Origin of the sequence: Enterobacteriaceae endosymbiont of Donacia simplex (genome assembly GCF_012568645.1) — a bacterium.
Lineage (GTDB): Bacteria > Pseudomonadota > Gammaproteobacteria > Enterobacterales > Enterobacteriaceae.
Map to the genome: position 1 here is coordinate 232667 of NZ_CP046192.1, position 115343 is coordinate 348009.

A 115343-nucleotide genomic window follows, 5' to 3' on the forward strand; every position below is an offset into this window, starting at 1 on the left:
TAAATATTTTATTAATACAAATTGGAAGATAAATTTACCTATACCTAATAATATTCAAGATATTCGCTATATAGTTAATAATGATTTAACTCCAGTTAAAAAAAACTTAATAAAAATTAAACGTAGTATAGAAATAGCTCATATTTTTCAAATTGGTAAAAAATATTCAAAAATAATGAATGCTTATATATATAATAAAAATAAAGTTAAAAAATTTATATATATGGGATGTTATGGGATCGGGATATCAAGATTAATTGCAGCTATAATAGAACAAAATTATGATTCAAAAGGTATTATATGGCCAAATCCATTTTTAGCTCCTTTTTTAGTAGCTATTATTCCAATTAATATGTATAAATATTCTATGGTTGAAAAATATTCTTTTTTAATTTATAAAAAATTTAAATTGTTAGGAATAAATATTATTTTTGATAATCGTAATGAAACTCCTGGAGTTATGTTTGCTGATATAGATTTAATTGGAGTACCACATATTATTATTATTAATAATAATAATATTATTAATAATAATGTTGAATATAAAAATAGAAAAACAGGATTAAAAAATATTATTTCTATTGATGTAATTGTTGATTTTATTTTTAAGAAAATTCAAATAAATAAATTTTTTAACATATTTTATTCCAAAAAATAAAAAAATTATCTTTTTTATATAAAGTTGCTTTTCCTTCTTTAGTTATTAATTTATTTTCTAGATCAGCAATTAATATATTATTATAAAATAATAATGGAATTTGTTCTCTTTTCCATTTAGGAATAGATAATTTTTTCCATATATCATTTATATTTATTAATTTTTTAATATTATTAAAATAAAATTTTTCTGAAATATTAAATTTTATATATATAATTTCATTATATTTAGGTTTTCTAATATATATTGATTCTTTTTTATAATTAAAATTTATATATAATATTATTAATTTTCCTAATTTATTAGGTAATAAAAGAGGAATATTAAAATTATTCCAAGTTAAAATAAGATTTTTTAAATAAGGAAAATATTTTATACAAAATAAATAATTTTTATATTTTCGAATAATATATTTTCCTATTTTTACTTGAGGATTATTATTTTTTTTACAACAAATAATTTCATTCCATATGATAAGTAATATTTTTCTAGAAGGCATATAATAATATTTATTATATTCTATCCATTTTCTAATAATAAAATTTCTTTTTGAAATACTATAATTAAGTAAAGGTTTAATAAATAGACTATTATCTTTTTGTATTAATTTTATTAATATTGGATTTATTAAATCTGTTAATAATTCTTCTTGTTCTTTATAATTTTTTATAGCTTTAATAATTGAATTTTTAAAAAAAGGCCATCTATAAGTTAATTTAGGTAAAATAATATGACGTAAAAAATTACGATCATATTTTATATTTTTATTACTTGAATCTTCTACCCATTTTAATTTTTTTTTTATAGCATAATTAATTATTTTTTTTTTACTTATCTTAAGCAATGGACGAAATAATATTATTTTATTAAAAATTTTAATTTTTGATATTCCTGACAAACCTTTTGGACCACTACCCCTTTTTAAAAATAAAAAAAAATTTTCGCATTGATCATCTAAATGATGAGCAGTTACTAAAATTTCATTTTTTTGAATAATATTTTGAAAAATCTGATATCTTTTTTTTCGTGCACATTTTTCTATGTTACTTTTTGTTTTAATATTTATATTTTTATAAATAAATGATATGTTCCATTTTTTACATTGTAAAAAACAGTTTTTCATCCAATTATTTGATTCATAGTTTAAATTATGATTAATATAAATAGCTCTTAATAAAAGAGGATATTTTTTTCTTAATTTAAATAAATTATATAATAATACTGTAGAATCTATTCCACCACTATATGCTATTAGTATTTTTTTAAATTTTTTTAATATTAATTGTATTTTTTTTTCTATTAACATATTTAAATATTTTTATATTAAAATTTAAATAATAAAATTATTAATTAAATTCTAATTTAATATGATTATTATCTAATAAATCAATAAATTTATCAAAATTACTTGTATGTATAGAAATAAAGTAAGATTTAGTAAAATAAATTTTATTTTTAAAATTTGAATTTTTGTAAAAAAAATATATTTGTATATTTTTTTGATCTTTATTTTTTTTAAAAAATAAAAAACTTTTTAAAAATTTAAAAAAAAGTTTATTTTTTAAAATTTTTTTATTTATAAAAATAATATTTATACTATTTAAATATCTTTCTCTATAGGTCATAATATCCATTATATGATTAACATCACATATAAATAATTTTAATAAATTATTAAAATATAATATTCCATTTATTATTACAATATTGTTTATTGTAATAATATCTTTTCTATTATTTAAAATATCTATTGATAAATGTATTTCAATAATATTAGAACTATCATCTAAATTAAAAAATAAAAATTTTTGTTTTTTATAGTTATAAAAAGTACGTATATTACTAATAATACCTCCTATTGCTATTTTTATAGGTAATTTATGATTTTTTTTATATTTTATTAATATATTATGTATATTATCTTTTTTTGTATAAAATAAAATTTCTTTTAAATATATATTTATTGGATGACCTGTTAAATAACAACCTAAAATATTTTTTTCCTTTATAAAAATATCTTTTTTAGTCCACATTAAATTTATATCATTATGAATATATTTTTTATCTTGTAATAATATTTTATTGTCTTTATTAAAAAAATCTATTTGACCTGTTTTTTGTTCGTCTAAATATTTATTAATAATTTTTATAATTTTTTCTAAATTATTTATTAATAATCCTCTATTAAAATTAAAACAATCTAATGAGCCAGATAATATTAATACTTCTATAATTTTTTTATTTATTTTTTTAAAATTTATTTCAGTAAAAAAAGTAAATATGGATTTAAAAAAACCTATTTTTTTTCTAGTGTTAAGTATATTATCAGATTGTTGTTCACCAATACCTCTAATTGCTCCTAATCCATAGATAATATTGTTATATTTATCAACATGGAATTTATATAAACTATAATTAATATTAGGAGGTAAAACATTAATTTTCATGTTTTTACATTCATTAATTAAATGAATAATTTTATTTGTATTATCCATTTCTGATGTTAAAACAGCTGCCATAAATTCTGCAGGATAATATTTTTTTAACCATAAAGTTTGATAAGATATTAAAGCATATCCAGCTGAATGAGATTTATTAAACCCATAAGAAGCAAATTTTTCTAAATAATCAAAAATTTTCATAGATAAAGTACTATTAATTTTTAATTTTTTTGCACCTTTTAAAAAACGTTTTCTTTGTTTTCTCATTTCATTATGTTGTTTTTTACTTATTACTCTCCTTAAAATATCTGCTTCTCCTAAACTATATCCTGCTAATACTTGAGCTATTTTCATAACTTGTTCTTGATATAAAATAATTCCATATGTAGATTGTAATATTGATTTTAATTTTTTATGTTGCCAATTTTTATCAGGATATGAAATAGTTTCTCTACCATGTTTTCGATTAATAAAATTTTCAACCATACCTGATTGTAAAGGTCCTGGTCTAAATAAGGCTAATAATGCTACTAAATCTTCAAAATTATCTGGTTTTAATTGTTTAATTAATTTTTTAATACCTTGTGATTCTAATTGAAATATACCTGTAGTTTTTGCAGTTTTTAAAAAATTAAAAATTAATTTATCATTTAATTTTATATTATTAATATTAACTAATTTTTTATTATTTTTAATAGATTTTTTATTAATCATATTTACAGCATGATTTATAACAGTTAAAGTTCTCAAACCTAAAAAATCAAATTTAACTAAACCAATATCTTCAATATCATTTTTATCAAATTGAGTAACTATATTTTCTCCATTATCATCACAATATATTGTTGTATATTTAATAATATTATTAGGAGCTATAACAATTCCTCCTGCATGTTTACCAATATTTTTTATTGTTCCTTCTAATTTTAAAGAAGTAAGTACTAGTTCTTTAATATTAATATCTGATTTATATAAATCAGATAATTTTTTATTATTCATAAATGCTTTTTTTAAATTAATACCTAAATCAAAAGGAATTAATTTTGAAATACGATTAATAAAATCGTATGGATAACCTAAAACTCTACCTACATCTCTTATTACAGATTTTGCAGTCATAGTTCCAAATGTTATAATTTGGAATACTGATTCTTGTCCATATATTTTTTTTACATGATTAATTACTAAATCACGTTTTTCCATACAAAAATCAATATCAAAATCTGGCAATGATATTCTTTCTGTATTTAAGAATCTCTCAAAAATTAAATCAAATTTAATAGGATCTAGATTAGTAATATTTAAAACATAAGATACTAAAGAACCAGCACCAGAACCTCTGCCTGGACCTACAGGAATATTATTATTTTTTGCCCATTGAACAAATTCCATAACTATAAGAAAATAACTAGGAAAACCCATTTTATTAATAATATGTAATTCTTCATCTAATCTTTTTTTATATATTTTTTTTTGTATTTTAAATAAATTTAATTCTGGATATAAATTTTTTAATTTTTTTTCTAAACCTATATAAGACTTTTTAATAATATATTGTTCTGGTGTAATATTTTTTTTTATATAAAAATTAGGTAAAAAATGTTTATTAAGTAATAAAAAAATATTACACCTTTTAGCGATTTCTACACTATTAGAAAGTGCTTCAGGTATATCTTTAAATAAATAACACATTTCTTTTGTATTTTTTAAAAATTGTTCTTTACTATAATTAGATTTTTTATAACTTTTATTTAAATTATACCCTTTATTAATTGCTACTCTAATTTCATGTGTATAAAAATCATCTTTATTTAAAAAACGTACATTATTTGTAGCTACTACCGGAATAGAAAAATAATTAGACAAATTTAATATTGAACTTATATAAGTTTCTTCATAGATAGAATTAGTTCTAGTAATTTCTAAATAAAAACAATTATAAAAATATTTTTTAAAAAAATAAATTATTTTTTTGACTAAAAAAATATTTTTTTGTAAGATATATCTACCAATTTCACCTTGTAAACCGCCAGATAATATAATTAATCCTTTATTATATTTTTGTAATAAATTATAAGTTATAATAGGTCCTAAATTATTATCATATCCATTTTTATAAGCATAAAAAATTAATAATTTAATATTTTGTAAACCAGTATTATTCATAGCTAATATAGTTAAAATAGAATATTGATTATATTTAATATTATTTAAATTTTTTATTTTAAAATCTACGCCAATTATAGGTTTTAATCCTAATTTATAGGATATTTTATAAAATTTTACTAAACCAAATATATTACTAAGATCAGTAATAGCTATTGCTGGCATGTTCAATAATGAACTTTGTTTTACAAGTTGTGTAATTTTAGCAAGACCATCTTTAATAGAATAATCACTATGTACATGTAGATGAATAAATTTTGGATCAATCATATTTTTTATTTTAAAATTTTCATACACATAATTTTTGATTTACAAATAATTTTGTTATTAATAATTGCTATACTGTTAAAATAAAATAAAGAATTTTTTTGTTTTTTTAAAGTACTTTTTATTATTATTTGATCTCCAGGAAAAGCAGGTTTTTTAAAACGAGTTTGATCAATACCAACAAGATAATAAAGTATTTTTTTTTCTAATTTTTCATTATTTATACTTTTATATATTAAAATACCTGTAGTTTGTATCATAGATTCTAATAATAATACTCCAGGATAAATTGGATTTTTAGGAAAATGACCTTGAAAATAAGGTTCATTCATAGAAAGATTTTTTATAGCATTTAAAAACTTAAATTTTTTAAATGCTATGACTTTATCTACTAAAATAAATGGGTATCTATGTGGTAAAATAGATAAAATTTTATTTATATCTAACATATAATTTTAAAATCATTAATTAATCTAAAATTTATTTATTATATAAATAAAATATTATTCTGTTGTATTGCTAAATCAATAACATCATTTGTTATATCTTTAACATTTTTTATATAAGCTATAGTAGAAATATCTAAAACAAGATTATAATGTCCTTTTTCTGCAATAATATTAATTAATTTACTTATAAAAAATAACATTTTATTACGTGCTTGTTCTTGTCTCTGATTATTTTTTTTTGTAAAATATTCTATTTTTTGAAATAATATTTTTTTTTCAGATATAATTTCTTTTTGTATTTCCTCTCTAGCTTTTTTTGATAATTTTTTATTTTTTAATTTTTTTATTTTAGATAAAAATGATTTTTTCATTTTTTCTATTACTAAAAAATCTGCATGTAATTCTTTTTCTAATTTTTTAGATATTTTTTCTTTTTGAGGTATTGCATTAAAAATTTTTGCTATATTTATTACTACTATTTTTGAACAACAATAAGCGTTATTAAACGGTAAAATAAATATCATCATTAATAATGTTATTTTTAAAAAATATTTCATATTAAATATATTCCTCATGTTTATTTAAATATTAAATTAAATTACCATTCTTTTGAAAAACTAAATTGAAAAAATTGAATCTTATCTGTTTTATATGTTTTAAATGGATATGCAAAAGATATAATAATATTTCCAAATGGAGTATGAAATTGTAAAGATAAACCTACTGAAGATCTTATTTGTGAAAAGATATTAAAATTTGGAATTTTATATAATTTAAATAAATAATTATTTTTCCATGAAGTATCTATTAAATTACCAATATCTAAAAAAATAGAAGATCTTATTTGTTTAATATAATTATTATCTAAAAATGAAATAGGGAAAATTAATTCATTATTTATATTAAATAAAATATTACCTCCAACTGGATTATCCGATAAACAAATAGTTTTTCCATTCTCACAATGATATTTTTTTGAATTATAATAAATTCCTTTAGGACCAATACTATTATTTTTAAAACCTCTAACTGTATTAGAACCTCCTAAATAAAAATTTTTATAAAAAGGATATTTACCTCCTAAAAAACCATTACCATAACCAAAATGACTTTTAAATAAAAATATTGGAGAATCTTGTAAAAAATTCTTAAATATTTGTAAATTTAAAGGAATATATCTTAAATAATTAAAATTAATTTTATAATTACGATTTTTACTATACCAGGGAATAGAAAAATATGTATTTAAAGAACTAAAAATACCATTTGATGGAACATTGAAATCATTTAAATTATTATATAAAAAAGTATAATTAATTATAAATTCATCTAATAAATAACTATTATATGATTTACTATACATTTTATATCCTATATATCTAAGATAATTCCATAAAGATATTTGTGGTTCAATATTACTAATTTGATTTTGCATAAATCCAATACTATTAGTAATTATAAAATTATTATTAATTGGTAATTTTAAAATTCCAAAAACACCTTTATTTTTATTTATATAATTATAAAAAAAGCTATTATCTTCATCATTTATTGTATTTAAAAATATCTTTATACCCGCATTAATTTTTTTAAAAAAAACATGATTTTTCATTATAAAAAATTCTAAATAAGAATGGTAAAAATCTTTACTAAAATTTAGATCTATGTCATAACCAGTACCTATAAAATTATTTTGTTGTAAAACAGTATTAAATCCTAATAAACCACCTTTCATCATTCCTAATCCTGATTTTAAAGATCCTTCATTTTTTTCATCAACTTGATATATAATATCTAATGTATGATTTAAATCATTATTTTTATGTAAAAATATTTCTACTTTATTAAAGTATCCTAAAGAATATAATCTTTCTCTAGTTTTTTTTATTAATTCAATATTAAGTGGAGTACCTTCTATTTGTAGTAGTTCATTTCTTAAAATATAATCTTGAGTTAAATTATTTCCTAAAAAATTTATTTTTCTTACATAATATTGTTTATTAGTTTTTATATTAAAAATTATATTTATTTTATTATTTTTTTCATCTAAAATTGTTTTTATTATAATTTTAGGATATAAAAATCCATTTTTTCCTAAAACTTTTTTTATTTTATATTTCAATTCAATAATTTTATTATTTTGATAAATTGAACCAGGAATAATATTAATTATATTTTTTATATATTTAAAATATTTTTTTTGATCAATATTAATTATAATTTTATTATAAAAAAATTTTTTATTTTCTTCAATTTTAATTACTAAATAAATATTTTTTTTATCAAATGATAAAGTTCGTGTAATATTTTTAATTTTAAAATTTATATATCCTTTATTCAGATAAAAATTTTTTAAATTATTTAAAATTTTATTAATAAAATTAATTTCATATTTATTTTTTTTTGAAAAAATAAATAAAAAATTATTATTTATTTTTAAATAATTTAATAAAAAATTTGTTGTATAAACATTATTACCTATAATATTAATTTGTTTAATTTTTGTAAAATCATCTTCCTTAAAAATTATTAAAATATTTACTTTATTATTTATATCTTTTACAATTTTTATTTTAATAAAAGAAGAAAACATTGCATATTTTAAAAACACAAATTCTATGTTTTTTCTAAAAGAAAATAATGCATAATTATTTAATATTTCTCCCTTTTTAATTTTTAATTTATTTAATAAAAAATTAATATCATTATTATTAATTAATTTATTACCTTTAATTATTATATTATTAATAATTGGTTTTTCTACAACTTCTACAAAAAAATAATTTTTTTTTTGAAAAACATTAATAATACTAACCATATTAGTATTATATAATATATGGATGATATTAGATATTTCTTTTAAAGAAAGACATTTCTTTTTATTTATATATAAAAATCTATTAAGATCTTGTAATTTAATTTTATTAAGACCAAAAAATATTATATTTTTAATACAATAATTTTTTTTTTTTAAAATATTTGCATAACAAATAATATTTGTATGAAAAATTAATAAAAGAATAAATATATACTTGAAATATTTAATATTTTTTATAAAAAATCTTTTTTTAAAATTGTTTAAAGTCATTTATTAATGTAAACCCCATAATTATAATTAAAATAATGATACTAATAGTATATATTAGTTGTTTAATTTTATATGACAATTTTTTACCACTAATTTTTTCAAAAATTAAAAATAATAATTGTCCACCATCTAAAATTGGGATAGGAAATAAATTAATTATACTTAAATTAATATTTATTAAAGCTAAAAACATAAAATAATAAATAAAGTTATTACGAACTAATATACTTGCAATATGACCTATTGAAAGAGGACCATTCAATTTATAAATATTTTTTTTATTATTTAATAAATAAATAAATGATTTTAAAATTAATTTAATTGATTTTAAAGTTTCATTAATTGATTTTTTAAATGATTTTATAAAACTTAATCTATATATACTTTTTGAAGTATCCTTAATATTTATTATTTGTGGTAAAAAACCTAAAAAACCAATATTTTTTGATTTTCTAAAAGAACTTAAGATTCTAAAATTTATATTTTTTTGATTTCTTTTTATATGTATATTAATAGTTTTATTTGGATGATTATAGATAAATTTTTGAAAATTATACCAATTAATAAATTTTCTCCCTTCTACACTGATAATTTTATCGCCAATATGTAATTTTGCTTTTTCCGCAGGAGATCCAGGTATTATATATGTAATAGTAGGATTAATTTTTAATCCTTTAGGTAAAATACCTAACATTAATATTAAATTTTTTTCTTTTGAAAATTTTAAAAAATTGTTATTAATATTTAATTTTTTATTTTTAATAAAATTAGAATTTATTTTATTTATTTCTAAATTTATTTTATGATGTATATTAATATTTCTAATTAATGCTGTATTTAAAAAATTCCAATTATTTATATTAATACCATTAATTTTTTTAATTTCAAAATTAGGTTTTAATCCAATTAAATTAGCAATTGAGATATAATTAATTTCATTAATAATATTTTTTTTTATAGGTAAACCTATAAAGAAAATAACCCAATAAATTAATATTGCAAAAATAATATTTGCAATTGGTCCTCCTAAAATAACTAATATTTTTTTTAAAAAATTTATTTCATTAAAAAATAACAATTTAAATTTTTTTATATATTTAATATTATTATTTTGAATACTATCAGGAATTTTAACATAACCACCAAATGGTATTAATCTTAATATATAATTAGTTCCATATTTATCACGATATTGAAAAATTTTTTTACCAAAACCTAAAGAAAAACATTCTATATAAATATTAAATAATCTTGCTATATAAAAATGTCCATATTCATGAACTATAATTAAACTACTTATAGTTATAATAAATATTATTATATCATATAAAATACTAAACAAAATTTTAACTCCTAAAATTATTATTAATTAATATAAATAATGTTAAATTAAAATTTATCTGTAAAATAAATTATTTATTTTATTTAAAAAAATTTTTCAAAAAAAAATTAAATAAATTTTATTAAAATTTATTTAATCTCCACCAAAACGACGATTTCTTTTTGTAAAAGAATTTAATGCTTTTTGAAAATCTTTTTTATTAAAATCAGGCCATAATTTTTTAGTAAAATATAATTCTGAATATGCAATCTGCCAAATTAAAAAATTACTTATACGGTATTCACCACCTGTCCTTATTACTAAATCTACAGGAAAAACATCATTTAAGCAAATATGATTATTTACAATATTTTCATTAATATCTTTAGGATTTAATAATCCTTTATAAACTTTTAAAGCAATTTTTTTTATACTATTTACAATATCCCAACGACCACCATAATTAGCTGCTATATTTAATAATAATTTATTATTATTTTTTGTTAAATTTTCTGCTTTAATAATTGCTTTTTGTAAAGAAAAATTAAATTTATTTTTATTACCAATAATTTTTAAACGTATTTTTTTTTTTTTTAAATTTATTGTTTCAATATCTAAAGTTTTTTTAAATAAATCCATTAAAAATTTTATTTCATCACTAGACCTTTGCCAATTTTCACTACTAAAAGTATATAAAGTTAATACTTTTATATTATATTTTAATGATAAATCAATTATTTTCTTTACCGTTTTTACACCTTCTTTATGACCTAAATAATTTAATTTTTTATTTTTTTTTGCCCATCTTCGATTACCATCCATAATTATTGCAATATGATTAGGTTTGATAATAATATTATTTTTTTTTTTACTAATTTTATTTACGTTCATTTTTAAAAATTTTAATTTTATCTTTTAACTAAAAAATTAATAATATAAAAAAATTTTATATTTATTTAAAACTAATTATTTAATTAAATAATTCTTTTTCTTTTTTTTTTAAATAATCTTTTATATAATTAATATATAATATTGTTTGTTTTTGAATAAGATTATACAATTTTTTTTCTTGATCTTTACTTATTTGTTTTTTTTTTAAAAAATACTTAATTTTATTATTTGCTTTTCTACGTATATTTCGAATATTAATTTTATTTAATTCTGCTTCTATTTTTATATTTTTTAAAATTTTTATTTTCCTTAATTCTGTAATAGGAGGAATACTTACATAAATACTATAACCTATTATTTTTGTTGTTACATCTAAATTTGAACATACAATACTTTTTTCTATATTTTTTAATATTGTAGAATCAAATGGAGTTACTTTTAAAGTAGAATAATTTTCTACAATTATAGAAGATATATGATTAATTAATACTGATTTATTATTTATTTTTAAAAAAATATTATTTAATAAATAAGGAGATAATCTATTTGTCGATAAAATATTAATTTTATTAATAAATATATCTAAACATTTTTGCATACTTTTTTTATTACTATCTACAATACTATTATACATATAAATATCCTTAAATTATATTATTGTATTTAATTATTTTTAATTATTGTTCCTTCCATTTTACCTGTTAAAATTCTATAAAGTGATCCTGGTTTTTGAATATTAAAAATATGTATAGGTATATTATAATCACGTGCTAAAATAAAAGCTGTATTATCCATAATTTTAATTTTTTTTTTTATTACATAGTCATAATCTATTTTATTAAAAAATTTAGCATCAGAATAATTTACAGGATCTTTAGAATATACTCCATTAACTTTTGTTGCTTTTAATATAGCATTAGCTTCTAATTCAATTCCTCTCAAACATGCTGTAGTATCTGTAGTAAATAAGGGATTACCTATTCCTCCTGTTAAAATAATTATATTATTTTTAATTAAATCAATTGCTTGAAAAGCATTATATCCTTGACATATACCTTGAATTGGGAAAGATGACATTAAATAAACATTGATTAATTTATTTTTAATTGATTGATATAATAATAAACCATTAATTATAGTTGATAACATACCAATTTGGTCACCTAATACTCTTTTTAAATTATTATTATCCTTACAATATTTACCTCTAAATAAATTTCCTCCTCCTATAACTATAGCTAATTCAATACCTAAGGGTAAAATACTTTTTATTTCTTTTATAAGATAATTTAATAATTTATTATCTACACCAGATAAATTTTTACCTTGTAAAAATTCTCCACTGATTTTTAATATAATACGATTATAAATTATTTTTGATTTAATATTCATATAACACTTATTATATTTTTTCTATAAAATATATTTTATTAGAATATATAAATAAAACAATTAATTTTTAATAATATTTGTACCTAATTCTAACCATATAAATTTTAAAATTTGCATATTATTTTCATTTAAAAAATGTAGTACTGTTTTATTATTATCTAATAAAAATTTTTGATTATATAAAGTAATATTATTTATAAATTTTTGTAAACGTCCTTCTATTATTTTTTTTATAATTATTTTAGATTTATTATGTTGTAACGCAATATTTTTTTGTAATTGATATTCATGATTTATAATATTTTTCGGAATATCTTTTTTACTAATATAATCAGGTTTTAACATTGCTATATGCATCGCAATCTGTTTCATTAATAAATTATTATCTAGATTAGATTTAATCATTACACCAATACGATTATTATGATGTATATATTTTCCTATAAATTTTCCTTTAATATAACTTAAACGATTGATATATATATTTTCCTTTAATATTCCAATTAATTTTATCCTATCTTTATTAAAAATTTTTCTTATTATAGATATATTTGTTTGATTATTTGTAAATATATATTTTAAAATTTTATTTCCAAAATTTATAATTTGTATTGATTTTGCTACAAAATCGGTTTGACAATTTATTTCTAGTAATATTCCAAAATCTTTAATAAGATAATTTAAAATTACTCCTTCTTTTGTTTGATTGTTAGATTTTTTAATAGATTCTATTTTTTCATATTTTCTTATATAATCTATAGCTTGATTAATATTTCCTTTTGTTTCTATTAATGCTTTTTTACATTCAATAATACTAATATTTGTTATATTTCTTAATTTTTTAATTTTATTAATATTAATTTTCAATATTATCTCCTAATTAATTTTTTAAATTATTTTTATTATTAATATGTAAATTTTTATTAAAAATAGCTTTAGTCACATAGTGTAAATATAATTTTATGGCACGGATAGCATCATCATTAGCAGGTATAACAAAGTTAATTCCTTCAGGATTAGAATTAGTATCTACTACAGCAAAAATAGGAATATTTAATTTTTTAGCTTCCTTAATAGCAATTTTTTCATGATTTACATCAATAACAAATATTGCATCAGGTAATCCTCCCATATTTTTTATACCACCTAAACTTTTTTCTAAATTTAATAATTCTCTATTCCTTGTTAAAATTTCTTTTTTTATTAATTGTTTAAAAATTCCATTTTTTTTTTGTAATTCTAATTCTTTTAATTTTTTAATAGACTGTTTTACAGTTTTCCAATTAGTTAACATTCCTCCTAACCAACGATGATTTACAAAAAATTGATTACAATTAATTGCTGTTTTTTTTATAAGTTCAGATGCTGCTTTTTTAGTCCCAATAAATAAAATTTTTCCTTTACGAGAACTTATTTTTTTTAATTCTTTTAAAGCATTATTAAACATGATAATAGTTTTATCTAAATTAATAATATGTATGTTATTTTTATATTTAAAAATAAATTTTTTCATTTTTGGATTCCAATAACGAGTTTGATGACCAAAATGTGCACCTACTTTAAACATTTTATTAATAGAAATAGACATAGTTTATTTATCCTTATTTTATATATTATAGAAATAATATTATATAATAAATATATATACAAAAAATTATTTGAGTAATTATCTTAAATATTATTTAAATTTAATTTAATTATTTATAATATAACATTTATTATTATATAATTAATAAATTTATAAAAAGAAAATAATGAAAATCATAATTAAAAGTTCTGAAGAAATAAAAAAAATTTATAAATCTTGTCAATTAGCTGTAGATGTATTAGAAATGATTGAAAAATATGTATTACCTGGAGTTAGTACAGAAGAAATAAATAATATATGTCATAATTATATTACAAAAATTCAAAAAGCTAAACCGGCTACTTTAGGATATAATGGATTTCCAAAATCTGTATGTATTTCTAAAAATGATATTGTTTGTCATGGAATTTCAAATAAAAATGATATACTAAAAAATGGTGATATTGTTAATATTGATGTAACTATTTTATATAATAATTATTATGGTGATACATCAAAAATGTTTTTTGTTGGTAATAAAATTTCTAAAAAATCTAAGTTATTGTGTTTAACTACTCAAAAAAGTTTATATAAAGCAATTAATATTTTAAAACCAGGTATTAGACTATATAAAATCGGAGAAGTAATTCAAAATTATGTAGAATCAAAAAATTTTTCTGTTGTAAGAAATTACTGTGGACATGGTATAGGTAAAAATTTTCATGAAGATCCTCAAATTTTACATTATAAATCATATGATTATGGTATTTTATTAAGACCAGGTATGATATTTACGATTGAACCTATGATAAATATAGGACACCATGATGTATATTTAACAAAAGATAATTGGACTGTAAAAACTAAAGATAAAACTAATTCGGCTCAATACGAGCATACTGTACTTATTACTAATTTTGGAAGTAAAATTTTAACTTTAAGAAAAGAAGAAAAAATATATTTATAAATATATGAATTTGATATAGTTAAGTAATTAAAAATTTTTAATTACTTAACTATATCAAAATTTATTATTAATACTTAACTATCTAAAAAACTTTTTAAGATTTCTGATCGACTAGGATGTCTTAATTTTCTTAGTGCTTTTGCTTCTATCTGCCTAATTCTTTCTCTAGTTACATCGAATTGTTTACCTACTTCTTCTAAAGTATGATCAGAATTCATATCAATACCAAATCTCATTCTTAATACTTTAGCTTCTCTTGGAGTTAAGCTAGATAAAATATTATATGTTGCTGTTTTTAAACTTTCTGAAGTAGCTGAATCTAATGGTAATTCTAAAGTATTATCTTCTATAAAATCACTTAAATGTGACTCTTCATCATCACCTATAGGTGTTTCCATAGAAATTGGTTCTTTTGCTATTTTTAAAACTTTTCTAATTTTATCTTCAGGAATAAGCATATATTCAGATAATTCTTCTGGTGTAGGTTCTCTACCTAACTCTTGTAAAATTTTTCTAGAAACTCTATTAAGTTTATTTATAGTTTCAATCATATGAACAGGAATTCTTATTGTTCTAGCTTGATCAGCAATAGATCTTGTAATTGCTTGTCTAATCCACCATGTGGCATATGTAGAAAATTTATAACCTCTTCTATATTCAAATTTATCTACTGCTTTCATCAAACCTATATTTCCTTCTTGTATTAAATCAAGAAATTGTAATCCTCTATTTGTATATTTTTTTGCAATAGATATAACTAATCTTAAATTAGCTTCAATCATTTCTTTTTTGGCTTTTTGAGTTTTTAATTCACCGATAGAAATATTTTTATTAATATTTCTAATTTTTTTTATTGTTAATCCTGTTTCTTTTTCAATATTAATTAATTTTATAATACTTTTATTTATTTTATTGAAAAAATTTTCATCATTATGTAAATAATATTTATGTTTTAATTTAAGATGTTTTAATTTTTTTAAAAACATATTTTGATTAGTTTCATTATTATAAAATATATATATAAATTTTTTTTTTGATATATTATATTTTTTAGTACATATTTTTAATATATTATATTCTTCTATCCGTATACGAGACATGATAAAACGCATTTTAGATACTAAATAATTAAATTCTTTAGATACTAACCGAAATTGTTTAAAAATATCTGTAAGATTTTTTAAATTAATTAAAGATTGATGATGATTTCTACCTTTTTTTTTAATAAAAATTGATGTTATGTAATACTGTCTTTTTAATTCTAAAAATTTTTCTTTTGCTAAATTATCATCTATAATATTTCCATTATTTTCTGTTTGAATATGATTAGATAATTCTTGATGATTAGGAATAATAATTTTTTCTTTTACATTAGAATTAATAACACCATGTATTAACTCTGATAAACGAAGATTACCAGATTGGACTTTATCATATTTTTTTAATAAATATTTAATAGAATTAGGATATTCTGCTATTGAAGATTGTACTTGATTAATACCTTCTTCTATACGTTTAGCTATATTAATTTCTCCCTCTCTTGTTAGAAGTTCGACAGTACCCATTTCTCTCATATATATACGTACTGGATCTGTAGTTCTTCCCATTTCTGATTCTACATTAGATAATACTTGGACTTCATCTTCTGCTTCTGTTAAATTACTTGTATTATTATTTAATATTAAATCATCTTTATCAGGAGCTTCATCCATTACTTGAATACCCATATCATTTATTATTTGAATAATATTTTTTATTTGATCAGAACTTACAATATTATCAGGTAAATGATCATTAATTTCTGAATAAGTTAAATAACCCTTTTCTTTTCCACGATTTATAAGAAGTTTAAGTTGTGATGTTGAGTTATGATCCATAAACAGTTCCATACTTTTATTTATTAATACTAAATACATTTTAATTAAATAACATTTAAAACAAATTATTTATTAAATAAATAAAATTCTACATATATATTATTAATAATATTTTAAATATATTTTATCAAATTTTTCAAATTATTTTTTTTGAATTAATATTTTATTTAAAGACCATAATTCTTGTTTTTTTTTATAATTTAATCCTTCTTTTCTATCTAAAGATATTAGATATTCTATTCTATTTTCTAAAATATTTATTTTTAATTTTTTTATTAAATTAAGAAAAAATTTTTCTATTTTATTATCAGGAATCATATGGTTCCATGTTACTAAAATTTCAAGAATTTTTTTTAATTTTGTTCCTCTATATTGTTCTAATATTTTAACTGTTGTCATATTTTTATCTTTATAAAAATTAACAAATTTTATAAAAAAACATAAACCATCTATATTCGAACTTTTAAAAAATTTTAATTTTGGAACAAATTTCATTAATTTTGGATATTGTAGTAACAAACTTAATAATATACGAATAGTAGTTTTTTTAAAATTATTATTTATAATTGTTTTTTTTTTATATTTCATTGGATCATATATATTAATAAAATTAATAATACCTATTTTTTCTCCTAATTTTTGAATTAAATTTATTTTAAAAAAATAATCAGGAATTAATTTAATATATGATAGAGCCTTATAAATAAAATGAGTTTTTTCCTCACAAGAAGAAAATAAATTTTTTAAAAATAATTGTTTAAAAAAAAATTTTGAAAATGATAAAGAATTATTAATTCTTTTTTCGAAAAAAATTTTTCCTTCTTTTCTGATTAAACTATCTGGATCTTCTTTATTAGGCAAAATCATAAATTTTATTTCTTTATTATTAACTAAATAAGGTAAACTTATTTTTAAAGATTTCCATTGTGCTTCTATACCTGATTTATCTCCATCATAACAATAAATAATTTTATTTGTTATATTGAATAATTTTTTTATATGATTATGAGTAATAGAAGTTCCTAATACAGCTACTGCATATTTTATATTAAACTGAAATAAAGTAATTACATCAATATATCCTTCTACTATTAATATTTTTTTTATAATATTATTCTCTTTTTTTGTTTCATATAATCCATATAATTCATTACTTTTATGAAAAATATAATTTTCTGATGAATTTAAATATTTAGGATTTTGATTTCTTAATACTCTTCCTCCAAAACCAACTATAAAACCTTTAATATTTTTAATTGGAAATATAACTCTATTATAAAAAATATCATAAAAATTATTATTTTTTTTATTTATTTTTAGAATATCTAATTTTTCATGTAAAATTTTTATAGTTTTAGTATTATTTAAAATTTTATTTGTCCAATATAAAGGAGAAAAACCAATAGAAAAATACTTTATAATATATAAATTAAATCCTCTATTTAATAAATATTTATAAGCTTTCTTTCCTGAAATATTAAACAAAGAATTTTTATAAAAAATACTTAAATTAAAAATTATTTTATAATAAATATTATTTTTTTCAGATATTTTTTTTAACGAATTGGATTTATTATCTATAATAGGTATACCAAATGTATTTGATAATGATGTTATACTTTCAAGAAAAGATAAATTTTCATAATACATAACAAAATCAATAATATTACCATGTACACCACATCCAAAACAATGATATAATTGTTTTTCAGAATTAACTACAAAAGAAGGATTTTTTTCTAAATGAAAAGGACAAATTCCAAAAAAATTTTTTCCTTTTTTTTTTAATTTAATTTTATTTTTAATTAAATATAAAATATCTGTTTTATCTAATAAATTATTAATAAATATACGAGATACATATTTAATCATAAAAATAATTTTTCATAATTTATTATTTTTTATAATAAATAATAGTTTTTTAATATAAACGTATTCTTTTAGAATTTTCTCTAGATATTTTTTTAGCATGTCTCTTTATTGCAGAAGCTTTAGCTCTTTTTCTTTCTGTTGTTGGTTTTTCATAAAATTCCCTACGTCTTACTTCTGCTAAAATTCCTGCTTTTTCACATGAACGTTTAAAACGTCTCAACGCTAAGTCAAACGGTTCATTATCACGTACTTTTATAATAGGCATAATAATATAAATTTTTCCTGTTGTATATTTATTTAATTTTTAATAATAATTTTTATATTATAGTATATAATATAAAATATATAAATAAGTTTTTTTATATTACTTTATTTTAAAAAATAATTAATTTATTTAAGGGTAAATATGCTTTTCATGGGAATAGAAACATCATGTGATGATACTTCAGTAGCAGTTTATGATAATAATTTAGGAGTATTATGTAATAATATTTATACCCAAAAAATACATTCTAAATACGGAGGTGTAGTACCTGAATTAGCAGCTCGAAATCATTTAAAAAAAATTATTCCTTTAATTAAAAAATCTTTATTTAAAATAAAAAAAAATTTAAGTGATATTACTGCAATAGCTTATACTTCAGGTCCAGGACAAATAAATTCTTTAATAATAGGAGCAATGATTTCACATACATTAGCTTTTTCTTTAAATATTCCTATTATTCCAGTAAATCATATGGAAGGACATTTATTTTCAATTATGTTACAAAAAAATAAACCTATATATCCTTTTATAGGTTTATTAATTTCAGGAGGACATACTCAATTAGTTTATACATATAAATTTGGAGAATATAAAATATTAGGGACAAATATAGATGATGCTGTAGGTGAAACTTTAGATAAAATATCTAAATTATTAGGATTAAGTTATCCTGGTGGTAAAAACTTGTTTAAATTATCTAAATATGGTACTCCAAAAAAATTTGTATTTCCTAGACCTATGATATTAAAAAAAAATAATTTAAATTTTAGTTTTTCTGGATTAAAAACATTTGTAATAAATTTTATAAAAAAACAAAATTTAAAAAATTTTAAAGTTAGAGCAGATATTGCATGTGCATTAGAAGATGCAGTTATAGAAACTCTATATATTAAAAGTTTAAGAGCTTTAAAAAAATATAATATTAATCAATTAGTAATTGCAGGAGGAGTTAGTTCAAATATAAAATTAAGAATATTTTTACATAAAAAATTAAAAAAAAATAATATTAAATTATTTTATAGTAAGAAAAAATTATGTACTGATAATGCAGCTATGATTGCCTATATTGGATCGAAAAGTTTTTCTTCAAAAAATAAAAAATATATATTAAAAAATATTTATATAAATTCTAAATTATCTTTAGAAGATAAAATTTAAATTTTATAAAAAAAATATTTTTTAAAATAAATTTAAGTAGTTGAGATATTAAATAATGTTATTAAATCATTTTTCTTATATAGTATTAAGTATAATTCAAGGTTTAACTGAATTTTTACCTATATCTTCAAGTGCTCATATTATTATTTTTTCTAAAATGTTAAATATTATAAAGAATAATAATCTACAATTTTTTAAAGTAATTATTCAATTAGGATCTACATTAGCAGTAATAATATTTTTTTGGAAAAAAATTATAAAAATTATATTTAATACAATTAATTATAATTTTTTTTATCAAAAAAAAATAAATATATTACATATAATAATATCAACATTACCAGTAATATTTATTGGATTAATTTTGTATGATAAAATTAAAATAATAAATAATGTTCAATTTATTATTTATGGACTATTTTTTGGCGGAATATTATTATTTTTTTCAGAAATTCTTAAACCTAAAAAATATGTTATTAATAACATTAATTATATATCATATATGAATATTTTTTTTATTGGATGTTTTCAAAGTTTAGCATTATTACCAGGTATTTCAAGATTAGGATCAACATTATCAATTAGTATATTAATAGGTATTAAACGTATTGTTGCAACTGAATTATGTTTTATAATATCTATACCTGTTATTTTTGGAGCAAATTTATTAGAGATTTATAAAAATTATTCAATAATAAATTTTAATAATATAAAAATATTTTTTATAGGTTTTTTAATTTCATTTATTATCAGTTTAACTATTATTAAAAAATTTATTTATATAATAAATAATATTTCTTTAAAATGGTTTACTTTATACCGTTTATTAATGATAATATTATTACTAATTTTTAATTAATAATTTATTATATAAATAAAATTTTAATTTTTTAATTTTAAAAAGTATTTTATTAATTTTAATCTTTCATATTGAATTTTTTGTGATATATCACTACCTTCTAAATTATTAATTTCTATTATATTTTTAATATTTAATTTAGAAATATATTTATACATTTTAATAAAATATTTTCCTTGTTTATATTCTATATTTTCTAGTGTTAATCTTCCTCTTGCATCAGATTCACTAATTAATGCTATTTGTTTTACTCTTTCTGGTTTTCTCCAAGCATCAATCATATTATATATATTTAATATATCTTTTGGTTTTTGATTATATATATCATGAATAATATCATGTACTTTAGCAGCTAATACAGATAAATTTTTTATATTATTAGGAATTTTTAATTTTTTACATAAATTTTTAATTAAAGGTATACCTGCTTTACCATGACCTGGATGTCTTGGCCATAATTTACGTGGTGTTAATCCTTTTCCAAAATCATGACATAATGCTGCAAATCTTGTTGATACATTTTTTGTAAGTTTAGATATTATTTTTAACGTAAGCATAGTATGTATTCCTGTATCTTTTTCTGGATGCCATTTTAAAGGAGCAGGTATACCATATAATCTATTTATTTCTGGAAAAATAACAGATAAAGCATTACATTTTTTTAAAATTTGAAAAAAAACATGAGGATGTGCTGATTGAAGAGCATTATATGTTTCTTTCCAAATTCTTTCTGGTTTTAAATATAACAATTCTCCCGAATGACTCATAATTTTCATTAATTTTAATGTATTATCATGAATACGAAAATTTAAATATTTTAATTTAGCTGCAAATCTTGCTACTCGTAAAACTCTTAAAGGATCATCTTTAAACGATGATGAAACGTGTTTTAATAAACGATTTTTAATATCATTTAATCCATTATATGGATCATAAAAATTTCCTAATTCATCTTGAGCAATAGCATTAATAGTAAGATCTCTACGTAATAAATCTTCTTTAAGAGAAATTTTCGGAGATGCACAATATTTAAATCCTTTATATCCATGTCCAAATTTATATTCTGTTCTAGCTAAAGCATATTCTTCATGAGTTTTAGGATGTAAAAAAACAGGAAAATCTTTACCAACTAATTTAAAACCTAATTTTAACATTGAATTAATATTTGATCCAACAACAACCCAGTCTTTATCTGTTACTGTTATATTTAAAAGATAATCACGTATAGCTCCACCAACTAAATAAGTTTTCAATTTTATTACTCCATAAAATTAATAATATGTTTATATTATTTAAATAATAAATTTTAATAATATTATATATTAATATTAAAAAAAAAATTTTATAAAATTATTAAAATACTTAATTTATTTATTTTTTTTATAAATAAATAATATTAAAATATTAATATATAATATTATTAAATTATAATATAAATATTATTTTATGAATATACTTGATATAGAATTTGGTAATTATGAAGTACGTATGAAAAATGCTATTTTTTCTTTGCAAAAAGGATATGGAATTTTAATTTTAGATGATAAAAATAGAGAAAACGAAAGTGATATAGTATTTTCTGCAGAAAAAATTTCTATATCTGATATAGCTTTTTTAATTAGATATGGTAGTGGTATTATATGTTTATGTATTACAGAAAATTTACGTAAAAAATTAAAATTACCTATGATGGTAAAAAAAAATACTAGTATTTATAAAACTGGATTTACCATTACAATTGAAGCATCTCAAGGTATATCTACTGGAGTATCAGCAAAAGATAGATTTACAACAATTAAAACAGCTATTGCTAATAATGTTGTTCCTAATGATTTAAATAAACCAGGACATGTTTTTCCTTTAAGAGCTGTTAATGGAGGAATCTTTAAAAGATCAGGACATACTGAAGCTACAATAGATTTATTAAAAATTGCAAAAATGAAACCCACAGGAGTGTTATGTGAATTAACTAATGAAGATGGATCTATGGCAAAAATATTTGACACAATATCTTTTGCAAAAAAGAATAAAATGGTTGTGATTACTATTAATGATTTAAAAAAATATATTATTAAAAATAATATTAATATTTAATTTTATATAAATTTAAAAATTTTATCGGCGAGAGAGGATTTGAACCTCCGACCCACTGGTCCCAAACCAGTTGCGCTACCAAACTGCGCTACTCGCCGAATAAAATTATGGGTGGTTAATGGGAATTGAACCCATGACAACTAGAATCACAATCCAGTGCTCTACCAACTGAGCTATAACCACCATTAAAATTTATTATTTTAAAATTATAATAACTTTTTATCTACACCCGACAGGAATTGAACCTGAGACCTCTGTTTTCGGAAAACAGTACTCTATCCTACTGAGCTACGGGTGTATGTAATTAACATATTACAAATTCATTCCTGTAATGTCTAGTTTTTTTTATAAAAAAATTCTTAATATTTTTTATATTTATAAAAAAATAATACATATTAAATAATTTAATTCAATATAATTTTTGATAAAAAATATAAATATAATAATGTTAAGATCTTTTCATCATATCAAAAAAATCATTATTAGTCTTTGTCATTGATAATTTATTTATTAAAAATTCCATTGCATCTATTTCATTCATAGGCTGTATTATTTTTCTTAAAATCCACATTCTTTGAAGTTCTTCTTGTGAACTTAATAGTTCTTCTTTTCTTGTCCCAGATCTATTATAATCTATAGCAGGAAATACTCTCTTTTCAGCTATTTTACGTGATAAATGTAATTCCATATTACCTGTACCTTTAAATTCTTCATAAATAACATCATCCATTTTTGATCCCGTATCAATTAAAGCTGTTGCTATAATAGTCAAACTTCCTCCCTCCTCAACATTTCTTGCCGCTCCGAAAAAACGTTTAGGACGATGTAATGCATTAGCATCAACTCCTCCTGTTAAAACTTTTCCAGATGCAGGTGCGACAGTATTATATGCTCTAGCTAAACGTGTCATAGAATCTAATAAAATTATAACATCTTTTTTATGTTCTACTAATCTTTTAGTTTTTTCAATAACCATTTCAGATACTTGTACATGTCTAGATGGAGGTTCATCAAAAGTAGATGCTATTACTTCTCCTTTTACTAATCTTTGCATTTCAGTAACTTCTTCTGGACGTTCATCAATAAGTAGTACTATTAATACGCAATCAGGATGATTATATGCTATACTTTGTGCTATATTTTGTAATAACATTGTTTTTCCTGCTTTTGGTGGAGCAACTATTAATCCTCTTTGCCCTCTTCCTATTGGTGAAGCTAAATCCAAAACACGAGCTGTTAGATCCTCTGTAGAACCATTTCCTCTTTCCATACTTAATCTAGAATTTGCATGTAATGGAGTTAAATTTTCAAAAAGAATTTTATTTCTTGCATTTTCTGGCTTATCAAAATTAACTTGATTAACTTTTAATAATGCAAAATATCTTTCTCCTTCTTTTGGAGGACGTATTTTTCCAGAAATAGTATCTCCTGTACGTAAATTAAAACGCCTAATTTGACTTGGCGATACATATATATCGTCTGGTCCTGCTAAATAAGAACTATCAGAAGAACGTAAAAATCCAAATCCATCTTGTAATATCTCTAATACTCCATCACCAAAAATATCTTCTCCACTTTTGGAATGTTGTTTTAATATAGTAAAAATAATATCTTGCTTACGCATTCTAGCTAAATTTTCTAGATAAATATTTTCACCTAAATCTATAAGTTCTGATATTGGTTTATTTTTTAATTCGGTAAGATTCATAATGGTGAGGTCTTAAACTTTGAATAATTCTTGAATATTTGTATAAAATTTTAAAAAATACAATAATATTTACATTTAAAATAATAAAAATATTTAAATATTTTATTATTTAAAAATATAATATTAATAATCATATTTTTCCTTTTGTAAAAAAAATACGTAATATTAAAATATAAAAATAAATTATTTTAAATTTTTATTTAAAAAATTTTCTAATTGTATTTTATTTATAGAACCAATTATTTTATCAATAATATTCCCATTTTTAAATAATAAAATTGTTGGTATACTACGAATATTATATTTTTCTGCAATAATTTTATATTTTTCAATATTCAATTTAGCAAAAATTATATTTTTATATTTATAACATACTTCTTCTAATACTTGAGAAAATATCTTACATGGGTTGCACCATTCAGCCCAAAAATCAACTAAAACTAAATTACTTTTTTTTATTTCAGATTGAAAATTTTTATCATTTAAATTTATTAGAACATTAGTTTTATGTTGCATGAATTTAACATTCCTATATGAATATTATTATCTAATTATTTTTTATAAAAAATTTATAAATATCTTGATTTTAAAATAAACTATTTTGAATACATTAATTTTCAAAAATAATTAAATAAAATCTTGGTTTTATTATATATGAATAATAATTATATTACAAGATAATATCTAATGTTTTATAAATATAAAAAATCCATATAAATATAATATTATTATTATTAATATGTTAATATTAATTGTTTATTAATTAAAAAAAAATTTATTATTTTATAATATAATATTTATTATTAACATAAGATTAGGAGAAATAATGAAAAAAAACAATGATTTTTTATCTTCTTTAAATATTTTATCTATTGCTGGAGTATCTCCGTATAAATTAAAAATTAATGAAAAATATATGAATAAAAAACAATTATTACATTTTAAAAAAATTTTAGAATCATGGAAAAATAAAATAAATAGTAAAATTAATAATACATCATCTTATATAAAAGATGAAACATCTAATTTTCCCGATCCAATAGATAGAGCTTCACAAGAAGAAGAATTTAATTTAGAATTACGTAATAGAGATAGAGAAAGAAAATTAATAAAAAAAATAGAAATAACATTAAATAAAATTAATACAAAAAATTTTGGTTATTGTGACTGTTGTGAAATTAAAATTGGATTAAAAAGATTAGAAGCACATCCAACAGCAAATTTATGTATTGATTGTAAAACTTTAGCAGAAATAAGAGCAAAACAAATAGCTGAATAAAACAAAACATAATTAATAACATATTATTAATTATTTTAATAAATAATATTTATTTATATTTAAAATTTTTTAGTTTTTTTATTTACGTATCCCTACACCTTTTTTAATTAAAATAAAAGTAAATAAATATAAAATTAGAATAAAAAAAAATAAAATATTTATAGTTAAAAATAATGAAACTGTTTTTATACCTAAAAAACTGTAACGAAATCCAGAAATAATATAATAAATAGGATTTATTTTTATTATTTTTTTCCAGAATGTAGGTAAAATTGATGTTGAATAAAAAACCCCACCTAAATATGTTAAAGGAGTTAATATAAATGTAGGTATAAAGTTAATATCATCAAAATTTTTAGCAAAAATCGCATTTAATAATCCAGCTAAAGAAAATAAAATAGATGTTAATATTATAATAATTATAAAAAAAAACCAAGAATATATATGTAAAGAAATAAAAAACATAGAAATTAAAGTTAAAATAATACAAATAATAAAACTTCTTATTATACCACCACTAATATAGCCTAATATAATTAAATTAGTTGGTACTGGTGCTATTAATAATTCTTCTATATAATGTTGAAATTTTGCTCCGAAAAAAGATGAAGCTACATTAGAATATGAATTATTAATAATACTCATCATAATTAATCCAGGTATAATAAATTGTATATAACTAAATCCTAATATTTTATTAATATGTAGATTAAGTAGTTTCCCAAATATAATAAAATATAAAGATATATTCATAATAGGAGGAAGTATAGTTTGTATCCAAATACGCATAAATCGATTTATTTCTTTTTTACAAATTGTAAATAATATAATTATATATGGATGTAATTTCATTTAATAATCCTTTTTATAAAAAATTTAATTTTTAGTAAAATCCATAAATAATTTTTCTAATCTATTATATTTATTTTTTATGCTAATAATTTTAATATTTTGTTTTATTAGTTGCTCGAAAATATTATTTAAATTTTGTTTTTTCATTACTTTAATTTCTAATTGAGAATTATTAATAATTTTATATTTATAGCCACTTATTTTAGGAATAATATTTTTTATTTTTATATAATCTAAAATAAAAACTTCAAATTTTAATTTACTAAATAATTTATTTATGGCATAATTAGCGATTAATATTCCATTATTTATAATTCCAATATGTCTACATAAAAATTCAGCTTCTTCCAGATAATGAGTTGTTAAAATAATTGTAATGTTTTTTTTAATATTTATTTTTTTAAAAAAAGACCATATATAATGACGTAATTTTAGATCAATACCAGCAGTAGGTTCATCTAAAATTAATAATTTAGGACTATGAATTAATGCTCTAATTATCATTAGACAACGTTTCATTCCTCCTGATAAATTTTTTGCTTTTTGATTTCTTTCTTTCCATAATTTTAATATTTTTAAGTATTTTTTAATTTTTGTGATAACTTCTAGTTTTTTTATACCATAATATCCAGCTTGATTAACTAGTATTTGTAATACTGTTTCAAATGGATTAAAATTAAATTCTTGAGGAACTAGTCCTATTTTTTTTTTAGTTTTAAATGTATTTTTTTTAATATTTAATCCAAAAATTTTTATTTTTCCTGAAGATTTATTTATTAAAGAAGTAATTATACCAATAATTGTTGTTTTTCCAGCTCCATTAGGACCTAATAAAGCATAAAAATCTCCTTTTTTAATTTTTAAATTAAAATTTTTTAAAACTTGAAAGTTATTAGGATAAATTTTAGATAAATTTGTAATTTCTAATGCATAAGACATAATAATGTTTTTTATTTTTAAAAATTAAAATTATTAAATATTTTTAATTTTATAATATTGAATATTTCATTATATGATTTTAAAAAAAAAAAACAAAATTTTTTTTTTTAAAATGATGTATTTTATTTTAAAATAAAATACATCATAAACAATTATTTATTTAATAATAATTGTGTTACTTTATCCCAATTTATAATATTCCAAAAAGCTTTAATATATAAATTTTTTTGATTTTGATATTTTAAATAATATGAATGTTCCCATAAATCTAATGCTATTATAGGACATACAATTGTTTTATTATTCATTAATGGATTATCTTGATTTACTGTCGTAATTATTTTTAATAAATTATCTTTTTTAACAACCCAAATCCATCCAGATCCAAAAAAATTTAAAGCAATATTTTCAAAAATTTTTTTAAAATTTTCTAAACTATTAAATTCTTTTTTTAAAATATTTAAAATAATATTGTTAGGTTGAGTATTTTTTTTTAAAATTTTCCAAAAAAAACTATGATTAGCATGTCCTCCTGCATTATTACGTAAAATAATTTTTTGTGATTTAGAAATAGATAATTTATTTAAACTAGATATTAATGTATTAATTTTCATATCTTTTATATTATTTTTTTCAAGTATGGAATTTGTATTATTAATATAATTTTGGTGATGTTTTTGATGATGTATTTCCATTGTTTTTGTATCAAAAAATGGTTCTAAATCAGAATATTTATATAATAAATCTGGTAATTTATAAGTCATACAAATCCTTTAAAAAAATGATATTAAATATTAATTATATTTTTTATATTTTTGAATTATTTTTTTAGTATTAGGCATAATACCATGCCATAAATAAAAAGAATATGCTGCTTGTTCAATTAACATTCCAATACCATCTGATATTTTTTTAGCTCCATGAATAGTACACCATTCTAAAAAAGGAGTAATAGTAAAATTATAATAAAGATCATAACAAAAAACATCAGGTTTAATAATTGATAAAGGAATATTAAATATATTTTCTCCCATAAGACTACTAGACGTTGCATTAATAATCAAATTATACTTGATCTGATCATATTTTTTAAATAAATCTTCTAATTTAAGACAATTAAGATTTTTTATATTATTAAAATATTTAATAAGATTTTTACCACGTTCATAAGTACGATTAATAATTGTAATATTACACCCAAATTTAATTAATGGCATTATAATTCCTTGTGCAGCTCCTCCAGCACCTATTAATAGGATATTACTTGTAGAATTTATAAATTTTAAATTTTTTAAATCTTTTAATAAACCAATACCATCAGTGTTATCACCTAAAATCTTTTTAGAATTTATAATTTTTATTGTATTAACTACACCAGCTTGTTGTGCTCTTTTTGTTAAAATATTACATAATTTATATGCTTCATGTTTAAAAGGAATTGTAATATTTGCACCTACACCTCCATTTTTAATAAAATCAAGAATTTTTTTATTAAAATTATTTTTTTTAACATAAATTTTTGTGTAATTTTGTAATATTCCTGTTTGTTTTGCAAATAATTTATGTATGATTGGAGATTTACTATGTTTTATAGGATTTCCAAATACTGCAAATATTTTCATATTTATCCTTTTCGAATAACTAAATTAGTAAAACTGTCCCTAATTTCTGATGGTTTTAAATATCCTCCTGTTTTTCCATTTAAAATTAAAATATTTTCTTTAATATCATAAAAGTGATACAATACTTCTTGATAAGTTAAACATGGTTTCATTCCCGAAATATTTGCACTAGTAGAAACAATAGGTTTACCAAAATAATCACATAATTTACTTGATAAATAATGATTAGTTACACGAACAGCTATAGAATTAAAATTTCCAGTTAACCAATAAGGAGTATTTATTGAAATAGGCATAAGCCATGTTATCATGCCAGGCCAAGTAGATAAAATTTTTTTTTTTTGATTTTTAAGAATTTTTTTTTCATTTATATATTTTAATAATTGATTATATTTAGAAGCAATTAAAATTAACCCTTTTTTTACACTACGTTTTTTTATTTTTAGTAATTTATTTATTGCTTTTTTATTATCTGGATCACATCCTAGTCCAAATACAGATTCAGTAGGATAAGCAATAATTTTACCCATTTTTAGTGCATCAATAAAAATTTTTATATCCATAAATTTTTTATAAATAATTTGATATAATAATAAATGAATTATATATTAATAATATGAATGTTTGAAAGATTAAAAAAATTTTATTTTATTACAAAATTGTTTTAAAAAAAAAGATATCTATTATGTCTATAATAAAATTATTATATTTTCCTAATAAAAAATTAAGAAATATAGCTAAATCTATTAAAAATATTAATAATAATATTAAATTATTAGGAAATAATATGCTTGAAATAATGTATTCTTATAATGGTATTGGTTTAGCAGCAACGCAAATAGGAATAAATAAAAGAATTATTGTTATTGATATAACTGAAAAAAAAAATAATCCTCTTATTCTTATTAATCCTAAAATAATAAAATTTGATAAATTAAAAATTAATAGTAATGAAGGTTGTCTTTCTATACCTATTAAACAAAAATATTTTGTTTTAAGATCTAAAAAAATAATAATTAAAGCTCAAAATTTAATGAATGAATTTATAGAATTAGAAGCAAATAATTTATTATCTTTTTGTATACAACATGAAATTGATCATTTAAATGGAATTTTATTTATTGATTATTTATCGAATTTAAAATATCAAAGAATTTGTGATAAAATAAATAAACTTAATCATAAAATAATATTTTTAAAAAAACAGAATTATATAAAATGAAAAAAAAAATAAAAATTATTTTTATGGGTACTTCAAAATTTGCAGCTTATCATTTAAAAGGTTTAATAAATAATCTTTACAATAAAGTTTCTTGTGTTATAACAAAACCAGATACTTATGCTAATAGAGGTTATAAATTAACTTTTAACTCTGTAAAAAAAATAGCGATAAAATATAAAATAAATATATTACAACCAGAATCTCTAAATTCTTTAAAATTAATTAAAGATATTATTAAATACCAATGTGATATTATTGTAGTTGTAGATTATGGTTTATTAATACCTAATAAAATATTAAATATACCTAAATTATTTTGTATAAATATACATGCTTCATTATTACCTAGATGGAGAGGATCAGCTCCTATACAAAGAGCTTTATTAGCAAATGATTTAAAAACAGGTATTAGTATTATTAAAATGAATAATTTTTTAGATGAAGGTGATATTATTTATCAAATAGAATATAATATTCTATTATATGATACATACGGATCATTATATAAAAAATTAGCTATATTAGGATTAGAAGGTTTACTATTCATAATAAAAAAAATTTCAAAAGGGGAACAAATAAAATTTAAATCTCAAAATATTAAAATGATAAAACCTACATATGCAAAAAAAATATCTAAAATAGAATGTAAATTAAATTGGAATTTACCAGCTAAAAAATTAGAATGTATGGTTCGTGCTTTTAATCCTCGTCCAGGAACTTTCTTTATAATAAAGAATAAAAGATTTAAAGTTTGGCAAGCAGAAGTCATTAATAATTTTAATAATGACTATATAACTAAAACACCGGGTACTATTTTATTAATTAATAAATATGGTATACAAATAAATACTATAAGTGGAATTTTAAATATTCAAATTATTCAACCTAGTGGTAAAAAACAAATGAATATTCAAAATTTTTTAAATTTTAATCAATATAAAATCTTCTTTAAAAAAAATAATATAATTATTTAATTTTTTTATTTTTTAAAACTATTTTTCTTCCTATTAATTCTATATATGCCATAGGTGCTTTGTCCCCATTACGAAAGCCACATTTTATTATACGTGTATATCCACCTAATCTATTTTGAAATTTAGGAGCAATAATATTAAAAAGTTTTATAATATTATTTTTATTATTTAATTTAGATCTTATTAATCTTTTATTAGAAATAGTATTTTTTTTAGCAATAGTAATTATTGGTTCAATTATTTTTCTAAGTTCTTTAGCTCTCATTAAAGTAGTTTTAATAATTTCGTTATTAATTAATGAATTAATCATATTATATAACATTGCACTACGATGAGTACTATTTTTATTAAAATAACGACCTGTTTTACGATGACGCATGTTTTTTACCTAATTTAAAATGAATTATTTATTATTTTTTTTATTATTATTTATAATTGGAGGCCAATTATCTAATCTCATTCCTAATGATAATCCTCTTGATGCTAATATATCTTTTATTTCTGTTAATGATTTTTTCCCTAAATTTGGAGTTTTTAATAATTCTACTTCAGTACGTTGTACTAAATCACCTATTAAATGAATTAATTCAGTTTTTAAACAATTTGCAGAACGAACAGTTAATTCTAAATCGTCTACTGAATGTAATAAAATAGGGTCAAATTCTGGTTTTTCTTCTTTAATCTCTTCTTCCTGTTTAATATCTTTTAAATTTACAAATGATGCTAATTGTTCTGATAAAATAGTAGCTGCTTTTCTAATAGCCTGTTCTGGATCAATTGTTCCATTTGTTTCCATTTCTATTATTAATTTATCTAAATCCGTTCTTTGTGCTACCCTTGCTGCTTCTACATTATATATAATTCTTTTTATAGGACTATAAGATGCATCTAATAATAATCTACCTATTTTATGATCATCTTTTAATTTATTATTACTTATTTTTGTATGAGCAGCTACATATCCTCTTCCTAATTCTATTTTAATTTTCATATTAATTGATGTATTTATATTTGTAATATGGCAAATAATATGTTCTTTATTTATAATTTCTACATCATTACCATGGTCAATATCAGAAGCTTTTACAATTCCAATACCAGTTTTTTTTAAAGATAAAATTACCTCTTTTTTATTATTTTCTATTTTTATAGCTAATTTTTTTAAATTTAATAATATTTCAATAATATCTTCTTTAATACCTTCTTTAATACTATATTCATGCAATATTCCTTCTATTTCTACTTCTGTTACTGCATAACCAGGTATTGATGATAATAAAATACGTCTTAAAGCATTTCCTAAAGTATGACCAAAACCACGTTCTAATGGTTCTAAAGTTATCTTTATAGTATGAGCAGTAGTATGCTCTATATTTACTAATCGAGGTTTTAAAAATTCTGTAACAGAATTTTGATCCATTTATATACTCTCTTCTAAAAAATTATTTTGAATATAACTCAATAATTAAATGTTCATTAATATCTGCAGGTAAATCAGAACGTTCAGGAAGTTTTTTAAAAATACCTTCCATTTTTTTACTATCTACTTCTAACCAATTTGATTTTTCTCTTTGTGAATATAAATCAATTGAAGCATTAATTCTTAATTGTTTTTTAGACTTTTCACATACAGAAATTTTGTCATTTAAAGAAACTTGATAAGAAGCTATATTGACAATTAAATTATTAATTTTAATTGATTTGTGAGAAATTAATTGTCTAGCTTCTGCTCTTGTAACTCCAAAACCCATTCTATAAACGACATTATCTAATCTTTTTTCTAATAAACATAATAAATTAAAACCAGTATTACCTTTTATACGTGAAGCTTTTTTATAATAATTATGAAATTGACGCTCTAATATACCATATAACCTACGTATTTTTTGTTTTTCTCTTAACTGAATCCCATAATCTGATAATCTAGATTTTTTTATACCATGTTGTCCTGGTGCTTGTTCTAATTTACATTTTGTATCAATAGCACGTACATTAGATTTTAAAAATAAATCAGTTCCCTCTCTTCGGGATAACTTTAATTTTGGTCCTAAATATTTTGCCATTTATTTAATCCTGAAATATTTAAATTAATAAAAAAAATTATTTATACTCTTCTTTTTTTAGGAGGTCTACAACCATTATGAGGAATAGGAGTAATATCTGTAATATTAGTTATTTTAAAACCAGCATTATTTAATGCTCTAATAGTAGATTCTCTACCAGGACCTGGTCCTTTTACCATAACTTCTAAATTTTTAATACCATAATTTTTAACAATTTCAGCACATTTTTCTGCAGCTATTTGTGCTGCAAATGGAGTAGATTTTCTTGATCCTCTAAAACCAGAACCTCCTGCTGTTGCACATCCTAAAGAATTACCTTGTCTATCAGTAATAGTAACAATTGTATTGTTAAAAGAAGCATGTATATGAGCAATACCATCTATAATTTGCTTTTTAGGATTTTTTTTAGAATGTAAAGATTTTTTTTTCATTATTTATACCATCTATTTATAATTAAAATATTATTTTTTAAAATGTTTATATAATTTTTTTCTAGTATGTGCATTAGTTTTTGTCCGTTGTCCTCTAACAGGTAATCCTTTTTTATGGCGTAACCCTCGGTAACAACCAAGGTCAATTAATCTTTTTATATTTAAATTAATATCTCTTCTTAAATCTCCTTCTACTTTAAATTTTGATATAATATTTCTTAATAAATCTATTTTTTTTTCTGTAAGTTTATTTATTTTCATATCTTGAGAAATATTAGTTATCTTACATATACGAATTGCATGAGATTTACCTATTCCATAAATATATTTTAATGCTATTATTATACGTTTATTATCAGGAATGTTAACTCCAGCTATACGAACCATTTTACATCCTTTCTTTAATTTTATAATATGTTTTTGTGATAAATAAAATAATTATCCTTGACGTTGTTTATGTTTTGGATCTGTTTTACAAAATACATATATTATTCTATTTCTACGAATAATTTTACAATTACGACATAATTTTTTTATTGAAGTACGAACTTTCATTATATTATATCTCCAAAAAATATTTGATAAATATCATCCTTTAAAGTTAATCTTTTTAAGTATAGACTCATATTGAGTAGACATAATTAATGTTTGAATTTGTGTAATAAAATCCATAATTACTACTATTACTATAAGTAATGATGTACCACTTAAATAAAATGGAACATTAATTATATTACGCAAAAATTCTGGTATAAGACAAATAAAAGTAATATATAAACTACCAGTAAATGTTAATCTCATAATTATTTTTTTTATGTATTTAGCAGTTTGTTCTCCAGGTCTAATACCTGAAATATATGCACCAGATTTTTTTAAATTATCTGCAGTTTCTTGCGGATTAAAAACTAAAATAGTATAAAAAAAACAAAAAAATATAATTGCTAAAATATATAATCCAATATATATTGGTTGTCTAGGTTGTAAAGACATAGCAATATTTTTAACCCAATTCCAATTAGTAATATTACTAAACCATGAAAATATAGTAGAAATAAATAAAATAATACTGGAAGAAAATATTGCAGGAATAACTCCAGACATGTTTACCTTTAAAGGTAAATGAGTATTTTGTTGTGTATTATATATTTGTTTTCCATAATATCTTCTAGCATATTGAACATTAATTTTTCTTTGACCTTTTTCAATAAATATAATAAATAAAGTTATTAAAAATATAAAAAATAATAAAATAAAAAAAATAAAAAAATTTAAATCTCCTTGCTTTATTTTTTCAATAATTTGACCTATATTAGAAGGTAAAGTAGTAATTATACCGATTACTATAATAATAGAAACTCCATTACCAATACCTCTTTTTGTTATTTGTCTTCCTAACCACATTAAAAATGTAGTACCTGTAATTAAACTTAAATTAGAAATTATAAAAAAACTAATACCAGGATTTATTACTAAATTATTCATACCTGGTAAATTAGGTAATCCAGTAGTTATTCCTATAGATTGAATACAAGCTAAAATTAATGTACTATACTTAGTATATTTATTAATTTTTTTTTTACCTTCTTCTCCTTCTTTTTTTAAAGAAATAAAAAAAGGATGAACTACTGTTAAAAGTTGCATAATAATAGATGAAGATATATAAGGCATAACACCTAATGCAAAAATTGAAGCTCTACTTAGTGCACCTCCAGAAAACATATTAAACATATCAATAATAGTACCATGCTGTTTGATAATTAAAGAATGTAAAATACTAATATTAATACCTGGAATAGGTATAAATGAACCTATACGAAAAATAACTATAGAAGTTATTAAAAATATAAATCTTTCTTTTAATTCAGTAAAACCTTTTTTAGTACTTTGAAAATTTAATTGTTTAAGTGATTTAATCATGTATTATTTATTCCTCAATTATACCACCTAATTTTTTTATAATTACTTTAACACTTTCTGTACAGTTTAATTTAATAATTTTTTTTGAAGAAGTAAGACTTCCCTTATTAATAATTTTAACATATTTAATTTTTTTACTAATTATTTTAGAAGATTTTAGAACATCTAAATTAATATAATTACTATTTGTTTTTTCTAAATCTATTAATCTAATTTCTTTAAAAAATTTTTTTTTTTTTGATTTAAATCCAAATTTGGGTAATCTTCTATGTAAAGGACTTTGTCCTCCTTCAAATGATTTATTAATATTATAACCAGATCGAGATTTTTGTCCTTTATGACCTCTACCACTTGTTTTTCCTTTTCCAGATCCAATTCCTCTACCTAATCTTTTTTTATTTTTTTTAATTTTAGAAAACAAATTATTTAAATTCATATTAATATATCACCTTTATCATATAAGATATTTTTTTAATCATTCCTAAAATACTAGGTGTATTTTTTTTAATAACAGTATGTCCAATATGCTTTAATCCTAAACTAATTAAAATAGCTTTATGTTTAGGTAATCTACCTATAGAACTTTTAATTTGTATAATTTTAATATTTTTTAACACTATTCATGTTCCTTTTTATTTCTTCTATAGTTTTATTTCTTTTAGCTGCAATCATTTTTAATGAATTGATACTTGATAATCCTTTTATAGTCGCTTTAACTATATTAATAGGATTGGTAGAACCATAAGCTTTAGCTAAAACATTATATATACCTACAACTTCTAATACAGCTCGCATAGCTCCACCTGCAATAATACCTGTTCCTTCATAAGCTGGTTGTATAAATACAAAAGATCCAGTATGGTATCCTTTAATAGGATACTGAATTGTATTATTATTAATAATGATATTTATCATATTTTTTTTAGCTTTTTCCATAGCTTTTTGTATTGCATTAGGAACTTCTTTAGCTTTACCATATCCAAAACCAATTCTTCCTTTACCATTACCAACTACAGTTAAAGCTGTAAAAGAAAAAATACGTCCTCCTTTAACAGTTTTAGATACCCTATTAACAGAAATTAATTTTTCTTTTAATTCATGATTTTGATATTTATTATTATAAAGATTCATAATTTTCTTTTGAAATAATGTTAAAAGTTTAAACCTGTTTGACGTGCAGCATTTGCTAATGCTTGAATACGTCCATGATATTTGAAACCTGAACGATCAAATGATATATTTAAAATACCTTTTTTAATAGACCTATTTGCTATTTTATTTCCGATAAAAATTGCAGCTTGTATATTTCCAGTATATTTTAATTTTTTTTTTATCTTTTTTTCTAAAGTAGAAGCTGTTATTAAAACTTTATTATTTACGGAGATTATTTGTGCATATATATGACGAGAAGTACGATGTATTGATAAACGTATTAATTTAAATTTTTGTAAATTTTTTCGAAATTTAGTTGCTCTACGTATACGAGCAATTTTTTTAATATTCATAATTCCTTTTTAAAAACCTTTTATTTTATTTTTTTTTGGTTTCTTTAATTTTAATTATTTCGTTACTATAACGAATACCTTTACCTTTATATGGTTCAGGAGGACGATAAGATCTTATATTGGCAGCTACTTGACCTAAGAGCTGTTTATTAGGACTTGTTAAAAGTATTTCATTTTGATTTAAACATTTTCCCATAATATTTTTAGGTAAAACAAAATTTATTGGATGAGAAAATCCTAATATTAAATTAAGTATATTGTTTTTTATTGAAAATTTATATCCGACACCAAATAATATTAATTTTTTTGTAAAACCTATTGTTACTCCAATAATCATAGATCTCATAAGAGAACTAGCAGTACCAACTTGGATCCAATCTTCTCTACATTTTTTTTTTGGTTCAAATAATAATTTATCTTTTTTAAAAATTATTTTAACTTTTTTATTAAAAGTATTTTCTAATATTCCATTATTACCTTTAATATTTATTTTTTGTTTATTAATAGTGATTTTAATATTATTTGGAATAACAATAAATTTTTTAGCTATTCTAGACATGATTTATATACCTTTATTTTAGGATACATAACATATAATTTCACCACCTATACCATAATAACGTGCTGTATAATCTGTTATTATTCCTTTAGATGTAGAAATAATAGCAATACCTAAACCAGCCATAACTTTAGGTAAAAACTTTTTTTTTTTATAAATTCTTAATCCAGGACGACTAACACAATAAATTTTTTCGATAACTCCCTTACCTTTAAAATATTTTAGAGTAATTTCTAATAAAATTTTTTTTTCTTTAATAAGATTAAAATTATTAATATATCCTTCATTTTTTAAAATATTAGCAATAGATTTTTTTACTTTTGAATATTGCATTAAAATTTTAGATTTATGTGATGATTGTCCATTACGGATACGTGTTAACATATCTGCAATTGGATTTTGTATACTCATATTAAAATTTTCCTATATAGATTTATAATAAATTACCAACTAGATTTTTTTAATCCTGGAATATCTCCTTTCATTGCAGCTTCTCTTAACTTAATTCTACTTAATCCAAATTTTCTTAAAAATGCATGTGGTCTACCAGTTAATTTACATCTATTTCTTTGTCTTGATAAACTAGAATCTCTTGGTAAAGATTGTAATTTAAAAATAGCATCCCACCTTAATTTATCAGAAGTATTTATATCGGAAATAATTTTTTTTAATTTTTTTCTTTTTAAAAAAAATTTCTTTCCTAATTTTATTCTTTTTAATTCACGTGCTTTAATAGATTCTTTTGCCATTTTAAAACCTTTTTTATGATTTAAATGGAAATTTAAATTCTTTAAATAAAGTATAACTTTCTTTATTTGATATTTTATTAGTAGTTATTGTAATATCTAATCCACGAATATGATCTATTTTATCAAAATCAATTTCAGGAAAAATTATTTGTTCTTTTATTCCTATACTATAATTACCATTTTTATCAAAAGATTTTTTAGATAAACCTCTAAAATCTCTAATTCTTGGTATTACTATCCATAACAAACGTTCAAAAAAATTCCACATTTTTTGTTTTCTTAAAGTAACTTTACATCCAATTGGATATCCTTTCCTTATTTTAAAAGCAGCTATTGATTTATGTGATTTAGTTATTATTGGTTTTTGGCCACTAATAATAGTTAAGTCATTTATAGCATTATCTAAATATTTTTTATCAGAAATTACCTTACCTACTCCCATATTTAAAGTAATTTTTTTTATACAAGGAACTTGCATTACAGAAGTATATTTAAATTTTAACATTAATTTTTTTATTATTTTATTTTTATAAAAATTATATAATTTTGACATTTATTACTATCTCTATTAACTTATTTTATATTTTTACCGTTAGATTTAAAAAACCTTTTTTTACTTCCTTTATCATTATATCGTATTCCAATGCGATCAGATTTACCTGTTTTTTTATTAAAAATAGCAATATTAGAAATATGAATATTTGCTTCTTGTTCTATAATTCCACCTGTATGTGATAAAGCAGGATTAGGTTTACTATGTTTTTTAACAATATTTATTCCTTTAATTATTACGAATTTTTTTTTTATAAAAGATTTAATTTTTCCTGTTTTACCTTTATCTTTTCCTGTTAAAATTATTACTTCATCATTACGATGTAATTTATTTATCATATATTTATATCTCTTTATCAAATAACTTCTGGAGCTAATGAAATAATTTTCATAAATTTTTCATTCCTTAGTTCTCTAGTAATAGGACCAAAAATTCTTGTACCAATTAATTGTTCATTAGTATCATTTAATAAAACACATGCATTATGGTCAAATCTTATTATAGAACCATCAGAACGTCTTATACCTTTTTTTGTTCTAACTATTACAGCTTTTAATACATCACCTTTTTTTACTTTTCCTCGCGGAATAGCATCTTTTACAGTTATTTTAATAATATCTCCAATGTTAGCATAGCGACGTCGTGATCCACCTAAAACTTTAATACACATAACACTTTTTGCACCAGAATTATCAGCTATATTTAATTTTGTATGTTCTTGTATCATATATAATATCTCTATTTAAAATAAATATTAAAATTAAAAATTTAAATTTTAAAAAATAATAATTAAAATTTATTAAATATATAATTTTATAATTAAATTACTATTTTTTTTATAATATTAACTAGAGTCCAAGATTTAGTTTTTGATAATGGACGACATTCTTTAATTTCAACAATATCTCCTATTTTACATATATTGTCTTTATCATGCACATGTAATTTAGTAGTACGATTGATATATTTACCATAAATAGGATGTTTTATTAACCTATTAATACTAACAATAATTGATTTTTGCATTTTATTACTTATTACTTTACCTTTCAATAGCTTTGTTTTTTTTTGCATGATTTTATGATCTTTTTTTTCTTTGTGATATAATTGTTTTTATTCGTGCAATATTTTTTCTTGATTTTTTAAGTAAATGAGTTTGTTTTAAATTTCCTGATTTTAATTGTATTTTTAAATTTAATTGTTCTCTCATTAAACTTAATAATTCATTTTTTAAATCTGTATTATTTTTCTTTATAATTTCATTTATTTTCATATAATATGTATTTTATTTTTTCAAAAAAATAGTTTTGATAGGTAATTTAGCAGTACCTAACTTAAATGCTTTACGAGCTGTTAATTCGGAAACTCCATCAATTTCATATAAAATTCTTCCAGGTTGTACTAAAGCCACCCAGTATTCTACATTACCTTTACCTTTTCCCATTCTAACTTCTAAAGGTTTTTCTGTTATAGGTTTATCTGGGAAAATTCTAATCCATATTTTTCCTTGTCTTTTAATAAAATGACTAATAGCTCTTCTTGCTGATTCTATTTGTTTAGAAGTAATTCTACCTCTATTTATTGCTTTAATCCCATAAGTACCAAAATTAATATTCATTCCAATAATAACACCACGATTCCTTCCTTTATGCATTTTTTTAAATTTTGTACGTTTTGGTTGTAACATTATATAAAAACCTCTTTTTTTTTTATTTACGTCCCTTATTACGTTGTAATCTATAAGGATGATGTGTAATAGGTTTAGTAAAAATTAATTTTTTTTTAAAATTATGTTTTAATATTTCTCCTTTAAAAATCCATACTTTTACTCCTATTATTCCATATGTAGTATTTGCTTCTGATAAACTAAAATCAATATCTGCTCTTAAAGTATGTAATGGTACTCTACCTTCTCTATACCATTCTGTACGAGCAATTTCAGTGCCACCTAAACGACCACTTACTTCTACTTTTACTCCTTTAGCACCTAATCTCATAGCATTTTGTACTGCTCTTTTCATTGCTCTTCTAAACATTATTCGTTTTTCTAATTGTACTGATATTATATCAGCTACTAATTTTGCTTCCAATTCTGGTTTTCTAACTTCAGTTATATTTACTTGAGCTGGTACTCCAGTAATTTTAGATATTATTTTTCTGAGTTTTTCAACATCTTCTCCTTTTTTACCTATAACTATACCAGGACGTGATGTATGAATATTAACTCGAATACTTTTTGATGGTCTTTCGATTGTTATTTTAGAAACAGAAGCTTTTTTTAATTTTTTATTTAAAAAATTTCTTACCTGAAAATCACTGTGTAAATAATTTGCATAATTTTTTGTATTTGCAAACCAAATAGAATTCCATATTTTTGTAATTCCTAATCTTAAACCATTTGGATGTGTTTTTTGACCCATTAATTTTTCTCCAATTTCATATTATCTGATAATATTATAGTAATATGACTTGTATATTTTAAAATTCGATCTGATCGACCTTTAGCTCTAGGTAGAATACGTTTCATATTTGTTCCTAAATCTATAAAAATTTTAAATATAAATAAATTATCTATATCTAACCCATAATTATGTTCAGCATTAGCTATTGCAGAATTTAATACTTTTTTAATTAAAAAAGATGATTTTTTATTAGAAAAATTTAAAATATCTAATGCTTTAGATATTTTATTTCCTCTAATAATATTAGCTATTAATCTTAGTTTTTGTGCAGAAGAAGGAGCATATTTATGTTTTGCTATAATTTCCATGTTTGCCCTTAAGTAAATATATTATATGAATAAATATATATTTATTTTTTTAAAGTTTTTTTAATTTTTTTATCAGCTGTATGTCCTCTATATGTACGTGTTGGAGAAAATTCACCTAATTTATGACCGACCATTTCATCTAAAATATATATTGGAATATGTTGTCGACCATTATGTACAGAAATAGTTAATCCAATCATATTAGGAAAAATAGTTGAACGTCTAGACCAAGTACGTAATGGTTTTTTATCTTTATTTTTTATTGATTTTTCAATTTTTTTTAATAAATGTTGATCAATAAAAGGTCCTTTTTTTAAAGAACGTGGCATATTTTATTACCTTTTATTAATAAAATTACTTATTACGATGTTTAATAATGTATTTATCTGTTCTTTTATTTTTTCTTGTTTTTTTACCTTTAGTTTGAACTCCCCATGGAGTTACAGGATGTTTTCCAAAATTTTTTCCTTCTCCTCCACCATGAGGATGGTCTATAGGATTCATTGCTGTACCTCTAACTGTTGGTCTAATTCCTTTCCATCTTTTTGCACCTGCTTTACCAAAAGATTTTAACATATGTTCATTATTTCCTATTTCTCCTAATGTAGCTCTACAATTAGATTGAATTTTACGAATTTCTCCTGATTTTAATCTTAAAGTTATGTATGATTTTTCTTTTGAAATTAATTGAACATATGTACCAGCAGCTCTAGCTATTTGTCCTCCTTTACCCGGTTTCATTTCTATATTATGTAAGATTGTTCCTACAGGAATATTACTTAATGGTAATGTATTACCAATTTTTATACTTACATCAGTTCCTGATTCTACAATATCACCAATTTTTAGATTTTTAGGAGATAGAATATATTTTTTTACTCCATCTTTATATTTTATTAATGCAATATTAGCAGAACGATTTGGATCATATTCTATTCTCTCTACTATAGCAGGAATATTATCTTTATTTCTTTTAAAATCTATAATACGATATAATCTTTTATGACCTCCACCAATATGACGAGTTGTAATACGACCATTATTATTTCTTCCTCCTGATCTATTTTTTTTTTCTACTCTAGAAGAAAGGGGTCTCCCCTTATATAAAGAATGATTAATTATTTTAATCATATGACGTCTTCCAGGAGAAGTTGGATTATATTTTTTAATTGTCATATTTTATAAATTTAATCCTTATAAATGTTTGTTTATATTAAAATCAATTTTTTGATTTTTTTCTAAAATTATATATGCTTTTTTCCAATTACTACGTTGAAAACTATATTTCTTGTTTTTTTTTTTTTTACCTTTCATAATTAAAGTATTAACACTTTTTACTTTTATATTAAAAATTTTTTTTATTGCTTTTTTTATATCTATTTTAGTTGCTTTTTTTAAAACTTTAATAATTAAAGTATTTGTTTTTTCTGCAATAAAAGAAGATTTTTCAGAAATATGTGGTCCTTTTATAATTTTAAAATTATATTCTTTTTGAATCATATTAAAATCTCTTCTATATGTTTGATAGCATTAACAGTTATAATAATCTTATTAGCATTAATTAAATAAATAGGATTTATATTAATTGAATTTTTAATTTTTATATTATATAAATTTCTAGATGCTAAAAATAAGTTTTTATCAATAAATGTTGTAATAATCATTATTTTTTTTGATAAATATTTTTTTAATTTTTCAATTAAAATTTTAGTTTTTGGTTTGCTAATATTAAATTTTTTAACTAAAATTAATCTTTTTTCTTTAATTAATTTTGAAAAAATACTTTTTAATGCATTACGGAACATTTTTTTATTAATTTTTTTATCATATATTTTGTTTTTTGCAGCAAAAGTAACTCCTCCAGAACGCCAAATTGGGCTTTTAAAAGATCCAGCTCTAGCTTTTCCTGTTCCTTTTTGTTTCCATGGTTTTTTACCTGATCCTTTTACTTCTCCTCTATTTTTTTGTGCTTTAGTCCCTTGTCTACCTATTGTTCTATAAGATTCTATTAATTGATGTATTAATGGTTTGTTATAATTCCTATTAAAAATAATATCTGAAACTATAACTATTTCTTTAGTATCTTCTGTTATAATTTCCATTATAATGCCTAATTAATATATTTATTTGTATTAAATTAAATTTTTATTGCCGGTTTAACAATTACATTACTTCCAGTATATCCTGGAACAGCTCCTTTTATTAATAATAAATTTTTTATAAAATCTAACTTTATTATATGTAAATTTTGAATAGTAATTTTTTGGTTACCTAACTGTCCAGCCATTTTTTTACCTTTAAATACTTTCCCCGGAGTTTGATTTTGTCCAATAGATCCAGGTACTCTATGTGAAAGTGAGTTTCCATGACTAGCATCTTGAGTTTTAAAATTCCATTTTTTTACAGTTCCTGAAAATCCTTTTCCTTTGGATATACCTGTTACATCTACCTTAACTATTTGTTTAAAAATATCAATATTTATTTTTTGACCTACATGAAAATTTTCAGGATTATAATTTTTAAGACGATATTCCCATAAAATATATCCTCCTTCTGTTTTTGCTTTTTTAAAATGTCCTATTTCAGCTTTATTCATACGACTTATTTTTTTAAATCCAGTAGTCATTTGAATAGCATTATATCCATCATTTAAAATAGTTTTAATTTGAGTAATTCGAATAGTATTAAAATGTATAACAGTTATTGGTATAGATATACCATCTTTAGTAAAGATTCTTGTCATACCCATTTTTTTTCCTATTAATCCAATCATATATTTATATATACTCTATTTAATTATGTTAAAATTATAGTGAATTTTATTAACCTAAACTAATTTGCACGTCAACTCCTGCTGCTAAATCTAATCTCATTAATGCATCTACAGTTTTTTCTGTTGGTTCTATAATATCAACTAAACGTTTATGAGTACGAATTTCATATTGATCTCTAGCGTCTTTATCAACATGAGGTGAAATTAATATTGTAAACTTTTCTTTGCGAGTAGGCAAAGGTATTGGACCACGAACTTGAGCACCAGTACGTTTAGCTGTTTCAACAATTTCTGCTGTTGATTGATCAATTAATCGATGATCAAAAGCTTTTAGACGAATACGGATTCTTTGGTTCTGCATTAGACCAGAGCCTCTTATTTAAAAAATTGAAATAACTCTCTATAAAATATATATTGAGAGAACCTTTTTAATTTTATGAAAAATAAAAATCATATTATTATGACTTATAAAGTATAAATAAAGCAATATATTTAACATATAAAACTTTAAAAACTATATAATATTAATTATAAAATTAAGTTCAAAATTTTTATTTTTTTAAAAAAATTTTACTTTTAAATAATTTTTATATATATAAATTAAATGATAAAAAAATTTAATAATATAACTTTATTAGCTTTTGATTATGGTACTAAAAATATAGGAGTTGCTATTGGTCAAAGCTTAATAGGTATAGCACATACATTAAAAGTAATTAAGAATAAAAAATCAGGTAGTATTAATTGGTTAAAATTTTATAAATTAATCAATAAATGGGGACCTAAAAAAATTATAATTGGATTACCACTAAAAATGAATGGTAGTCAACAATATACAACTATTTTAGCTAAAAATTTTGCTTTTCATATAAAAAAGAAATTTAATATAGAAACTATTTTTCATGATGAAAGATTGAGTACAGTTGAAGCTAAATATATTTTATTTGCAAAAGGAGGATGGCGAAAATTACAAAAAAGTGATATTAATTCTTTATCAGCATGTATTATTTTACAAAGTTGGTTTGAAAGTAATAAAGAAAATAATTGTAATTAATTAGATATTTTTTTAATTTAATTAAAAAATACTTTTATATAATTTGAGGTAATCTTTTATGATAACAATCATATGTTTTTTAAAACATTTAATAGATATTGTTATTTTACTTTTTTTATTAAGATTATGGATGTATTTTTCTATTAATAATTATTATAATTTTTTTGTAAAATATGTTATTTTATTAACAAATATTTTTTTAAAAAATATTAAAAAATTTATTTTTAAAAACAATAAAAATGAAATTTTATCATTTATTTTAATATTATTATTAATATTTTTTAAATATCCAATATTAATTTTAGTACAAAGTAAAAATTTATTTTTTCATAGTTTATTTTTTTTTATATTTATTAGTATATTAACTTTATTAAAATTTTTTGGATGTTTATTTTTTTGGTTAATTATAATATATTTAATATTTAATATTTTTCATATGAAAAATAATGATTTAAATGATATTTTAAATATATTTATTTATCAGATTTTACAAGTTATAAGATTTTTTTTTAAGAATTTTTATAATATAAATATTATTTTACTTATTACTAATATAATTTTATATTTTTTAAATAATTTATTTATGGATTTATTCCCTCAATTTTGGTTTTTAATATAAAAAATACATTACATGATTAATTTTAATAAATATTATAGTTTATATATTCATATTCCTTGGTGTTTAAAAAAATGTCCTTACTGTGATTTTTATTCAACTATTTTTATAAAAAAAAATATACAAATACAAGAACGATATATACAAAGTTTATTATTAGATTTAGAAAAAACTCTATTTATTATTAAAAAAAAAATTTATATTAAAAGCATTTTTTTAGGAGGAGGTACTCCAAGTTTATTAGATGAAAAATTAATATTTTTTCTTTTACATGAAATAAAAAAAAAAATTTATGTTTTGGAATCAGCTGAAATTACTATTGAAATTAATCCATCTTCTATTACTGAAGAAAAAATTAAAAGTTATATAAATAGTGGTATTAATCGTTTTTCAATTGGAATCCAAAGTTTTAATGATAAAAATTTAAAAATTTTAGGAAGATTACATAATTCTGAAGAAGCTATTAATGCTATTAATATTTTAATTAAACAAAAAATATCAAATTTTAATTTAGATATAATCTATGGTATACCTGGTCAAACTTTAAAAAATTCTTGTAATGACTTATATAAAGCAATTTCATTTAAACCTAATCATATTTCATGGTACCAATTAACTATTGAAAAAAATACAATTTTTGAAAAATTTAAACCAAAAAATTGGTTAAATGATGATTTACTATGGAAAATATTTTTACAAGGTAAAAAAATATTTTTTAAAAATAAATATTTACAATATGAAATTTCTTCTTTTGTCAAAAATAAAAAATTTATTTGTAATCATAATTTAAATTATTGGTATTTTGGTAATTATTTAGGTATTGGTTGTAATTCTCATAGTAAAATTACCTTATTAAATAATAAAATTATGAGAATTATTAAAAATAATAATATTCAACAATATATAAATGGTAATTTTTTTAATTCTATGAAAATAATTTTATCTAAGGATATAATATTTGAATTTTTTTTAAATCGTTTTAGATTATATAAAAAAATACATAAAACAGAATTTCAACAAGCAACAAGTATAAAAGTAAAAAAAATTATACCTTTAATTGAAAAAGCACTAAAAATGGGTTATTTAAAAGAAAATAATGATTATTGGATTATAACTAATCAAGGACATTTATATCTAAATAATTTATTAGAAATTTTTATTTAGAAAGTATAATTTTTTTATATTCTATATAATATATTTTTTTTTTTTTAATTTTTGCTTTTTTAAAAAATTTACTTTTTAATAAATATAAATTTAAATTTTTATATATATTATTATATTGATTAGATTTTAAAATTATAAATTTATTATTATTATAATTAATGTTTTTTATATTTAAAATAATACTATCTTTATAATCTTGACAATCAGTTATTATATATAATAATCCATTATTAATTAATTTTAAAAAAATAATTTTTAAAAAATCTATTTTCAATAATCTTCTTTTTTTATGTTTTGTTTTTGGCCAAGGATCAGGAAAATAAAACTGAACTAATTTAATTGAACAATCAGGTATCATATTTCTAAAAATAGAAAAAGCATCATAATAAATTAATTTTAAATTTTTAATTTTTTTTTCTATAATTTTTTGAAGACAATTTATAATTCCTGGAAAATATACTTCTATACCAATAAAATTATATTTTATATTTTGTATCGCAAAATTAATAATATTATTATCTATTCCAAAACCAATATCAATGATAATTGATAAATTATTATTAAAAATCTTTACAAAATTTAAATGTTTATTTTCATAATTAATATTAAAAAAATTAAAATATTTATTAAAAATTATTTGTTTAGATTTTTTTAATTTTCTATAACGACAAACAAAACTTTTTATATTATTCATACTTTATTCTATATAGTAAATAATTTTTAAGATAATATTCATATATTATATAATTAAAATAAAAATATAGAAGAAATTTATGTCAAAAAAAATTTTTTGTATTTACTTTCAATGTAAAATGATTCAGTTAAATTATAAAGTATATCCAGGTAATATAGGAGATATTATTTATAATAATATTTCACACAATGCATGGATTAAATGGTTAGTTTATCAAACTAAATTAATTAATGAAAAAAAATTAAATATGACGAAAGAAAAACATATTCTTTTTTTAGAAAAAGAAATGATTAATTTTTTATTTAAAAATAATAAAACCTTTTTTAATAAAATAAATTATGGAGCTAAGCGGAATTGAACCGCTGACCCTCTGCGTGCAAAGCAGATGCTCTACCAACTGAGCTATAGCCCCTTAAGATTTATAGGCTTGAGTGGAGTTGAACCACCGACCTCACCCTTATCAGGGGTGTGCTCTAACCATCTGAGCTACAAGCCTTTTATATAATAAAAGAATATATTTTAATTAATTCATATTTTAGAATAAATGTCAACTATAATATATTATATATTTAAAATATAATTTTTTTAAACCATAATTTTAATTTTTTTAAAGGTTATAAATATAATGTTTTTTTACAAAAATTTTATTTATTTTTTTACACAATTTTTATTAACTATTATTATTTTTTTTTATTATAAAAAAAAAAAAAAAATTAAAAAATATTTAATAAAAAAAATAAAAAAAAATAAAAGATTAGAAATTGAATTAATAAAAAAAATAGAACAAATAGAATTTTTACAAAATTTAAAAATAGAAAACAAAAATTTAAATAAAATAATATTTAATCAGATGGAAATTATTTTAAATTTAAAAATAAAAATTAAAGAAATTCAAACAAAATTAGATGATAATATTATTTTTTTTAGTAAAAAAAAAAAATTAATTATAAATAATAATCATTATTTAAATACAGAATTTCAAAATTTAGCTAATAAAATTTTAGAAAAAAGTGAAAAAAGAATAAACCAATATAATAACCAAAATATAAAAAATATTATTTTACCTTTAAATATTAAATTAGAAACCTTAAAAGAACAATTACAAAAAAACTTAAATCAAGAATCATTAGAACGAAATATATTAACTAATGAAATTAAAAATTTAAAAAAATTAAATATACATATTTCTCAAGAAGCTATAAATCTTACTAATGCTCTAAAAGGAAATAATAAAATTCAAGGTATTTGGGGAGAGTTAGTATTAAATAAAATATTAGAATCTTCTGGATTAAGAAATGGATATGAATATGAAACACAAAAAAAAATTGAATTAAAAAATGAAAAAAAAATACAACCAGATGTAATTATAAATTTACCTTATAATAAAAAAATAATTATAGATTCAAAAATGACTTTAATAGCATATGAACGTTATTTTAATACCAATAACAAAAATACACAACAAAAAGCATTAAATGATCATATATTAGCTATTCGTAATCATTTACGTATATTAAGTAGTAAAAAATATCAGTATGCATTAAAATTAAAATTATTAGATTATATTATAATGTTTATTCCGATTGAATCTGCTTTTTCATTAGCAATAAATTTTAAACCTTCATTATTATATGAAGCTTTAAAACTAAATATCATGTTAGTTAGTCCTACAACATTAATGATTTCTTTAAGAACTATAGAAAATTTATGGCGTTTTGATAAACAAAATAAAAATTCTTTAGTTATTGCTAATAAAGCTACAACATTATATAATAAAATCAGATTATTTGTAGAAGATATATATATTTTAGAAAAAAATCTTAATAAACTACAAATTAGTTATGATTCAGCTATTAAAAAATTATTTAAAGGGAAAGGTAATATAATTTCTCAAGCTGAAGATTTTCGTAATTTAGGTATCGAAGTAATGAATAAAATTAATAAAAATATTATAAAAAAAAATTAAAATTAATTTTTAATACAAAATATATAAAGAGTACATTATTTATGTTTGATATAAGTGTTAATTTAACAAATAAACAATTTAAAAAAGATATACATAATGTTATTAATAGAGCTATTAAAAATAATATAAATGGAATGTTACTTATAGGATGTAATATTACAGATAGTTTTAATGCTTATAAAATAACTAAAAAATATAAAAATTACTGCTGGGCTACAGTAGGTATACATCCTCATTATGCTAATTTATGGAATAATTATACTTTTCATAAACTAGAAACATTATTAAAAAAAAAACTGTTGTAGCAATTGGAGAATGTGGACTAGATTTTTATAGAAATTATTCATCTAAAAAAGAACAACTATTTACTTTTAACACACAACTTGAATTAGCGTCATATTATAATGTTCCTATATATTTACATTGTCGTAATGCTTTTAAAGATTTTATAAAAATATTAAAAATTTGGAATCATAAAATTTCTAAAATTATAATACATTGTTTTTCTGGTAATCAATATGAATTAGAAAAATGTTTAGACATGAATATGTCAATAGGTTTAACAGAACTATTTTTTAATAAAAAATATAGAACAGGTTCTATAAAAGATATAAAATTAATTCCTAAAAAAAAATTATTAATAGGAACTGATTCTCCATTTTTACTTTTTAAAGAAATGTATAATAAAATATATAAAAAATTTAAAGGTAGAAATGAACCTTCATTATTACCTAATCTTTTGAAAAAGATTACATTATTAAGAAAAGAAAAATATTCATATTTAAATATTCAAACAGAAAAAAATTCATTTGATATTTTAAATTTAAATAAAAATAATTGAAATTATCATTTTTATAAATTAAAATAAACTTTATTTATTATTAAATAAATATTAATTTCAAAATTTGAAATAACATTTTTGTAATTTTAATTAAGAGAAAATAATAATGTATTTAGTTTCTAGTATATCTCAATTAATGACCGGAAAAATAAAAATTAATAGTAAAATATCTATTGGAGGATGGGTTCGTAATAGAAGACATTCAAAATTAGGTCTTTCTTTTATTAATTTATATGACGGTTCATGTATTAATGATATACAAATTATTGCACATAATAAATTAAATAATTATAAAAAAGAAATTTTATCGATTACAAGTGGATGTTCCTTAAAAGTAAAAGGAATATTTAAATATTCACCTAAAAATATGCAAATTTATGAAATTTATGCATTAAAAATAAAAATTTTAGGTTGGGTAGATAATCCAGGAAAATATCCTATTTCTCCTAAAAAACATAGTTTAAAATATTTAAGAGAAGTTTCTCATCTAAGATCCAGAACAAAAATAATTAGTTGTATTACAAGAATTAAACATAATATAGCATTATATATACATAATTTTTTACATAAAAAAAATTTTTTTTGGATAAATACTCCTTTAATTACAACATTAGATACTGAAGGATCAGGAAAAATGTTTAGGGTATCTACTTTAGATTTATCAAAATTTAAATATCAAAAATATACAAATATTTTTAAAAAAGATTTTTTTGGTAAAGAAGCATTTTTAACTGTTTCTGGACAATTAAATTTAGAAACATATGCTTGTGCTATGTCTAGAGTTTATACATTTGGACCTACTTTTAGAGCTGAAAATTCAAATACTAATCGTCATTTAGCAGAATTTTGGATGTTAGAAGTAGAGATAGCTTTTTCTAATTTAGAATATATTATTAATTTTATAGAAAAAATGTTAAAAAATATTTTTCAATATGTTTTAAATTTTCATGAAAATGAAATTACTTTTTTATCTGAAAAAATAGAGAAAAATTTATTTAATAAAATAAATAAAGTTATATTAAATAAATTTAATATAATTGAATATACTGAAGCTATAAATATTTTAAAAAATTGTAAAGAAAAATTTTCTCATTTAATTATATGGGGTGAAGATCTCTCAATAGAACATGAAAAATATTTAACAAATAAATATTTTAATAATATAGTAATAATATATAATTATCCTAAAAATATTAAAGCATTCTATATGTATTTAAATAATGATAAAAATACTGTAGCATCCATGGATGTTTTATTACCTGATATTGGTGAAATTATAGGAGGTTCTCAAAGAGAAAATAGAATAAATATACTAGATGAAAGATTAAAAGAATTTAAACTTAATAAAAATGATTATTGGTGGTATCGTGATTTAAGAAAGTATGGTACTATTCCTCACTCTGGATTTGGTTTAGGTTTTGAGAGATTAATATCATATATTACTGGGATATATAATATTAAAGATGTAATTCCATTTCCAAGAACACCTTATAATGCAAAATTTTAAAAATTTTCTATAAATATAGAAAAATAATTTTTTTATAAACTTTATTATATATTTTGTATAAATACATAATAATTATTACGATCAGGATAAAAAATTATGAAATATAATATATTAAAATTTTTAATACCTTTTTTACTAATAATTAGTAGTAATAATATTACCAATGCTAGTGAAATTTATAATAAAAATCAACAAAAGATAGATTTATATGGATTTTTAGACATTAAAAAAGCATATTCTAAAGATAGAGAAGAAATTCCTAAAAAATACGAAAATATTATATCAAATATGATTATTGGACTTAAAGGAAAAACTAAAATTTTTAATGACGTTTATGGTTATTCTCAATTTGAATTTAGTTTACCAATAAATCAAAATACTGAAATAGATAAAAATGTTTTTCCATCTATACGTTTAGGTTTAATAGGTTTAAATTTTAATCATGGTAATAGTTCTTTAGATTTTGGAAGAAATTATGGAATATTGTATGATACAACTTCTTATATTAAAAAAGATTCTTTTTTTACAGATGATTTAATGTATAATTACAATGATAAGTTTATGTTTGGAAGAACAAATAATCTTTTAACATATAGAAATAAAAATTTTTTTGGTTTAATTAAAGGATTAGAAATTGCATTACAATATAAAAGTCCTCATTTTTATACCGAAGAGAATGTATTTTACGATGAAAATAATAATAATGAAGACCGTGATATTTTTGTAGAAAAAGAGAAAAATAAAAAAGGATGGGGTGCTTCAATTGGATATAAAATAGGAAATTCAGGAGTAAGTATTACAGGATCTTATTTTAATTCTTCTAAAATAATTGATAAAAACGATGAATTAAAAAAAGTTTTTTCTATAAAAAAACAAAATTTAAAAAATGATGATAATATAAATGCTTTTTCAATTGGAGCTAAATATGAAAAAAATAATATTTATTTAGCAACAGTATTTAGTAGAGCAAAAAATTCGTTAACATATTTAGATAGACATAGTTCTGTTTTTGCGTATAAAATTAAAAAATTAGAAATTATTGGACAATATAAATTTGATAATAATTTAAAAGCTACTATTTCTTATGTTCAAACAGAAGGAAATAATATTCCAGCAGGATACCATTATCCAGGTGGAAATATAAATTTTTTAAAATATATATCAATTAATACAATTTATAAATTTAGTAAAAATTTATCTGCTTACTTTGATTATCGCATTAATTTATTAAATAAAAAAGATAGATATATAAAAACAAATGATTTATTTACAGATAACCTTTTTGGTATAGGTATAATTTATAAATTTTAAATAGTAAGTTACTATTTACTAGCTATTTCTTAAGTTTAATAATTTTATAAAAAAATAAATCTTAGAAATAGTTAGTTTTTTTTTGTAACCAAGGATTATTTATTATTTCATAATTAATACTAGTTTTTTCTCCATGACCTGGTAAAATTATAGTATTTTTATTTAAAGAAAAAATTTTTTTTTTTATAGAACGAATTAAAAGGTTAAAATTACTATTTGGTAAATCTGTTCTACCTATACTATTTTTAAAAATAGTATCTCCTGATATTAAATAATTATTTAATTTATTAAAAAAAATTACATGACCTAAAGTATGTCCAGGACAATGATATGTTTGTAATATAATTTCTCCTATATACACGTTTTGATTATTTTTTAACCATATATTATTTTTAAAGATACAATACGGTAATTGAAATATTTTGTTTTGTAGTTTTATATTTTTTACCCAAAAAATATCTTTTTTATGTGGACCTAATATAGGAACTTTTAATACTTTAGATAAAGTATAAGCTGCACCAATATGATCTAAATGACAATGAGTTATCAAAATTTTTGTTATATTTAATTTGTATTTATTTAAAATTTTTAAAATTTTTAAATATTCTCCTCCAGGATCAATAAGAGCAGCATTTAGTGTTTTTTGACACCATATAATATAACAATTTTGATTAAAATTTGTAACAGGAACAATTATATAATTCATATCAATAATATTAATTTATATATTTATTAATTATTTTAAAATTTTATTTATTAATAATATTTATTATTAGAATAATAATATGTTTTATTCACATTTTGCTGCTTTAAAAGCTTCTGTCATGATATTAGAAAAATTATTTTTTTTATTTTTTTTTATCATTTTATCTTCTATAATATTTAAATTAATAGTCATATAAACTATTCTAGTTTTACGATCAATACTATTAATTTTACCTTCTATATTTTGTCCTTTTTTAAAATATTTTAAAATATTATCTATTTTATGATTTTTATATTCAGATAATTTAACATTTCCTAAAATACCATCTTTAAACTTTAATTTAATATTTTTATTATCTATATCAGTAATAATACCTATTACTACATTATTTTTTTTCTGTTCTATAAAATATTTATTTAAAGGATCTTCTGTTAATTGTTTAATTCCTAAAGAAATTCTTTCCCTTTCAGAATCTACTTGTAAAACAATAGTTGTAATATCATTACCTTTTTTATATTTATTAACTTCATCTTCTCCATTATTTATCCATGATAAATCAGATAAATGAACTAATCCGTCTATACCCCCAGTTAAACCAATAAAAATACCAAAATCTGTTATAGATTTTATTTTACCTTGAACATGATCACCTTTATTATAATTTTTAGAAAATTCTAACCAAGGATTACTTGTACATTGTTTAATTCCTAAAGAAATTCTTCTTCTTTCTTCATCAATATCTAAAACCATAACTTTAACTTTATCATTAACATTTACTATTTTTGTAGGATGTATATTTTTATTAGTCCAATCCATTTCTGATACATGAACTAATCCTTCTACTCCTTCTTCAATTTCAACAAAACATCCATAATCCGTTAAATTTGTTACTCGTCCTAATAATTGACTATTTTCAGGATAACGTGTTGATATAGATTTCCAAGGATCTTCTCCTAATTGTTTTAATCCTAATGAGACACGAGTTTTATCTTTATCAAATTTTAATATTTTAATTTTAATTTCTTCCCCAATATTAACAATTTCACTTGGATGTTTGACTCTTTTCCAAGCCATATCTGTTATATGTAATAAGCCATCAACACCACCTAAATCAACAAATGCCCCATAATCAGTAAGATTTTTCACTAATCCTTTAATTTCCATACCTTCATATATAGTATTAAGTAAATGATTTCTTTCAGCACTATTTTCTAATTCTATAACAGCTTTTCTCGATACAACAACATTATTTCTTTTTTTATCTAACTTTATAACTTTAAAATCTAATTCTTTTCCTTCTAAATGAGCAGTATCCCTAATTGGTCGAATATCTACTAAAGATCCTGGTAAAAAAGCTCTAATACTATTAAGTTCTACAGTAAATCCTCCTTTCACTTTACCAGTAATAATTCCTTTAATATTATTATTATTTAAATTAGCTTTTTCTAAAATTAACCAAGATTCATGTCTTTTAGCTTTTTCTCTAGATAAAATAGTTTCACCAAATCCATCTTCTATTGAATCTAATGATACATCTACAATATCTCCTACCTTTATTTCAAGATTTCCTTGAGAATTTTTAAATTGTGAAATAGGAATACAAGATTCTGATTTTAAACCAGCATCTACTAATACAATATCTTTTTCAATAGAAATAATAGTTCCGGATATTATTGATCCTAAATTAATAATTTTGTGTTTTAATGATTCTTCAAATAACTCTGCAAAACATTCATTCATATTAGTAACTTTAAAATATTTTATAATAAATATCCACTTAAATCATATTAAGTATTATTTTTTAAAAAACTCATATATTCCTTTTATGAGAGAGATTTAAATATAATTTATAATTATATATTATATATAATCTATATATCATATAGATATGCATATAAAGTTAACATTAATAAATTTTTTCTGCAACTATATATATTATAAGTATTAATTTATTTAATTTTATTTTTTTTAAAATTATTTTTTCTAATTATACAATTCAATGATTATAATTAATTTAATTATAAATACTAATTTTTTTAAAATCTTTAAAAAAATTTGGATATGTTTTACTAGTACAATTAGGATTAATTATACTTACTGAATTATTAGATAATGATAATAATGAAAAACACATAGCTATACGATGATCGTTATATGTTTCAATTATAACCTCTTTTATCTGTTTAGGAGGATAAATAATGATATAATCATAACCGGTAATAATCTTTGCCCCAGTTTTTTTTAATTCATTAGACATTGCTTTTAATCGATCAGTTTCTTTTACTCTCCAATTATATATATTCTTTATTGTTGTAATTCCTTTTGCAAATAAACTAGTAACAGCTATAGTCATAGCAACATCTGGAATATTATTTAAGTCCATATTTATTGATTTTAAAGTATTTTTTGTACAACTAATATAATTTTTACCATAATTTATTATTGCACCCATTTTTTGTAAAACATTAACATATTTTATATCTCCCTGAATACTATTTTTATTTATATTATTTAGTTTTACTGTACCTCCTTTAATTGCTGCAGCAGATAAAAAATATGAAGCTGAAGAAGCATCTCCTTCTATAATATATTTACCAGGAGAAATATAATTTTGTTGTCCAGAAATTTTAAATTGCTGATAATTATGATTTTCTACATGGATACCAAAAATTTTCATTAATTTAATAGTTATATCAATATATGGTTTTGATACTAAATTATTCGTAATATTAATTAAAGTATTTTGTTTTATTAAAGGACATATAATTAATAATGATGTTAAAAACTGGCTAGAAATAGAACCTTCTATTTCTAGAATTTTAGTACCTTGAAAACCTCCTTTTATATGTATAGGAGGAAAATTTTTTTTTTCTAAATAATTTATAATAGCTCCACCATTTTTTAATGAATCTACAAGATGTTTTATAGGCCTTTCCTTCATTCTTGGTTCACCTGTTAAAATAATATCACATTCACTATTTAATGATAATACAGCTGTTAATGGTCGAATTACTGTTCCTGCGTTTCCAAGAAATAATTTTAATTTTTTTTTAGGTTTAAAAATTCCATTATTTCCTATTATTAAACATTCAGTTTTACTTTTTGATAAAATAAATTTAATATTTAATTTTTTTAATGCATTTAACATATGATTTATATCATCACTATTAAGTAAATTAATTAATTTAGTATTACCTTTGGCTAATGCTGATAATAAAAGTACTCTATTCGAAATACTTTTAGATCCAGGTAAAAATATAGAACCTTTAATTTTATGAATAGGTTTTAGATTTAAAATATTTTTCATATATATATATTATTTATTATTTAAATTAAATTTTAAAATAATCATATCATTTATGAATAGATTTTTTCAAAATCATTCATAAAATTTATTAATTTTTTAATACCTTCTAAAGGCATAGCATTATATATAGATGCTCTTATACCTCCTATTATTTTATGTCCTTTAAGATAAAATAATCCACTTTCTTGGGATTTTTGTAAAAATAAATTTTCTTTTTCGGGGGTTTTTAAATGAAAAACAACATTTGTTATAGATCTATTACAATGTTTAATTTTATTTATATAAAATTCACTTTTGTCTATAGTAGAATAGAGTAATTTTGCTTTTTTTTTATTTATTTTACTAATATATTTTACCCCCCCTTTTTTTTTTAACCATTTTAAAACTAACCCTGATAAATATAAAGAAAAAGTAGGAGGGGTGTTAAACATTGAATTATGTTTATATATAATTTTATAATCTAATACTGAGGGTAATTCTTTTCTTTTTTTATTTTTATTTATAATTAAGTCTTTTTTTATAATTAAAATAGTTAATCCTGCTGGACCAATATTTTTTTGTGCACTTGCATATATCATTCCATAATTTTGGATATTAATTTCTTTTGCAAGAATAGAAGATGATAAATCTGCAATAATAGTTTTATTTTTAATTGTAGGTTCTTCATTTATTGCAAGACCTTCTATTGTTTCATTAGGACAATAATGTATATATTTTGAATTATTTTTTAATTTCCAATATTTCATTTTTTGAATATAATATATACCATTTTTTTTTTTTACTGGATTAATAATATTAGGTTTACAATATTTTGTAGCTTCTTGTATCGCTTTATAAGACCAATGACCAATATTTGCATAATCAGCTGTTTCATTATAGTATAATAAATTCATCGGTATAGCTGAAAATTGTGTTCTAGCACCTCCTTGACAAAATAATATTTCATATTGTAATGGAATATTCATTAATTCACGTAAATCTTTTTTTATATTTTTTATTAAATTTATAAAATCATTACTACGATGACTTATTTCCATAACAGAAAAATTTAAATTATTCCAGTTTATTAATTCATCTTGGGCTTTTTTTAATACTTCACGAGGGAGGGATGCTGGACCAGGACTAAAATTAAATATATTTTGCATGATTATATAATCCTAAAAACTTTAAGTTAAGATATAATAATTTTATTTTAATTGTGTATTGTTAGTATAAAGAGACATTATAATACCAAAATTAGCCATAATAACGACAAGAGATGTCCCTCCATAACTTATTAATGGTAAAGGAATTCCAACAATAGGTAATAAACCACTTACCATACTCATATTAATAAATGTACATAAAAAAAATACTGATATTATACCTCCAATTATTATTTTATTAAAAAGATCATGACATTTTAATGATAAAAAAAAACTTCTTCCTATTAATAATATATATAAGATAATTAATAATAATACTCCAACAAAACCAAATTCTTCTGCAAATATAGAAAATATAAAATCAGTATGTTTTTCTGGTAAAAAATTTAGTTGTGATTGTGTTCCATGTTGCCATCCTTTTCCAAATAAACCTCCAGAACCTATTGCTGTTTTAGATTGAAAAATATGATATCCTTTACCTAATAAATCATAATGTGTTTTTAACAACATTAACATTCTTTCTCTTTGATAATCATGTAATAAAAAAACCCAAGCAAAGGGGAGAAATATTATAAATAAAATAATACTATTTAATATTTTTTTCCAAGATAATCCTGCTAAAAATAATATAATAGAACCAGATAAACCAATTAATATAGCAGTACCTAAATCTGGTTGTTTAGCTACTAATATAGTAGGTATTAATATTAAAATCATTGTTTTTAAAAAAACTTTTGTGTTAATATGATACTCTGCTTCATCTATAATACTAGCAACAACTAAAGGAACTGATATTTTAGCTATTTCAGATGGTTGAAATTTAAAAAAATTAATATTTAACCATCTTTTAGCTCCTTTTGTAGTATATCCAGCAAATTCAACAGCAATTAATAAAGAAACAGAAAATAAATAAAATAAAAAAGAATATTTTTTATAAATTTCTGGAGGAATTTGTACTGCTATTAACATAATTATAAAACCTATACAAATTTGTATTAATTTATGTTTTAAAAAAATATGATTCTGTAATCCTGTTACACTCCATGTTATAAATAAACTAACTATTAAAATTAATATAATTAATAATAATAAAATTAAATCTATATGTAATACAGAATGAATAAAATAACTTAAATTTTTTTTTTTCATAATAAAATCACATAATTAAAAATTTTATATTAAAAATTTTTTTTGGTTTGTAAAAATATAATCTAAAATTTTTCTCAAAATATTTCCAATTAATATATTTTTATTACTATTTTCTATAATAATAGTAATAGCTATTTTAGGATTATTAAAGGGAGCAAAAGCTATTATAAGTTTATGATCTCTTAGTTTTTCTTCTATTGTATTTATATTATATTGTTTTGTATTTTTTAAATTAAAAACTTGTGCAGTTCCAGTTTTTGCTGCTACATTATAATTTTTTACATTAGAAAAATATCTATATAAAGTACCATTTTTCTTATTTACTACATTATACATTCCCTTTTTTACTATATTCCAATACTGTAAAGGTAAATTTACTATTTTTTTATATTTTGGAGAAGAATAATATTTAAAAATATTATCTAATTTTTCCATTTTATAAAGATGAAGATTTTTTATAGTACCATTATTTATTAATATAGTTAAGGCTTTATGTATTTGTATAGGAGTAGCATTCCAATAACTTTGTCCTATACCAACTGAAATGGTATCTCCTATATACCAAGGATTTTCTATATTTTGTAATTTCCATTTTTTTGTAGGTAAATTACCTGATTGTTCATTAAAAAGATCAATATTTGTTAATTTCCCATAACCAAATTTATTCATCCAATTATGGATTTTATTAATACCTATATTATAGGCTAAGTGATAAAAAAAAGAATCTGATGATTCTTGTAATGCTTTATTAATATTAAGATAACCATGACCATTTTTTTTCCAATCTTTATAAATTTGATTAAATTTAGGTATTTTCCACCATCCAGGATCAAATAATATTGTATTTTCATTTATTAAATTTAAATTTAAAGATAATAAAGCGATATATGGTTTAATAGTAGAAGCGGGGGGATATATTCCTTGAATAGCTCGATTTATTAAAGGATTATTATTATTTTTTAGTAAAAAATTTAAATTTTTTTTTTCATTATTATTAATAAATAAATTAGGATTAAAACTTGGCGTAGAAACCATAGCTAAAATTTCACCATTTTTAGGATTACTAATAATAACAGTTCCTTTTTTATCTTTCATTAATAAATAAATATATTTTTGTAAATTATAATCAATTGTTAAATAAATATCACTTCCTGTATATGGTTCTTTTTTACAAATATTATATTTATAAAAACCTTTATTATCTATAGCTATTTTTTGATAACCAGGAATTCCATATATTTTTTTTTGATAATATTTTTCAATACCATTCATCCCTATTGATGATTTATCAGTATAGTTTTTTACAGAATTTTTATTTTTAAAAATAATTCTTTTTTTTATATTATGAGAATTAATATATCCAATAACATGTGCAAATAAATTTTTTTGTGGATAAAAACGTTTTTGATAAATTTTAAGAGATATTTCAGGAAATTTATACTTATTTACTAAAAATTTAGATACTTGAATTTTATCTAAATCTATTTTTAAAATAATAGTTTTTAATGGATTATCTTTTATTTTTTTGTTTATTAAATTTATAAGATCATATTTATTAATTTTTAATTTTAATAATTTTTGTAAATTTATAATTTTTTTTGAAATATTACTATTATTATTAAGTTTAAATTTAACTTGATAAAAATTTTTATTTTTAGCTAAAATTATACCATTCCTATCATAAATTAATCCTCTATTTGGTTTTAAAAAAAAAAAACTAGAATAATTTTTTTCAGATTGTAATTTATATTTTTTATAAGATTTTATTTGCAAATAATATAAATTATATATTAGAATAAATAATAATATTAAAAAAACTTTAATTAAAAATTTTATTCTCTGTAAAAAAATTTTTGATTTTATTGTATAATTTTGTAAAAAATTATATTTTATACTCATTATTATTTAATACCTATATTATTAAAAATCTTTTATGAAATTAAAAAAATTAATTTTTTTAAATCAATCCAAAAATATTTTTCTGCATAATTATTTATTATAAAACTTTTAATATTTATTTCAATTTCTAATAATAATTTAAATATTAAATATAATTTTTGATTATTTATTCTCTTTAATATTTTTTTATAAAAATATTCTTTTGATAAAGATATTAGAAATTTTTTAAAAATTATATTTAAAGGATATTTTTTTAAATTTCTATATATTTTAAAAATTAAAAAAAAAGTTTTTTGTAATTTATTAAAAATTAAAAAAATATTTTGTTTATTATTTTTCATTTGTTTAATAATTTCAAAACTATTTTTTATATTACCTAATAAAATAGAAGTAATTAAATTATTATTTTTTATATAAAAAATATTATCTAGATAATTTTGATTATTATTATTTATATAAATATTTTCTATAATTTGATTTAATAACATTAAATTTTTTGAATATAAATTTTTTAATAAATTACAATTTTTTTCATTTATAAATAAATTTAATTTTTTAAAACGATAATAAATCCAATTAATTAATTTTTTATCATTTAATTTATTATATTTATGAAATATTAAATATTTATTATTTATAAAATTTTTTATAATTTTTTCTATATATAAATTTATATAATCATGAATTTCTAAAATTAGAATATTATTAATATCTATATATTTAATTACATTAATAATATTATTTTTAAATTTAAAGAAAATTTTTTTATTTAAGAACATTAAATGTATTATTTGTTTTTTACAAAAAAAATCAATTATAATAAATTTAGAAAAAATATCATTCCAAACAGTATTATCGTCAATAATTATTATTTGATTTTTAAGATAACCTAATTTTAATAATTTTTTAAATAATAAATTTATATTTTTTTTAATAAAAAAAATTTCATCACCGCCTATAATATAACAAAAATATTTTTTGTTATAAATATTTTTATCAAAATTATCTAACAATATTTTATTCATTTTTATTAAAAATTACTTATTTTATAGATATTTAAATTTATAAACATAATTAATATTATTTTTTTTTTGTTACTATATTAAATATTTTTTGTGGTATATATATTATTTTTATTATTTTAACATTTATTAAAAGTTTAGATATTTTATTATGTGATAATATATATTCTTTAATATAATTCTGTTTATCTTTATATTTATTTAGTATAGATAGAATATATTTTTTTTTTCCGTCTATTTGAATTACAATTTTAAATTTATTATTTATTTTATTAGTATCAATGTTTGTAATTAAAGGCCATAACTCATAATCTATATTATTTTTATTTCCCATATATTTCCATAATACAAAACAAATATGTGGGGTAAAAGGATAAAGCATTTTTAATATAGATAATATTCCATTAAAAATAATGGTATAATCAATATCATTAAATATTTTATATTTTTTAACTTTATTAAATAAAATCATTATTGATGATATTGCTGTATTAAAAGATTGATTTTGTTCAAAATTATTTGTTATTTTAGTAATAGTTTTATTTATATAATTTTGTATTATTAATTGTTTTTTATTATAAGAAAAAAATAATTTATTTTTTTTAAGTTTTTGATAATTATCAGATAATTTTTTATATTTATAAATAAATTTCCATATTTTTTTTAAAAATCTATACATTCCTTTAATTCCTTTTTCTTGCCATTCTAAATCTATTGTTGGTGGAGCCGCAAACATAATAAAAAGACGTAAAGAATCTGCTCCATATTTTTCAATAATATTTTGAGGATCAATACCATTATTTTTAGACTTAGACATTTTAATCATACCATTATTAATTAATTTTCTTCCTTTATTATCAATAAAAATATTATTTTTTTTATCAAAAAAAACATTTTTTTCTTTAATCCAATGATACTTTTTTTTTTTATCTATATAATAATAAGAGTTTGCTAATACCATTCCTTGACATAATAAATTTTTAACTGGTTCATTAGTATTTAATAATCCTACATCTCTCATTAATTTATGAAAAAAACGAAAATATATTAAATGCATGGTAGCATGTTCTATTCCACCAATATATTGGTCTACAGGTAACCAGTATTGAGCATTTTTTTTATTTATCATACTATTTTTTTCATTATTACAAGTATATCTAGCATAATACCACGAAGATTCGATAAAAGTATCCAATGTATCTGTTTCTAATTGTCCTATTATTCCATTATAATTATATTGAAACCAATCTAAATTATTTTTAATTTTTTCACTATAACTATCTTTTATATTTTTATTAAAAAATTTTTCTGGAAAAATAAGAGGTAAATCTTTTTGTTGTAATGGTATACACTGTTTATTTTTTGTGTTAATTATAGGAATTGGGGTTCCCCATATACGTTGTCTTGAAATACTCCAATCTTTTAAATTAAAATATTTTTTATTAGATGCCTGTTTTTTAAAAATTAAATCTTGAATGATGAATTCATTATTATTTTTAATATTATTAGATAAATTTAATATTTTATTTTTTGATATAACTGACATATTATATTCTTGTATAAAATTATAATCTTGTTTATTATGTTGTGGATTACTAATAGTTGCTTTAATTTTACTATAAGAAGATAAATAATTTACAATTATTATTGGTATTTTTTTGTTTAGAACAATATTATATGCAAATAATTCACTATTAATATATTTTATTTTATTAAATTGAAAATTATTTTTGTCTAAATAAGATAAAGATGAATATTTATTAATAAATTTTTTAATTTTTTTATTATTTATAAATTTTTTACATATTGAATGATTATATAAAATTTTAATAAATGAAATATTATTAATAATATAATAATATTTTTTTTTTATAAATACACTGAATGTATAATTAATATTATAAATTTTAAAAAAAATTTTTATTCCTTCTATTTTACCAATCCAATTTTTTTGCATATTTTTTATTTTTTTAGGCCAACCATCTAAAAATTTTAAATTATTAAGTAATTCTTCAGCATAATTAGTAATTTTTAAAAACCATTGTTGAACTTTTTTTTTTGTAACAATACTATTACATCTCCAACAACATTTATTAATTACTTGTTCGTTAGCTAAGACAGTTTTATCAATAGGACACCAATTAACTATATCATTTTTTTTATATGCTAATCCTAATTTATATAATTTTAAAAAAAACCATTGTTCCCAACGATAATAATTAGGATCACATGTTCTAATTTCTCTATCCCAATTAAAACTAAATCCCAATAATTGTAATTGTTTTTTCATATATAAAATATTATTCTTAGTCCATATATTAGGAGATATATTATGATTATGAGCGGCTATTTCAGCTGGCAATCCAAAAGCATCCCATCCAATTGGATGTAAAACATTTTTTCCTAACATTCTCTGATATCTTGCAATAACATCTCCTATAGTATAATTACGTACATGACCCATATGTAATTTTCCTGAAGGATATGGTAACATTGAAAGACAGTAAAATTTTTGTTTATTATAATTTTCAATGACTTTAAAAGTTTTTTCAACTTCCCATTTTTTTTGTACATAAAATTCTATTTCTTTAGGAGAATATTCTTTTTTCATACAAAAATAATTCCTGAATATATTATTTAATATTTTATTAAATTAAAATAATTAATTATTTTACAAAAATTTTTTATTAATTATTATCTAATATAAATTTTACTTAAAAATATGGATTATTATATCCAATTAATTTAAGTATTTTTATTTCTTTTAATTGCATTATACAAGTTTCTTTAATACTTTCATGATTATATGTTAATAAATGTAAACATGCATGTACAATAATATGTGCCCAATGAAATTTTAATGATTTTTTTTGTAAAAAAGATTCATATTCAATAATTTCTTTACATAAAATAATATCACCTAATAATGTTTTTTTTAAAAAATTTTTTTCTAATAAAAAAGATAAAACATTAGTTGGTTTAGAAATATTTAAATATTTTTTATTTAGTTTTAAAATAAATTCTTTTTCTACAATAGAAATATTTAATTCAATTTTTTGAATATTTTTTTTTGAAAAAATTTTATATAACCAATAAAAAATATCATTTTTTAAAGGTAAATTACTACTATTTTTACAAAAATTGTAATAATTTAGAACTATATTTAATTTCATAAAAACCTAAAATAAAAATTAATCTTTATATAAAGATATAAATTTTCCATATAAAGAATATATATAAGAATCAATAATTTTTACATTAATAAATTTACCAATATAATTTTTATCACTTATAAAAAAAACTATTCTATTATTTTCTGTTTTTCCAAAATATTTATTATTTTGAGTTGATATACCTTCTACTAAAATAGTTTGTATTGTGTTTAACATTTTTGTACTAAATTTTTTAGTTTGTTGTTTTATATAATGTTGTAATAAATATAATCTTCGTTTCTTTTCTAAAATATTTATATTATCTTTTATTTTACTAGCAGGAGTTTTTGGTCTAGGAGAATAAATAAAACTAAAACCCATATCTAAATCTAGATCTAAAATTAAAGAAAGAGTATTTTCAAAATCTTTTTTCGTTTCTCCTGGAAATCCAACTATAAAATCAGAACTAATTTGAATATTAGGTCTAACAATTCTAAGTTTATTTATTATTTGAATATATTCAGAAATATTATATCTTCTTTTCATTAAAGATAAAATCTTATCAGAACCACTTTGTACTGGTAAATGTAAAAAATTTACTAATTTAGGAATTTTCTTATATACATTAATTAAATCATCAGAAAAGTCTTTTGGATGACTTGTAGTAAATCTAATTCTTTTTATATTATCTATTTGAGAAATTAATAGTAATAGTTTTGTAAAAGTATAAGATTTTTTATTTTTATTATCAAAATAATTATAAGAATTAACATTTTGTCCTAATAAATGTATTTCTTTAACTCCTTGAATAGATAAATTTTTAATTTCTAAAAGTATATCTTGATAAGGTCTACTAATTTCTTTTCCTCTAGTATGAGGTACTATACAATAAGTACAATATTTATTACAACCTTCTATAATTGAAATAAAAGAACTTACATTTTTTGTTTTTGTTACAGGAAAAAATTGGAATTTTTCAATTTTCGGAAAGCTAATATCAATTAAATATTTTTTAAACTTACGTATTTTATACACCATTTGAGGTAATCTATGAATAGTTTGTGGACCAAAAATAATATCTACGTAATTTGCTCTATTTAATATTTTTTTACCTTCTTGTGTGGCAACACATCCTCCTACTCCAATAATAATAGATGGATTATTTTTTTTTAAATTTTTCCATCTTCCTAATTGATGAAATAATTTTTCTTGGGCTTTTTCTCTAATAGAACAAGTATTTAATATTAAAATATTTGCATTTTTTATAGATTTAGTAATTTTACAATTTAATCTATTTTCCATAAGATCAGCTATCTTAGAAGAATCATATTCATTCATTTGACAGCCCCAAGTTTTAATATATAATTTATCATTTGACATAATTAAATAATTAATAATTTATTTTTTATAAAATTTTATAAAAAAATAACACTGGGGTACCTGGATTTGAACCAGGGATGCCGGTATCAAAAACCGGTGCCTTAACCACTTGGCTATACCCCATTTATATTATTAAACTTTGCGGAAGACGAGATTTGAACTCGTATTATAAATAAAATAACCAGAACCTAAATCTGGTGCGTCTACCAAATTCCGCCACTCCCGCAAATTATTTTTTTATTTTAGCTACGATGGGATTTGAACCCATGACCTCAGCGTTATGAGTGCTGTGCTCTAACCAAGACTGAGCTACGTAGCTAATAATTATTTTATATTATGTAAATAATAAAGTATAACGTCAACTAATTTATTTATTTAATTTTATATTTAAATTAAATTTGTGAAAAGAGTAAAAAAATATGTATAAATATAATAATTTTTACAAAAAAAATTTTATTTTTAAAATAATTGAACATGATATAAAAAATAAAAAATATAATTTAATATGTACTAGATTTCCTCCAGAACCTAATGGTTATTTACATATAGGACATATAAAATCTATTTGTTTAAATTTTTCAATTGCCAAATTTTATAGAGGAAAATGTTTTTTAAGAATTGATGATACTAATCCTTCTACAGAAAATATAAAATATATTAAATCTATAAAAAAAGATTTAATATGGTTAGGATTTAAGTGGGATCAAAACATAAAATATACATCTAGTTATTTTAATATAATGTATAAATATGCTATTGATTTAATTAATAAAAATTTAGCTTATATTGATGAATTAAGTATAGAAAATATTCGAAATTATAGAGGTACATTATTAATACCTGGTATAAATAGTCCATATAGAGATCGACCAATAAAAGAAAATTTAAAATTATTTGAAAAAATGCGTTTAGGAAAATTTCCTGAGGGTAGTTTATCTTTGCGTGCAAAAATAGATATGAAATCAAAAATAATTATAATGAGAGATCCTGTATTATATAGAATTAAATTTCAAAAACATCATCAAACTAATAAAAAATGGTGTATATATCCAACTTACGATTTTAGTCATTGTATATCTGATGCAATTGAAGGAATCACACATTCTTTATGTACATTAGAATTTCAAGATAATAGAATATTATATAATTGGATTCTTGATCATATTAGTATAAAAAATCATCCTAAACAATATGAATTTTCAAAATTAAATATAGAATATGGAATAACTTCAAAAAGAAATATTAATATTTTAATAAAAAACAAAATAGTTAATGGATGGGATGATCCTCGTTTATTAACTATTTCTGGATTACGAAGAAAAGGATATACAGCTTTATCTTTAAAAAATTTTTGTTATCGAATAGGAGTAACTAAGCAAAATAATACTATAGAAATGTCTTTTTTAGAATCTTGTATAAAATTAGAATTAAATAAATTAGCTCCTAGAGCAATGGCAATACTAAGACCTTTAAAAATTATTATTGATAATTTTCCTTTAGAAAAAAAAATAAAATTAATAGTTCCTAATCACCCTAAAAATAAGGAAATGGGATATAAAAATATTTATTTTACTAAAGAAATATATATAGATATTTTAGATTTTTCTGAATTTAAAAAAAAAGATTTTAAAAGACTTATTTTAGGAGGAAAAGTAAGATTAAGATATGCTTTTGTAATTAAAGCAAAAAAAATTATAAAAGATAAAAATAATAATATTCTTTGTATACATTGTATATATTATAATAATACATTAGGAATTAAAATAAATACAAAAGAAAATAAAATAAAAGGTATTATTCATTGGATATCTTGTTTATATACCCAACCTGCTAAATTTTATTTATATAATAATTTATTTTTAAAAAAAAATATTAATAATAATGATAATATTTTAGAATTTTTAAATCCAAAATCATTATTAATATATAATGGATTTATACAAAAAAATTTATTAAAAAATAATAAAAATAAACATTTTCAATTTGAAAGAGAAGGATATTTTTATTTTGATAAAAAATATTCAAATAAAAATAAAATAATTTTTAATAGGATTTTATCATTAAAAAAAAAAAGTAAATAAATACATAAAATCAATTATATTAAATATAATTGATTTTATAAATATTAAATTTTTAATTCTTTAGATATTTGTTGAGTCCAAGTTTTAATACGTAAATTAGTTAATTTTGGCTGTCTATCTTCATCAATAGTTAATCCTAAAAAATATTTTTTATTTTTTAAACTTTTAGTATCATGAAAATAATATCCTTTAGTTGGCCAATATCCTATTATTTGAGCCTTATTAGTTTTAACAATATCATAAATTACTTTTATAGCATTACAAAAATATTCTCCATAATCTTCTTGATCACCACAACCAAATAAACCTAAATATTTATTTTTAAAATTTATTTTTTGTAAAATAGGTAAAAAATTTTCCCAATCACATTGTACCTCTCCATAGTACCATGTTGGAACTCCAAATAAGAGGATATTATATTTTTCAATATCTTTTTTTTCAACTTCAGAAATATTAAAAACTGAAGAAATTTTTTTACTTAAAATTTTTTGTATTTTAAAAGCAACATTTTCAGTATTACCTGTATCACTACCAAAAAAGATACCAATTTTTGACATTATTATTTTTTCTCTAAAAATATTGTTTATAACATATTTTTAATATTACATTAAATACTAATTTTGTATTTTCAATATGTAATAAATGACCAACATTTTTAACATTATATATTTTAGCATTAGGAAATTGAGAAAAAATATTTTTATAATAATTTTTATTTATATAATTTGATTTTTCTCCTTTTAGGAAAAAAATATTTCCAGACCATTTAGAAATTAAATTCCAATCTAAAATTTTTTGATATTCATTTTTTAATATTGGTAAATTAAATTCCCATTTACCATTTATAAATGTTTTTAATAATGTATTTATTATATATTTATTCTTAATATATAATTTCATTATATAAAATGCATTTTTTCTTGTTAAAATTTTTTCTTGAGAAATTTTTTCTAATACAAAAAATATATTTTTATTAAAAAATTGATATTTTACAGGAGCAATATCTAAAATAATAATAGTTTTAATATTATCTAATAAGTTAAATTGAGTAATATTCATAGCTATTTTACCACCCATAGAATGGCCAATAAAAATAATATTTTTTTTTATATTTAAAAAACATAATGTATCTAATACATCTTTAGATAAAGAAATATAATTCATTTTTTTATTTTGTGGTGATAAACCATGATTTCTAATATCTAATAATATAATTTTATATTTTAAATATTTATTTAAAAATATCCCCATTGAATATAAACTTTTTTTATTTCCAAATAATCCATGTAATATAATAATTGTATATTTTTCTTTAATAAAAGAACTATTATTTGGAATAATTAAATAACTAAGAATCATACAAAATAAATTTGTTAAAAAAAAATATTTTATCATATAAAATAAAAAAGTGAATTTTTTAATATAATTTAAAATCATGATATAATCAAATTTAAATAATATATTTTATTTAAAATATTTTAAAATTTTAATTATTAAATATTAATTAACAACATTATATGAAAAATATTAATCCTACAAAAACTATTTCCTGGAAATATTTAGAAAATCATTTACAAGAAATGAAAAAAACGACTATTAATGATTTATTTAAAATAGATAAAAATAGATTTGAAAATTTTTCAATTAATTTTGAAAACAAAATTCTGTTTGATTATTCAAAAAATTTTATTAATAAAACAACTATACATTATTTAATAAATTTAGCTAAAGAAACTAAATGTATTGATGCTATTAATTCAATGTTTTATGGTAAAAAAATTAATATTACAGAACAAAAATCTGTATTACATACAGCATTAAGATATAATCATAATTATTTTTTAAAAAATAAAAAAATTTATAATAATATAGATAAAATTTTAAAAAAAATTGAAAATATTTCTAATAATATTATTTCAGGAACATGGAAAGGTTATACAAATAAAAAAATTAAAAATATAATAAATATAGGAATAGGAGGTTCTCATTTAGGACCTTTAATGGTTACAGAATCATTACAAGAATATAAAAATAAATTAAATTTATTTTTTTTATCAAATATTGATTCAAATAAATTAATAAAGATTATTAATAAAATAAAACCAGAAGAAAGTTTATTTATTATTGCATCAAAAACTTTTAGTACACAAGAAACAATGACTAATGCTTTAAGTATAAAGAAATGGTTTATAAAAAATATAAATATAAATTTAAATAAAGATATTTTTTCAAAACATTTTATTGCAGTTACAAATAATATTAATTCTGCAATAGATTTTGGTATAAATAAAAACAATATTTTACCATTATTATCTGAAATAGGAGGACGATTTTCTTTATGGTCTTCCATTGGATTAAGCATATCTTTATCTATTGGATTTAATAATTTTAAAAAATTATTACAAGGAGCAAATAAAATGGATTATCATTTTTTTTCTACTCCTATAAATAGGAATATTCCTATTATTATGGCTTTAATTAGTATCTGGTACAATAATTTTTGGAATACAGAAACAGAAGCAATAATCCCCTATTGCGATAATATGCGTTTTTTACCATCATATTTACAACAATTAAATATGGAATCTAATGGTAAATCTATAGATAGAAATGGTAATAAAATAAAATACCAGACTAGCCCGATTATATGGGGAGATGTAGGTACTAACGGACAACATTCTTTTTTTCAAATGTTACATCAAGGAACTAAATTGATACCATGTGATTTTATAGCTTCCGCTATATCTAATAGTAAAAAATATACAAATCATCATATAAAACTTATTGCAAATTATATTGCACAAACGAAAGCATTAGCATTTGGTAATATAAATAGTTTTTCTTGTAAGAAAAATTTATATCAATGTTGTTTTGGAAATAAGCCAAGTAATTCTATTTTTTTAAAAAAAATAACTCCTTATAATTTAGGATTATTAATTTCATATTATGAACATAAAATTTTTATACAAGGAGTAATTTTAAATATATTTTCTTTTGACCAATGGGGAGTAGAATTAGGAAAAGAAATAGCTAATTATTTATATAAAGATCTAAATAAAAATAGTCAAAATATAAATCAATATGATTACTCATCTCAAGGATTAATTAATTTTTATAAACATTTTCATTAAAATTAATTTTTTATAATATATAAAATATTTTTATATTAAAAGATTTAATTAATTATAACTATTTTTTTTGTAATTTTAAATATGAATTTTTGTAAGATCTTTGATATTTAAACATTAATTCAAAGTTAATATTTTTATTTAAAATTCTCATATTTTTAGAATATTTTGTAATAATTTTTTTTATGGTAGGAGATAATTCAATAGTAGAGTAATTAGTAAATAATTTTATATTTCCTATAGTATTACTATTTATTTTTAATTCATTAATAATAGCTCCCACAATATGACGTACTTCTACTTTATCATTCTTACCTATATTAATACGATATATATCCATATATTTTTTTATTTTTTTAATATATTTATTTTTATGGAAATTTGATTTTTTATTAAATATTTTTTTTTTAACAGGATCAGGAGATAAAATTAAAGGTCTTTTATTTTGAGATAATTTTAATAAAATTATTATTAATTTTTCTTTATTAATATTATTTTTAATAATTATTGTTGATATAATATTTTTATATTTAATTAAATCTGTATCCTTTATTAAGGATAATTCTTTTTGTATTTTTTTAATTAAATTTTCTAATCTTTTTTCACATAAAATCTTATAATTAGGTAATGATATTTCCTGAATATTACATTTGAGTCTACGTTCAATATTTTTCAGTAATCTTTTTTCTCGATATTCAATAAATGTTAAAGATTTACCTTGTCTTCCTGCTCTTCCTGTTCTTCCAATACGATGGATATATGATTCTATATCCATAGGTAAATCATAATTTATAACTAAATTTATTCTATTAACATCTAATCCTCTTGCTGCAATATCAGTAGCAATTAAAATATCTAATTTTCCATTTCTAAATTTTTCTAATGTTTTTTCTCTATTATTTTGATTCATATCTCCATTTAATGCTGCACTATTATAATTATATTTTTTTAATATATCAGATATTTCTATAGTTGAAGTTTTAGTTTTCACAAAAATTAAAACAGCATCAAAATTTTCAGTTTCTAAAAATCTCATTAAAGCATTTATTTTTTTACTATGTATTAACCAATAATTTTGATTAATATCTGGAATTGTTTTAACATCTGTTTTAATAAATACTTCATATGGATTAACCATAAATTTTCTAGTTATATTTTTAATTCTTTTTGGCATAGTTGCAGAAAATAATAAAGTTTGATATTTTTTAGGTATTGTAGATAAAATCTTTTCTACATCTTCAATAAATCCCATTCTTAACATTTCATCTGCTTCATCTATTACTAAACTAGCTAATTTAGATAAATTAACAGTTTTTCTCTGAATATGATCTAGTAAACGTCCTGGGGTAGCTATAATAATTTGAACTCCTAAGTGTAAACGTTTAAATTGTATATTATAAGATTGTCCTCCGTATAATGCTAAAATACTAATTTCCTTTATATATTTTGCAAATATTGAAGTAGCTTTAGTTACCTGAATTGCTAATTCTCTAGTCGGTGTTAAAACTAAAATTTGAGTTTTTTTTATAGATAAATTTAGATTATTTAATAATGGTAACATAAATGCAGCAGTTTTACCACTACCTGTTTGTGCAATACCTAATACATCTTTCCCAGATAATAAATATGGAATACATTTTTTTTGTATAGGGGATGGGTTTATATATCCTATATCATTCAATGCTTTTAAAAGTAATTTATTTAAACCAAATTTAGTGAAAGTAATATTTATCATATAATATATATGCCTATTTAAAATTTAAAATATAATTATTAAAAAAATTTAATATAATTAATAATCTAATAATTATTAGATGGGATTATAAAATTAAATTGTAATTATGTTTTAATATAAACATAATTACAAATAATAAAAATTATTTAATATAAATAATAATTTTACAATTAATTTTTATAAATTACTATATTAGTAAATATACATATTTTTAAAAATATTATTTATTAAAATAATTTATATAATTATTTGTAAATAATTTTTTATAAAAAAATTTTTAAAAAATTAATTTTTTTTAATAACAGCTTTTATACTTAATCTTATTCTTCCTTGTTTATCAATTTCCATCACTTTAACAAGTACCTTTTGTAATAATTGTAAATAATCACTTACTTTATTTACATGTTTATGCGTAATTTGAGAAATATGTACTAATCCTTCTTTACCATTTCCTATCGAAATAAAAGCACCAAAATCAACAATACGTACAACTTTACCATTATATATTTGTCCCACAATAATATCTGCAGTAATTTCTTCTATACGTCTAATTGCAAATCTAATTTTTTCATTATTTTTAGCTGCAATTTTTACAATTCCATTATCTTCTATTTCGATAATTGTATCAGTTTCTTCTGTTAAAGCTCTAATAACAGATCCTCCTTTACCTATCATATCTTTAATTTTTTCTGGATTAATTTTTATTGTATGAATTCTTGGAGCAAATTCTGAAATATTTCTTCTAGGAAAAGAAATAGCTTGTTTCATTACTTTCAAAATATGTAATCTAGCTAATTTTGCTTGAAATAAAGCTAATTTTATTATTTTATATGTAATTCCTTCTATTTTCATATCCATTTGTAAAGCAGTAATACCAGTTTTAGTTCCTGCTACCTTAAAATCCATATCACCTAAATGATCTTCATCACCTAAAATATCAGATAATACTATAAAATTATTTTTTTCTTTAATTAAACCCATTGCTATACCTGCTACAGCATTTTTAATTGGAATTCCTGCATCCATCATTGCTAAGGACGCTCCACATACTGAGGCCATAGATGATGAACCATTAGATTCTGTAATTTCAGATACAATACGGATTGTATAAGGAAAAATATCTAGATTAGGCATTACTGGTATTAAAGATTTTTTAGCTAAATTACCATGACCAATTTCACGTCTTTTAGGAGAACTCATTATACCTGTTTCACCAACAGAATAAGGAGGAAAATTATAATGAAATAAAAAATTATCTGTTCTATTATTTATTAAATCATCTAATAATTGAGCATCTCTTGTTGTTCCTAATGTAGCAGTAACTAAAGACTGTGTTTCCCCTCTTGTAAACAAAGCAGAACCATGAGTTCTTGGTAAAATACCTATACGTACATCTAAATTACGTATCATATCATGTTCACGACCATCAATTCTAAGATTTTTTTCTGTAATATTTTTACGTACTATTTTTTTTTCTAAGTCATAAAAAATTTCATTTAAATCATAAATTGAAATATTTTCATATTCTTTTTCTTTTTTAAAAACTTCAAGAGTTTTTAATTTTATAGAATCAATTATATGAACTCTATCTTGTTTTTTTTTTATATTATATGCTTTTATTAATTTTTTATATGATAAAAAAATTACTTTTTCTTTAAGCTTCTCATTTAAAGGATATAAAATCCATTCACGAGATTTTTTTTTTACTTTATCTGATAATTGAACGATATTATTAATTAAAATTTGTTGTTGATTATGTCCATATATTATTGCATCTAAAATTTGGTCTTCAGTTAATAAATTAGATTTAGCTTCTACCATTAGTATAGCTTTTTTAGTACTAGTAACAATTAAATCTAATTCACTATTTTCCATTTCTTGTATACTAGGATTTAGTATATATTGATTATTAATATACCCAACACGTGCAGTTCCAAATGGTCCATTAAAAGGAATACCTGATAAATTTAAAACAGTAGAAGCCCCAATAATAGCTACAATATCTGGATTTATTTCAGGATTTAGGGACATTACGGTTGCAATAATTTGAGTTTCATTTAAAAAACCTTTTTTAAATAAAGGTCTTATAGGACGATCAATTAAACGAGAAATTAATATTTCATTTTCACTAGGACGTCCTTCTCTACGAAAAAAATTTCCAGGAACACGACCAGCAGCATATAATTTTTCTTGATAATGTACTGATAAAGGGAAAAAATTTTGTTCTAATTTTACTTCATTATTTACTACTAAAGTTACGAAAACAGCTGTATCATCAATACTAACCATTACAGAAGATGTTGCTTGTCTAGCTATCATCCCTGTTTCAATAGTTACAGTATTATTACCATAACAAAATCTATGAATAATCGGGTTTAACAAAATAAATATCCTTTAAATAAAAACTTTTTTATATTAAAAAAATAAATTTATTTTAAAATCTATAATTAATATAGATAATATTAAAATATTTTTATTTTCTTAACCCTAAATTTTCAATTAATATATTATAATCATGTAATTTTTTTTTTTTTAAATAATTTAATAATTTTCTACGTTGTGATATCATATGGAGAAGTCCTCGACGACTATGATGATCTTTTTTATGGATAGTAAAATGTTTATGTAAATAATTAATTTTAAATGTTAGTAAAGCTATTTGTACTCTTGTTGATCCTTTATCTTTAGGACTAATTTCATACTGTTTAATAATTTGTGCTTTTTTTTTTGTATTAAAATACATAACTTAACTCCATTAAATTATTTATAAATTAATAAAATTTATTAATTTACATTTAATTATATAACCTTTGTTATTAATATGACAAACACCTATAAAATTATGAAATATTTTTTCAAATATACGGAATATTTTTTTATCTATTATAGATGTTATTTTTATTTTTTCACCATTTATTATTTTTTTTATTAAAAAATTAGATAAATATAATTTAGGAATATTATTTATAATATAATTAATAGGTAATAATAACTTTTTTATTAAAAAAATATTTAGTTTATTATTTCGATAATTTATAATTAATGTTTGTAATTGTTCAATGGTTATTACATTCTTATGTAAAATAGAAATATGTGATATTTGTATTCTGCGTAATTTGATTACATGAGCTCCACAATTTAATTTATCTCCTAATTCATCAATAATACTACGAATATATGTTCCTTTAGAACAATTAATTTTTAATTTAATTTTATTTTCATAAAATTTTAATAATTTAATTTGATAAACTGTAATCTTTCTTTTTTTTAGATGAGAAAAAATTACTCCTGATCTAGCATATTTATAAAGAGGTATTCCTTTATATTTAATTGCAGAATACATAGGAGGATATTGTTTAATCTTTCCTTTAAATAAATTTATTACTTTAATAAGATCTTTTATAGATATATTAACATTTTTTTTTTTAATAAGAAAACCATATTTATCAGCAGTATTTGTTTTTTCCCCTAAAATAGCAGTAACTAAATAAACTTTATTTGAATTTAGTAAATATTGACTAAATTTAGTACATTTTCCTAAACATATTGGTAATAAACCACTAGCTAAAGGATCTAAAGTACCTGTATGTCCTGCTTTTTTTACATTAAAAATATTTTTAATATTTTGAAGGATTTGATTAGATGTAAATCCTATAGATTTATCAAGTAATAATAAACCATTTATTTCTTTTTTTTTTTTTATTTTTAACATTTTTAAAAAATTATAATTTAAATTATAATTATTTTTTTTTAATTTTTAAATTATTTAAAATATTACTAATATATTTACCTTCTTTAAAAGAAGAATCCAAAAAAAATTTTATTTTTGGTATTTTACGTAAATTTATTTTTTTTTTAAGAATATATCTAATATATTCTGTAGTTTTATTTAAATAAAAAAGTGAATTTTTTTTATTTTTTAATTTTTCTTCTTTATATGATAAAATTACAAAAATTTTTGCATATGAAAAATCTTTCGATATTACTATATCAGTAATATTACAAAATTTATTTATTCTTATATCATTAATATTATGTTGTAAGATTTTTGCTATTTGTTTTTTTAATTCATATGAAATACGTAAATTTCGATACAATAAAACACTCCTTTTTGATATATTTTATAATGTTATTTTTAATAACAAAAATTATTTTTTAAATAACTATTTTTTTATAAGTTCATTCGTTTCAAAAATTTCAATTTTATCTCCTATATGAATATCATTAAAATTTTTAATACTAATCCCACATTCCATTCCATTACGTACTTCATTAACACTTTCTTTAAATCTTCTTAAAGAATCTATAACACCTTTATAAAAAATTTTATTATTTCTAAATAATTTAATTAAATTATTACGTTTAATTATTCCATATGTTACTAGACATCCAGCTATCACCCCAATTTTAGGTATAGTAAAAATACTTCTAACATCTGCAAGACCTAAAGTTAATTCTTTATATTCAGGAACTAAGATTTTTTGTATATGTTTTTTCATATAATTAATTAAATCATAAATAATTATAAAAAATTTAATTTTTATATTTTCTATTTTCATTATATTTTTCACATTCTTACTTGCTTTTACATTAAAACCAATAATAATTACATGTTTTGCTAAATTAGCCATTGCCATTGAAATATCTGTTTCAGTAATTTCTCCAACACCAGAATAAATAATTTTAATATTTATTTTATCATTAGATAAATTAATTAACGTAGTTGTGATTGCTTCTAGAGAACCCTGTACATCAGCTTTTAATAAAATATTTATTTCATGAATATTTTTATTATTTAAATCTAAGAAAACTTTTTTAAATTGTTTTTGTTTATTAGATAATTGTATTTCTCTATATTTATTTTTTCTATATGATGCTATTTCTTTAGCTTGTTTTTCATTATTTACTACGATTAAATTATCTCCAGCATGTGGAATTTCTGATAAACCTATTATTTTAATAGGAGTTGATGGGCCGGCTTGTAAAATATTTAAACCTTTATAATTTATTAATCCTTTAATTTTTCCATAAGTATATCCACAAAGTACTATATTACCTTTTTTTAACATTCCTTCTTTAATTAAAACACTAGCTATAGGTCCTTTACCTTTATCTAAAAAAGATTCAATGACAATTCCCTTTGCAATACCTTTATTAATAGCTTTTAATTCTAATATTTCAGCTTGTAATAAGATAGTATTTAATAAATTATTTATTCCTTCTCCTGTTTTAGCTGAAACTTTAACAAAAATATTATCTCCGCCCCATTCTTCAGAAATAATATCATACCTACTTAATTCATTTTTTATTTGTTCAAGATTTGAAATTTTTTTATCAATTTTATTAATTACAACTATTATTGGTAATTTAGTTTTTTTAGCATATTTAATTGCTTCTATAGTTTGTGGCATAACTCCATCATCAATTGCAATAACTAGAATTATTATATCAGTAACTTGAACTCCTCTTAACCTCATTGAAGTGAAAGATTCATGTCCTGGAGTATCAAGAAATGTAATTTTTTTATTATTAAATTTTATTTGATATGCATTAATATACTGGGTAATACCTCCAGATTCTTTTGAAGTTATATTACTTGAAAAAATATAGTCTAATAACGAAGTCTTACCATGATCTACATGACCCATAATTGTTACTATTGGAGGTCTTATAATAGATATTTTATTAATTTGATCTTCATTATTAATTAATGATTTTTCTATATCATTTTCACAACGTAATATAACTTTATGTCCCATTTCTTCTGCAATTAATTGAGCTGTTTCTTGATTTAAAAGCTGATTAATATTAGTAAATTTTTCTCCCATATTAATTATAATTTTTATAAGTTTTGAACTTTTAACTGCCATTTTATTAGATAATTCAGTGATACTAATAGTATCATTAATAATGATATTACGATTAATGTTTTTAACTGGTTTATTAAAATTTTGATATAATTTAGAAAATTTTTTTTTGTATTTATTATTAATAATTTTTTTTTTATTTTCTTTATTATTTTTATATTTTTTTTTATTATATATTTTTTTATTAAAAATATTATTATTTAAATTTTTATTATTTATTTTTTTCTTATAATATTTTTTATTTTTATTTATTTTTTTTTTATTTAATTCTAAATTTTTTTTATAATCTGTATTATATATTTTTTTATCATTATTTTTAATAAATTGTTTAAATTTTTTCAATTTTTTTTTTTTAGATAAAGGATAATTATTAATTTTTAATGATGTTTGTTTTAATAAATTTTTTTTATCTTTAGATAAAAAAATTTTCTCATTATCTAATAATTTATTAGATTTATGATTTATATTTAATAATTTAAAATTTTTTATTTTTTTATTTTTTAAATATATTAAAAATTTTTTATTTTCTTCTTTACTAACTATATCATTTTCTAATTTAGAAATACCTATATCAGCAAAATATTTAATTATATTTTTTACTGAAATTTTAATTTTACTAGCTAATAATTTTATAGTTATAACAGCATCTGTCATGCTGTCTACTCCTCTATTGTCAAAATTAATTAATTATCATTTTTTTTATTAAACCAACAAATATTACGTGCAGACATAATTATTTTTCCTGCTCTTATTTTATTTAGATTATCTATGTCAGATAAATCTTCAATACTTTGTTCTGCTAACTTTTCAATAGTTAAAATTCCTTTATTTATTAAAGATTCAGATAATTCATTATTCATTCCTTTTAATTTTAACAGTTTTTTTTTAAATTTATTATTAATATTATTTTTCTTTTTTAGAGATAAATTTTTATAAGTATTTGCTGCTAATTTTTTTATTTTTTTTAAATCATTAATTTTTATATTAAAAATATTAGTTATTTCATTTAATTTTTCAATTGGTATTGATACTAATTCTTTAAAAGAAGATATTTTCCCATCTTCAACTATTTTTTTTGATAACTCATATTTAATATTTAAATATTTTATAAACATATTTATAATATTACTTTTTTCTTTTTTATGTTTATGATACAAATCATGTTTAGTCATAACATTTAATTCCCAACCACTTAATTGTGATGCTAAACGAATATTTTGACCATTTCTACCAATAGCTTGCGCTAAATTATTTTCTTCAACTGCAATATCTATAATATGTTTTTTTTCATTTAAAATAATTACTGATATATCAGCAGGTGACATAGCATTAATAACAAATTTTTCAGGATTTGCATTCCATAGTACAATATCGATACGTTCTCCATTTAATTCATTAGAAATTGCTTGTACTCTAGCTCCTCTCATTCCTACACAAGCACCTACTGGATCAATTCTTTTATCATTTGTTTTAACCGCAATTTTTGATCTAGATCCGGGATCTCGTGCTACTCCTTTAATTTCAATTAATCCTTCTTCTATTTCAGGTACTTCAATATGAAATAATTCAATTAACATTTGTATTTTTGATCTACTTATAAATAATTGTGTTTCTTTAATATCTTCTTTTATATAAAATAATAAACCTCTTATTCTATCTCCTAATCTAAAATTTTCTCTTGGTAACATATCAGAACGTAAAATAATGGCATTAGCACCATGTCCTAAATCTAAATTTAAATGTCCTCTATTTACTTTTTTAACAATACCACTTAAAATTTTTCCTTCCTGTTTTTTAAATTGAGCAATAGTAATAGCTTTTTCTGCTTCTCTTACTTTATGTACAATAACTTGTTTAGCAGTCTGTGTTGTTATTCGGTTAAAGTCAATAGATTTAATTTTATCATAAATATAATCACCTAAATTTAGAGTATTATCTTCAATACGTGCTGCATCTAATGTAATTTCTTTTGTAGGATAATGAACTTTTTTTACAATTAGCCACCTTCTAAAGGTATTAAAATCTCCATTTTTACGATCAATATTTACTAATACTTCTATATCTTGTTCATATTTTTTTTTTGTGGCACTAGCTAAAGCACTTTCCATAGCTTCAAATATTTTTTCACGAGGTAAAGATTTTTCATTAGAAACAGCTTCAATAACAGCTAACATTTCTTTATTCATCCTAGTTATCCTTAAATATTTAATTCTTAAAATTAGAAAACTAGATTATATTAAAACATTAATATTAGTGTGTTTATTTTTTAAATAAATATCTTATTATTTAAATATAAATATAATTATTTTAATAAAATTAATTTATTAATACTTTTTTATATAATTCGTAAATATATATAAAAAATTATTTTGGATATTATAGATTTACTTATCTATATATAAAATATAATTTAGGATTAAATATAATGTGGTATTTGGTTGCGGGAGTTGGATTTGAACCAACGACCTTCGGGTTATGAGCCCGACGAGCTACCAAACTGCTCCACCCCGCGTCTACTTAAATAATATGATATGCTAAAAATATAAATAATGCAATAACAATTTTGGTACCGAAGACGGGATTTGAACCCGTAAACCCAAATAATAGGGCACTACCACCTCAAGGTAGCGTGTTTACCAATTTCACCACCTCGGTAAAATCATACTTATATTTTATTTTTTTATATTATGTAATTTAATATTTTTTATATATTTTTTTACATTAATATTACTTAGTAATAAGCTAATAATAAAAAATAAAGATGCAAGTAAAATAATACTTCTAGTTAATATTTTATTAGATGTATTTGTATTAAAAGGTGATTTTGTATTACTTGATGATGCACTAATATCTATATCATCATTATTTTGAAACATGATAATACCAACTAAAATAGTTGCAATAAAAACAAATAAAACTAGCAATAATTTATACATAAAAAAGTTAACAAAATAGCTTTTTAATTAAATATTAATTATTTTAATTATATATCAATTATTAATAATTGCAATATAATTTTTTATTTTTAAAAAATTATTCTTATTTTAATAAAATAATTAATAATTTTAGAAAGAATAAATATAATATATTTAGATATTTTAGATCTAAATTACTATTTTTTTAATATATTATCTCTAATATTATTAGCTATATAATAATATACTAATATTTTTTAGGATAATTCTAAATTTAAATAAATAATTTTAGTTACTATAACTTTTATTTTTTAAATATTCTTATTAATTTAAAATAAAATTTATAAATAATATAAACAATATTAATAATATATAAAATATATATAATGTTATTAGTTTATTTTATTAAAAAAAAAACTAAATTTTACTAAAATTTAATAATTTTTTCTAAAGTTATTAAATTAGTAAAATTAGTCATATTTATTATTTATCTGATATAATTAGAATTAATTTTTTAAATTATTATTTATTTTATTTATTATAATTTTTTTATTCACAATTTTAATTGTGATTATAAATAGTTTAAAAAAAATTTTAATAAATTAATGATGTTATTATTATATATAAGTTAATTTTTAATATTTTTTATAAAAATATCTAATTCAGTAATAAAATTATAAGTTATTAAAAATTTATTTAAAATATCTTAACCTTAAATCTTATTACAATATATTTATGATATTTCATATTATAAATTTTCTTGTTTTTTATAAAATATCATAAATTATTTATTTTTTAAATTTTATTTTTTTTATCATATTCTGGCGGTCTAACTTCTTTTCTATTCATTAAATCATCAATTTGCATTGAACCTATTGTTTCATATTTTATAAGTGTATTTTTCATGTTATGTAAAATATCAATATTATTTTTTAAAATTTTAAATGATCTATTATAATTTTCTTCTATTAAATATTTTACTTCCTGATCAATAATTTTTGCTGTATCATCAGACATATGTTTAGCTTTAGCAACTGATCTTCCTAAAAAAATTTCTTCTTCTTCTTCTGTATATAATAAAGGTCCTAATTTTTTAGAAAAACCCCATTGTGTTACCATCTTTCTTGCAATATTAGTTGCAACTTTAATATCATTTGAGGACCCTGTTGATACATATTTTTCTCCGTAAATTATTTCTTCAGCAATTCTACCTCCATATAATGTAGATATTTTACTTTCTAATCTTTGACGACTGATACTAATAATATCAATTTCAGGTAAAAAAAATGTAACTCCTAATGCTCGCCCCCTAGGAATAATTGTAACTTTATGTACTGGATCGTGATCTGGAACTAATCTTCCTATAATTACATGACCTGCTTCATGATAAGCAGTTGCCTCTTTTTGTTTTTCTGTCATTACTAAAGAACGTCTTTCTGTACCCATCATAATTTTATCTTTTGCTTTTTCTAATTCTAACATAGAAACAACATTATAATTTTGACGAGCTGCTAATAAAGCTGCTTCATTTATTAAATTTGCTAAATCAGCACCTGAAAAACCTGGAGTACCTCTAGCTAAAATTTTTAAATCTACTTCTTTTGAAATAGGTACATTTTTAATATGTATTTTTAAAATTTGTTCTCTTCCTCTTATATCTGGTAAACCTACTGTTACTTGACGATCAAAACGTCCAGGTCTTAAAAGAGCAGGATCTAATACATCGGGACGATTAGTTGCAGCAATTACTATAATACTTTCATTATTATTAAAACCATCCATTTCTACTAACATTTGATTTAATGTTTGTTCTCTTTCATCATGACCTCCTCCTAAACCTGCACCTCTTTGTCTTCCTACTGCATCTATTTCATCAATAAAAATAATACATGGAGCTAATTTTTTAGCTTGATTAAACATATCTCTTACTCTTGAAGCTCCTACACCTACAAACATTTCTACAAAATCAGAACCTGAAATAATAAAAAATGGTACTTTTGATTCTCCTGCTATAGCTTTAGCTAATAAAGTTTTACCTGTTCCTGGAGGTCCAACCATTAAAATACCTTTAGGAATTTTACCTCCTAATTTTTGAAATTTTTTAGGTTCTTTTAAATAATCTACTAATTCTCTAACTTCTTCTTTTGCTTCATCACATCCAGCAACATCATTAAATGTAATTTTGATTTGATTTGATGTTAAAATTTGTGCTTTACTTTTCCCAAAAGATAAAGCTCCTTTACTACTATTTTGTAATTGACGAATAAAAAAAATCCAAATACCAATTAATAAGAACATTGGAAACCATGCAATAAAAATAGATAATAATATGCTAGGTTTTGGAAGAGGTTCTCCTAATATCTTAATTTTTTTTAAAAATAGTACTTTTAGTAAATTAGGATCACTCATTGGTAAATAAGTAATATAACGACTATTATCCTTTCTAAAAACATGAATTTTTCTACCATTAATACTCGTTTTAATTATTTTATTTTGTTTAATTTCAGATAAAAAAGTTGAATATGAAATTTGATTTTTTTTATTAAATTTATTTGGATTTAAACTCTGGAAAACAGATATAAATATGACTGTAATTGCTAACCAGAAAATTAGATTTTTTGCCATATCTTTCAAAAAATAACCCCTTGTAACTTTATAGTATATTATATATTAATTTTTATATTTTTTTGCAACAATATAAATTTCACTTGATTGAGATCTTGAAGCATTAGGTTTTCTAATTTTAACTATTTTAAATATAGAATTAATCTTATTATAATATCGGATTAGTTCATGACTTTGAAAAGTTTTTACTAAAAAAATTCCATTATGTTTTAAATGAGAATAACATAATTTTAAAGTTAATTCATTTAAATAAATAATCCGAGGTATATCTATTTCTTTTATCCCAGAAATATTAGGAGACATATCAGACATTATCATATGTACTTTTATTTTATTAAGTTTTTCTATTATTTTATTAAAAAAAATAGAATTACATATATTACCTTGATAAAAATTAACATTTTTAATATTCTTCATTGGTAATATATCACATGAAATAATTTTTCCTTTATTACCAATTTTTAATGAAGCAAAACTAGACCATCCACCAGGGGAAGATCCTAAATCAATTATAGTCATACCTTTTTTAAAAATTTTATCTATTTTTTCTATTTCTGCTAATTTAAACCATGATCTTGATCTATATTTATTAATATTTTTTTGAACTTTTTTTATATAAAAATCTTTAAAATTATTTTTTAACCATATTTTAGATTTTCTATTTTTTTTATAATTCATAAAATTATTTATTTTAGAATATTAAATATTTATTTCATAAAATAATTTTTAATAATAGTATCAAAAAATTTTAAATATTACAATTTGTAAAGAATAAACTTATGATATTATTCATATTAAAAAATTATGTTTTATTTTAAATATATAATTTTTAATTAGCATTTAATAATTCAGTTAAATTAGCAGCAGCAGAATCTGCTGAAGAAATATTATTTGTTTTTTTATCAATATTCTTTTTATTAATACGATTTGTATGATAGGAGTATCCAGTTCCTGCAGGAATTAATCTACCTACAATTACATTTTCTTTTAGTCCTTTTAATTTGTCACTTTTTCCTGCTACAGATGATTCTGTTAAAACTCTTGTTGTTTCTTGGAAAGAAGCAGCTGAAATAAAAGAAGAAGTAGCTAAAGATGCTTTAGTAATACCTAATAAATCACGATTATATAATGCTATATTTTTCCCCTGATCTTTTAATTTTTTATTTTCTGTAATAATTTTAAAAACTTCTACTTGTTCTCCCTCTAAAAAACAAGAATCCCCCATTTTTATTATAGTAGCTTTACGTAACATTTGACGTATAATTACTTCTATATGTTTATCATTAATCTTTACGCCTTGTAATCGATAAACATCTTGTACTTCATTAATTATATAATTAGTAACAGCATTTACACCTCTTAATCTTAAGATATCATGTGGAGATTCAGGACCATCTGAAATAATATCTCCTTTATTAATTATTTCACCTTCAAAAATATTTAATTGTCTCCATTTAGGGATCATTTCTTCATATGGTTCTATATCTGAATTCATAGGTGTAATTATTATTCTTCTTTTTCCTTTTGTTTCTTTACCAAATGAAATAATACCACTAATTTCTGCTAAAATAGCAGCATCTTTAGGTTTTCTTGCTTCAAATAAATCTGCTACTCTTGGAAGTCCTCCAGTGATATCTTTAGTTCCCCCGGATTCTTGAGGAACTTTTGCCAAAACATCACCTATATTAATTATATTTCCATCTTTTAAATGAATTATAGATTTATTAGGTAAAAAATAATGTGCTGGCATATCTGTACCAGGTACAATTATATCTTCATTATTCTTATCTAAAATTTTAATCATAGGTCTAAGATCTCTACCTAAAGAAGGTCGTTCTGAAGTATCCAATACAACTATAGATACTAATCCTGTTAAATCGTCAGTTTGTTTTATAACAGTTTGTCCTTCTAATATATCAATAAATTTTATTTTTCCAGTAACCTCAGTAATAATTGGCATACTATGAGGATCCCAATATGAAACTATTTCACCAGCAATAATATGAGAACCATTTTTTTTTGTTATGATCGCACCATATGGTATTTTATAACTTTCTATAATTTTATTTAAGTGATCAATAACTTTTAATTCAGCATTTCTAGAAATTACTACTAATTTATTAGTAGTATTTATAACAGATTTTGTATTTATTAATTTAATAATTCCATTATCTTTAACTTGTATACTAGATTCTGCGGCAGATCTTGAAGCAGCTCCTCCAATATGAAATGTTCTCATTGTTAATTGTGTACCCGGTTCACCTATAGATTGAGCTGCAATAACACCTATTGCTTCTCCTTTATTTATAATATGTCCTCTAGCTAAATCACGACCATAACAATGTGCACATACTCCAAAAGAAGTTTCACAACTAACAACAGATCTTACTTTAATATTATCAATTGAATTTTTTTCTAAAATATCACAATATTTTTCATTTAATAATGTATTATTACGAATTAAAATTGTTTTACCATCTGTTTGTACTACATCTTCTGCTGTTACTCTACCTAACACTCTTTCTCTTAACGATTCTTTTATATCTCCTCCTGTAATAATAGAAGAAATTCTTATTCCTCCTAAAGTATGACAATCATTTTCTGTTATAACTAAATCTTGTGCTACATCTACTAACCTTCTCGTTAAATATCCAGAATTAGCTGTTTTTAAAGCAGTATCTGCTAATCCCTTTCTAGCACCATGGGTAGATATAAAATATTGTAAAACATTTAAACCTTCTCTAAAATTAGCAATAATTGGAGTTTCAATAATAGAACCATCAGGTTTGGCCATTAAACCTCTCATTCCAGCTAACTGTCTAATTTGTGCTGCAGAACCTCTAGCACCAGAATCTGCCATCATAAAAATATTATTGAAAGAACTTTGTTTAATTAAATTACCTTTCTTATCAATTATTTTTTCTACTGATAAATTTTTCATCATAGATTTAGCTATTTTTTCATTTGCAGCAGCCCAGATATCAATTACTTTATTATATCTCTCCCCAGAAGTAACAAGACCTGATTGAAATTGTTCTTGAATTTCATTAACTTCTAATTTTGCTTCATTAATAATTTCAGTTTTATTATTTGGGATAATTATATCATCTATACCAACAGAAGAACCTGATTTAGTAGCATACTTAAATCCAGTATACATAATTTGGTCAGCAAAAATAACTGTAGCTTTTAATCCTAAAATTCTATAACATATATTAAGAATATTAGAAATATCCTTTTTCCCTAAAGTTTTATTTACCATATGATAAGGTATTCCTTTAGGTACTTGATTCCAAAAAATAGCCCTTCCAATTGTAGTATCGACAAGAATATAATTCTTAATCCATTTATTTGTTAATGAATTTTTTGTATATTCTTTAATTTTAACTTTAACACGAGAATGTAAATCTACTTGTCCTGAATTATATGCACGTTCTACTTCTTTAGGACCTGTTAATATCATTCCTTCCCCATATGCATTAATTTTATCTTTAGTCATGTAATATATACCTAATACTACATCTTGTGATGGAACAATAATTGGTTCTCCATTTGCTGGTGATAAAATATTATTAGTAGACATCATTAAAATTCTTGCTTCTAATTGAGCTTCTAATGTTAAAGGAATATGAACAGCCATTTGATCACCATCAAAATCAGCATTATAAGCTGCACATACTAAAGGATGTAATTGTATTGCTTTACCTTCAATTAGAATAGGTTCAAAAGCTTGTATACCTAATCTATGTAAAGTAGGTGCTCTATTTAATAAGATAGGATGTTCTTTAATTACTTCTTCTAATATATCCCATACTATTGAGTCTTCTTTTTCTACCATTTTTTTTGCAGCTTTAATAGTATTTGCAAAACCTTTAATTTCTAATTTACCATATATAAATGGTTTAAATAATTCTAATGCCATTTTTTTAGGTAAACCACATTGGTGTAAACGTAAATAAGGACCTACTGTTATAACAGATCTTCCTGAATAATCAACTCTTTTACCTAATAAATTTTGTCTAAATCTTCCTTGTTTACCTTTAATCATATCTGCTAATGATTTTAAAGGACGTTTATTAGAACCTGTGATAGCTTTACCTCTTCTTCCATTATCTAGTAATGCATCAACAGCTTCTTGTAACATTCTTTTTTCATTTTTTACTATAATATCAGGAGCTGATAATTCTAGTAAACGTTTTAATCTGTTATTACGATTAATAACTCTACGATATAAATCATTTAAATCTGATGTTGCAAATCTACCTCCATCTAAAGGTACTAAAGGTCTTAAGTCAGGAGGTAATACAGGTAATATATTCATTATCATCCATTCTGGTTTATTACCTGAACTTATAAAAGATTCTAATAATTTAATTCTTTTAGCTATTTTTTTTCTTTTAGTTTCTGAATTTGTATTATATAATTCATGACGTAATAGTTTACATTCTTGTTTTAAATTAATATTTTTTAATAAATATTGTATAGCTTCAGCTCCTATTTTAGCTTCAAATTCATTTCCAAATTCTTCTAATAAATCTAAATACTGTTCTTCAGATAAAATTTGCTTTTTTTTTAATGAGGACATACCTTCTTTAATAACAACATAAGATTCAAAATATAAGACTTTTTCTATATCTCTTAAGGGCATATTAAGTAATAAACCTATTCTAGAAGGTAAAGATTTTAAAAACCATATATGAGCAATTGGAGATGCTAATTCAATATGACCCATTCTATCTCGTCTAACTTTAGTTTGCGTAACTTCAACACCACATTTTTCACAAACAACACCTCTATGTTTTAAACGTTTATATTTACCGCATAAACATTCATAGTCTTTAATAGGTCCAAAAATACGAGCACAAAATAAACCATCCCTTTCAGGTTTAAAAGTACGGTAATTAATTGTTTCAGGTTTTTTGACTTCTCCAAAAGACCAAGATTTTATCATATCAGAAGAAGCTAGAGAAAGTTTTATTGAATCAAATTCTTCTATTTTTTTTTGTGATTTTAAAAAATTAAATAAATCTTTCACAAATTTATTACCTCAATTATATTAACTAACAAAATTTTAATATAAAATTATTATTCTGTATTTTCTAAACTTATATTTATACCTAATGAACGTATTTCTTTAAGTAAAACATTAAAAGATTCTGGAATACCAGCTTCCATCTGATGATTACCATCCACAATATTTTTATACATTTTAGTTCTACCATTTACATCATCAGATTTAATTGTTAACATTTCTTGTAAAGTATATGCAGCTCCATATGCTTCTAAAGCCCAAACTTCCATTTCTCCAAATCTTTGCCCACCAAATTGAGCTTTTCCCCCTAATGGTTGTTGCGTTACAAGACTATATGAACCTGTAGATCTAGCATGCATTTTATCATCTACTAAATGATTTAATTTTAACATATACATGTATCCTACAGTAACCGGTCTTTCAAAAGCTTCTCCTGTACGTCCATCATATAATTTAATTTGTCCAGAAATTGGTAAACCGGATAATTTTAATAATTCTTTTATTTCTTGTTCTTGAGCACCATCAAAAACTGGAGTAGCAATAGGCATTCCTTTTTTTAAATTATTTGCTAATGTATTTATTTCACTATCAGTAAAATTATCTAAATCTATTTTTTGACGTATATTATTACCAATACTATATGCTTTATGAAGAAAGGTACGTATTTTATCTATCTTTGTTTTTTCTTTTAATAAAATATTAATTTTATTTCCAATACCTTTTGCAGCCATGCCTAAATGAGTTTCTAATATTTGTCCTATATTCATTCTAGATGGAACTCCTAATGGATTTAAAATAATATCAATTGGAACCCCATTTTCATCATAAGGCATGTCTTCTACAGGACAAATTTTAGAAATAACTCCTTTATTTCCATGTCTTCCTGCCATTTTATCACCTGATTGTATTTGTCTTTTTACAGCTAAATTTACTTTAATAATTTTTAAAATACCAGGTGCTAAATCATTCCCTTGCATAATTTTATTTTTTTGTAATTTAATTTTTTTTTCAAAAATATCCTTTATTTCTTTATATTGTTTAATAAAATTATCTAATTGATAATTTTTTAATTTTGCTTGTAATAAAATAATGAAGTTTATATCAAAAATTTTTATATTTTCTTTTTTAAGAAAATTATTTTTTAATAAAAAATTTTTTATAGTTAATAATATATTTTGTTCAAAAATTTTTTGTTCAGCAAATAAATCTTCTTTTACTTGCTTTAATTGCATTTCTTCTATTTCTATAGTTCTTTTATCTTTTTTTACACCTTCTCTTGTAAAAATTTGCACATCAATAACAGTCCCATATACACCGTTAGGAACACGTAAAGAAGTATCTTTTACATCAGAAGCTTTTTCACCAAAAATAGCACGTAATAATTTTTCTTCTGGTGATAATTGTGTTTCTCCCTTAGGAGTTACTTTACCTACAAGAATATCTCCATTTTTTACTTCAGCTCCAACATATACAATACCAGATTCATCTAATTTAGATAAAGAAGATTCACTAACATTTGGTATATCAGAGGTAATTTCTTCTTGACCTAACTTAGTATCACGAGATATACAAGATAATTCTTGTATATGTATAGTAGTAAATTTATCTTCTTGAACAACTTTTTCTGATAATAAAATAGAATCTTCAAAATTATAACCATTCCATGGCATGAAAGCTACTCTCATATTTTGACCTAATGCTAATTCTCCTAAATCTGTAGCAGGGCCATCTGCTAATACATCTCCTTTTTTAACTAATTCTCCTAAATTTACGGATGGGATCTGATTAATACATGTATTTTGATTTGATCTTATATATTTTTCTAAATGATATATATCTATATCATTTTTAATATTAATAGTATCGTTATTATCTTTTTTTATTATAATACGAGAAGCATCTACATATTGTATAATTCCAGAATTTTTTGCAATTACGGTAACACCTGAATCAACTGCTACAATTCTTTCCATTCCAGTTCCTACTAAAGGTTTTTCTGTTTTTAACGTAGGAACAGCTTGTCTCTGCATATTTGCTCCCATTAAAGCACGATTAGCATCATCATGCTCTAAAAAAGGAATTAAAGAAGCACCTATAGAAACAATTTGTTGTGTAGAAACATCCATATAATGAACTTGTTCTTTTTTAAATAAACCTGATTCACCTTTATAACGGCATGTAATAAATTTATCAATTATATATTTTTCTTCATTAATATTAGTATTAGCTTGTGCAATAATGAAATTACCTTCTTCTATTGAAGATAAATATTTAATACTATCAGTAACAAATCCATTTTTTATTAATCTATATGGTGATTCCAAAAATCCGTATTGATTTGTTCTTGCATATACTGATAAAGAATTTATTAAACCTATATTAGGTCCTTCTGGAGTTTCAATAGGACATATTCTACCATAATGTGTAGGATGTACATCTCTAACTTCAAAGCCAGCTCTTTCTCTAGTTAATCCTCCAGGTCCTAAAGCAGAAATACGTCGTTTATGTGTAATTTCTGATAATGGATTATTTTGATCCATAAATTGTGATAATTGACTAGAACAAAAAAATTCCTTTAAAGCAGCAGAAATCGGTTTAGCATTAATCATATCTTGAGGTAAGATAGTTTCAATATCTCCTAAAGATAATCTTTCTCTAACTGCTCTTTCAACACGTATTAAACCTATGCGAAATTGATTTTCTGCCATTTCTCCAATTGAACGAATTCTTCTATTTCCTAAATGATCAATATCATCAATATTTCCAGTACCATTACGGATATTAATTAATTTTTTAATAACATCAATAATATCTTCTTTACTTAAAATTCCAGAACCAAAAATAGATTTTCTTGATAAAGAACGATTAAATTTCATTCTTCCTACAGGAGATAAATCATAACGATCTTCCATGAAAAATAATTTTTTAAATAAAATTTCTGCCGCTTCTTTTGTAGGAGGTTCTCCAGGACGCATCATTCTATAAATTTCTACTAAAGCATCTAACCGTGTAATTGTACTATCTATTTTTAATGTTTCAGAAATATAATTTCCATGATCTAAATCATTAGTAAAAATAGTTTCAATAATATTATTATTTTTAAAAATTTGATTAATGATCTCTAGAGATAAAGGAGAATTTGCAGAAATAATTACTTCTCCTGTTGTTGGATTAATATAATCCTTGATAACTCTCTTTCCTATCATATATTCTATAGGAATATTTATACATTTTAAATTTTTTTTTTTTAGTTGATTAATATGACGTATTGTAATTCTTTTGCCTTTTTCGACATAAGTAATATTGTTAGATTTAATATCGAAAAATGCTGTTTCTCCCCTTAGTCTATCGGGTATTAATAACATTTCTATTTGATTATTTTTTATTTCATAAATATCTTTTTCAAAAAAGATATCTAATATTTCTTCTATATCGTAGTTTAAAGCACGTAAAATAACTGTAACCGGTAATTTTCTTCTTCTATCTATACGTACAAAAATATTATCTTTAGGATCAAATTCAAAATCTAACCAAGAACCTCTATAAGGAATAATACGAGCATTATATAATATTTTTCCTGAAGAATGTGTTTTACCTTTATCACTATCAAAAAAAACACCTGGGCTTCTATGTAATTGTGAAACAACAACACGTTCAATACCATTAACGATAAAAGTACCATTTTTAGTCATTAATGGTATTTCACCCATATATACTTCTTGTTCACGTATGTTTTTAATTGATAATTCAGGTTTTTCTTTATCATAAATAATTAATCGTAATATTACTTTTATAGGAGCAGAATAAGTCATACCTCTTGTATGACATTCTTTAACACTAAATAGTGATTTTTCTAAACGATAATCTACATATGCTAATTTTGCATGACCACTATAACTAGTTATAGGAAATATACTTTTAAATGCAGCTTCTAAACCATATTGTCCTGTAAGATCTTTTTTTATAAATTTTTTAAATGAATCAATTTGGATAGATAGTAAATATGGAATATTTAAAACTTGAAGTCTTTTTCCAAAATCTTTACGAATACGTTTTTTTTCAGTTTGAGAATAAACCATATGGTTCCTCAGTTATCTGATCAATTAAACAATTTAATTAAATTAATATTTATGCTATTAAATATTATTTTATATAAATAAATTTTTATTTAAATTATTAAAAAATTATTTAATTTCTATTTCTGCTCCAGAAATTTTTAATTTAGATTCTAAATCTAATGCTTCTGTTTTATTAATAGATTCTTTTAATATTACAGGAGCAGATTCAACTAAATCTTTAGCTTCTTTTAATCCTAAACCCATTATACTTCTAACGGCTTTGATAACAGAAATTTTATTTTTTCCTATACTTTTTAAGTATATATTAAATTCTGTTTGTTCTTCTTTTTCGACTTTATCTTGATTACTATTTTTTTCATTTGTTATACTAGAAACACCAAATTTTTTTTCTATAGAACTTATTAATTCCATTAAATCCATAATTGACATAGATTCTATAGCCTTTATAATTTGCTCTTTAGTTATTGACATAATAATACTTTCCTAAAAATAATAATATTTTTTAAAATAAAATAAATTTATTTGATATTCTTAATTGCAAGTAAAATTCTAAGAAATTTTCCTATAGAAATATCTTTTATAATTACTATAAAACGTGTTATAGCTTCTTTATATGTAGGTAAATCAGCTAAAAGGTTAATATTTTCACTATTTATTATTTTATTATCAAATGCTGCTACTTTAATTTTAAAATTTTCATTTAATTTACTAAAATTATTAAATAAACGAGCAGCGGCTCCAGGATGTTTTAGTGAATACGCAATTAATATAGGACCTTTTATGAAAGGTTCTAAACATTTAAAATTACTATTTTTAATAATTAATTTTAATAATTTATTTCTTACAATACTTATAATAATATCATTTTTTCTACTTTTTTTCCTTAATTCATTTAAATTATTACTATTAACACCACAAAAATCAGCAATAACAGCTGACAAAGCATGTTTATTTATTTTACTTATTTTTGCAATAATCATTTTTTTTTTTGTAATATTTAATGACATTCTAAAATGATTGCACTCCTATTTTTTATTAAAAATTATGATTGTAATATAAAAAAAATTTTTGTAAAGTGAAATATTAATTTACCAAATTTATACAATCTTTTGTAATTTCTATAGAGAGTCCCATAGTTGATGATATGTATATTTTTTTTATATAATTACCTTTTAATTGTGTTGGTTTATATTTTTTTAAACTTTTTAATAAAGTTTGTAAATTTTCTTTAATTTTATTATTTTCAAAATTAATTTTTCCTATACTAGCATGAATAATACCGTTTTTATCATTACGAAAATTAATTTGTCCATTACGTATTTTTTTTATTGTTTTAGATATATCATTTGTTATTGTACCTAATTTAGGATTAGGCATTAATCCTTTAGGTCCTAAAATAGGTCCTAATTTACTAACAATGTCCATTGCTTCTGGTGTAGATATTACTACATCAAATTTTTTTTCACCATTAATAATTTTTGTTGATAAATCATTCATTCCAATTAATTTTATTCCTAATTCTTTTGCTTTAATTGCTTCTTTTCCACTAGCAAAAACTGCAAACCTTACTTGTTTCCCAGTACCATTAGGTAAACAAACACTTCCTCTAATATTTTGTTCTGTTTTTTTTGTATTTATACCTAAATTAATAGCAATATCAATACTTTCAATAAATTTTACTTTACTTAAATTTTTTAAATTATTAATAGCATTATCTATAGAAAATTGATTTTTCAAATTTATGTTTTTAAACATTAAATCCATACGTTTTGTTAATTTTCCCATTATTTAATCCTCAATAATTAATCCCATAGAAAGAGCGGTACCCTTTATAGAAGACATCATAGATTTAATATTTACTCCAGTCATATCAATATATTTTATTTCAGCAATTTTACGAATTTGATCTTGTGTAATTGTACCAATTTTTTCTATTTTTGGTTTATTTGATCCTTTTTTAATTCCAAGCATTTTTTTTATCATTGCAGATACTGGAGGAGTTTTAGTAATAAATGTAAAAGTTTTATCAACATAAATTGTAATTACTACTGGTATAGGAATACCTTTTTCCAAATTACTAGTTTTTGAATTAAAAATATTACAGAAATTCATAATATTAACACCATGTTGTCCTAATGCTGGTCCAATAGGAGGACTAGGATTAGCACTACCAGCAGGTACTTGTAATTTTACATAAGTTTTAATTTTTTTTGCCATACATATATCTCAGTTAATTAACATTTATCCTTTTTCTACTTGACGAAAATCTAAATCTACAGGAGTAGATCTTCCAAAAATTGATACAGATACCTTTAATCTACTTTTTTCATAATCTACTTCCTCTACTGTTCCATTAAAATCAGAAAAAGGTCCATCTTTTACTCTAATTATTTCTCCTGGATCAAATATTGTTTTTGGTCTAGGTTTATCTCCAATTTTCTGTAAACGATTAATAATTATATTTACTTCTTTATCACTAATAGGTAAAGGATTATCAGATTTTCCTCCAATAAAACCTAAAACTTTAGGTACACTACGTACTAAATGCCAACTTAATTCTTTCATAATCATATGAATTAATATATATCCTGGAAAAAATTTACGATCACTTTTATATTTTTGTCCTCCACGTATTTCAACTACAGCTTCAGTAGGAACTAAAATTTTACCAAAATAATTATCCATATTATGAATTTTTATATATTCTTTTAATGATTGAGCAACACGATGTTCAAAACCAGAACGAGCTTGAATAACATACCATTTTTTTTTTAAAGATTTATTCATTATTATAACCTCGTTCCAGTTAAAAATGATATTAAATAAATTAAAAAATTATCTAATATACAAAAAATAATAGAAATTATTGTAATAATTAGTATTATTATTAATGATGTATTCCAAGTATCTTTATAAGAAGGCCATATAACTTTACGAGCTTCCATACGTGCATTATATATAAAAGAAAATAATTTTTTACCTTTTTTTGTAAAGGAAATAATAAATATTATTAATGTTAATATAAAAAACAATAAAATTAAACGAATAGATAAATTTATATTTGGATAATTATAATTTAATACTAAAATAATAACTAATAAAATTGTACTAATAAACCATTTTACAATATCTGTAATATATTTATTTATATTTTTTTTAAATTCTATAATATTCATTGTATATTAACCAAAAGAAACTAATATAGAATAATATATAAATTATAAAGAAACTTTACTAATAATTTATTAAATATTTTAATATTTAAAAAAAAAGAATCAAAGGGAGTATTTTCCCTTATCTTCTTTTATACATATTATTTATTGTAAAACTTTAGTAACTACTCCTGCCCCAACTGTACGACCGCCTTCACGAATAGCAAAACGTAAACCATTAGTCATTGCTATAGGATAAATTAATGTAACAATCATATTAATATTATCGCCAGGCATAACCATTTCAATATTTGAAGATAATTCTATAGTCCCCGTTACATCTGTAGTTCTAAAATAAAATTGAGGACGATATCCTTTAAAAAAGGCTGTATGTCTACCACCTTCATCTTTAGATAAGATATAAACTTCTGCTTCAAATTTAATATGTGGTGTGATTGAACCAGGTTTAGCTAAAACTTGTCCTCTTTCTATATCTTCTCTTTTAATTCCTCTAAGAAGAACTCCTACATTTTCACCCGCACGTCCTTCATCTAATAATTTACGAAACATTTCTACTCCAGTACAAATAGATTTTATAGTATTTCTAATACCTATAATTTCTACTTCTTCTCCTACTTTTATAATACCTCTTTCTACTCTTCCTGTTACTACTGTTCCTCTTCCTGAGATTGAAAAAACATCTTCTATAGGTAATAAAAAGGGTTTATCAATTGCTCTTATAGGATTAGGTATATACGTATCTAAAGTATTTGCTAATTCAATAATTTTTTCTTCCCATTTTTTATCACCTTCAAGTGCTTTTAAAGCTGATCCTTGAATAATAGGAGTAGTATCTCCTGGGAAATTATATTGTGTTAATAAATCACGTACTTCCATTTCTACTAATTCTAATAATTCTTCATCATCAACCATATCACATTTGTTTAGAAAAACTATAATATAAGGAACTCCTACTTGTCTTGCTAATAAAATATGTTCTCTAGTTTGTGGCATAGGACCATCTGTTGCTGCAACTACTAATATAGCACCATCCATTTGTGCTGCTCCAGTAATCATATTTTTTACATAATCAGCATGTCCTGGACAATCTACATGAGCATAATGTCTGTTTTTAGTATCATATTCAACATGAGATGTATTTATTGTTATACCTCTTGCTTTTTCTTCAGGAGCATTATCAATTTGATCAAATGCTTTTGCTGAACCACCATATTTTTTAGATAAAACAGTAGTTATTGCTGCTGTTAAAGTTGTTTTTCCATGATCGACATGTCCTATAGTACCCACATTAATATGTGGTTTAGAACGTTCAAATTTTTTTTTAGACACAGATTAATATCCTTCTAAATAAATTAATATATATTTAATCTTATTAAAATTTTATGATTTAGATCTAGATTCAATAATTATTTTTGCAATACTATTAGGTGCTTTAATATATTTTAAAAATTCCATAGTATATGAAGCTCTTCCTTGACTATAAGAACGTAAATCAGTAGCATAACCAAACATTTCTGATAAAGGAACACAAGCACGTATAGTTTTTCCAGTAGGAATATTATTCATACCTTCTATAATTCCTCTTCTACGATTTAAATCTCCAATAACATCTCCCATATATTCTTCGGGAGTTTCAACTTCTACTTTCATTATAGGTTCAAGTAAAATAGGATTAGCTTTTTTAAATGCATTTTTAAATGCAATAGCCGCAGCTAATTTAAAAGCTAATTCAGAAGAATCTACATCATGATAAGAACCATAATGAAGTCTTACTGAAATATTGACCACGGGATAACTTGCCATAGGTCCAGATTTTAATTGTTCTTGAATACTTTTATCTATTGCTGAAATATATTCACTAGGTATTACACCACCTTTTATATCATTAGTAAATAAATAACCTATATTATTTTTTTGTGATTTTAATGGAGCAATATCTATTACTACATGCCCATATTGTCCTCTGCCGCCAGTTTGTTTAATATATTTTCCTTCTATATTAGTAATAGTGTTTTGTATAGTTTCTCTATAAGAAACTTGTGGTTTTCCAATATTTGCAGATACATTAAATTCTCTTTTCATTCTATCAACAATTATTTCTAAATGTAATTCTCCCATACCAGCAATAATAGTTTGATTTGTTTCTTCATTTGTCCAACTTTTTAATGAAGGATCTTCTTTTATAAGACGATTTAAAGCTAAACCCATTTTTTCTTGATCTATTTTAGTTTTAGGTTCTATTGCAATAGAAATAACAGGTTCTGGAAATTCCATAGTTTCCAAAATAATACATTTATTAATATCACATAATGTATCTCCTGTTGTTACATTTTTTAATCCAATAGCAGCTGCAATATCTCCAGCATATACTTTTTTTATTTCTTCTCTTTTATTAGCATGCATTTGAACAATTCTACCAATACGTTCTTTTTGGTTTTTTATAGAATTATATATAGTTTCTCCACTACTAATAGTTCCAGAATATACTCTAAAAAAAGTTAAATTCCCAACAAAAGAATCATTAGCAATTTTAAAAGCTAAAGCAGAAAACGGTTCTTTATCATTAGTATTACGAGTTACTATAATTTTTTTTTTATTATTAGATATTCCTTGAATTGGAGGTATATCTTTAGGTGATGGTAAATAATCAATTATTGCATCTAATAATGCTTGTACTCCTTTATTTTTAAAAGCGGAACCACATGTTATTAAAGTAATTTCATTATTTAAAACTCTTTTTCTTAAAGAAGATTTAATTTCCTGTATCGAAATTTTATTTCCATTTAAATATTTTTCTAATAATATTTCATTAGATTCTACTGCAGTTTCTATTAATTTTTGATTCCAAACTTCAGCTTCTTTTTTCATATTTAAAGGTATACTGGTATAGTTACAATTTATTCCTTGATCTTGTTCATTCCAATTCAAAGCTTTCATTTGTATTAAATCAATTATACCCGTAAATTGTTGTTCAGAACCAATAGGTAATTGTAATGGAACTGCTTCTGTTAATAAATTATTTTCTATTTGTTGAATTACTTTTTTAAAATTTGCACCCATTCTATCCATTTTATTTATAAAAGCAATTCTGGGCACTTTATATTTATTAGCCTGTCTCCATACTGTTTCTGACTGAGGTTGTACTCCTCCTACGGCACAATAGATCATAACAACACCATCTAAAACTCTCATAGAACGTTCTACTTCAATTGTAAAATCTACATGTCCTGGTGTATCAATAATATTAATTCTATGTGATTTATATTGATTAAACATTCCTGTCCAAAAAGTTGTGGTGGCAGCAGAAGTAATTGTAATTCCTCTTTCTTGTTCTTGTTCCATCCAATCCATTGTAGCTGCACCATCATGAACTTCTCCTATTTTATGATTTACTCCTGTATAAAATAAAATTCTTTCTGTTGTAGTTGTTTTTCCTGCATCAATATGTGCGCTAATACCAATATTACGATATCTTGTTATAGGAGTTTTACGGCCCATATATTTATTCCTCTATTTTATTATATAAAAAAATTTAAAATTATATTAATATTATTTTAATAAAATATTAAATATTAAATATTGATTTAGCTACGCATATTTTATTGATTAATTGATTCATTATATTTTAAATTATTTAAATTTTTTTTAATCTAATATCTTACCAACGGTAATGAGCAAAAGCTTTATTAGCTTCTGCCATTTTATGTATTTCTTCACGTTTTTTAACAGCATTTCCTTTATTTTCCAAAGCATCTAATAATTCATTAGTTAATTTTATAATCATAGATTTTTCATGTCTTTTTCTTGCAGAATTAACTAACCAACGCATAGCTAAAGTATTTCTTCTTATTGGTCTAATTTCAACAGGAACTTGATATGTTGAACCACCTACTCTTCTTGATTTTACTTCAACTATAGGTTTTACATTTTCTAATACGTTTAAAAAAATATCTATTTCTTTTTTACCTATTTTTTTTTTTATTGTATTTAATGCAGAATAAACAATAGACTCTGCAATAGATTTTTTACCATTTATCATAAGTATATTAATAAATTTAGCTAATAAATCTGATTCAAATTGAGGATCTGGTAATATTTTTCTTTGACTAATTATTCTTCTACGAGGCATAGAAATTGACTCCATTTTTTAATAAAACTCAAATAAATATAAATAAAATAATACTTAATAATATTATTTAGGTTTTTTTGCTCCATATTTTGATCTACCTTGTTTACGATCTTTTACTCCAGTACAATCTAAAGCACCTCTAATAGTATGATATCTAACTCCAGGTAAATCTTTTACTCTACCCCCTCTTATTAAAATTACAGAATGTTCTTGTAAATTATGTCCTTCTCCTGAAATATAAGAAGTTACTTCAAAACCATTTGTTAACCTTACTCTACATACTTTTCTTAAAGCAGAATTTGGTTTTTTAGGAGTTGTTGTATATACTTTTGTACATACACCTCTTTTTTGTGGAGAAGAATTTAAAGCAGGTACATTTGTTTTAATTATTTTTCGTTTTCTATATTTTCTAACCAATTGATTAATTGTTGCCATATTTTTTCCTAAATTTTAAAAATTATATTTATTTTTAAATATTTTTATTTAAAATACTTACCATATTATTTGTTTTTTATTTTTTATTATTAAATTAACAAATTTTTTATAATTTATACGTATAATTTTTTCTGAAATATTTAAATTTAAACCTCTGGCCAATATATCATCATTTATTGCAAAGATTAATATTTTAATTTTTCGTTTTTTTTTAATAATTTTTTTCATAAAAACACTATTTTTTAATCCAGCTAATATCCCATCTTGAATTAATAATAAATTATCATTTTTATTTAAAATATTTAATAATAAAGAAAAATTACAAGATGTTGGAGAACTAAATAAGGTATATAACATATAAAATATTTTATTTAATTAAAAGTTAAGAATTATATTATAATTATTAATTTTTTTTTTCCATACTAATGGATTTATAATTTCAACTGGTATAATCCAACTATTATTTTTTATTCCTAATAGTTTTAAAGATTTTGAACAAACAAAATAATTTTTAATATTACATAATTGTAAAATACTAAAACTAATATTATAATTTTTTAATAAAAATTCTTTTGGTTTTTGTTGTTTTTGTATTTGTAAAATACCATCTCCTATAAAAAATAAAGCTATATCCTCAGTTAATGAGGATATAGATATTGCAGCATCAAGTCCTTCTTTACCAAGACTATTTCCATAAGGAGATGTTGAAAATATAAATGCTATTTTATTCATTAAAATTGAACTAAACGATCACAAGTTAATATGGATTTTGTAAATGTACTTAAAGTAGTTATTTTAAAGTTACTATCAATAATATTATTAATTCTTTTTTTTAAATTAATAAAATTATTTTTTTCCTTTAAAATTAAACCTCTTTTCTTAGCAGAAGAAATACATAAATATAAATCAATACGATGTTTTATACTTAATTCTTTCCAAGAATTAAGTAAATTAAATCCATCATTATCAAATTTAATATTTTTATTAGCATTACATACTCCATTTCGATAAAAAAAAATATTTTTTACTATATTTTTTGTTTGTATTACTGCTTTAGTAAATAAGTATGCAGAATAAGAATTCTGACTATTATATGGAGCTTCTGTAACTAATATTACAAAAATCATATTATTAATCCAAAAACATGTCTTATGTTAATTTAATATAATTTCTTTTCTTAAATATATATTATTTTAATATATTTATTATTTAGATATTGAATCTCTAATATCTACAAGTTCAATTTCAAATATTAAGGTAGAATTAGTTGGTATTCCAGAAATAATTTCTGAGCCATAAGCTAATTTTGGAGGTACTACTAATGTTATTTTACCACCTTTTTTAATATATTTTAAACCTTCTTTCCATCCATCTATCACTTGTTGTAAGATAATAAATAAAGGTTTATTTGGTTCTGTGCTATCAAATTCAGTTCCATCAATTAATTTTCCTGTATATTTAACAACAATAATTTGATTATTATTCGTAATTTTTTTACCAGAACCTATTTTATTAATTTTATATACTAATCCACTTTTACTTTTTTTAGCATTTTTTCTTTTTAAAAATTTTTTAATATACTGTTGGCCTATTTTTTTATTTATTTTTGATTCATTTTGTATTTCATCTGGCGTATTAATATTTTGTAAAGTTGAATCGAATAATTGTAATACTCTATCAATTTCATCATCAGAAAGTTTATATTGTCCATCTAAAGAATCAGATACACCTTGAAGAATTAATTTTCTACTTAATATTATTTTTAATATTTTTTGTATTTGATATGAATGAGTTAAATTTTTTCCTATTAGGGCACCTAAAGCATAGGAAATTTTATCATTATCATCTTTAAAAAAGATTTCTTTTTTTTTCTTTTCTATATTTTGTTTTTTTTTTTGATTTTTTATTTTTTTTTTAATAATATTTTTAGATTTATTACTATTCCACCAAGATACATTATTTAATGTAAATGCGTTTGTAGTAGATATATTTAATCCAATACTTAAAATCAATATAAGAAATATTGATACTTTTTTAGTAAAAAATTTCATTTTTTCTCCAAAATTTTTTAGTAAGATTAAAAATTATAATATATTATAATATATATATATAAAATAAGATAATAAATTATCTTATTTTATATAAATATTACTTTTAATAAAATAAAAAAACAAGCTGAAATATTAATTTTATAAAAAATTAAATTAATAATTTTAACATTCTTCTTAGTGGTTCTGATGCTCCCCAAAGTAATTGATCACCTACTGAAAAAATTGAGAAACAATTTTTTTCTATATTTAATTTTTTTATTCTACCTACAAATATATCTAATTTACCATTAATAAAAGAAGGAGTAAGATAATTAATAGTATCATTAAAGTTATTTGGTATAATCTTAACCCATTTATTATTAGAATTAATAATATAATGAATATTATCTATAGATAAGTTCTTATTTAACTTTATTGTAAAAGATTGACTATGTGAACGTAAAGTAGCAACTCTAACACATAATCCATCAATTGGGATTATTTTTGTTGTATTTAAAATTTTATTAGTTTCAAACTGTCCTTTCCATTCTTCTTTTGTTTGTCCACTATTATTTATTTTTTTATCTATCCATGGAATTACATTATTAATTAAAGGAACATGAAAATAATTTTTAGGAAAATCGGAAGAATACATTTGTTTTGAAATTTCTTTTTCTATATTTAGAATATTATTATTAAAAGAATTATTTTTAATTAAATTATTTATATTTTTAGAAATATATTGCATTTGTAAAATAAGTTCTTTCATAAACTTTGCACCAGCTCCTGATGCTGCTTGATATGTAGAAACAGAAATCCAATCAATTAAATTATTTTTAAATAAACCACCTAAAGCCATTAACATTAAACTAACAGTACAATTTCCTCCTACAAAAGTTTTTACTCCCATATTTAATTTTTGTTGTATATATTCCAAATTAATAGGATCTAAAACAATAACAGCATCTTCTAATGTTCTTAAATTAGATGCAGCATCTATCCAATAACCATTCCAACCTATTTGACGTAATTTAAAATATATTTTGTTTGTGTATTCACTTCCTTGACAAGTTACAATTATATCTAATTCAAATAATTTTTTAAAATCATAAGCATTTTCTAACTTAATATTTTTATGTTTTATTTTAAAATTAGTAATGTATTCTCCATGCTGAGAAGTAGTAAAAAAAATAGCATTAATATAATTAAAATCTTTTTTTTTTAACATTCTATTTATAAGAACCGAACCTACCATTCCTCTCCAACCAATAAAACCAACATTTTTCATTATTACCTCTTATAAAATTATATTTTTTGTTTAATTTATCATGTGAATGTTATATACAAATATGTTTTATATTAAAATATTAAATATAATAAAATATTTAAATAGATATTTTTTATAATTTATTAAATTTATTAAAAAAAATATTTAAAATATCTATAATAAATTTTTTTTTAATATGATTTTTTAGTCAAATGGAATTATTTTATTTATATTCCAATTAATTGGTTTTTTTTTTTGTAAAATAAGATATTTGTTTGTTTTAGAAAAATGTTTACAAAAATAAAATCCTTTATAAAAGGATAAAGGAGATGGATGTGATGTAGTTAAAACTAAATTTTTTGATGTTATAAAATTTATTTTTTTTTTAGCATATGACCCCCATAATAGAAAAACAATGTTGTTGTAATTATAATTAATTATTTTGATTACATTATTTGTAAAAATTTCCCAACCAATATTCGAATGAGATTGAGGTTTTCCTTGTTCTACAGTTAAAATAGAATTTAATAACATTACTCCTTCATTAACCCAATTTATTAAATATCCATGATTAGGAATTATAAATTCAGGTATATCTAATTTTAAAGCTTTGTAAATATTTTTTAATGTAGGAGGAATAGTTATATTAGGCATAACTGAAAAAGCTAAACCATTAGCTTGATTAATACCATAATAAGGATCTTGACCAATAATTACTGCTTTTAAATTATTAAAATTTATTTTTTTAAAAATATTAAAAATATATTTTTTTTTAGGATAAATAATTTTTTTATTATCAATATCTGTATTAATTTTTTTAATTAATTTTATAAAATAACTTTTTTTTTTTTCTTGTTGAAAAAATTTTTTCCATATAAAATTTTTATTTTGCATAATAATATTTAATTTGTAAAATATAAATTTATGTAATTTTAAAAAAATATTATATAATATTTTCATAAAAATAAATTTTTTATATTTTCATTCTTTTTTTTAACATTTTATTAAAAAAATAACTTTAAGGAGTATAAAAATGAACTATTATGAAATAATTTTAATGATTAATCCAAATCAAAGTGATCAAATAAATAATATTATTAAATATTATAAAAAGTTTATTTTAAAAAATGATGGTTTTATTTCAAGGTTTGAAGATTGGGGAAGAAGACAATTATCTTATCCTATACTTAGATTACATAAAGCACATTATATATTAATGAATATTACCTTAAATAATATTAGTATAATAAAAAAACTTGAAAAAAGTTTAAGAATTAATGAATATATTATCAGATATCTTATAATTAAAACAAAAACAGAAAGAAAAAATATGTCTTGTATTTTAAAATCAAGAGATGAATTTCAAGAAAAACGTAATGATGTTATAAAAACAATATAATATAAATTTCTATAAATACACTTGTTTAATAAATATTAGAGGTTATTTAATGGTACGTTATTTTCGTCGTCGTAAATTTTGTCGTTTTACAGCAGAAGGGATTAAAGAAATTGATTATAAAAATATTTATATTTTAAAAAATTTTATTACCGAAAGTGGAAAAATTGTTCCAAGTAGAATAACTGGTACTAAAGCAAAATATCAACGTCAATTAGCTAAAGCTATAAAATTAGCAAGATATTTATCTTTAATATCTTATACTGATCATCATAAATAAATTTATAAAATTATTATTTTATTTTAATTAAATTGTAAATTATAAAGAGTACTAAATAATGAAAATAATTTTATTAGATTCTATTTTAGGTTTAGGTAAAAAATCTCAAATTATAAATGTTAAACCTGGATATGCACGTAATTTTTTAATACCTAAAAATAAAGGTATTATTGCGACAAAAAGTAATATTAATTTTTTAAAAGAAAAACTTTTAGAAAAAAAATCTAAATTATTAAATATTTTAAATAAAGCAAAATTAAAATTAAAAAAATTTAATTATATAGATAAAATAATAATTAAAGCTAAATCAGGAAAAAATGGAAAATTATTTGGATCAATTAATAAAAATGATATTATAAAAAAATTAAAAGAAATCGGATTTGATATCCTAAAAAAAGAAATAAAATTACCTAAAGGAAGTTTAAAAAAAATAGGAGAATATAATATTCTTTTTCAATTTCATGAAAAAGTTTCAGTGAAAAAAATAATTTATATAATAAATGATAAATAATAAATTTTATTTAATTTAAAATTAAATTATTGACTAATTAATAATTTTTTATGTATAATTACTGCATATGGAACATGATTATTTTAAACAATATTATTTTATAAAATCAGTCAGGTCCGGAAGGAAGCAGCTGTAGTAAATATAATATGTGTAAAAAAATAGTCATGTTCTGTTAAATTAATTTTTTTTAAATATATGTCATAAAAATGAATTCTCATGTTTTAGCTATAAAATGGCGCCCTCAGTCTTTAAGTGACGTTATTGGTCAAGATCACGTAATCCAAGCTATTAAATATAGTTTATCTACAAAAAAAATTCACCCTGCTTGGATTTTATCCGGTAGTAGAGGAGTCGGAAAAACAACAATAGCACGTATTTTTGCAATGGGTTTAAGTTGCTTACAAGGTATAACACAAAATCCATGTGGATTATGTGATAATTGTGTTTCTATAAAAAATAATTCTTTTTTAGACTTAATTGAATTAGATTCTGCTTCTAAAACTAAAGTAGAAGATATTAGAGAAATCCTAGAAATTATTTATTATCCTCCTGTTAAAGGAAGATATAAAATATATATTTTTGATGAATTCCACATGTTATCAAAGCATAGTTTTAATGCCTTATTAAAAATAATAGAAGAACCTCCAGAATATGTAAAATTTATATTTGCAACAACAGAGTTACAAAAAATACCACTAACTATTATATCTAGATGTATGCAATTTAATTTAAAATTAATAGAAAAAAATATTATTTTTAATCAATTAAAAAAAATTTTAAATCAAGAAAAAATTATATATAATGAAAAAGCATTAGATATTTTATCAAATATATCATATGGTAGTATGCGTGATGCATTAAGTTTAACAGATCAATTAATTTCTATGGGTTCGTTAACTATAGATAACGTATATTTAATGTTAGGATTAGTAAAAAAAAAATATTTATTTTTACTAATATATAATTTTAAGACAAAAAAAAATAATCTTATTTTTAATTTAATTGATAAAATTTCTATATTTAATGTAAATTGGGATAATATTATTACAGAAATAATGATATTATTACATAATATTTTAAAAATTAAAATTTTAAATTATAATTCTAATGACTTTTTTAAAAATTCAAATTTTGAAAAAAATATAGTAATATTTTATCAAAAAATATTCAATAATTTTTCAGAAAATGAATTAAAACTCCTATATAAATTTTTTAATACAGGTAAAAAAAATTTATATTTAGCACCAAATCCTAAAATAGGTTTTGAAATGATTATATTAGAAATATTAATATATTTTAATAAATATTAATTAAATTTAAAATATAAAAATAAATATCTATTTAAATTTATTTCAATATTTTATATAAAAAAGAGAAAATTATTTATGCAAAAAAAAGAAATTAAAAGTTTTCAATCTGAAGTCAAACAATTATTACATTTAATGATTCATTCACTTTATTCTAACAAAGAAATTTTTTTAAGAGAATTAATTTCTAATGCTTCTGATGCTGTTGATAAATTAAAATTTAAAACTTTATCTAATCCTGATTTATATGAAAATAATTCAATTTTAAAAGTACAAATTTCTGTTAATAAAGAAAAAAGATTAATCATTATTAATGATAATGGTATTGGTATGTCTCGTAATGAAGTAATTGCAAATTTAGGGACAATTGCAAAATCTGGTACTAAAGATTTCATAAAATCTTTTAATTTATCTTCAGATAAAAAATCAGAAATAAATTCACAATTAATTGGTAAATTTGGAGTAGGATTTTATTCTGCATTTATAGTTGCTGATAAAGTGTCGGTTAAAACTAGATTAGCAGGTTCTCCTATAAATGAAGGTGTATTTTGGGAATCTACAGGTGAAGGAAATTATTCTATAGTTAATATTAATAAAAAATTAAGAGGTACTACAATTATATTACATATACGTCCTAAATGTGATGAGTTTTTAGATACTTGGCGTATAAAAACAATAATTAATAAATACTCAGAACATATAAATTTACCCATAGAAATAGAAATATATAATGATAAAGAAAAAAAATATTATTGGGAACAAGTTAATAAAGCACAAGCACTTTGGTTACGTAATAAGTCAGAAATTAGCGAAAAAGAATATAAAGAATTTTATAAGCAGTTAACATATGATAATATTGATCCAATGACTTGGAGTCATAATCATGTAGAAGGTAAACAAGAATACATTAGTTTATTATATATTCCTTCAAATATTCCATGGGACATACGTAATAGAGATTATAAAAATGGATTAAAATTATATGTACAAAGAGTTTTTATTATGGAAGATGCAGAACAATTATTACCTAAATATTTAAGATTTATAAGAGGTCTAGTTGATTCTAATGATTTACCTTTAAATATTTCAAGAGAAATTTTACAAAAAAATAATATTATTCGTAATATGAAAACAACATTAACAAAAAAAGTTCTTAATATGTTAATGAATCTTAGTAAAAATCAAAATAATTATAATAATTTTTGGAAAAAATTTGGTTTAGTTTTTAAAGAAGGACCAGCAGAAGACATAAGTAATAAGAATATTATTATAAAATTATTACGTTTTTCTTCAACATATAATAATGATGCAGAACAAAATATATCTTTAGATGAATATTCAAAAAGAATGATAAAAGGACAAAATAAAATATATTTTTTAACATCAGATAACTATATTTCTGCAAAAAACAGTCCTCATTTAGAATTCTTTTCTAAAAAAGGTATTGAAGTTTTATTATTAATAGATCATATTGATGAATGGATGATGAGTTATATTACTGATTTTGAAGGTAAAAATTTTCAATCTATTAGTAAACAAGATGATTCATTAGACGAATTTATTAAAAATAAAGATAATATTATAAAAAATGAAACAAAAGAAAAATTTAAACCTTTTTTAAAAAAAATCCAAAAAATATTAGGAACTAAAATAAAAAAAGTAAAATTAACAAATAGATTAATTAATACACCTGCTATTGTTACTACAGATGTAAATGAAATGAGTACTCAAATGGCAAAATTATTTGCTGCCGCAGGACAAGAAACTCCAGAAATAAAATATAATTTTGAGTTAAATCCAAACCATATTTTAATACAAAAAATATTAAAAATAGAAGATGAAAAATATTTTTCTGAATTTATTTTTTTATTATTAGAAGAAGCAATTTTAGCAGAAAAAGGTACTTTAGATAATCCACATAAATTTATTAATCGTATAAATACTTTTTTATCTAAAATATAAATATTTAGATAAGATAATTATCTTAATAATTATCTTATCTTTTATATAAGAAACATTTATTTTTTATTTAATTAAAATAATATTTTATTAAAATTTTACTTCATTTTTATAAAAATTATATTTTATTTATAATAAACTATTTACTATTTTAAAAAATCATTTTATGATTTAATAAAAATATATGAAATGTTTTTAAATAAATTTCATATAAAATATATATATCTTATCTTTTTATTTAAAAAGAATAAGAATTCTATTTACAATTTTAATAAATTAATAATATAAAAAAATGGCAGAAAAAAGAAATATATTTTTAATAGGCCCTATGGGAGCAGGAAAAAGTACAATTGGACGTCATCTTGCAAATTTATTAAAAATGGATTTTTTTGATTCAGATCAAGAAATTGAACGTCGTACAGGCGCTGATATAAATTGGGTATTTGATGTAGAAGGAGAAGAAGGTTTCAGAAAACGTGAAAAGAAAATTATTGATGAAATAACTAAAAAACAAGGAATTATATTAGCAACTGGAGGAGGTTCTATTCAATCAAAGGAAACAAGAAAATTTCTCTCTTCTAGAGGTATTGTAGTATATTTAAAAACTACTATAGAAAAACAATTAAATCGTACTAAAAGAGATAAAAAACGTCCTTTATTAAAAAATAAAAATAAATTAGCTAAAGAAATATTAGAAGAATTAGCTAAAAAAAGAAATCATTTATATAATGAAATTGCTGATATTATAATTAAAACAGATGAACAAAGTGCTAAAATTGTTGCTAATCAATTAATTAACTTATTAGAAAAAAATTAAAAGGATATAATATTATATATGGGAAAAAATATTTTAGTTTCAACAGAAAAACATAAATATTCTATTATTATAGATTTTAATTTATTTGATAAACCATTATCTTTATCTTTTTTAAAAAAGGGAGATAGTGTTATGATTGTAACTAATAAAATAATTTTTTCTTTATATTTTAAAAAAATATTTAATCAATTCAATAATATTGGTGTAAGGATAGACCATGTTATTATTCCTGATGGTGAAAAATATAAAACATTAATTACTGCAAATATTATTTTTACAGCATTACTTCAAAATTTACATAATAGAGATACTACTCTTATTGCTTTAGGAGGAGGCGTAATAGGTGATATAACTGGATTTGTTGCATCTAGTTATCAAAGAGGTGTTAAATTTATACAAATACCTACAACATTATTAGCACAAGTAGATTCTTCTATAGGTGGGAAAACAGCTGTTAATCATATTTTAGGAAAAAATATGATAGGTAGTTTTTATCAACCTAATATTGTATTAATTAATTTAAGTTGTTTATACTCTTTATCAAAAAGAGAGTTTATTTCAGGTTTAGCTGAAGTAATAAAATATAGTATTATTTTTGATAAAAAATTTTTTTCTTGGTTAGAAAATAATATTATTAAATTATTTAATTTAGATAAAAAATCTATACTTTATTGTATAAATAAATGTTGTAAATTAAAATCTAAAATTATTTATGAAGATGAATATGAAAAAAACAAAAGAGCATTATTAAATTTAGGACATACTTATGGACATGCTATTGAATCTGAATTAGGCTATGGTAAATGGTTACATGGAGAAGCTATATCAGTTGGGATTGTTATTGCTTCTTTAACATCTAAAAAACTTAATTTAATAAATAATAATGATGTAATAAGAATTATTAATTTATTAAAAAAATGTAATTTACCAATTCAAAGTCCAAATAATATGAATATAAAACAATATTTTAAACATATTTATAGGGATAAAAAAATAAATAAAAATCAAATTAATATTATTATCCCAGTTAAAATTGGTAAAGTAATTATATATAGAAATATTTCGGAAAAAATTATTTCTGATGCTATTAACGAAAATAAAAATTTAATTTTTTAATATAGTTTTAAAATAATTATTTATAATAATGAATTTAATAAAATGAAAAATAATTTAATTGCTGCATCTATTTTATCTGCTAATTTTACATATTTAGGTAAAGAAATTAAGGATGTTCTGAAAGCTGGAGTTGATATTATACATTTTGATGTTATGGATAATCATTATGTACCTAATTTAACTATTGGCCCATTAGTTTTAAAATCCTTAAGAGAAAATGGAATTAAATGTATAATTGATGTACATTTAATGACACAAAATATAGATAATTTAATAATTGAATTTATCAAATCAGGAGCAAATAGTATTATTATACATCCAGAAAGTTCATATCATTTAGATAAAAGTATTTCATTAATAAAAAATTATGGGTGTAAAGCAGGATTAGCATTAAATCCCTCTACTTCTTTAAACTGTTTAGAATATTTAATACATAAATTAGATTTAATATTAGTTATGTCTGTTAATCCCGGATTTGAAGGACAAAAATTTTTAAGTCACATTTATAAAAAAATTATTCAAGTTGAAAAAATTATTCATAAAAAAAACATTTTATTAGAAGTAGATGGAGGAATAAACATCAATAATATAAAAAAAATAGCTATTTCTGGAGCAAATGTATTTGTAATAGGTTCAGCTATATTTAAAAGTAAAATACCATATTATAAAACTATAAAAAATATAAGATTAAAATTAAATACTATATTTTAAAATAAATATTTAATTTTTAAAATTATTACATAGTTATAAAAAACATTATGAAAAAAAAAATAATATTCAGTGGTATACAACCAACAGGATTATTAACTTTAGGTAATTATATTGGAGCTTTAAAACAATGGCAAGAATTACAAAAAAAATATTTTTGTATTTATTGTATAGCTGATTTGCATTCTTTAACTATACATCAAAAAAAATCTATTTTAAGTAAAAACATATTAGATATTTTAGCTATGTGTTTAGCATGTGGGATTAATCCTGAAAAAAGTATTATTTTTATACAATCTCATGTTCCTCAACATTCTCAGTTAAATTGGATTTTAAATTGTTTTACTAATTTTGGAGAAATTCAAAGAATGATCCAATTTAAAGAAAAAATATTTTTAAATAAAAATATTAATGTTGGTGTATTTAATTATCCCATATTAATGGCAGCAGATATATTATTATATCAAACCAATAAGGTCCCAGTAGGTAAAGATCAAATTCAACATATTGAATTAACTAGAAATATTGCTTCTCGATTTAATAAAATTTATGGAAACATATTTACTATTCCAGAAAAAATACTTAACTATAA

The 115343-nt window shown here is 20.5% G+C and carries 116 protein-coding genes, 10 tRNA genes, 1 other RNA gene and 2 pseudogenes (2 of these 129 running past the window's edge); 28 read left to right on the top strand and 101 right to left on the bottom strand.

Annotated elements, in window-relative coordinates; all coding sequences use genetic code 11:
• Positions 1-658, top strand: partial view of a proline--tRNA ligase gene (locus GJU00_RS01070; protein WP_168893474.1) — the 3' end only. Its footprint begins 1097 nt before the window's first position; 658 of the gene's 1755 nt are visible here — the last part of the coding sequence; the start codon falls outside the window, past its left edge; the stop codon is at positions 656-658.
• On the opposite strand, the gene tilS is transcribed toward GJU00_RS01070, so the two are convergent.
• The 11 genes from tilS to rpsB form a co-directional block, all read right to left on the bottom strand.
• Entirely contained in the window at positions 633-1964 is a 1332-nt protein-coding gene (tilS, locus tag GJU00_RS01075; protein WP_168893475.1) for a tRNA lysidine(34) synthetase TilS, read from the bottom strand. The genes GJU00_RS01070 and tilS overlap by 26 nt on opposite strands.
• 40 nt (positions 1965-2004) lie before the next feature.
• Positions 2005-5535, bottom strand: a complete 3531-nt coding sequence (gene dnaE / locus GJU00_RS01080; RefSeq protein WP_168893476.1) for a DNA polymerase III subunit alpha — start codon at positions 5533-5535, stop codon at positions 2005-2007.
• 5 nt (positions 5536-5540) lie between these two features.
• On the bottom strand, positions 5541-5981 hold the full coding sequence (gene fabZ, locus GJU00_RS01085) for a 3-hydroxyacyl-ACP dehydratase FabZ (RefSeq protein WP_168893477.1): 441 nt from the start codon (positions 5979-5981) through the stop codon (positions 5541-5543).
• Between the two features lie 38 nt (positions 5982-6019).
• Entirely contained in the window at positions 6020-6538 is a 519-nt protein-coding gene (locus GJU00_RS01090; protein WP_168893478.1) for an OmpH family outer membrane protein, read from the bottom strand.
• A gap of 41 nt (positions 6539-6579) precedes the next feature.
• Complete coding sequence (gene bamA, locus GJU00_RS01095; RefSeq protein ID WP_168893479.1) at positions 6580-9069, bottom strand: outer membrane protein assembly factor BamA; 2490 nt, start codon at positions 9067-9069, stop codon at positions 6580-6582.
• On the bottom strand, positions 9050-10411 hold the full coding sequence (gene rseP / locus GJU00_RS01100) for an RIP metalloprotease RseP (protein ID WP_168893480.1): 1362 nt from the start codon (positions 10409-10411) through the stop codon (positions 9050-9052). The genes bamA and rseP overlap by 20 nt, the downstream gene beginning before the upstream one ends.
• Before the next feature lie 132 nt (positions 10412-10543).
• Positions 10544-11281, bottom strand: a complete 738-nt coding sequence (gene uppS / locus GJU00_RS01105) for a polyprenyl diphosphate synthase (RefSeq protein ID WP_168893481.1) — start codon at positions 11279-11281, stop codon at positions 10544-10546.
• 79 nt (positions 11282-11360) lie between these two features.
• The gene (locus GJU00_RS01110) at positions 11361-11915 is read right to left on the bottom strand and encodes a ribosome-recycling factor (RefSeq protein WP_168893482.1); all 555 of its coding nucleotides are present in this window, start codon (positions 11913-11915) and stop codon (positions 11361-11363) included.
• Between the two features lie 29 nt (positions 11916-11944).
• Positions 11945-12673 carry a UMP kinase gene (pyrH, locus tag GJU00_RS01115; RefSeq protein ID WP_168893483.1) on the bottom strand — a complete coding sequence of 243 codons (729 nt, stop codon included), beginning with the start codon at positions 12671-12673 and terminating at the stop codon, positions 11945-11947.
• Positions 12674-12733: 60 nt separating this feature from the next.
• Positions 12734-13540: a translation elongation factor Ts gene (gene tsf, locus GJU00_RS01120; protein ID WP_168893484.1), complete on the bottom strand. Its 807-nt coding sequence runs from the start codon at positions 13538-13540 to the stop codon at positions 12734-12736.
• A gap of 13 nt (positions 13541-13553) precedes the next feature.
• Positions 13554-14261, bottom strand: a complete 708-nt coding sequence (gene rpsB, locus GJU00_RS01125; protein ID WP_168893485.1) for a 30S ribosomal protein S2 — start codon at positions 14259-14261, stop codon at positions 13554-13556.
• Positions 14262-14427: 166 nt separating this feature from the next.
• Between rpsB and map the strand changes: the two genes are divergently transcribed.
• Positions 14428-15207, top strand: a complete 780-nt coding sequence (gene map / locus GJU00_RS01130) for a type I methionyl aminopeptidase (protein WP_168893486.1) — start codon at positions 14428-14430, stop codon at positions 15205-15207.
• Between the two features lie 74 nt (positions 15208-15281).
• Here the strand turns inward: map and rpoD are convergent, their stop codons facing one another.
• The 3 genes from rpoD to rpsU all read right to left on the bottom strand — a co-directional run bounded on the left by rpoD (position 15282) and on the right by rpsU (position 19221).
• The gene (rpoD, locus tag GJU00_RS01135) at positions 15282-17084 is read right to left on the bottom strand and encodes an RNA polymerase sigma factor RpoD (protein ID WP_168893487.1); all 1803 of its coding nucleotides are present in this window, start codon (positions 17082-17084) and stop codon (positions 15282-15284) included.
• Between the two features lie 141 nt (positions 17085-17225).
• Complete coding sequence (gene dnaG / locus GJU00_RS01140) at positions 17226-18956, bottom strand: DNA primase (RefSeq protein WP_168893488.1); 1731 nt, start codon at positions 18954-18956, stop codon at positions 17226-17228.
• A 49-nt stretch (positions 18957-19005) separates the two neighbouring features.
• Positions 19006-19221: a 30S ribosomal protein S21 gene (gene rpsU / locus GJU00_RS01145; protein WP_168893489.1), complete on the bottom strand. Its 216-nt coding sequence runs from the start codon at positions 19219-19221 to the stop codon at positions 19006-19008.
• Between the two features lie 141 nt (positions 19222-19362).
• Between rpsU and tsaD the strand changes: the two genes are divergently transcribed.
• On the top strand, positions 19363-20379 hold the full coding sequence (tsaD, locus tag GJU00_RS01150) for a tRNA (adenosine(37)-N6)-threonylcarbamoyltransferase complex transferase subunit TsaD (RefSeq protein WP_168893490.1): 1017 nt from the start codon (positions 19363-19365) through the stop codon (positions 20377-20379).
• Positions 20380-20434: 55 nt separating this feature from the next.
• The gene (locus GJU00_RS01155) at positions 20435-21238 is read left to right on the top strand and encodes an undecaprenyl-diphosphate phosphatase (protein WP_168893491.1); all 804 of its coding nucleotides are present in this window, start codon (positions 20435-20437) and stop codon (positions 21236-21238) included.
• A 23-nt stretch (positions 21239-21261) separates the two neighbouring features.
• Here GJU00_RS01155 and GJU00_RS01160 read toward each other — a convergent pair whose 3' ends face one another.
• Complete coding sequence (locus GJU00_RS01160; protein ID WP_168893492.1) at positions 21262-22491, bottom strand: multifunctional CCA addition/repair protein; 1230 nt, start codon at positions 22489-22491, stop codon at positions 21262-21264.
• 193 nt (positions 22492-22684) lie between these two features.
• Between GJU00_RS01160 and ribB the strand changes: the two genes are divergently transcribed.
• Positions 22685-23332, top strand: a complete 648-nt coding sequence (ribB, locus tag GJU00_RS01165) for a 3,4-dihydroxy-2-butanone-4-phosphate synthase (protein ID WP_168893493.1) — start codon at positions 22685-22687, stop codon at positions 23330-23332.
• 24 nt (positions 23333-23356) lie between these two features.
• Here ribB and GJU00_RS01170 read toward each other — a convergent pair.
• From GJU00_RS01170 to trxA, 5 genes are all read right to left on the bottom strand, one after another.
• Positions 23357-23430: transfer RNA gene (locus GJU00_RS01170), tRNA-Pro, on the bottom strand.
• 12 nt (positions 23431-23442) lie between these two features.
• A tRNA-His gene (locus GJU00_RS01175) sits at positions 23443-23515 on the bottom strand.
• A gap of 41 nt (positions 23516-23556) precedes the next feature.
• Positions 23557-23630: transfer RNA gene (locus tag GJU00_RS01180), tRNA-Arg, on the bottom strand.
• A gap of 150 nt (positions 23631-23780) precedes the next feature.
• On the bottom strand, positions 23781-25040 hold the full coding sequence (gene rho / locus GJU00_RS01185; protein WP_168893494.1) for a transcription termination factor Rho: 1260 nt from the start codon (positions 25038-25040) through the stop codon (positions 23781-23783).
• A 183-nt stretch (positions 25041-25223) separates the two neighbouring features.
• The gene (gene trxA, locus GJU00_RS01190) at positions 25224-25556 is read right to left on the bottom strand and encodes a thioredoxin (protein ID WP_168893495.1); all 333 of its coding nucleotides are present in this window, start codon (positions 25554-25556) and stop codon (positions 25224-25226) included.
• Positions 25557-25863: 307 nt separating this feature from the next.
• On the opposite strand from trxA, the gene dksA reads away from it, so the two are divergent.
• The gene (gene dksA, locus GJU00_RS01195) at positions 25864-26319 is read left to right on the top strand and encodes an RNA polymerase-binding protein DksA (RefSeq protein ID WP_425482634.1); all 456 of its coding nucleotides are present in this window, start codon (positions 25864-25866) and stop codon (positions 26317-26319) included.
• Between the two features lie 78 nt (positions 26320-26397).
• Here dksA and GJU00_RS01200 read toward each other — a convergent pair whose 3' ends face one another.
• From GJU00_RS01200 to tsaC, 5 genes are all read right to left on the bottom strand, one after another.
• A complete protein-coding gene (locus GJU00_RS01200; RefSeq protein ID WP_168893497.1) occupies positions 26398-27171 on the bottom strand; it encodes an ABC transporter permease in 774 nt (257 codons plus the stop codon).
• A gap of 24 nt (positions 27172-27195) precedes the next feature.
• Complete coding sequence (locus tag GJU00_RS01205) at positions 27196-28110, bottom strand: ABC transporter ATP-binding protein (RefSeq protein WP_168893498.1); 915 nt, start codon at positions 28108-28110, stop codon at positions 27196-27198.
• Positions 28111-28262: 152 nt separating this feature from the next.
• The gene (locus GJU00_RS01210; RefSeq protein ID WP_168893499.1) at positions 28263-28874 is read right to left on the bottom strand and encodes a superoxide dismutase; all 612 of its coding nucleotides are present in this window, start codon (positions 28872-28874) and stop codon (positions 28263-28265) included.
• A gap of 30 nt (positions 28875-28904) precedes the next feature.
• On the bottom strand, positions 28905-29732 hold the full coding sequence (aroE, locus tag GJU00_RS01215; protein ID WP_168893500.1) for a shikimate dehydrogenase: 828 nt from the start codon (positions 29730-29732) through the stop codon (positions 28905-28907).
• A 2-nt stretch (positions 29733-29734) separates the two neighbouring features.
• Positions 29735-30295, bottom strand: a complete 561-nt coding sequence (tsaC, locus tag GJU00_RS01220; protein ID WP_168893501.1) for an L-threonylcarbamoyladenylate synthase type 1 TsaC — start codon at positions 30293-30295, stop codon at positions 29735-29737.
• 122 nt (positions 30296-30417) lie between these two features.
• On the opposite strand from tsaC, the gene def reads away from it, so the two are divergent.
• Together def and fmt are read left to right on the top strand one after the other, a co-directional pair.
• Positions 30418-30954 (top strand): peptide deformylase, encoded by a 537-nt coding sequence (def, locus tag GJU00_RS01225; protein ID WP_168893502.1) that lies wholly within the window; start codon positions 30418-30420, stop codon positions 30952-30954.
• A complete protein-coding gene (fmt, locus tag GJU00_RS01230) occupies positions 30951-31928 on the top strand; it encodes a methionyl-tRNA formyltransferase (protein ID WP_168893503.1) in 978 nt (325 codons plus the stop codon). The genes def and fmt overlap by 4 nt, the downstream gene beginning before the upstream one ends.
• Here the strand turns inward: fmt and rplQ are convergent.
• The 28 genes from rplQ to rpsJ all read right to left on the bottom strand — a co-directional run bounded on the left by rplQ (position 31921) and on the right by rpsJ (position 45609).
• Positions 31921-32307 (bottom strand): 50S ribosomal protein L17, encoded by a 387-nt coding sequence (gene rplQ, locus GJU00_RS01235; RefSeq protein WP_168893504.1) that lies wholly within the window; start codon positions 32305-32307, stop codon positions 31921-31923. The genes fmt and rplQ overlap by 8 nt on opposite strands.
• Before the next feature lie 24 nt (positions 32308-32331).
• Positions 32332-33348, bottom strand: coding sequence for a DNA-directed RNA polymerase subunit alpha (locus tag GJU00_RS01240; protein WP_168893505.1), 1017 nt, complete (start codon positions 33346-33348; stop codon positions 32332-32334).
• Between the two features lie 22 nt (positions 33349-33370).
• The gene (gene rpsD / locus GJU00_RS01245; RefSeq protein ID WP_168893506.1) at positions 33371-33991 is read right to left on the bottom strand and encodes a 30S ribosomal protein S4; all 621 of its coding nucleotides are present in this window, start codon (positions 33989-33991) and stop codon (positions 33371-33373) included.
• A gap of 41 nt (positions 33992-34032) precedes the next feature.
• Positions 34033-34422 (bottom strand): 30S ribosomal protein S11, encoded by a 390-nt coding sequence (gene rpsK / locus GJU00_RS01250; RefSeq protein ID WP_168868042.1) that lies wholly within the window; start codon positions 34420-34422, stop codon positions 34033-34035.
• 30 nt (positions 34423-34452) lie between these two features.
• Positions 34453-34809 (bottom strand): 30S ribosomal protein S13, encoded by a 357-nt coding sequence (rpsM, locus tag GJU00_RS01255; RefSeq protein WP_168893507.1) that lies wholly within the window; start codon positions 34807-34809, stop codon positions 34453-34455.
• A 51-nt stretch (positions 34810-34860) separates the two neighbouring features.
• Positions 34861-34977: a 50S ribosomal protein L36 gene (gene rpmJ / locus GJU00_RS01260; protein ID WP_168893508.1), complete on the bottom strand. Its 117-nt coding sequence runs from the start codon at positions 34975-34977 to the stop codon at positions 34861-34863.
• 33 nt (positions 34978-35010) lie between these two features.
• Positions 35011-36339: a preprotein translocase subunit SecY gene (gene secY, locus GJU00_RS01265; RefSeq protein ID WP_168893509.1), complete on the bottom strand. Its 1329-nt coding sequence runs from the start codon at positions 36337-36339 to the stop codon at positions 35011-35013.
• A gap of 7 nt (positions 36340-36346) precedes the next feature.
• A complete protein-coding gene (gene rplO / locus GJU00_RS01270; RefSeq protein ID WP_168893510.1) occupies positions 36347-36775 on the bottom strand; it encodes a 50S ribosomal protein L15 in 429 nt (142 codons plus the stop codon).
• A gap of 1 nt (position 36776) precedes the next feature.
• Positions 36777-36956, bottom strand: coding sequence for a 50S ribosomal protein L30 (rpmD, locus tag GJU00_RS01275; RefSeq protein WP_168893511.1), 180 nt, complete (start codon positions 36954-36956; stop codon positions 36777-36779).
• Positions 36940-37470, bottom strand: a complete 531-nt coding sequence (gene rpsE / locus GJU00_RS01280) for a 30S ribosomal protein S5 (RefSeq protein ID WP_168893512.1) — start codon at positions 37468-37470, stop codon at positions 36940-36942. The genes rpmD and rpsE overlap by 17 nt, the downstream gene beginning before the upstream one ends.
• Before the next feature lie 20 nt (positions 37471-37490).
• Positions 37491-37844, bottom strand: a complete 354-nt coding sequence (rplR, locus tag GJU00_RS01285; RefSeq protein ID WP_168893513.1) for a 50S ribosomal protein L18 — start codon at positions 37842-37844, stop codon at positions 37491-37493.
• Positions 37845-37869: 25 nt separating this feature from the next.
• Positions 37870-38403 carry a 50S ribosomal protein L6 gene (gene rplF, locus GJU00_RS01290; protein ID WP_168893514.1) on the bottom strand — a complete coding sequence of 178 codons (534 nt, stop codon included), beginning with the start codon at positions 38401-38403 and terminating at the stop codon, positions 37870-37872.
• An 18-nt stretch (positions 38404-38421) separates the two neighbouring features.
• On the bottom strand, positions 38422-38808 hold the full coding sequence (gene rpsH / locus GJU00_RS01295) for a 30S ribosomal protein S8 (protein WP_246208894.1): 387 nt from the start codon (positions 38806-38808) through the stop codon (positions 38422-38424).
• A 38-nt stretch (positions 38809-38846) separates the two neighbouring features.
• Positions 38847-39152 (bottom strand): 30S ribosomal protein S14, encoded by a 306-nt coding sequence (rpsN, locus tag GJU00_RS01300; protein WP_168893516.1) that lies wholly within the window; start codon positions 39150-39152, stop codon positions 38847-38849.
• A gap of 13 nt (positions 39153-39165) precedes the next feature.
• Positions 39166-39705, bottom strand: a complete 540-nt coding sequence (gene rplE / locus GJU00_RS01305) for a 50S ribosomal protein L5 (protein WP_168893517.1) — start codon at positions 39703-39705, stop codon at positions 39166-39168.
• 20 nt (positions 39706-39725) lie between these two features.
• Positions 39726-40043, bottom strand: a complete 318-nt coding sequence (gene rplX, locus GJU00_RS01310; RefSeq protein WP_168893518.1) for a 50S ribosomal protein L24 — start codon at positions 40041-40043, stop codon at positions 39726-39728.
• 17 nt (positions 40044-40060) lie between these two features.
• Positions 40061-40432 carry a 50S ribosomal protein L14 gene (rplN, locus tag GJU00_RS01315; protein ID WP_168893519.1) on the bottom strand — a complete coding sequence of 124 codons (372 nt, stop codon included), beginning with the start codon at positions 40430-40432 and terminating at the stop codon, positions 40061-40063.
• 92 nt (positions 40433-40524) lie between these two features.
• Entirely contained in the window at positions 40525-40779 is a 255-nt protein-coding gene (rpsQ, locus tag GJU00_RS01320) for a 30S ribosomal protein S17 (RefSeq protein ID WP_168893520.1), read from the bottom strand.
• 4 nt (positions 40780-40783) lie between these two features.
• Entirely contained in the window at positions 40784-40978 is a 195-nt protein-coding gene (gene rpmC, locus GJU00_RS01325; RefSeq protein WP_168893521.1) for a 50S ribosomal protein L29, read from the bottom strand.
• 12 nt (positions 40979-40990) lie between these two features.
• Positions 40991-41392: a 50S ribosomal protein L16 gene (rplP, locus tag GJU00_RS01330; protein ID WP_168893522.1), complete on the bottom strand. Its 402-nt coding sequence runs from the start codon at positions 41390-41392 to the stop codon at positions 40991-40993.
• Positions 41393-41414: 22 nt separating this feature from the next.
• A complete protein-coding gene (rpsC, locus tag GJU00_RS01335) occupies positions 41415-42125 on the bottom strand; it encodes a 30S ribosomal protein S3 (protein ID WP_168893523.1) in 711 nt (236 codons plus the stop codon).
• Positions 42125-42475, bottom strand: coding sequence for a 50S ribosomal protein L22 (gene rplV / locus GJU00_RS01340; protein ID WP_168893524.1), 351 nt, complete (start codon positions 42473-42475; stop codon positions 42125-42127). Before rplV ends, rpsC begins: the two co-directional genes overlap by 1 nt.
• A 41-nt stretch (positions 42476-42516) precedes the next feature.
• The gene (gene rpsS / locus GJU00_RS01345) at positions 42517-42804 is read right to left on the bottom strand and encodes a 30S ribosomal protein S19 (protein WP_168893525.1); all 288 of its coding nucleotides are present in this window, start codon (positions 42802-42804) and stop codon (positions 42517-42519) included.
• 25 nt (positions 42805-42829) lie between these two features.
• Entirely contained in the window at positions 42830-43651 is an 822-nt protein-coding gene (rplB, locus tag GJU00_RS01350) for a 50S ribosomal protein L2 (protein ID WP_168893526.1), read from the bottom strand.
• 18 nt (positions 43652-43669) lie between these two features.
• The gene (gene rplW, locus GJU00_RS01355; RefSeq protein WP_168893527.1) at positions 43670-43975 is read right to left on the bottom strand and encodes a 50S ribosomal protein L23; all 306 of its coding nucleotides are present in this window, start codon (positions 43973-43975) and stop codon (positions 43670-43672) included.
• Positions 43972-44577 carry a 50S ribosomal protein L4 gene (gene rplD / locus GJU00_RS01360; RefSeq protein ID WP_168893528.1) on the bottom strand — a complete coding sequence of 202 codons (606 nt, stop codon included), beginning with the start codon at positions 44575-44577 and terminating at the stop codon, positions 43972-43974. Before rplD ends, rplW begins: the two co-directional genes overlap by 4 nt.
• Before the next feature lie 35 nt (positions 44578-44612).
• Entirely contained in the window at positions 44613-45248 is a 636-nt protein-coding gene (gene rplC / locus GJU00_RS01365; protein WP_168893529.1) for a 50S ribosomal protein L3, read from the bottom strand.
• Positions 45249-45297: 49 nt separating this feature from the next.
• Positions 45298-45609 carry a 30S ribosomal protein S10 gene (gene rpsJ, locus GJU00_RS01370; protein WP_168821827.1) on the bottom strand — a complete coding sequence of 104 codons (312 nt, stop codon included), beginning with the start codon at positions 45607-45609 and terminating at the stop codon, positions 45298-45300.
• Positions 45610-45852: 243 nt separating this feature from the next.
• Between rpsJ and ruvX the strand changes: the two genes are divergently transcribed.
• The 3 genes from ruvX to hemW are packed head-to-tail and all read left to right on the top strand — an operon-like array spanning position 45853 to position 48082.
• Entirely contained in the window at positions 45853-46302 is a 450-nt protein-coding gene (gene ruvX / locus GJU00_RS01375) for a Holliday junction resolvase RuvX (protein WP_168893530.1), read from the top strand.
• Positions 46303-46360: 58 nt separating this feature from the next.
• Positions 46361-46921 carry a hypothetical protein gene (locus tag GJU00_RS01380; protein WP_168893531.1) on the top strand — a complete coding sequence of 187 codons (561 nt, stop codon included), beginning with the start codon at positions 46361-46363 and terminating at the stop codon, positions 46919-46921.
• Positions 46922-46933: 12 nt separating this feature from the next.
• The gene (gene hemW, locus GJU00_RS01385; protein ID WP_168893532.1) at positions 46934-48082 is read left to right on the top strand and encodes a radical SAM family heme chaperone HemW; all 1149 of its coding nucleotides are present in this window, start codon (positions 46934-46936) and stop codon (positions 48080-48082) included.
• On the opposite strand, the gene trmB is transcribed toward hemW, so the two are convergent.
• Positions 48075-48776 carry a tRNA (guanosine(46)-N7)-methyltransferase TrmB gene (gene trmB, locus GJU00_RS01390; RefSeq protein WP_168893533.1) on the bottom strand — a complete coding sequence of 234 codons (702 nt, stop codon included), beginning with the start codon at positions 48774-48776 and terminating at the stop codon, positions 48075-48077. The genes hemW and trmB overlap by 8 nt on opposite strands.
• Positions 48777-48855: 79 nt before the next feature.
• On the opposite strand from trmB, the gene GJU00_RS01395 reads away from it, so the two are divergent.
• Positions 48856-49134, top strand: a complete 279-nt coding sequence (locus GJU00_RS01395) for an oxidative damage protection protein (RefSeq protein ID WP_168893534.1) — start codon at positions 48856-48858, stop codon at positions 49132-49134.
• Here the strand turns inward: GJU00_RS01395 and GJU00_RS01400 are convergent.
• Positions 49116-49188 (bottom strand) — tRNA-Ala (locus GJU00_RS01400). The genes GJU00_RS01395 and GJU00_RS01400 overlap by 19 nt on opposite strands.
• Positions 49189-49198: 10 nt before the next feature.
• Positions 49199-49272 (bottom strand) — tRNA-Ile (locus tag GJU00_RS01405).
• 129 nt (positions 49273-49401) lie between these two features.
• Here GJU00_RS01405 and rmuC point away from each other — a divergent pair.
• The 4 genes and pseudogenes from rmuC to GJU00_RS01430 all read left to right on the top strand — a co-directional run bounded on the left by rmuC (position 49402) and on the right by GJU00_RS01430 (position 54401).
• Positions 49402-50742, top strand: coding sequence for a DNA recombination protein RmuC (gene rmuC, locus GJU00_RS01410; protein ID WP_168893535.1), 1341 nt, complete (start codon positions 49402-49404; stop codon positions 50740-50742).
• 41 nt (positions 50743-50783) lie between these two features.
• Positions 50784-51583, top strand: a pseudogene (locus GJU00_RS01420) (TatD family hydrolase).
• Between the two features lie 106 nt (positions 51584-51689).
• Complete coding sequence (gene asnS, locus GJU00_RS01425) at positions 51690-53090, top strand: asparagine--tRNA ligase (protein WP_168893537.1); 1401 nt, start codon at positions 51690-51692, stop codon at positions 53088-53090.
• A gap of 96 nt (positions 53091-53186) precedes the next feature.
• The gene (locus tag GJU00_RS01430) at positions 53187-54401 is read left to right on the top strand and encodes a porin (RefSeq protein ID WP_168893538.1); all 1215 of its coding nucleotides are present in this window, start codon (positions 53187-53189) and stop codon (positions 54399-54401) included.
• Between the two features lie 61 nt (positions 54402-54462).
• Here the strand turns inward: GJU00_RS01430 and GJU00_RS01435 are convergent, their stop codons facing one another.
• The 13 genes from GJU00_RS01435 to GJU00_RS01495 all read right to left on the bottom strand — a co-directional run bounded on the left by GJU00_RS01435 (position 54463) and on the right by GJU00_RS01495 (position 68480).
• Positions 54463-55107, bottom strand: coding sequence for an MBL fold metallo-hydrolase (locus GJU00_RS01435; protein WP_168893539.1), 645 nt, complete (start codon positions 55105-55107; stop codon positions 54463-54465).
• A gap of 84 nt (positions 55108-55191) precedes the next feature.
• Positions 55192-56847: a 30S ribosomal protein S1 gene (rpsA, locus tag GJU00_RS01440; RefSeq protein ID WP_168893540.1), complete on the bottom strand. Its 1656-nt coding sequence runs from the start codon at positions 56845-56847 to the stop codon at positions 55192-55194.
• A 274-nt stretch (positions 56848-57121) separates the two neighbouring features.
• Positions 57122-58414, bottom strand: a complete 1293-nt coding sequence (aroA, locus tag GJU00_RS01445; RefSeq protein ID WP_168893541.1) for a 3-phosphoshikimate 1-carboxyvinyltransferase — start codon at positions 58412-58414, stop codon at positions 57122-57124.
• A 50-nt stretch (positions 58415-58464) separates the two neighbouring features.
• The gene (serC, locus tag GJU00_RS01450) at positions 58465-59559 is read right to left on the bottom strand and encodes a 3-phosphoserine/phosphohydroxythreonine transaminase (RefSeq protein ID WP_168893542.1); all 1095 of its coding nucleotides are present in this window, start codon (positions 59557-59559) and stop codon (positions 58465-58467) included.
• A 42-nt stretch (positions 59560-59601) separates the two neighbouring features.
• A complete protein-coding gene (gene rodA / locus GJU00_RS01455; RefSeq protein ID WP_168893543.1) occupies positions 59602-60708 on the bottom strand; it encodes a rod shape-determining protein RodA in 1107 nt (368 codons plus the stop codon).
• 24 nt (positions 60709-60732) lie between these two features.
• Positions 60733-62607: a penicillin-binding protein 2 gene (gene mrdA / locus GJU00_RS01460; RefSeq protein WP_168893544.1), complete on the bottom strand. Its 1875-nt coding sequence runs from the start codon at positions 62605-62607 to the stop codon at positions 60733-60735.
• Between the two features lie 32 nt (positions 62608-62639).
• Positions 62640-63632: a DNA polymerase III subunit delta gene (gene holA / locus GJU00_RS01465; protein WP_168893545.1), complete on the bottom strand. Its 993-nt coding sequence runs from the start codon at positions 63630-63632 to the stop codon at positions 62640-62642.
• Positions 63633-63687: 55 nt separating this feature from the next.
• On the bottom strand, positions 63688-66240 hold the full coding sequence (gene leuS, locus GJU00_RS01470) for a leucine--tRNA ligase (protein WP_168893546.1): 2553 nt from the start codon (positions 66238-66240) through the stop codon (positions 63688-63690).
• Positions 66241-66343: 103 nt separating this feature from the next.
• Positions 66344-66802: an rRNA maturation RNase YbeY gene (gene ybeY / locus GJU00_RS01475; protein ID WP_168893547.1), complete on the bottom strand. Its 459-nt coding sequence runs from the start codon at positions 66800-66802 to the stop codon at positions 66344-66346.
• A gap of 18 nt (positions 66803-66820) precedes the next feature.
• The gene (gene miaB, locus GJU00_RS01480; protein WP_168893548.1) at positions 66821-68161 is read right to left on the bottom strand and encodes a tRNA (N6-isopentenyl adenosine(37)-C2)-methylthiotransferase MiaB; all 1341 of its coding nucleotides are present in this window, start codon (positions 68159-68161) and stop codon (positions 66821-66823) included.
• 51 nt (positions 68162-68212) lie between these two features.
• Positions 68213-68284 (bottom strand) — tRNA-Gln (locus GJU00_RS01485).
• A gap of 17 nt (positions 68285-68301) precedes the next feature.
• A tRNA-Leu gene (locus GJU00_RS01490) sits at positions 68302-68387 on the bottom strand.
• 17 nt (positions 68388-68404) lie between these two features.
• Positions 68405-68480 (bottom strand) — tRNA-Met (locus GJU00_RS01495).
• Positions 68481-68580: 100 nt separating this feature from the next.
• Here GJU00_RS01495 and glnS point away from each other — a divergent pair.
• Positions 68581-70242 (top strand): glutamine--tRNA ligase, encoded by a 1662-nt coding sequence (glnS, locus tag GJU00_RS01500; protein WP_168893549.1) that lies wholly within the window; start codon positions 68581-68583, stop codon positions 70240-70242.
• Between the two features lie 44 nt (positions 70243-70286).
• Here glnS and fldA read toward each other — a convergent pair whose 3' ends face one another.
• Together fldA and GJU00_RS01510 are read right to left on the bottom strand one after the other, a co-directional pair.
• Positions 70287-70799, bottom strand: a complete 513-nt coding sequence (gene fldA, locus GJU00_RS01505; RefSeq protein WP_168893550.1) for a flavodoxin FldA — start codon at positions 70797-70799, stop codon at positions 70287-70289.
• Positions 70800-70812: 13 nt separating this feature from the next.
• Positions 70813-71637: an alpha/beta fold hydrolase gene (locus GJU00_RS01510; protein WP_168893551.1), complete on the bottom strand. Its 825-nt coding sequence runs from the start codon at positions 71635-71637 to the stop codon at positions 70813-70815.
• Between the two features lie 122 nt (positions 71638-71759).
• Between GJU00_RS01510 and pgi the strand changes: the two genes are divergently transcribed.
• Positions 71760-73373: a glucose-6-phosphate isomerase gene (gene pgi, locus GJU00_RS01515; protein WP_168893552.1), complete on the top strand. Its 1614-nt coding sequence runs from the start codon at positions 71760-71762 to the stop codon at positions 73371-73373.
• Positions 73374-73431: 58 nt separating this feature from the next.
• Here the strand turns inward: pgi and GJU00_RS01520 are convergent, their stop codons facing one another.
• The 30 genes and pseudogenes from GJU00_RS01520 to ung all read right to left on the bottom strand — a co-directional run bounded on the left by GJU00_RS01520 (position 73432) and on the right by ung (position 107551).
• On the bottom strand, positions 73432-75105 hold the full coding sequence (locus GJU00_RS01520) for a DEAD/DEAH box helicase (protein WP_168893553.1): 1674 nt from the start codon (positions 75103-75105) through the stop codon (positions 73432-73434).
• Between the two features lie 285 nt (positions 75106-75390).
• A complete protein-coding gene (gene pnp, locus GJU00_RS01525) occupies positions 75391-77487 on the bottom strand; it encodes a polyribonucleotide nucleotidyltransferase (RefSeq protein ID WP_168893554.1) in 2097 nt (698 codons plus the stop codon).
• A 91-nt stretch (positions 77488-77578) separates the two neighbouring features.
• Positions 77579-77848: a 30S ribosomal protein S15 gene (gene rpsO / locus GJU00_RS01530; protein WP_168893555.1), complete on the bottom strand. Its 270-nt coding sequence runs from the start codon at positions 77846-77848 to the stop codon at positions 77579-77581.
• Positions 77849-77869: 21 nt separating this feature from the next.
• The gene (gene truB / locus GJU00_RS01535) at positions 77870-78817 is read right to left on the bottom strand and encodes a tRNA pseudouridine(55) synthase TruB (RefSeq protein WP_168893556.1); all 948 of its coding nucleotides are present in this window, start codon (positions 78815-78817) and stop codon (positions 77870-77872) included.
• A 28-nt stretch (positions 78818-78845) separates the two neighbouring features.
• Entirely contained in the window at positions 78846-79202 is a 357-nt protein-coding gene (gene rbfA, locus GJU00_RS01540) for a 30S ribosome-binding factor RbfA (protein WP_168893557.1), read from the bottom strand.
• 66 nt (positions 79203-79268) lie between these two features.
• Positions 79269-81626, bottom strand: a complete 2358-nt coding sequence (gene infB / locus GJU00_RS01545) for a translation initiation factor IF-2 (RefSeq protein WP_168893558.1) — start codon at positions 81624-81626, stop codon at positions 79269-79271.
• A 29-nt stretch (positions 81627-81655) separates the two neighbouring features.
• Positions 81656-83158, bottom strand: coding sequence for a transcription termination factor NusA (nusA, locus tag GJU00_RS01550; RefSeq protein WP_168893559.1), 1503 nt, complete (start codon positions 83156-83158; stop codon positions 81656-81658).
• A gap of 249 nt (positions 83159-83407) precedes the next feature.
• Positions 83408-83484: transfer RNA gene (locus GJU00_RS01555), tRNA-Met, on the bottom strand.
• Between the two features lie 52 nt (positions 83485-83536).
• A tRNA-Leu gene (locus tag GJU00_RS01560) sits at positions 83537-83627 on the bottom strand.
• A gap of 17 nt (positions 83628-83644) precedes the next feature.
• Positions 83645-83908, bottom strand: a complete 264-nt coding sequence (gene secG / locus GJU00_RS01565; protein ID WP_168893560.1) for a preprotein translocase subunit SecG — start codon at positions 83906-83908, stop codon at positions 83645-83647.
• Positions 83909-84709: 801 nt separating this feature from the next.
• Positions 84710-86521 (bottom strand): annotated as a pseudogene (ftsH, locus tag GJU00_RS01570) (ATP-dependent zinc metalloprotease FtsH); the annotation flags it as partial.
• A 36-nt stretch (positions 86522-86557) separates the two neighbouring features.
• Entirely contained in the window at positions 86558-87190 is a 633-nt protein-coding gene (locus GJU00_RS01575) for an RlmE family RNA methyltransferase (protein WP_168893562.1), read from the bottom strand.
• Between the two features lie 151 nt (positions 87191-87341).
• Positions 87342-91547, bottom strand: coding sequence for a DNA-directed RNA polymerase subunit beta' (gene rpoC / locus GJU00_RS01580; protein WP_168893563.1), 4206 nt, complete (start codon positions 91545-91547; stop codon positions 87342-87344).
• A gap of 50 nt (positions 91548-91597) precedes the next feature.
• On the bottom strand, positions 91598-95623 hold the full coding sequence (gene rpoB / locus GJU00_RS01585; RefSeq protein WP_168893564.1) for a DNA-directed RNA polymerase subunit beta: 4026 nt from the start codon (positions 95621-95623) through the stop codon (positions 91598-91600).
• A gap of 105 nt (positions 95624-95728) precedes the next feature.
• Positions 95729-96094: a 50S ribosomal protein L7/L12 gene (gene rplL, locus GJU00_RS01590; protein ID WP_168893565.1), complete on the bottom strand. Its 366-nt coding sequence runs from the start codon at positions 96092-96094 to the stop codon at positions 95729-95731.
• Between the two features lie 47 nt (positions 96095-96141).
• Complete coding sequence (rplJ, locus tag GJU00_RS01595) at positions 96142-96630, bottom strand: 50S ribosomal protein L10 (RefSeq protein ID WP_168893566.1); 489 nt, start codon at positions 96628-96630, stop codon at positions 96142-96144.
• Positions 96631-96706: 76 nt separating this feature from the next.
• Positions 96707-97408: a 50S ribosomal protein L1 gene (rplA, locus tag GJU00_RS01600; protein ID WP_168893567.1), complete on the bottom strand. Its 702-nt coding sequence runs from the start codon at positions 97406-97408 to the stop codon at positions 96707-96709.
• Between the two features lie 3 nt (positions 97409-97411).
• Positions 97412-97840 (bottom strand): 50S ribosomal protein L11, encoded by a 429-nt coding sequence (gene rplK, locus GJU00_RS01605; protein ID WP_168893568.1) that lies wholly within the window; start codon positions 97838-97840, stop codon positions 97412-97414.
• Positions 97841-97864: 24 nt separating this feature from the next.
• Positions 97865-98410, bottom strand: coding sequence for a transcription termination/antitermination protein NusG (nusG, locus tag GJU00_RS01610; RefSeq protein WP_168893569.1), 546 nt, complete (start codon positions 98408-98410; stop codon positions 97865-97867).
• A gap of 2 nt (positions 98411-98412) precedes the next feature.
• Complete coding sequence (secE, locus tag GJU00_RS01615; protein ID WP_168893570.1) at positions 98413-98799, bottom strand: preprotein translocase subunit SecE; 387 nt, start codon at positions 98797-98799, stop codon at positions 98413-98415.
• Between the two features lie 141 nt (positions 98800-98940).
• Positions 98941-100125, bottom strand: a complete 1185-nt coding sequence (gene tuf / locus GJU00_RS01620; RefSeq protein ID WP_168893571.1) for an elongation factor Tu — start codon at positions 100123-100125, stop codon at positions 98941-98943.
• A 51-nt stretch (positions 100126-100176) separates the two neighbouring features.
• Positions 100177-102294 carry an elongation factor G gene (gene fusA, locus GJU00_RS01625; protein ID WP_168893572.1) on the bottom strand — a complete coding sequence of 706 codons (2118 nt, stop codon included), beginning with the start codon at positions 102292-102294 and terminating at the stop codon, positions 100177-100179.
• Between the two features lie 160 nt (positions 102295-102454).
• On the bottom strand, positions 102455-102925 hold the full coding sequence (gene rpsG / locus GJU00_RS01630; RefSeq protein ID WP_168893687.1) for a 30S ribosomal protein S7: 471 nt from the start codon (positions 102923-102925) through the stop codon (positions 102455-102457).
• Between the two features lie 63 nt (positions 102926-102988).
• Positions 102989-103360 carry a 30S ribosomal protein S12 gene (gene rpsL, locus GJU00_RS01635; protein WP_168893573.1) on the bottom strand — a complete coding sequence of 124 codons (372 nt, stop codon included), beginning with the start codon at positions 103358-103360 and terminating at the stop codon, positions 102989-102991.
• Positions 103361-103417: 57 nt separating this feature from the next.
• Entirely contained in the window at positions 103418-103717 is a 300-nt protein-coding gene (gene tusB, locus GJU00_RS01640; protein WP_168893574.1) for a sulfurtransferase complex subunit TusB, read from the bottom strand.
• Between the two features lie 18 nt (positions 103718-103735).
• Positions 103736-104092: a sulfurtransferase complex subunit TusC gene (gene tusC, locus GJU00_RS01645; protein WP_168893575.1), complete on the bottom strand. Its 357-nt coding sequence runs from the start codon at positions 104090-104092 to the stop codon at positions 103736-103738.
• Positions 104092-104487, bottom strand: coding sequence for a sulfurtransferase complex subunit TusD (gene tusD, locus GJU00_RS01650; protein ID WP_168893576.1), 396 nt, complete (start codon positions 104485-104487; stop codon positions 104092-104094). Before tusD ends, tusC begins: the two co-directional genes overlap by 1 nt.
• A gap of 78 nt (positions 104488-104565) precedes the next feature.
• Complete coding sequence (fkpA, locus tag GJU00_RS01655) at positions 104566-105411, bottom strand: FKBP-type peptidyl-prolyl cis-trans isomerase (protein WP_168893577.1); 846 nt, start codon at positions 105409-105411, stop codon at positions 104566-104568.
• 148 nt (positions 105412-105559) lie between these two features.
• Positions 105560-106678 (bottom strand): aspartate-semialdehyde dehydrogenase, encoded by a 1119-nt coding sequence (gene asd, locus GJU00_RS01660; RefSeq protein WP_168893578.1) that lies wholly within the window; start codon positions 106676-106678, stop codon positions 105560-105562.
• 183 nt (positions 106679-106861) lie between these two features.
• Positions 106862-107551, bottom strand: a complete 690-nt coding sequence (gene ung / locus GJU00_RS01665) for a uracil-DNA glycosylase (RefSeq protein WP_168893579.1) — start codon at positions 107549-107551, stop codon at positions 106862-106864.
• Positions 107552-107690: 139 nt separating this feature from the next.
• On the opposite strand from ung, the gene rpsF reads away from it, so the two are divergent.
• From rpsF to trpS, 10 genes are all read left to right on the top strand, one after another.
• Positions 107691-108056, top strand: a complete 366-nt coding sequence (rpsF, locus tag GJU00_RS01670; protein ID WP_168893580.1) for a 30S ribosomal protein S6 — start codon at positions 107691-107693, stop codon at positions 108054-108056.
• 49 nt (positions 108057-108105) lie between these two features.
• Entirely contained in the window at positions 108106-108333 is a 228-nt protein-coding gene (gene rpsR, locus GJU00_RS01675; protein ID WP_168893581.1) for a 30S ribosomal protein S18, read from the top strand.
• A gap of 58 nt (positions 108334-108391) precedes the next feature.
• Positions 108392-108844, top strand: coding sequence for a 50S ribosomal protein L9 (gene rplI, locus GJU00_RS01680; protein WP_168893582.1), 453 nt, complete (start codon positions 108392-108394; stop codon positions 108842-108844).
• Between the two features lie 74 nt (positions 108845-108918).
• Positions 108919-109013: signal recognition particle sRNA small type (gene ffs, locus GJU00_RS01685), an RNA gene on the top strand.
• A 37-nt stretch (positions 109014-109050) separates the two neighbouring features.
• On the top strand, positions 109051-110154 hold the full coding sequence (dnaX, locus tag GJU00_RS01690) for a DNA polymerase III subunit gamma/tau (RefSeq protein WP_168893583.1): 1104 nt from the start codon (positions 109051-109053) through the stop codon (positions 110152-110154).
• Positions 110155-110229: 75 nt separating this feature from the next.
• Complete coding sequence (gene htpG / locus GJU00_RS01695; protein WP_168893584.1) at positions 110230-112113, top strand: molecular chaperone HtpG; 1884 nt, start codon at positions 110230-110232, stop codon at positions 112111-112113.
• A gap of 289 nt (positions 112114-112402) precedes the next feature.
• On the top strand, positions 112403-112927 hold the full coding sequence (gene aroK, locus GJU00_RS01700; RefSeq protein ID WP_168893585.1) for a shikimate kinase AroK: 525 nt from the start codon (positions 112403-112405) through the stop codon (positions 112925-112927).
• A gap of 18 nt (positions 112928-112945) precedes the next feature.
• On the top strand, positions 112946-114043 hold the full coding sequence (gene aroB / locus GJU00_RS01705; protein ID WP_168893586.1) for a 3-dehydroquinate synthase: 1098 nt from the start codon (positions 112946-112948) through the stop codon (positions 114041-114043).
• A gap of 42 nt (positions 114044-114085) precedes the next feature.
• The gene (gene rpe / locus GJU00_RS01710; RefSeq protein ID WP_168893587.1) at positions 114086-114754 is read left to right on the top strand and encodes a ribulose-phosphate 3-epimerase; all 669 of its coding nucleotides are present in this window, start codon (positions 114086-114088) and stop codon (positions 114752-114754) included.
• Between the two features lie 47 nt (positions 114755-114801).
• On the top strand, positions 114802-115343 hold the 5' portion of the coding sequence (gene trpS, locus GJU00_RS01715; RefSeq protein ID WP_168893588.1) for a tryptophan--tRNA ligase. It continues 454 nt past the right edge of the window; 542 of the gene's 996 nt are visible here — the first part of the coding sequence; its start codon is at positions 114802-114804; its stop codon lies beyond the right edge, outside the window.

Bases quoted from the DNA above. Each gene is read 5' to 3' on its own strand.
- tilS (WP_168893475.1), bottom strand. From the start codon at position 1,964: ATGTTAATAGAAAAAAAAATACAATTAATATTAAAAAAATTTAAAAAA.
- dnaE (WP_168893476.1), bottom strand. From the start codon at position 5,535: ATGATTGATCCAAAATTTATTCATCTACATGTACATAGTGATTATTCT.
- fabZ (WP_168893477.1), bottom strand. From the start codon at position 5,981: ATGTTAGATATAAATAAAATTTTATCTATTTTACCACATAGATACCCA.
- GJU00_RS01090 (WP_168893478.1), bottom strand. From the start codon at position 6,538: ATGAAATATTTTTTAAAAATAACATTATTAATGATGATATTTATTTTA.
- bamA (WP_168893479.1), bottom strand. From the start codon at position 9,069: ATGACTTTAAACAATTTTAAAAAAAGATTTTTTATAAAAAATATTAAA.
- uppS (WP_168893481.1), bottom strand. From the start codon at position 11,281: ATGAACGTAAATAAAATTAGTAAAAAAAAAAATAATATTATTATCAAA.
- GJU00_RS01110 (WP_168893482.1), bottom strand. From the start codon at position 11,915: ATGTATAATAGTATTGTAGATAGTAATAAAAAAAGTATGCAAAAATGT.
- pyrH (WP_168893483.1), bottom strand. From the start codon at position 12,673: ATGAATATTAAATCAAAAATAATTTATAATCGTATTATATTAAAAATC.
- rpsB (WP_168893485.1), bottom strand. From the start codon at position 14,261: ATGTCTATTTCTATTAATAAAATGTTTAAAGTAGGTGCACATTTTGGT.
- map (WP_168893486.1), top strand. From the start codon at position 14,428: ATGAAAATCATAATTAAAAGTTCTGAAGAAATAAAAAAAATTTATAAA.
- rpoD (WP_168893487.1), bottom strand. From the start codon at position 17,084: ATGGATCATAACTCAACATCACAACTTAAACTTCTTATAAATCGTGGA.
- dnaG (WP_168893488.1), bottom strand. From the start codon at position 18,956: ATGATTAAATATGTATCTCGTATATTTATTAATAATTTATTAGATAAA.
- rpsU (WP_168893489.1), bottom strand. From the start codon at position 19,221: ATGCCTATTATAAAAGTACGTGATAATGAACCGTTTGACTTAGCGTTG.
- tsaD (WP_168893490.1), top strand. From the start codon at position 19,363: ATGCTTTTCATGGGAATAGAAACATCATGTGATGATACTTCAGTAGCA.
- GJU00_RS01155 (WP_168893491.1), top strand. From the start codon at position 20,435: ATGTTATTAAATCATTTTTCTTATATAGTATTAAGTATAATTCAAGGT.
- ribB (WP_168893493.1), top strand. From the start codon at position 22,685: ATGAATATACTTGATATAGAATTTGGTAATTATGAAGTACGTATGAAA.
- rho (WP_168893494.1), bottom strand. From the start codon at position 25,040: ATGAATCTTACCGAATTAAAAAATAAACCAATATCAGAACTTATAGAT.
- trxA (WP_168893495.1), bottom strand. From the start codon at position 25,556: ATGCAACATAAAACTAATGTTCTAATAAATTTAAATGATAAAAATTTT.
- GJU00_RS01200 (WP_168893497.1), bottom strand. From the start codon at position 27,171: ATGAAATTACATCCATATATAATTATATTATTTACAATTTGTAAAAAA.
- GJU00_RS01205 (WP_168893498.1), bottom strand. From the start codon at position 28,110: ATGTCTTATGCATTAGAAATTACAAATTTATCTAAAATTTATCCTAAT.
- GJU00_RS01210 (WP_168893499.1), bottom strand. From the start codon at position 28,874: ATGACTTATAAATTACCAGATTTATTATATAAATATTCTGATTTAGAA.
- aroE (WP_168893500.1), bottom strand. From the start codon at position 29,732: ATGAAAATATTTGCAGTATTTGGAAATCCTATAAAACATAGTAAATCT.
- tsaC (WP_168893501.1), bottom strand. From the start codon at position 30,295: ATGGATATAAAAATTTTTATTGATGCACTAAAAATGGGTAAAATTATT.
- def (WP_168893502.1), top strand. From the start codon at position 30,418: ATGTCTATAATAAAATTATTATATTTTCCTAATAAAAAATTAAGAAAT.
- fmt (WP_168893503.1), top strand. From the start codon at position 30,951: ATGAAAAAAAAAATAAAAATTATTTTTATGGGTACTTCAAAATTTGCA.
- rplQ (WP_168893504.1), bottom strand. From the start codon at position 32,307: ATGCGTCATCGTAAAACAGGTCGTTATTTTAATAAAAATAGTACTCAT.
- GJU00_RS01240 (WP_168893505.1), bottom strand. From the start codon at position 33,348: ATGGATCAAAATTCTGTTACAGAATTTTTAAAACCTCGATTAGTAAAT.
- rpsD (WP_168893506.1), bottom strand. From the start codon at position 33,991: ATGGCAAAATATTTAGGACCAAAATTAAAGTTATCCCGAAGAGAGGGA.
- rpsK (WP_168868042.1), bottom strand. From the start codon at position 34,422: ATGAAAAAAAAATCTTTACATTCTAAAAAAAATCCTAAAAAGCAAATT.
- rpsM (WP_168893507.1), bottom strand. From the start codon at position 34,809: ATGGTTCGTATAGCTGGAGTTAACATTCCTGATAATAAACGTATAATA.
- rpmJ (WP_168893508.1), bottom strand. From the start codon at position 34,977: ATGAAAGTTCGTACTTCAATAAAAAAATTATGTCGTAATTGTAAAATT.
- secY (WP_168893509.1), bottom strand. From the start codon at position 36,339: ATGATTAAATCACTTAAACAATTAAATTTTCAAAGTACTAAAAAAGGT.
- rplO (WP_168893510.1), bottom strand. From the start codon at position 36,775: ATGAATTTAAATAATTTGTTTTCTAAAATTAAAAAAAATAAAAAAAGA.
- rpsE (WP_168893512.1), bottom strand. From the start codon at position 37,470: ATGAATCTTTATAATAATAAATATCAAAATCATGAATTAAAAGAAAAA.
- rplR (WP_168893513.1), bottom strand. From the start codon at position 37,844: ATGAATATTAAAAAAATTGCTCGTATACGTAGAGCAACTAAATTTCGA.
- rplF (WP_168893514.1), bottom strand. From the start codon at position 38,403: ATGTCTAGAATAGCTAAAAAATTTATTGTTATTCCAAATAATATTAAA.
- rpsN (WP_168893516.1), bottom strand. From the start codon at position 39,152: ATGGCAAAAGAATCTATTAAAGCACGTGAATTAAAAAGAATAAAATTA.
- rplE (WP_168893517.1), bottom strand. From the start codon at position 39,705: ATGTCAAAATTATATAATTTTTATAAAAATAAAATAATAAAAAAATTA.
- rplX (WP_168893518.1), bottom strand. From the start codon at position 40,043: ATGATAAATAAATTACATCGTAATGATGAAGTAATAATTTTAACAGGA.
- rplN (WP_168893519.1), bottom strand. From the start codon at position 40,432: ATGATACAAGAACATACAAAATTAAATATAGCTGATAATTCTGGTGCA.
- rpsQ (WP_168893520.1), bottom strand. From the start codon at position 40,779: ATGCAAAAAAAAACAAAGCTATTGAAAGGTAAAGTAATAAGTAATAAA.
- rpmC (WP_168893521.1), bottom strand. From the start codon at position 40,978: ATGAAAATAAATGAAATTATAAAGAAAAATAATACAGATTTAAAAAAT.
- rplP (WP_168893522.1), bottom strand. From the start codon at position 41,392: ATGTTACAACCAAAACGTACAAAATTTAAAAAAATGCATAAAGGAAGG.
- rpsC (WP_168893523.1), bottom strand. From the start codon at position 42,125: ATGGGTCAAAAAACACATCCAAATGGTTTAAGATTAGGAATTACAAAA.
- rplV (WP_168893524.1), bottom strand. From the start codon at position 42,475: ATGGAAATTATAGCAAAACATAAATATGCTCCTTCTTCTGCACAAAAA.
- rpsS (WP_168893525.1), bottom strand. From the start codon at position 42,804: ATGCCACGTTCTTTAAAAAAAGGACCTTTTATTGATCAACATTTATTA.
- rplB (WP_168893526.1), bottom strand. From the start codon at position 43,651: ATGACAATTAAAAAATATAATCCAACTTCTCCTGGAAGACGTCATATG.
- rplW (WP_168893527.1), bottom strand. From the start codon at position 43,975: ATGATTCAAAAAGAATATAATTTTAAAATTATAAAAGGACCACATATT.
- rplD (WP_168893528.1), bottom strand. From the start codon at position 44,577: ATGGAAATTATAACAGAAGATACTAAAGAAATAGTTATAGTTTCAGAT.
- rplC (WP_168893529.1), bottom strand. From the start codon at position 45,248: ATGATTGGATTAATAGGAAAAAAAATGGGTATGACAAGAATCTTTACT.
- rpsJ (WP_168821827.1), bottom strand. From the start codon at position 45,609: ATGCAGAACCAAAGAATCCGTATTCGTCTAAAAGCTTTTGATCATCGA.
- ruvX (WP_168893530.1), top strand. From the start codon at position 45,853: ATGATAAAAAAATTTAATAATATAACTTTATTAGCTTTTGATTATGGT.
- GJU00_RS01380 (WP_168893531.1), top strand. From the start codon at position 46,361: ATGATAACAATCATATGTTTTTTAAAACATTTAATAGATATTGTTATT.
- hemW (WP_168893532.1), top strand. From the start codon at position 46,934: ATGATTAATTTTAATAAATATTATAGTTTATATATTCATATTCCTTGG.
- trmB (WP_168893533.1), bottom strand. From the start codon at position 48,776: ATGAATAATATAAAAAGTTTTGTTTGTCGTTATAGAAAATTAAAAAAA.
- GJU00_RS01395 (WP_168893534.1), top strand. From the start codon at position 48,856: ATGTCAAAAAAAATTTTTTGTATTTACTTTCAATGTAAAATGATTCAG.
- rmuC (WP_168893535.1), top strand. From the start codon at position 49,402: ATGTTTTTTTACAAAAATTTTATTTATTTTTTTACACAATTTTTATTA.
- asnS (WP_168893537.1), top strand. From the start codon at position 51,690: ATGTATTTAGTTTCTAGTATATCTCAATTAATGACCGGAAAAATAAAA.
- GJU00_RS01430 (WP_168893538.1), top strand. From the start codon at position 53,187: ATGAAATATAATATATTAAAATTTTTAATACCTTTTTTACTAATAATT.
- GJU00_RS01435 (WP_168893539.1), bottom strand. From the start codon at position 55,107: ATGAATTATATAATTGTTCCTGTTACAAATTTTAATCAAAATTGTTAT.
- rpsA (WP_168893540.1), bottom strand. From the start codon at position 56,847: ATGAATGAATGTTTTGCAGAGTTATTTGAAGAATCATTAAAACACAAA.
- aroA (WP_168893541.1), bottom strand. From the start codon at position 58,414: ATGAAAAATATTTTAAATCTAAAACCTATTCATAAAATTAAAGGTTCT.
- serC (WP_168893542.1), bottom strand. From the start codon at position 59,559: ATGCAAAATATATTTAATTTTAGTCCTGGTCCAGCATCCCTCCCTCGT.
- rodA (WP_168893543.1), bottom strand. From the start codon at position 60,708: ATGAAAAAAAAAAATTTAAGTTATTTTATTCATTCTGTATTACATATA.
- mrdA (WP_168893544.1), bottom strand. From the start codon at position 62,607: ATGAGTATAAAATATAATTTTTTACAAAATTATACAATAAAATCAAAA.
- holA (WP_168893545.1), bottom strand. From the start codon at position 63,632: ATGAATAAAATATTGTTAGATAATTTTGATAAAAATATTTATAACAAA.
- leuS (WP_168893546.1), bottom strand. From the start codon at position 66,240: ATGAAAAAAGAATATTCTCCTAAAGAAATAGAATTTTATGTACAAAAA.
- ybeY (WP_168893547.1), bottom strand. From the start codon at position 66,802: ATGAAATTAAATATAGTTCTAAATTATTACAATTTTTGTAAAAATAGT.
- miaB (WP_168893548.1), bottom strand. From the start codon at position 68,161: ATGTCAAATGATAAATTATATATTAAAACTTGGGGCTGTCAAATGAAT.
- glnS (WP_168893549.1), top strand. From the start codon at position 68,581: ATGTATAAATATAATAATTTTTACAAAAAAAATTTTATTTTTAAAATA.
- fldA (WP_168893550.1), bottom strand. From the start codon at position 70,799: ATGTCAAAAATTGGTATCTTTTTTGGTAGTGATACAGGTAATACTGAA.
- GJU00_RS01510 (WP_168893551.1), bottom strand. From the start codon at position 71,637: ATGATAAAATATTTTTTTTTAACAAATTTATTTTGTATGATTCTTAGT.
- pgi (WP_168893552.1), top strand. From the start codon at position 71,760: ATGAAAAATATTAATCCTACAAAAACTATTTCCTGGAAATATTTAGAA.
- GJU00_RS01520 (WP_168893553.1), bottom strand. From the start codon at position 75,105: ATGATAAATATTACTTTCACTAAATTTGGTTTAAATAAATTACTTTTA.
- rpsO (WP_168893555.1), bottom strand. From the start codon at position 77,848: ATGTATTTTAATACAAAAAAAAAAGCACAAATTATTAAACAGTATGAA.
- truB (WP_168893556.1), bottom strand. From the start codon at position 78,817: ATGTTAAAAATAAAAAAAAAAAAAGAAATAAATGGTTTATTATTACTT.
- infB (WP_168893558.1), bottom strand. From the start codon at position 81,626: ATGACAGATGCTGTTATAACTATAAAATTATTAGCTAGTAAAATTAAA.
- nusA (WP_168893559.1), bottom strand. From the start codon at position 83,158: ATGAATAAAGAAATGTTAGCTGTTATTGAAGCTGTTTCTAATGAAAAA.
- secG (WP_168893560.1), bottom strand. From the start codon at position 83,908: ATGTATAAATTATTGCTAGTTTTATTTGTTTTTATTGCAACTATTTTA.
- GJU00_RS01575 (WP_168893562.1), bottom strand. From the start codon at position 87,190: ATGAATTATAAAAAAAATAGAAAATCTAAAATATGGTTAAAAAATAAT.
- rpoB (WP_168893564.1), bottom strand. From the start codon at position 95,623: ATGGTTTATTCTCAAACTGAAAAAAAACGTATTCGTAAAGATTTTGGA.
- rplL (WP_168893565.1), bottom strand. From the start codon at position 96,094: ATGTCAATAACTAAAGAGCAAATTATAAAGGCTATAGAATCTATGTCA.
- rplJ (WP_168893566.1), bottom strand. From the start codon at position 96,630: ATGTCATTAAATATTACAAAAAAAAAAATGATTATTGCAAAAATAAGT.
- rplA (WP_168893567.1), bottom strand. From the start codon at position 97,408: ATGGGAAAATTAACAAAACGTATGGATTTAATGTTTAAAAACATAAAT.
- rplK (WP_168893568.1), bottom strand. From the start codon at position 97,840: ATGGCAAAAAAAATTAAAACTTATGTAAAATTACAAGTACCTGCTGGT.
- nusG (WP_168893569.1), bottom strand. From the start codon at position 98,410: ATGAATAAATCTTTAAAAAAAAAATGGTATGTTATTCAAGCTCGTTCT.
- secE (WP_168893570.1), bottom strand. From the start codon at position 98,799: ATGAATATTATAGAATTTAAAAAAAATATAAATAAATATATTACAGAT.
- fusA (WP_168893572.1), bottom strand. From the start codon at position 102,294: ATGGGCCGTAAAACTCCTATAACAAGATATCGTAATATTGGTATTAGC.
- rpsG (WP_168893687.1), bottom strand. From the start codon at position 102,925: ATGCCTCGTAGAAGAATAATTAGTCAAAGAAAAATATTACCAGATCCT.
- rpsL (WP_168893573.1), bottom strand. From the start codon at position 103,360: ATGGCAACAATTAATCAATTGGTTAGAAAATATAGAAAACGAAAAATA.
- tusB (WP_168893574.1), bottom strand. From the start codon at position 103,717: ATGTTATATACCTTATTTAGTTCTCCAACATCTTGTAATTTTTCTTTA.
- tusC (WP_168893575.1), bottom strand. From the start codon at position 104,092: ATGAATAAAATAGCATTTATATTTTCAACATCTCCTTATGGAAATAGT.
- tusD (WP_168893576.1), bottom strand. From the start codon at position 104,487: ATGATTTTTGTAATATTAGTTACAGAAGCTCCATATAATAGTCAGAAT.
- fkpA (WP_168893577.1), bottom strand. From the start codon at position 105,411: ATGAAATTTTTTACTAAAAAAGTATCAATATTTCTTATATTGATTTTA.
- asd (WP_168893578.1), bottom strand. From the start codon at position 106,678: ATGAAAAATGTTGGTTTTATTGGTTGGAGAGGAATGGTAGGTTCGGTT.
- ung (WP_168893579.1), bottom strand. From the start codon at position 107,551: ATGCAAAATAAAAATTTTATATGGAAAAAATTTTTTCAACAAGAAAAA.
- rpsF (WP_168893580.1), top strand. From the start codon at position 107,691: ATGAACTATTATGAAATAATTTTAATGATTAATCCAAATCAAAGTGAT.
- rpsR (WP_168893581.1), top strand. From the start codon at position 108,106: ATGGTACGTTATTTTCGTCGTCGTAAATTTTGTCGTTTTACAGCAGAA.
- rplI (WP_168893582.1), top strand. From the start codon at position 108,392: ATGAAAATAATTTTATTAGATTCTATTTTAGGTTTAGGTAAAAAATCT.
- dnaX (WP_168893583.1), top strand. From the start codon at position 109,051: ATGAATTCTCATGTTTTAGCTATAAAATGGCGCCCTCAGTCTTTAAGT.
- htpG (WP_168893584.1), top strand. From the start codon at position 110,230: ATGCAAAAAAAAGAAATTAAAAGTTTTCAATCTGAAGTCAAACAATTA.
- aroK (WP_168893585.1), top strand. From the start codon at position 112,403: ATGGCAGAAAAAAGAAATATATTTTTAATAGGCCCTATGGGAGCAGGA.
- aroB (WP_168893586.1), top strand. From the start codon at position 112,946: ATGGGAAAAAATATTTTAGTTTCAACAGAAAAACATAAATATTCTATT.
- rpe (WP_168893587.1), top strand. From the start codon at position 114,086: ATGAAAAATAATTTAATTGCTGCATCTATTTTATCTGCTAATTTTACA.